This is a genomic window from Aliidiomarina celeris (assembly GCF_003316875.1).
GTDB classification, from domain to species: domain Bacteria; phylum Pseudomonadota; class Gammaproteobacteria; order Enterobacterales; family Alteromonadaceae; genus Aliidiomarina; species Aliidiomarina celeris.
Map to the genome: position 1 here is coordinate 402827 of NZ_QMIL01000001.1, position 115343 is coordinate 518169.

A 115343-nucleotide genomic window follows, 5' to 3' on the forward strand; every position below is an offset into this window, starting at 1 on the left:
GGTAATATTCACAAACTCCCCAGCCGGTAGTACTTTTACTTCGCCACTTGGTACTTTTCGTGCTTTGCACTCACGGCTTAAGGTTACAATTTTTTGCATGGTTATGAACGCCCGCTCCGTCTCCGTAGTCGTTTACGCTTAAGCCACACTGAAGCTTTCGCCACAACCACAGGCGTCAACAACATTTGGATTATTAAACTTCAAAATACCGTTAATGCCTTCTTTTACATAATCCAGCTCAGTATTTTTTAAAATAGGCAGTGCGTCTTTCGCTACTGCAACAACCACAGTATCGGAAAGCGTCACCACTTCGTCATCGGCCGCTGGCTCATTGGCATAATCCACCACATAAGCGAAGCCGGTACAGCCACTCAGTTTGGTGCTCAAACGAATAATTTTACCCGGCATTGCTTTCAGCTTCTGTTCAAAGTGTTTTACCGCGCTCGCGGTAGCCGTTACCACAGGTGTATTGGGTACCTTTTTTTCCGGTACGTAAGTTTCAACCGACATCATCACTCCTCAGCTCAGCATTTCTTTCGCTTTACGCAAGCCTATAAATAACTGCTCAACTTCGTCTATTGTATTGTATATCGAAAACGACGCGCGTGCGGTTCCGGGCACACCTAGCCGTTTCATTAATGGCTGCGCACAATGGTCGCCGGTGCGAATTGCAATGCCCTGCCGATCCAAAATAAAGCCCACATCGGCTGGGTGTATGCCGTTTAAATTAAAGCTATACACACCTATTTTTTCCGGCGCATTGCCCACTAATGTTAAGCCATCAAATTCTTCACCAAGCGCAACAGCGCGCTCGATAAGTTGCGCTTCATGTTGTTTCACTTCAACTAGAGGCAGCGCACTAAACCATTCTATAGCGGCCGCCATACCTACCGCACCAGCAATATTAGGTGTACCCGCCTCGAGCCGGTTCGGTAATGCGCCCCAGGTTGCGTCTTGATAACTTACCGACGCAATCATTTCGCCACCAGTAAGCCATACTGGCCAGTCTTCGAGTACCGAATAACGGCCCCATAAAGCACCAACACCCGTTGGGCCAAATAATTTATGGCCAGAAAAAGCATAAAAGTCACAGTCAATGCTCTGCACGTTTACATCGCCGTGTGCCACACCTTGCGCGCCGTCAACCAGTACCAGAGCGCGCGGCGACTTTTCACGCACAGTTCGAGTTAATGCCTGTACAGGGTTTACCGTGCCTAGCGCATTCGACACGTGCGGCATCGCCACAAACGCGGTTTGGCTCGACAGCAATGCGGCGAAAGCAGCTTGGTCTAACGCACCGTTATTTAAAATCGGCGCTACCTTTAGCGTTGCCCCCGCCTTTTTACACGCTTGTTGCCAAGTGACCAAATTGGCATGGTGTTCAAGCTCTGTAACTAACACTTCGTCGTTCGCCTGCAACCGCTCCGCCATGCCCTTGGCAACAATATTAATGCCTTCCGTTGTACCGCTGGTCCAAATCACTTCTTCACGGCGGTTGGCGTTCAAAAAGTTCGCCACAACGTCACGCGCATGTTCATAGCGGCGCGTTGCTTCGTCACTTAAATAATGCGCACCGCGGTGAACATTAGAATTGCACTCGCTATAAAAGCGAACAAGAGCGTCAATAACGGCCTGCGGTTTTTGCGTAGTTGCGGCATTGTCGAGGTACACTAACGGCTTTCCGTGCACTTGGCGCGACAAAATCGGAAACTGAGCGCGAATAGCGGCAATATCGAAACTCATTTTTGCTCCATGGCAGTAAAGCGCTCACGCAATTGCGGCGCAAGCCATTCAGATATGGCTTTGTTGGGCATTTGGTTTACGAGCTCTTGAATAAAGCCGAAGTTCAACATGACCAATGCTTGGCTACGCGGAATACCGCGTGTTTGCAGGTAATACAGCTCTTTTTCTGCAATTTCAGCTACTGTAGCACCGTGCGCGCACTGCACATCATCGGCATAAATTTCAAGCTCAGGTTTCGTGGCAATATGGCCACCACGCGACAACAGCAAATTGCGGTTATTCAGTTCGGCCAAGGTTTTCTGCGCGTCACGATGAATATGAATACGACCGTTAAATACCGCGCGTGCTTTATCGCCAACAATCCCGCGCGCATTTTCTTCTGTCGTGCCGTTGGGAACCATATGTTCAATGCTGGTATGCAGGTCAAAATGTTCTTTCGGGGCCAGCAAATAAACCGCATTCATTTTTGCATAGGCGTGCTCGCCCACGTGGTTTAAGTCAATGTCGAGGCGGCTAATCTGGCTACCATACCCTACCACCGTACTATTTAACCGTGCATGCTCACCCAAGTTAAAGTGGCTACCGCCAAAAAACTGCGCTTCGCCACCATGCAATGCGAACCGATAGTGCTCCAACTGGCTGTTTGCCGCTAAAGTAAATTCAGCGAATGCCGTTGACACACTGGCGCAACTGCCAAAGCCATGCTCAATCACGGTTGCTTTGGCGCCTTCACCCACCACCACTAACACACGATGATGAGACTCCACATCGGCACTTAACCGATTCACAACCCGAATGGGCTGAGCCACCGTAGCACCAGCCTTAATGTGAATAACCAATCCTTGCTGAGCCAGCACATCGTTCACCAAGCCAAACAAGTGGTGGCTTGGTTTCGCTTTATTAAACGCCGATAGTTCTGTGTTGGCACTGTCAAGCAATGCGTGCACCGACAAACCGTTCGGCAACCTTGCCTGCTCAAGCGGTTGCGGTTTATGCCCAGCCTCTGCAACACCGACAAATTGGCCGTTTTCAAAAACAAAGTCGAGACTCTGCAAACCATCAATAACTGGTATTTCGCTCGTGCTATTTTCGGCCGCTGACGCCAAAGGTAGCTGTAATTTTTCCAACGTATGCAAAGACGTATAACGCCACGCTTCAGTGCGCCGTGTTGGCCAGCGCTGTTCAAGCAAACGCTGCAGAGCTTGTTGCCGAGCGGGGCTTAACCAGTCATCTACCCGCTCAGCACGGTCGACAACAGAGGCTAACCATTCACTCATGCTGTGGCTCCTTGTGTTGCGGTGGCATCACCATTGTCGAGCCAAGCGTAGCCAGAAGCTTCTACTTCTTTTGCCAACTCTGGGCCACCACTTTTGACAATTTTGCCATCGGCTAAAATGTGTACAAAGTCGGGTTCAATAAAGTCGAGCAAGCGCTGATAATGGGTGACCACAATAAAGCTGCGCTTACCGTCGCGTTGGCTATTTACGCCGTCTGCAACTACTTTCAAAGCGTCAATATCGAGTCCAGAGTCCGACTCGTCCAAAATACAAAGCTTTGGCTCGAGCAGAATCATTTGCATAATTTCGTTGCGCTTTTTCTCACCGCCGGAAAAACCTTCATTTACGCCACGTTTTAAAAAGTCGAGCGGCAAGTTCACCTGCTGGCTTGCTGCTTTTGCAATCTTCAAGAATTCCGCGGCAGTATAAGGCTCTTCACCGCGCGCCTTACGCACTGTATTCACGCTTTCTTTCATAAATTCCATGTTGCTCACACCGGGAATTTCAACCGGATACTGGAACGCTAAGAACAAACCTGCTTGAGCGCGCTCATCTACTTCCATGTCCAATAAATCATGGCCGTCAAAGTCAACTTTACCCTGCTCTACCTCATAACCTTCGCGCCCTGAAAGCACATAGCCTAAGGTACTTTTACCCGCGCCATTGGGGCCCATAATTGCATGAACTTCACCAGCATTTACCGTTAGGTTTAACCCTTTCAGAATGGTTTTATCTTCTACGCTGGCTTGCAAATCTTTAATGGTTAACATCATTTACCCCACTGAACCTTCGAGACTAATTTCGAGTAGTTTGCCTGCTTCAACCGCAAACTCCATTGGTAACTCTTTGAATACTTCTTTACAAAAACCATTCACAATCATAGAAATGGCTTTTTCTTCGTCGAGCCCACGCTGTTGGCATAAGAACAACTGGTCGTCACTTACTTTTGACGTGGTCGCTTCGTGCTCCACAATCGCCGACGGGTTCGAACTTTCAATATACGGGAAGGTATGCGCTGCGCATTTATCGCCAATTAACAGCGAATCACATTCAGTAAAGTTACGCGCGCCGTCAGCGCCTGGCCCCATTTTCACCAACCCGCGGTAAGCATTGCTGCTGTTACCCGCGGAAATGCCTTTAGAAATAATGGTCGACTTGGTGTTTTTCCCCAAGTGGATCATTTTGGTGCCGGTATCGGCCTGTTGCCGGCCGCGAGTAAGTGCCACTGAGTAGAATTCGCCGACGCTGTTGTCGCCACGCAAAATACAGCTCGGATACTTCCAAGTAATAGCCGAGCCTGTTTCTACTTGTGTCCAAGATATTTTTGCATTTTTCTCACACACACCGCGTTTGGTGACAAAGTTATAAATACCACCTTTGCCATTTTCGTCGCCGGGGTACCAGTTTTGCACCGTACTGTATTTTATTTCCGCGTCGTCGAGCGCAACCAGTTCAACCACTGCTGCGTGCAATTGGTTCTCGTCGCGTTGCGGTGCTGTACAGCCCTCGAGGTAACTCACATAGCTGCCTTCGTCAGCGACAATTAATGTGCGTTCAAACTGCCCTGTGTTCAGCTCGTTAATACGGAAGTAGGTCGACAATTCCATCGGGCAACGAACGCCCTTCGGAATGTATACAAAAGAGCCGTCGGTAAATACCGCACAATTTAATGCTGCAAAAAAGTTGTCGGTTTTTGGCACCACTGAACCAATATACTTCTTCACTAACTCAGGGTATTTCTGGATCGCTTCTGAAATAGGGCAAAAAATCACACCGGCTTCTTCAAGCTTTTCGCGAAAGGTGGTCACCACGGACACCGAGTCGAAAACCGCGTCTACCGCAACACCCGCTAGCATTTCTTGCTCATGCAGCGGTATACCGAGTTTTTCGTAGGTGCGAAGCAATTCTGGATCAACTTCGTCGAGCGACTTCGGTTTGTCTTTCATACTCTTTGGTGCGGAGTAATAGGAAATAGACTGGTAGTCAATGGGGTCGTAGCCTAAATGTGCCCAATCAGGCTCTTTCATTTTCAACCATGAACGAAACGCTTGTAAACGCCACTCGAGCATCCACTCTGGCTCATTTTTCATCGCAGAAATACGTTCAATAACAGATTCATCTAAACCAATAGGGAATGTGTCAGACTCAATATCGGAAACGAAGCCCGCGTCGTATTTGCGCGCTATCGCTTGGTCTAATTGATCACTCATCCTATAACCTCTTGAGCAGCGGATTTAATGCGTTGATTATACATTTCCCGACTATTTCACTCAAGTATTAGCCCGCATCAATTCGTCCGTCGCTGAGCAATCCCGCGTTATATGCCCCAAAAAAGAAAACGCACAGTCCTTTTGAGGGCTATGCGTTACACATTAAGTGGTAGTGTGTTGGGTTTAGGCGTCGTTTTTTAATGGGTGAGGATGCGCGAGATAGGCATACCCCACAGAAAATGCCGTTTCTTGAAACTTCTTTAAACCCGTACTTTCAAAGTCCACAGGCAACGGATTACGCTTAATTCGCTCTTTGTACTCTGATCCTGTCATGATCAGCGTGTCGGTTTGCGCAATCAGCTGAATCGCAGCTTCCATTTTAAAACCAACAGCGCCACCGGCAAACTTGCCTTTTTGCGGGCGCTCTTTAATTACAAAAGTGTTTATACGGTAGTCTTCAGCAAGCTTTTGCAGCGTAAACTGAAATTTGCGCATATTTTCTACGTCGTGATCTTTTACCAACTGCACGCGTGTTTGCCGGCAATCGAGGATTTGAAAAAGCCCGTCTTTCTTTTCCAGCAAACAGAGCATGGCTTCATTACTTTTTATTTCTATACCGCATACGCGCATATCGTCTGTCTCTTGTTAATTTGAAGTGTCGTTTTCAATTACAATAAGTTGGCTTCGGCTGCCGAACACAAAACGTTGCTCAGGCCGTGGGTTTAATTTTACTTCTTTACCGTTCGGATTTACTCCGAGTAAAACCGCATTCTCACCCAAAACAAATTGCTGCAGTTCGCCAATCGCTAACTCTCTGTGCAATGAGCTCGGCAAGTACCTTATATTCAAGCGCGCGCCTTGGCTTGACAGCAACTCGTCATACACCACGCGTAAATAAGGGTACAACGCAACTTGCGCCAACACATGGCTCACAATCATTGAGCTTACAATAACGTCGCTCCGCGCATGGTCAATATACACTTCATTGCTAGGGTCGTTGAGCTCTACAACCACGTAAGGGCGTGCTACCGACTGCGGCAATTTATTCAGTAGGTAGTCTAACATCATTAGCCCCACTACGCTGCGGGCGTCTGCCTCTTCACCCGACCCGAGTCGATCACTACTAAAGAGCATTACCGTGTCGTATCGCTCAGGTTGCAACCGCTGCATTTGAGTTTGCTGGGTGAAGTCACCTTGCACAAACTCAAGTTGCCCCGGCCAACGGCTGTCTAAACCCGCCAACTCTGCTTGTCGCTCTGCGGCCGACAGCGAACTTACCAAGGTCACGTGGAAGCGCGCTTTCGGCTCCCGAGCCAGCTCTTCCAGTACCATGGGTACTTTACTACTCCAGCCAAGGCACAAAATACGGCGGCGCTCTACCGTTTCTGCATAGCATAGGCTGTCTCTGTTTTTCAGCATCATGCGTTTTTTGGGTTTGTCTAACACCGCAGGCGGCTCTGAACCCAAGCCCAATACCACAACGTAGTCCACATCGCCTATGATGTAGTCGGGGGCGGGTGCCAGCATAGCTTCGCGTTTACCGTTGACCTCACGAACCACTCCACACGGGGTTGCATCGGCAAAATAGCCGAACACGTCACGCCACGGTTTTCCCACCAATTGTGGGTACCGCGCAGGAATAAGTTGCGGCTGCCCTGCTTGTAACAACAACGCTTTCACCGCCGAAAGCACGCCGTTGTAAAGTACCCCTCGCGCTAGCATTCGGCCAACAATTAAGTCGCCGGGTATAATTTGCAGTGGGCCCTTGTAGGTGTGTAATGCAATTGGAATTTTTTGCGCGTCCATAAGCTCAGCCACTACCCGCGGCTTTTCCGCCATGTCTGCCGTGGCCGCGTCGAGTGACAGCAGCATTTTTATTACGTCGGCGTCGGCGCTCAACACCGATGCCGCCGACGTGTCTCGTGTGGGTAACCCACGCGACGGAATAAGAATTGAACTGGCATTGCGCACGGCCACGCGGTGCAAATGTTCCGGATTTAAATTTGAACCCGAACGCAACACAACTCTACGCCGCTGTGCCCCACTCCAGCGCTCGGCAAGCACTTCTTCTACTGGCCCTTCGGTAATGTCGTCGGCCAACACGGCAATACGGCGCTCACCGCTTACTCTACTGTTGTATTCAAGCAATTCACGAATAACCGGCAAGGTACGTGAGGTCCAACCCAGAATAACTCGATGATCTTTAAAGGTAACAGGCGTTAAACCCTGCTCTAAATTACGCATTTGGCGGAACAACCACTGGGTCATAATAGCGACAAGCGTACCCATAAAGAGTACATAACCGGCAATAGTTAATGCTGTGGAAATCACTCTCCGCGCACCACCACTGTCGTCGCCAAGGTAACCTGGATCCGTAAGGCGCAGGAATGCCCACCATATTTCATCTAATAGCGACTTTTCTGCCGGGGCGTAGAAATAAGCAGCAAGCCCGCCCGATAAGGTAACAATAAGTACAATCGCAACCACAATAAGCAGTTGCGGCAGTGCTCCACCGCCAAGCATGCGCTCGGCCAAATACTTAAGCCGATCAATAAGCCCTAAACGAAATATCATTTAACGCCCTCCGCGGCCCGCTTCTCGCATCATGTCGAGGTTGTTCAGCGCTCCCTCGTGACCTTGCGCTGCCGCTTCTGCAAACCACCTTTGCGCTTCTTGGTCGTTCACGTCCACCCCCACGCCGTTATAAAACATGAGGCCTAAATTATTCTGCGCGCCGGCATGGCCTAGCTCTGCTGCTTGTTGGTAATAGCGCAGTGCTTGTTGATAATTCACCGCAACACCACGCCCTTGTTCAAACAGCATCGCAAGGTTATTTGCTGCATTTGCATTCCCCTGCGCAGCCGCTTTTTCATACCATTGTGCTGCCATTGCTTCCGATTGGGCGACACCAAATCCGTTTTCGTACATAAAACCTAAATTGGTTTGAGCGCCAGCAAATCCCTGTTCAGCAGCAGCGCTATACCACCGCACTGCTTCTTGATCATTTTGCTGCACGCCGCGGCCAGCGCGATACATGAGCCCTAGGTTCGACTGAGCAGCGGCTAATCCAGCTTCAGCGGCTTGTTTATACCAGCGCACGGCCTCGGTAAAGTTACGCTCTACCCCTAAGCCATCTTCATATAAAATACCTAAGCTCGCTTGCGACCAAATATCACCTTGCTCGGCGGCCTTTAAATACCAAAACGCTGCCCGCTCATAATTTTTCTTTACCCCGTCGCCGTATTCATAAAGCTCCGCAAGGCTTCCCTGGGCGGTCATGTCGCCCTGCTCGGCGGCGAGCTTAAAATAGTGAACGGCGCGCTCCAAATTGCGCGGCGAACTCCCTTGGCTGGCTAAATATAATTTGGCTAAATTGACCTGAGCCGCAACATTGCCGGCGTCGGCCGGGGCTTGATAAAGTGCAACGGCAGCGTCGAAGTCTTGCGCAACACCGTCGCCACGCTGATAGAGGAATGCCAGCGCCGCCTGCGCATTGCTATGCCCTTGGTCGGCGGCAAGCTGATACCAACGAGCGGCTTCTTCATTCGACTGCTCAACGCCGTGGCCATACTGATAAAGCACACCAAGGTTATTCTGTGCACTCATATTGCCGCTACGGGCAGCGCGTAAATACCAACGAAAAGCTTGCTCATACGACTGTTCCACACCCAAACCATTTTCAAAGAGAACTCCAAGCTGGTTTTGCGCGCTCGCATTGTCTTGATCCGACGCCAAGCGCAAGTAGTGCGCCGCTTGCGCGTACGATTGCTCAACACCTATGCCGTCGAGGTACAGAGCGCCCAACTGCGCTTGTGCATTCGGCTCACCCTGCTCTGCCGCTCGCGTAAGCCAATGCACTGCATCGCTCGCCGACGCAGCAACACCGATACCCTCTAAGTATGCAATTCCCAAGTTAAACTGCCCGGCAATGTGCCCTTGTTCTGCTGCGCGGGTGTACCAATGAAAGGCTTCGGTAGCAGATGCTTCAACACCTAATCCGTTTTCGTAGAGCTCACCAAGGCTATTTTGCGCCCAAACATTACCCTGTTCCGCCGAAATTTTAAACCAGCGAAATGCCTCGTCGTAGTTTTGTTCTACGCCTTCTCCGCGTAGGTACAATGCGGCAATGTTATTCTGCGCGCCCGCATGGTTTTGCTGGGCCGCTTGCAAGTACCAGTAAGCCGCTTCGCGCATATTCCTTGAAGCTCCGCGGCCATTTTCGAGCATGAAGGCTAAATTATTTTGCGCCCATGCATACCCTTGCTCGGCAGCGGCCTGATACCATCGAACTGCCTGTTCGTCGGACTGCTCAACGCCGCGGCCGTAATCGAACATAACGCCTAAATTATGCTGAGCCCAAGCGTTACCTTGCTCCGCCGATTTTAAATACCATTGCGCAGCGAGTTCGTCAGAACGCTCGACCCCGCGACCCGCTCTGTACATAAACCCTAAACTTGCCTGCGCGTCTGCATTTCCTTGCTCTGCCGCAAGCCGTAGCCAGTGCACAGCTTGCGCGTCATTTTGTTCAACCCCTTGGCCATTTTGGTAGAAAAAACCCAGGCTTGCCTGTGCCGTTACCACGCCTTTTTCGGCTCCCATACGGTAAAACGTAGCAGCATTGGCAAAAGACTGCGGTACGCCTAAACCGTTTTCGTAGAGCACTGCTAGGTTGGTCGCAGCCAATTCGTTTCCTTGTTCAGCGGCCATAGCATAATAATTTGCCGCTTCTGCATACGACTGCGGCACCCGTTGCCCGTTCTGGTACATAATCGCCAGCTGTAACTGTGCGGCGGAATTACCTTCTTGCGCTAAGGTTTGAATTTCCTCAACACTAATGTCGTCCCATCCAAACACGGGAAAACTGAGGTTTAATAACACGGCGATGAGGAAAAGGCTTTTTTTAAACAATTGTGCTACCTGTAAATGCATAATGCTCTCTTTAATTAACGCCTGAAAACAACCCTGCTTGACAGGCTTTTGGGCATTAATTGTTAATTCTTTGTAAGGGTTCATGATACGCTTTCAAATATAAAATTTGAATCTATTCGTCAGGTAAATCGCGTTACTACCTTAAAGCTGGAGAAACCGTTGCGCATTATGCTCAGTCTTCTTGTTCTACTGCTCTTTGTCTTCACCCTCTGGTGGGTGTGGGTAAACCCCTACAACTTTCAATTTACCGAGTCGAAGGACTATAGTCAGCATGGCCCGCACCGAGTGTTCGCCTTTGGTACGCTCACAAACCCTGTTATACGCACACTAATTATGCGGGCTTACGTTCCCACCGAGCCGGCAATTTTACCCGACTTTCGCCGCCAAGGTTTAGATTTATGTGCCGATTCCAATGCAGAAACAGAGGGTTTAGTTTTTTACGCAACATCGCGCCAACTAAAGCGTTTAGACCGCTATGAGCGACTTAGCGTAAAATACCAGCGCGATCGCTACGCACTGAAAAACGGCGACATTGCATGGGTTTATCGAATTCGCCCCAACCATCGCGAGCAAGCCTGCATAACCGAGGAGTAAAACCAATGGCCGTATTACGGAATTTCCCTAGCCCAAACACCACCGGAACGCCAAGCAATGAGCCATCTCGGCTGCGCAAAGTCGGTGTAGAAATTGAATTTGGTGGACTTTCTCTACACACCGCGCAGCGCGTTCTTAAGGCATGGCTGGAGGGCATACACGCTTCGATACGGGTTAAGCAAAAAGGCCGTTACGAATATGGCTTTAGCGGTGATCCTGCCGGAGACTGGGTTATTGAACTCGACTTTGCATTACTCAAACAAATGGGCAGAACAAATAACGACAATCGCTTGCTTGAGGCGGCAGAAAAAAGTTTAGCTTGGTTGTCTGAAGGTGTGGTCCCCATAGAAGTTGTAAGTCCACCACTGCCACTCAGCGCGCTGCCACCGCTGGAAGTATTAATACAGCAATTACGCGAAGCTGGCGCTGAAGGCTCGTCGAAAAAGCTCACTTACGCGTTTGGCCTGCAACTAAACCCGGAGCTGCCCGCACTTACAGCAAGTTTTATTACGCGTTATTTAAAAAGCTTTCTGTGCTTGTACGAATGGTTATTAAGCCGAATTAATCCTGACATTTCCCGCCGTATGAGTACCTATATTGAGCCGTTCCCCGACAACTACCAAGCACTCGTGTTGAGTTCAGACTATGCACCGAACATGACTGAACTCATCGATGATTACCTCGCACACAATCCAACCCGTAATCGGCCCTTGGACTTACTGCCATTGTTTATGCATGTCGACGAAAAACGACTGAGAGCTGTGGTTTCTGACCCCCTAGTAAAACCAAGGCCCACTTTTCATTACCGCATGCCAAGCTGTGAAATTGATCAACCCGACTGGGGGTTTCATTCGGTATGGAACGACTGGGTACTGCTGGAACTCCTTGCTGAACATCCGGAGCTGCTCTCGGAAGCGTGCGCGTTGGTTACCACCAATCCTCACTCCGCTCTGGCACCTCTGGAACGCGTCATTATTGAGCCCTTAAAAACGCACCTGGCCGCGCTCGATCCGTTGTAGTAAAGACGTACTAAGGGGTTCGTAGCCGAGCGCTTTGTCGAGCAGTACAAAAACCTGCTCGCGTGCGTTCACCACCCGGTAACCTTGCTGTTTTAGCTGTGTTTTCATTACTTTAAATGTTGTGGTTACTTCATGTTCAGGGCTTAATCGGAGAAACAGTGGAATGGCATAGTCCGGTAACTTGGCCTTTAACCCCTGATAAAACTCAACAGGGTTAAACGCTTGCTCGGGCGCCACAACCAAAGACGCCATACCGGCCCGACCGTCGGCATTGGGTACTTGCACACCATACACTACAACCTCTTGAATGCCTGATATGGTTTGAATTTGTGCTTCCACTTCCGTTGTTGCCACATTTTCGGCTTTCCAACGAAAGGTGTCACCCACCCTATCCACAAACGCAATATGGCGAAAACCTTGATCGCGCACCAAGTCACCCGTATTAAACCAACAGTCGCCCGGTTTAAATACATTATGTAAAAGCTTGGCTTGGTTCGCTTCTTTGTTGGTATAGCCGTCGAACGGTGCTTTACGCGACACTTCTGTAAGCAATAGCCCAACTTCACCTTTGACCACGCGCTGACAATAGCCGTCGTTCGTTACCACAGGCTCTTCGGTGTCAACGTTGAATTGCACCACCGCAAAGGTCATCGGCGAAAATCCCACCGTTCGCTTTAAATTAAACGCATTCACAAAGCCAACGTTACCCTCGCTCGCGCCATAGAGCTCACAAATACGCGGAATATTGAAACGTTGCTGAAAATCGTCCCAAATTTCGGCGCGCAAACCATTACCAATAACAGCGCGAATACTTTTGTTTGAGTCTTGAGAAGCAGCAGGCGCCTGCAATAAATAACGACACACCTCACCAATATAAGAAAAACATGTAGCTTGGTGCTTTTCTATGTCTCGCCAAAATTGGCTTACGCTGAACTTGCGAGCCAATGCTAGGGTAGCGCTAGTGAGCACAACACAGCTCAATGAAATTGCCAGGGCAGTATTATGATAGAGCGGTAATGCACAATAGAGCGTGTCGTGCTGCTTACCTTTCGATCCTTTTAATCCCAACGCCATTTGACCAAACCCCACACCCGCTTTATACCACCGCAAATGAGTCATTGCTGCGGCTTTAGGTAGGCCTGTGGTGCCCGAGGTAAATACGTAATAACAGGTTTCACCTAAACAAATGCTTTGGCTGTAAGGCAAGTTATGCTCGTCACATTGCGCAGCAAGCGCCATCAAATCGTCGGCGTCAGTTACTGGCACCGTAACTGCATCGGCCACACGCAGCCTTGGCAAGCTTGCATATTCAGGAGTGGTGACCGAGCGCCATGTTTCGGCACATTCGTCGCCAACAATAACAAGTTTTGGCTTCACTAGATTAACGCTATGCTCGAGCACTTCGCTACGCTGTTTAAAGTTCAGCATGCCGGCAATAGCACCAAGCTTATTTACCGCAAATACACAGGCGAGCAACGCCGGTCGGTTCTCAAATAGAATCCCCACGCAGTCGCCACGCTTAATACCTTTTTGCTCCAGCACCCGCGCAATTTGATTCGCCCAACGATTAAACTGACCGTAGCTGTAGCGCTCATTCTCAAACACCAAAAAATCACGCTCAGCGTGGGCTGCCGCGGCCTTTTCTAAAAACAATGCAGTAGAGCCAATATCGCTATGTTTTGCCCGCGCCAGTTTTAAATTTGAACGAAGAAAGCGAGGCAGCCGGGGAATCATTTTCACTGCGGCTAAAGCAATAGATGGAAAAGTGTGTGCATTCATAATGTTCGTCTTATTATTTTAATGTTTTGAAAACACCTTGTAACTTAATACCCTCTTTAATATCACTTTCTTTAAAAACAAACAAACCGCCCGAAGGCGGTTTGTTTCATTCACAAAAAGCTAAACCTTAGTCGCGGTCGCCTTCTATGCGCATGGCTTTTAATCGACGGCCTGCTGCCGACTCGTTCACATTGAGAATGTGGTCACCAATGCGCTCTAAACGGTTTAGAATATCGATAAAGGTAACACCTGCTCGCGCAGCATATTCACCTGCTTCTAATCGACCGTAGTGATTATCGCGGCCTTCGTCGCGCACTTTGTCTATCACCTGCTCTAAGCGAATTGCGTCGTTGAGCACCACGTCATCCGGCTCACGCGACACGTTTGCTCGCATTGCGTAAATCGCGGCACCCACGGCTTCCATCATACGCGACATTTCTGTAAGTGCGCTTTCAGGCCAGCCGGTACTACCGTCTTCTAAACGCTCAGTGAGCTTAGAAATTTGATAGTAAATGTCTGCAATACGCTCCAAATCGTTAATCATGGTCTGCATGAACCGAATACGTTCAGTGAGTTCATGCTCCATGTTGGTGTGCTCTGTAACGCGTACCAAATAGTCGGAGATTTCAACTTCGAACTCGTCGGTAAGCTCTTCAAATTTGCGAATTTTATCGAGTAGCTTTTCCCGGTCTGCTTTCGGATCAAACAACAGCTCATTCAGCGAGTTGTGCATTTGCTCAACCACTTCCGAGAATTCTTGAATTTCCTTATGCGCTTGCTCTACCGCAATACCCGGAGAACTCATAGGACCACCGCTGATATAGCGCAAGTGGAAACTCTCTTTTTCTCCAGACTCGGGTTGAATGTACTCTACAAAGCGCACCAGTAATGGCACAAAGCCTATCAACAACAGCACGTTGAGTACGTTAAACGAGGTATGGAACAACGACAACGCTAAGGTTGAGTTTGAACGCCCTTCGTCGCTAATCGACATCACTGACACTGTAGAGTCGGTGAAATACTGGATCAAAAAGTCCATTGCATTTAAGAATGGGTAAATGATCAGCAGCATCCATATCACGCCAATGACATTAAAGAAGAAATGGAATCGTGCTGCTCGTTTGGCCTGTGTATTGCCCACTAACGCCGCAATATTAGCCGTTACTGTGGTACCGATATTTTCACCAAGAACCATAGCTGCGGCTATCGGGAAGCTTATCCAGCCTTCAAAAAGCATAACCAAGGTAATTGCGGTTGCCGCCGAAGACGACTGCGTTAACAAGGTTAAAATCGTACCGGCTAACACGAATAACAACAGAGACAAATAGCCATAGTCGGTGTAAGCGTCGAGGAAGGCGAACAACTCAGGATTGCTATTAATGTCCGGCACGCCGTCTTTAATAAAGTTTAAGCCAATAAACAAAATACCAAAACCAACCATGGTTTCAGCAATATTGCGTAAGCGGTTGTTACCCGAAAACAAAAAGGCAAAGAAAATACCAATAACAGCCAAGGCTATAGGAGTGATTTGGAACTTAAAGCCAAATAACGCCACCATCCAAGCGGTAATAGTGGTGCCAATGTTGGCTCCCATAATAACACCGGTCGACTGTACAAAGGTAAGCAAGCCCGCGTTTACGAAACTTACCGCCATGACCGTGGTGGTGGTAGACGACTGGGTGATCGCTGTTGTGGCTAATCCAGTGACCACACCGGTTGCCCGGTTCCTTGTCATGCCGCTCAAAATACCCTTGAGGCGACTTCCTGCGATTTTTTGTAAACCTTCACTGAAAATCTTCATACCAAAAATGAAGATACCCAGTGCACCGATTAATTGAAGAAAATCAAATAGTGAATAATCCATAGGTTGTTTAGACAAGACACGAGTTTACAAGGGCTCGCGGCAGTCTCCTTTGTTTGTGTTTAGCATCCAAGGTGCAGGCATTATAACGATCCCTATTCTCAGGTAAAAACATTTCTTTGGCTGCAACAAAAAAAGCGCTTCCGAGGAAGCGCTTTTTCTCATACGAACACTAATCGAACCTATTTAAGGTCGAAACGATCCGCGTTCATTACTTTTACCCAAGCGTTCACGAAGTCATTCACAAACTTCTCGCCGGCGTCGTCTTGGGCATACACTTCAGAAATAGCACGCAGCTGTGAGTTTGAACCAAACACAAGGTCAACCCGAGTTCCAGTCCACTTCACTGCGCCCGTTTTACGGTCACGCGCTTCAAACTCTTTCGCCGCGTCAGACGTTGGCTTCCACTCCACAGCCATATCCGTGAGGTTTACGAAGAAGTCGTTGGTTAATTTACCCGGTTGGTCGGTAAATACGCCATGCTTAGTGCCACCAAAGTTAGTGTCTAACACACGCATACCGCCCACTAACACCGTCATTTCTGGCGCGGTTAGCGTGAGCAGTTGCGCACGATCAAGCAACAACTCTTCAGAAGACACTGTGTAATCTTTCTTCTGATAGTTACGGAAACCGTCGGCAATGGGCTCGAGCACATCGAACGACTCTGCGTCTGTCATTTCATCAGTTGCGTCGGTACGGCCTGGCGCGAATGGCACGTCGACTGAATAGCCTGCGTCTTTTGCTGCTTTTTCAATCGCCGCGGAACCACCTAACACAATAAGGTCGGCTAGCGACACACGCTTGTTGCCCGACTGCGCGCTGTTAAAGTCGCGTTGAATACCTTCATAGGTGGCCAACACTTTCTTCAGCTGTTCGGGTTGGTTTACTTCCCAACCATTTTGCGGAGCTAGGCGAATACGTGCGCCATTAGCACCACCACGACAATCCGAACCGCGGAATGTAGCGGCCGAAGACCACGCGGTATACACCAACTCAGACACTGACAAACCAGAACCTAAAATAGTTTTTTTCAATTCAGCAATGTCGTTGGCATCCACTAAGTCGTGGTCTACTGCTGGCACTGGATCTTGCCAAATTAGATCTTCTTCTGGCACTTCTGGACCCAAATAACGCGACTTAGGCCCCATATCACGGTGAGTCAGCTTAAACCACGCACGCGCATAAGCGTCTGCGAACTCTTCTGGATTTTTATAGAAGTGCTCTGAAATTTTCCGATACTCAGGGTCTTCACGCATGGCCAAATCGGCAGTGGTCATCATAATGCCCACTTTCATATCAGCGTCTTCGGCATCTGGTGCTTTGTGCTCGTCTTTCAACGTTTTAGGTACCCACTGGTTTGCACCCGCTGGGCTCTTAGTAAGTTCCCACTCATTCTCAAATAACACTTGGAAATAAGTGTGATCCCAAGTGGTTGGCGTTGGTGTCCACGCACCTTCAATACCACTGGTAATGGTGTCACGGCCTTTACCTGATTTATAAGCACTCTTCCAGCCAAAGCCCATTTCTTCTATTGGCGCAGCTTCCGGCTCTGGCCCCACAAGGCCGGCGTCGCCCGCACCATGTGCTTTACCAAAAGTATGGCCACCCGCAGTGAGTGCTACGGTTTCGTAATCGTTCATTGCCATACGTGCAAAGGTTTCACGAATATCGCGACCTGAAGCAAGAATGTCTGGATTTCCGTCTGGCCCTTCAGGGTTTACATAAATCAAGCCCATTTGCACGGCTGCTAATGGGTTCTCTAGATCGCGATCACCAGAATAACGGCTGTTTTTCTTGTCGCTGGTGGCTAACCATTCAGTTTCAGCACCCCAGTAAATGTCTTCTTCTGGTTCCCAAATATCTTCACGACCGCCACCGAAACCAAAGGTTTTGAAACCCATGTTCTCCATCGCAACGTTGCCGGCGAGCACGAACAAATCAGCCCATGAAAGGCTGTTTCCGTATTTTTTCTTCACGGGCCACAACAAGCGGCGCGCTTTGTCGAGGTTGCCGTTATCTGGCCAGCTATTGATCGGCGCAAAGCGCTGGTTACCGGTTGCCGCGCCACCACGGCCGTCGCCTGTACGATAAGTACCGGCTGCGTGCCATGCCATACGCACCATAAATGGACCATAGTTACCGTAGTCTGCTGGCCACCAGTCTTGCGAGTCGGTCATTACGTCGGCAAGATCTTTCTTAACCGCGGCTAGATCCAACTTTTTGAAGGCTTCGCGGTAGTTAAAGTCTTCTCCCAAAGGGTTCGCTTTTTTGTCGTTCTGATGAAGAATTTTCAAGTTCAGTTGCTCAGGCCACCAGTCTTTATTCATGGTGCCGCTGCCGCCTACACGAGTGTTGCCACCGTGCATAACCGGGCACTTACCTGCATTGTCGCTTTTATTGTCCATGCTATTCTCCAGTTGTTGCAAATTTGGAATACAATTGTCGACATTGAAAACAAAAATTTTCAATACGTTATAAATTTACTCTTACACCATAGACACTAAATCAACAAAAGTGCAGTCAATTTTAGCGAATAGCTTAATCGAATTATTGAATCAAACCATCAGGCTTTAAGCAAAAATTGTTTTGTCAACCCCCTTTAGAGGCCCTCACATTACTGCTCCAAACAGGCTAATAACTAAAGTAGCTGTACCTGATGTCTACCTCTTGTGGAGAAATATAATGTTAAAAACACCCCTTACGGGGATTAAACGCACAAGTGTCGGAGCTCTCGCTTTAAGTTGTAGCTTTTTTATGATGTCTTCGAACGCCCTTGCCTTTAATAGCCCCTCAGACCTTGATCAATCTCTCGCAGGAAGCGGCTCAACCCTACTGGAATATCGTCATTCGGGGCTTGAACCCGACAGCTTTAGAAACTGGAACCATCCTACCTTTGCCGCCCATGTAAACAACGACGGCTCCTTTACTATTGTGGGCACCACCGAAATAGCGTGTGACGACTGTGGAAGCTTTAGCACCGAGCGTAAAATGGTTATTATTCGGTTTGCCGCCGACGGCAGTTATGTTGGCGAAGGTGTAACAGACAGCTCTTTTCTTTACGCCGCTACCTTTAGCCGCGACGGCAACAAAGTGTTCGGCGTCGGTGAAGCATCCTACCTTAACGGTGTGCTTCGAAAGTTTAACCTCGACGGCTCACTCGACACCAGCTTTGGCGACGGCGGCAGCTATGCTGATGTCGATAATCGGCTACCCCTTACCCCTGCACTTTTTGTCGACGACGACAACCGGTTGTTAGTGGGTTATCACCACGAAAAAGGGTTAAGCCGCTTTTTACCGGACGGAACTCTCGACACCAGCTTTGGCATTGACGGCAGTACTGGCCCGGATGTTGACAGAAACGGTGCCGACATTGTGCAAACCGAAGACGGGCACTATTACGTAATAACCAGCGGCCGGCTCGTGCTGAAGTATGACGACAGCGGGCAGCTTGTTGCTAGTTTTGGCAACGACGGCATATTGGAACTCCCGAGCGGCCAAGTTCACCGGCTTGCAGCGCTTGCCGATAATGGGTTCGCCACCATTGTCGCTAATTCCCAAGGACAATCTGCAAAGGTTCAGCGTTACGACAGCAACGGGGAGCTTGTTAACGAAAGCCCGAACATGACGCAAGCGCTTCCAGAAGCGGGTTTAACGCAACTTAGCATTGGTGAAGGCGGACAAATTTATAAGGTAAACGATGAGCACTTGCTCACCGCCGTCACTTGGGTGGGCCGCACGTCGAGCTGGAATATTGTGTACCACACCGCGTTTGGCCTGTGGAATATTGAAGACTTAACGCCAGTGCTCAGTTTCGACGAAGGAGTGGATGACAACAACAACGGCATTCGTGTGCAAGAAGTATTTGGGTTTGCCAACAATAATCCGCTCACTCGACAAAAGCTAACACAAGACCCACAAGGTCGCTTTGTGCTTGTGGGTGAAACCGGTGCCTATAACCAAGAAAATATTCAAGACGGCGTTGCTTCTTGGGCGGCAGTACGCTTACTTGGCGACAACGATGGCGAGCCTGTGGAAGACACCACACCCGATCCGTTCGAATTCGAACCTGCGCTCGATATGGCACGATCAACAGCGGTAACCTCAAATGCAGTTACCATTTACGGTATTGACGCACCTGCACCAGTTACAGTCAGTGGCGGTGAATACTCTATTGGTTGTGGCGCAAGCTTTACCAGTGCCGGCGGCAGCATTGAAAATGAGCAAACCATTTGTGTTCGCCATACCAGTGCCGACGACTGGGACACCGAAACGACCACTACACTCACCATCGGTGGCGTAAGTGGCGACTTTGTCAGCCGCACAATGTTTGATCCAGACTATGAACCGGACACCACGCCCGACCCATTCAGCTTCGAACCACAAAACGACGTGGCGATTCTTGAGCCCGTTGTTTCAAATACCGTTTCAATTACTGGTATTGAAGCGCCGGCCAGCATTTCGGTAAGCAATGGCGACTATGCCATTGGCTGTGACGGCGACTTTACCGATGTGAGTGGTGAAATTGAAAACGGCCAAACGGTTTGTGTGCGTCATATTTCCGCTTTTGGCTGCCTTGCGGAAACCACTACCGTACTTACTGTGGGCGGCGTGCAAGCGAGCTTTACCTCGACTACGCTCGACGACAGCCTCGACAGTGACGGTGACGGTATTAGTGATTGTACCGATACGTCGCCCTACGACGCGACCGAAGCCTCAGTGAGCTTAGGCGCCGGTAATCATATGGAGATGGGTACAGACACGGGTGAGTTCCGTAATATTGCGCTCATTGACCCAGACGAGGCGAGCAACCAAGACGGTCGCCCCGACAACTACGACTTCCCCTACAGCTTAGTAAGCTACGAAGTAGTCAACCTAAACCCTGGCGACAGCATTACTGTGGAATTGGTTTACCCTTCTGCTCTGCCAACCGGAAGCCGCATTTTCAAATACAGCGACAGCGCGGGCTTTGTGGAAATGGAGTCAGCGGTGATCGACGGCAACCGTGTAACACTAACCTTAACCGACGGTGGCGACGGTGACGCCGATGGTGCAGAGAACGGCACTATTGTTGACCCTGTCGGACCTGCCATTTTAGACGACGATGGCGGTGATGGTGGCGATGGTGGCGATGGTGGCGATGGTGGCGACGATGGCGACGACGGTGATGGTAACCAAGAAGAGCCGAAACCGAAAAGCAGTAGCTCTACCTCGCTTTGGATTCTACTCGGCCTCAGCCTGCTTGCTATTCGACGTAAGCTTTTCAAATAGCTGCCCTGTAGGCAAAACCAATAAGCTGCGCCCTGTGCGCAGCTTATTTTTTTGATTCCTATTTATGCCGGAAGGCTATTCAACAGTGCTTGCAAATGCCGCTGCCAAAACTCAACCGGCTTAGCCATAGCGTTGCGCCCTACAGGAACTTCGATAATTTGAATGTTGCCACCATTGACTTGCCGGCTGGCTCGAGGCGCTTGTAACACTTCAATATTGTGCTGTTGTTTATAAACGCTCATCGCTTGCTCTAAATCCGCTTTGTCCGCTTCAATATGAAGATGAAACATCGCTGCCTGCGGGGGTGACGGCAGCACGTCAACGCCAGGGAGCCGCGCTAAAGCTTGTCCAAGCTGTTTCGCATAATGCACCGCACTGGCTACACTTTCGAGGTTTTCTTGCATGCCCAATTGCGCAGCAAGCAGGTAAGGATACACCGAATAGAGGTTGCCACCCGCCCTGCGCGCCCACACACGAGCGCTCTCTATAAAATCTGCAGGGCCGAGTAGCATGGCACCTGCTATCCCACCCAAGTCTTTGTAAAAGCTTACGTAAATAGAGTCTGCCAAGCCTGCAATTTCATTAAGTGAGCGATTATACGCGGCTTCACATTGCCACAACCGTGCACCGTCGAAATGGACCCAAATTCCCTGCTGGCGCGCCCATTGAGTTTGCACTACCAAGTCATGCCAGTCTGGTAACTGCCCCCCAAGCTCCCGTGCCGGCAACTCCCAAACCACCGCAGCAAGCGGTTGCTGTGCATGCGCTCGTTGCAAATCGGTTAACGTAAATGGTTTGTCTGAAGCGCCAATGAGTACCCCATGCAAACGCCACAATTCTTGATACCCATTTTGCTCATGCAATTCTAAATGCGAACTTGGGTGAACACCTACGTTCGCATTCTGCTTTTGGTCTGCACAGATTCGCAGTGCCAAGGGCTGCGCCAAGGTTCCCGACGGAAGAAAAACTGAAACGGGCTTATTGAGCAACTTCGCAACTTCAGTTTCGAATTGTTCAATCAACGCACCCTTTCCATAGGCGTCTTTTTCGACACCCTCACCCGCCTGCCGCTCTAACAGCTCCGCCATGGCTCGTAACTGCTCGGGCATAGAGCGGTTCGGCTGGCGTAACATCGACACTACAGAAGTTGTCATCACTACCCTCGATTTGTACTCGCCGACAGCAGGCTAAAAATTTGCTCAGGAATAGCGTTCGCTTGTGACAACACTGCCAAACTGGTGTCATTTAAAATTTGGTTTTTCACCAAATTCGCCGTTTCAATTGCAAAATCGGTGTCTTGAATGCGAGACCGCGCACTAGAAGTAGACTCAACCGCCATTGTGGCAGAGCGCTGTGCCGACTGCATTTGATTCAGCTTCGCCCCATAATAGCTCTGCTTCGATGTTGCATTCGCTAAGGCCCGGTCCATTGCGCTCAATGCGGCGGCAGCAGCTTCCGGATTATCAACACTTACATCGCTTAATCCAAGCGCTTTTACCGTGGCTGGCGTATTCATAATTTCGTTATAATCGCTCTCGTTTTCTAGGCGTAAACTCGAAGTTATCCGCACACTGCCCGTATCAAGTCCACCGAGGCCTTGCGCGGTCTGCTCGCCAATAGTTGTCCAGTCACCGGTAATATTAAAAAAACCGGAACCAATCACCGAAACAATCAGCGGCTCTGTGGTACGGTCGATCGTTAACGTCTCCACTAAAGAAGTCGGGTTCGAATCGCCGCTAAAAACAAACTCCATGCCGTTGTAATTCGACGTACCCGCTTGATTAAGGTTGCTATCATCGTAAGTTGGGTTGGCTAAATAACCGTTCTCTACAAAAAAGAAATTATCTTGTAAGTCGGCCGGCACACTGATGCCATTCGCCGACCACGTTTGTGCCGAGAGTGGCGAGCCCACCAAGTGTTTACCGTCGCGCGAGAAAACCTGAATATCGTCATTCGCGCCGTTGTCGTTCAACAAAAAACTGAGCCCTTCAGAGCCAGCGGGAATATAAGCGATAGAACGAAGCCCCGACGGCAGGCCAATAGTAACCCCTTGCTGTAAGAGTTCATCGATACGTGGAACGTCGGAGGAAATATCGTCATTACCTACCAAGGGGAGCTTTTGAAAAGCCACAGTTCCGAACGCCACAGAGTCGATATGTGCTTTCAACTGCTGGAACTCTTTGTCTAAAGCAGCTCTATCTTCTGCGCTATTCACGCCATTTTGCGCTTGCACGCTGAGCTGCCGCATTCGTTGCAGCGTGTCGGTAATTTGACTCAGCCCCGCTTCTGCAATTTGTGCATAACTAACACCGTCTGCGAGGTTGCGGTTCACTTGCCGTCCGGCTGTTATAGCTTTCGACAAACGGTCAGTAATTTGTAAGCCGGCAGCATCATCTGCAGCGCTGTTAATGCGGCTTCCAGAGCTTAAACGTTTAAAACTGGTGTCGAGTTCATGTTGTGCTTGGTTTTGTGCGCGCTGCACCATTAAATGATACTTATTGGTTTGAACCGATAGCATGGCTACTCCTTAGCGTTCCCTTTGCTGATTTTGCTTCGAAATTAAGAAGCAAAAAACAAGCCAAGTTTTTCGGCTCTGCACTGGTAGAAAATATGCGCGTAAAAAAAAGAGCAACGCATAAGCGCTGCTCTTTCACTCTCGGTTTCTTTACGTTATTGAGTAACTAACATAATACCAACCGCTAAAATGAGCACTGGGGCAACTATGCCGGCCACAAAGCGAAATACCATAACGCTCCATGCTGGAACTTCTTTTTCAAGAATCGCTTTAATTTCCGGCCAAATTCTCCAACCAACAAATATTGCCGCCAACATACCGCCTATGGGCATGAGAATATTCGAGGCTAAGAAGTCCATAAAGTCGAACGGGTTCTTGCCAACCAAGGGTAAAGCCCCAGAAAATACGCCAAACGACAACGCAGCTGGCACGCCAAGAATGATGTAGTTCGTTATTGCCACCATAAGCGTCGCTTTTTTACGCGGAATATTGTACTCGTCGATGAGGAAGGCCACCGAAGGCTCAAGGATAGAAATAGACGAGGTAATAGCCGCAAAGAGCAACAGCAAGAAGAACACAATTGCGAAGAACTGACCGCCTGCCATTTGTGCGAATAAAGCAGGCATAGTAATGAAGGTTAATCCTGGACCCGCCGAAGGGTCTACACCAAACGCAAATACCGCCGGCAGAATCATAAGCCCAGCCAGCATTGCGGCTAAAATGGCGAGCGACACAATCCAAAGGCCTGAGTTTACTACCCTTGTTTCCGGGCCAAGATAAGAGCCATAAGCAATCATTAGGCCGCCACCAACCGACAGTGAAAATACGGCAAGCCCTAGCGCGTCGAGTACCATACGCACACTAAATTGCGACCAGTCAGGCGTAAGAAGATACGACAAGCCTTCCATTGCGCCCGGCAAGGTTAAACTGCGCACCACCAAGAACAGCATCATAATGAACAGTGCAGGCATTAGAATTTTACAAATGCGCTCAATCCCAGACTGAACACCGGCAATAACCACGCTTACCGTAATACCCAAGAACACCAGCGTGTACGAAAGCGATGCCACCGGATTGCCAATAAAACGGTTAAACTTCTGCTCGAGTAGCGCGCCGTCTGTTACCAAGATATCGCCGCGAATCGACTCAAAAAGGTAGGCAATAGACCAGCCTCCAACAACGGAATAAAACCCGAGAATAAGGAACACACAGAGGACTGAAATCCAACCGGCGTAATGCCATTTTCCTCCACCCAAAGCCCGATACGCTGAGGTTGCCGACTTATTCGCGCGCCGCCCGATCATCATTTCCGACACAAGCATAATAGCGCCTACAGTGAACACACAGGCAAGGTACACCAGCAGAAACACCCCGCCTCCATTCGCGCCTGCAATGTAAGGAAATTTCCAAATTGCGCCTAAGCCAACCGCTGAACCCGCAGCTGCAAAAATAAAGCCGATTTTTGAACCCCAAGAACCGCGGCTCACTGTGTTAGTCGTCATTTACTTTACCGTCCCGTCATTATTCATTTTATTATTCTGATTCAGGGTGTCTTTCATTAAGTCGCGCTGTTGAATTCACGCTCGTTCTACCCCAAAAAGGTAAGCCCACAACAATAGATACTTTTTTTGCTTTTTTATAGACCTTTTTAGTATTTCATCGCGTGTAGCTTACCCTTAGTCTCGCTTTTTAATAAAAAAGCTAAACTACACAGCGGAAATCTCTGGAAACACGCGCTTTTGCACGTCAGTACCAACCTGATGATAGTCGAGCGACACACCGTAGGGTGTGCGCACGGCGATTACTTTCACTTCTAAAGCTAAAGCAGACGCACTGGCCTGTTCTGTGAGCTGCGCGACCTGCACCCCCACCAGCTTCAGTGGCCCCCGTCGCCCTTTCGGAAAACACACATTAAAAGAGCCCGCTTGGGTTGCAGACGGATAACACCAACCATTTTGCACCGAACCCGGTACATTGAAATAATCGTTGCTTAAACACTGGCTCACACGGAATAAATGAGTTTCGTCACTACCCACAGGGCGGGTAAAGGCATGCATAACGAATTTTTCAAGGCAGTCGAGTTTCTCCGCATTTGCTGGAGTAAGATTTGCGGTATCCGCACCCGCGCCAATCATTGACACATTCACCGGCGCTAGCGCTTCATAAACCACTAATCCAAACAGCTCGCCGGACTGAATATTCAGTTCGGTAATGGCCACGAGCGGCGATTGAGGTGCGGTATAGAGCACCGATTCATGCTCCGCATTTAAGCGGTTTGGCTGCGCTATCGCTTCTGTCGGTTCCCAGCAGTCGTGAATAGTCGCTAAAGTGCGCAAAGGCGCGTCGCGGTCGTCTGCGGGTAATGTGCGCACGCGATAAAACCGCGTCCCTTTCGGATAATGAGCATAACGAGGCTGCAGCAAAGACGCCTTGCCTTCCGGCGTTTCAACAGTCACAACTTTTGCGACTTCGGCTTGAATTTGTTCGTACGACAAAGTGTTCAAGCTCAGTTGTTCGAACACGTCAATCCTTATTTTTAGTTCCGCTAAATCAATATGTTCTAATAATTCATTGAGGTTTTTCACTGCGCTCCCCTTGCACCACAACAGTTTCTTATCATTTTTAGTGCAAGGGAAGTTACTAGATAAACCCGCTTGTCGCAAGCGCTCAAGCGCTCTTGTGCTGTAGCTGTTCTCGCTTCCTTGTCGGAAAACAGAAGCGATAACACTTCTCCGCAGGCGTTCATCGGTCGCACAAAGTTGGCTCTTTATGGCGTTACATGAGTCGTAGTAATGCCAAGTTCATAATCATTTGCTACATTGCCCTACTTTCTTTCTTTGGTGCCGTTCTTATGTTGTTATCAAGTCTAAATTTTAAGCGTTGCGCGCTGGCAAGCTGTGTCACCCTGCTGGCAGGGTGCAATGGAGAGCCAACACACAGTCAAAACCAAATAGCAGAAGTAGCTCCCGAGCAACGGAGGGCGTTAATTGTCAGTATCGACTCCTTAAATGAACGCAACTTACTTAGTTCTGTGCCGCGAAATAAAATACCCAGCTTTCACCAACTTTTTGAACAAGGCGCGTGCACCGAGTTTGCCCAGCCTGCCTTTCCTTCAGTTACCGCCGCCGGTCACTCGGCAATTTGGACAGGGGCCTACGGCAACGTAAGTAATATTAGTGGCAACAGTGCTCATCGCTTACCGCGCAATGAAAACACTGTTATGTCGCTCGTTTCTGGCTACGACGCAGACAACGCGTCGGCAGAACAAATATGGATTTCCGCTGCGCTGAACGGTCGTTCAGCTGGCGGCCATCATGCTACGCAGGCACCGCGCATTCCGGGCTTCCCTTCACGCGTCGGAACACCAACAGACTCAGCGTTAGCAGACCAAGCCCGCATAGCGAACGCCTATGAACAACCGCAATTGAACGTAATGAACGGTTATAATATTCAAGTCAATTACGACGCCGTAGTAACCCAAGAAACAGTAACCTGGCTGCCTGACGGTGAATGGCAGAAGAGTGAACAGCTGAACTTTACAGATGCCGTCACGCCTCGTTATTTTCAATGGCAAACCCGCGTAGGCACCTTTTATGGCGTATTTTACGGCGAACAACACTACGATCGCATTGCTGTAAATACCGAGCCAAATGCAGAGGGCGCAATCGTTGCAGTTGCTCACCCTACAGAAACCACCGAACCGCAAGGAAGAGCCCTTGCTCGTTATTTCTCTGAACCATTGCGCGTTACCACTGAGCGTGGCGAAACCTTTTTACGCCTACGCCTGTTCGAAGCAAGCCCGAACGGCGAATCTTTCCTCTTTTACCACCCTGCCATGCATGTAATGGACGTAAACCACGCCGAACTCGCGGAAAAATACAACGCTAAAGTACAAGGTTGGTTTGGTAATTCGGCTACCCGCACCTATAGCCGTGGTGGCTTCGGGGCTCCGTTCTTTAGAGGCGGCAACGGCGAAGCTGAAGCACGCTATTTGGAAACAGCAGAGCTAGCAACCGAACTTTTTAACCGAGGCTCTACGTTTTTTTGGCAAGAGCTAGGCGTTGACTTACTCGTTGACTACTTCCCGATGGGCGACTCTATTGACCATACCATTGCAGGTTACCTTGCCACGGACTGGCCAGGTTACACACAACTCGCCGCAGAAAAAGCAGCGGATTTACGCAATCGAACTTGGCAATTAGTTGACTTACGCTTAGCCCACCTCATGCAGCTTACTCAGGCGGCCGATAGTACCTTGTTTGTTGCCGGCGACCACGGTATGCGAGCAAGCTGGAAAGAGTTTTTACCCAATGTGCTGTTGCAGCAGGCGGGGTTACAAACGCTGGACAATAACGGCATGGTCGATTTAAGCCGCAGCCAAGCGGTCTCGCCAAATGCCTATTGGATTACCGTTAATACCACCGAATGGCGGGGCGGCATTGTCGATGAAGCCGAAAAAGCCCTGGTTATTGAACGAATTGTCAGCGCGCTGAACGCGTTAACAGATAGCCAAGGTAAAAAAGTTATTGAGCGTGTGTATGTGGCCAGCGAACACCCCGAGCTCGGTATGGGTGGTGCTGCCGGCGGCGACGTGTATTGGATACCTGCAACAGGCTATCGCAGCAGTAGAAATGTAAACGGTACCGTGCTCAATGAGCAAGCAAGTATCGGTGCTGGCCACTCGTATGGATCAACTAGCCCCGACATGTATACCGTAACCTGTGCGTATGGCGAACAATTCCCAAGCCATCGTATACCCGGCTCGCGGCTGATTGACATTGCGCCAACGGTAGCCGAGTACCTTGGCATTCCAGCGCCCAAACATGCGGTTGGTAAATCGCTCTATCAACAATTACGCGCGCAGTAATTAGAGCGTTTTTAAGAACGCCAACAAGGCTTGCTCCTCTTCTGCCGTTAATGCAAAGGGCTGCAATAACGGTGAAGTGGTCGGAAAAAGCGGATCATCTATCTGCGCGGGGCGCGGCTTTGGTCGCGCGCCACCATGGCGGTACATGCGTATAATGCCGAGCAAGTCGGTGAATAGCCCATTGTGCATAAGATGCTCTCGTTCACTTACGTAGCGCAGCGTGGGTGTGCGAAATGCGCCAACATGCTGAGGATCGCCGCTCACCTGAAAGTGCCCAAGATCTTCAAACTTGCGGCCATAGTAAGCAAGACCAATATTGTGCATTTTTTGGTCAGAAAACAACGCGCCCGCGTGGCATTGTACACATCCCGCGCGGGTTCGAAACAAGTGCAAACCTTCACGTTGCTGAGCATTTAAGTGGGTTTCGGCCTCATTAAAGTCGCCTGCTGCAATGGCTTCCATAAAGTAGTCAAACTGGCGCTTCGGACTCTCGATGGAACGCATAAACTCGGCAATTGCTGAAGCCACGTGCTGCCACACTAAAGGTGAATCAAAATAGGCCTCGAGTTGCGCCTTGTATGCGGTGCTGCCGACATAACTCATAACATGCTCTATCGAACTGTCCATTTCGTTTGGGTCGGTGAGCGGCACTCCAACTAATTGCTCAAGGTTTGTCACTCGCCCGTCCCAAAACAGGCTTTGCCAATGCCCAGCGAAACGCAGAATTTGCGCTGTTCTGTGCCCTTCTCTGCCCTCGACACCGCGCGACACGCGAACCGAGTCAGCAAAATGAAGTGACGCGTTATGACAACTCGCGCAGCTCACTGAGTTGTCTATAGACAACTGCGTGTCATGGAAAAGTTGTGCACCTATTTCCGCTAACAGCGCATTATAGTCGAGCGCTTCGGGTAACGGCGCCACGTCTGCATGCGCGTTAATATGCAGTGCAGGCCACTCGCTCTGCGGCCGCAAATAATCGCTCGCATGTTCTGTTGCTCCCAGTGGAGCCAGACCTACTGTATTTGCCAGCAGGAGCAATGCAACACCAACTAAGGTTCTAAAATCTACGCTCGATAACTTCATTTTAACTACCACGATAGGTTTACACCCAGCCAAAACTCTCGCCCCACTTCAATTCCCGCCATACCTTGACCAATAAGGTAGCTCCGTTCATTGAAAAGATTGGTAACTTCCAAATTCACTGCCGCCTGCAAGCCCTTTACCAGTGGCACTTGATACTCAACACGACCATTAAAGGTAAGCCGTTCAGGCCTCTGGTATTCTCTAAAAAGCGGATAGGTAAGCGACTCAATGGTGCAGCGCTGGCAAATAGTCAAATCGGGGCGATCAACTTCAAACAACAAACCCGAGTCAGTAATGGTGTCGAATTTACTCACATAGGCCGCGCTCAGTGTTGTGCGCAATTGCTCATGCCAACGGGCATTCCACACCAAGTTTGCAGTTATCGGCCGACTGAAATCCATTTGCCTGCGTGTTAGGTCGTCGTAACTCACTAGCCGGTAAGTGTCGGCTAAACTTTGTAATACCACTAACTCGTCTTCTGGAACACCCACTACGGTATTGTCGTAAGATTCCGCAGACGTTTCGTTCTCGGTGAAATTCAAGTTGAAGGTAAGCGCATGGTTTTGCCACGCTTGGTTATACGACAACGAAATACGGTCGTGTCGGTTACTTCCCTCGTTAGTTTGATACAGATAGGTAATTCCATCGATAATTTCCTGCGCGCCCCGAGTAATCTGGTCGTAGCCACGGCGCTGCACATAAGTTAACGACAACATCGCGTTACTGCGTTGAAAAAGGTTAATCTGTTGGCGAAAACCGAGCATCGCTTCATCACTGTATGGGGTTCTTACATTGTCGAAGCGATAACGAAACCGCTGTGCCTGCGCGGAAGTCAACCAACGACCAACTTCACCATTGCTCACCGTTCTGTATTGCGTTACATAAGGGCGTTGTGCTTCGCGCAGTTGGTAGGTTAGTAAGTTCGTGGTGTAGTAACGATTAAGCCCCATCACCACAGTACTTTCTTGATCGCCCCAAAGATCAACCGATGCACGTGTTCGATAAGCAACATTGAGATTCTCCAAAAAGTCGTCGTGATCAGCACGAAACCCCAGCGATAAGTTCAATCGAGGCCAGTCGAGGTTAACCTCGCCATAAAGTCCCGTTTGCATCAGTTGTACGTGAATATTTTCTTCTAAATAAAGGCGTCGGTAGCGAAAGAACTGGCCGCGGCTGATTAAGTTCTGTTCATAGGCACGCACATGTTCAGGGTTGCCAAAGTCAATTTCGCCACCAAGCGCTTCGGCCAGTTCTGCAAGAGGAACACTAAATTGCTGCTCAATACAGTCAGTGAACTGACCATTACAGCGGATGTTTGCGTCTCGCCAAGCGGCAGAATACTGTGCTGTGGGTTGCTCACGATCACGCTGCAAATGAAGTTCTTCCACCGACACCCCCACTTCAAATGCAGAATAAGCACCCCAGTACTCGCCTAAGTGACGCTGAAAGCTGCTACTAAAACTATAGCGTTGCTGGGTCTTGTCGAGGTTGCCATAGCCACCTTCCACACTCAGCGGTGGCTGCCCCAACGCAACCCCCCACAGTTTTCCTTGCGCACGAATCCATGGCAAAAACAGGCTTGGCGCGGTGCGGCTGTTTTCACTTTCAGACCAAGATAAGGCACTTTTCCAGTCGCCTTGCCAAAGCCTATGCTGCAACTGAATACTTAAATTACGACCACCACCCCGAAGCTCAAAATCTGAGTCTTTCACATTGGTAATAATGTGCTGTCCAGTATACGGAGAGTAACCGGCGTGTACGCGTATACGGTCAACAACAAAGTCGTCAATTTGGTAAGTAAAGGCGCTACTTATCGACTCGCGTTCCGTTTGTATCGGCTCTTGCAAAGAAATATCGGTAATTATGGAGGTGGTGCGAGCCAAGGAAAAGGTTAGCGCCTGTCGGTCCCCAATCTTTGAACTGGTGGTAAAGCTTAAGGTTTCCTTGTCAAAATTCGGCGACTGAGGCCAATCAACGTTTTTCGCTTCGGCTTCTGCGTCGTCGTTATACTCGCGTTGATCAATAAAATGATAACTCCCCCAACTGCTGTTCGACCGCCGATAATTAATTGAGAACCGCGGGCTATGTGCAGGGTCGCGCAACTGCATATCTACCACCCCGCCATTAAAGCCACCAAAGCGCGCCGGAATATTACTGTCGTAAACCGTCACTCCAGCTACCAATTCTTGGTTCACAAAGGTTGCTTCAGGATGGCCTTGCACGTCGTTGACGGCAGTAGGCGAACGACCGCTGCTGCCTGGGTCGAGTAACGAGTTGTTGCTCAACCCCTCGAGCACAAATGCGGTTTGCCACGGTTGCGCACCCGATATAGACAATAATTTGCTGCGAATTTCCGCTTGTTCATTTACATTCAGGGCACTTTCAGACCCCTGTACACCCGGCAAAAACAACAGCATATCTGTAACATTTCCATTACCTTTCAATGCATTATCCAGAAACTCCCGATTCAAGGTAAATTGCCCTTCAGCACCGAGCGTTTGCGGCAACCAGCGTTGCCCAAGTACTTCTATGCGTTCTATATTGTCTTCCTCTGGCGCAAGCTCGTTCGCCTGAACAGTGGCGAGCCATAAAACCACGCCACTGAACAGCAGCCCAAGGTTAAGCGTTTGGATCGAGGGGCTGAGGGTCTTCTTCATCCGCTACTCCATCGCCGTCGGCGTCATTGTCGAGTTCAATATCAGTGTTTGCCAGTTGTTCTGCTGTCGCGGAAATGGCGTAGAAGTTTGCTTTGCCGTCTCTATCCGTATCAACCGAAGCAATCACGCTTGCTGGAAAGTCATCCTGCAGAGCTTGCAGTGCCGACACACGCGCCGAAAATTGCAGCCGCTCCGCCTCGCCTAAGCTTAATTCTTGCAGCACAGTTTCGGCCTCGCTGTAAAGGCGCGCGTATGCCAAAGCGTCAATCAGAGTTTCAGCAACATCGGTATGCTCGGCAGTGGCTAAGGCGCGGGCTTCGGCCGTAAAGGTGGTGAGCCACTGCTCAATATGCTGGTTGAGCGTACTTAACCATTCTTCGTACGCTGGGGCGTTGTAGGCACGACTGCTGAACTCCACCAATACCGACGCTGTTGGCTCATAAACCGTGCTATTCATTTCAATTGACGTTAATTTACTTAGGCTTTCAAGCGCTTGGTTCAGTTCATCGCTGTTTGCAAACGTGAGTGATGACCATTGCGCCATCGCGTTTTCTACAAAACCTAATGCGTCGTTGTAGCGTTCGGCCTGGGCGGCGTAGCGAGCAAGATCAAGCCAAGCATTGGCTCGCTCTACGCCACTTTCGAGCTCAATATCTAAGGCTAATGCGGCTTGTTCGAAGAGCGCGGCAGCCCGTGTCGGCTCTGATACGCTCAGCTGCATGTTGATAACGTTGGTCAAATTTTCGAAGTTGTTAGCATTTACTTTGGCAAGTAACGACTCACAGCCAACCGCCGCGTTTTTAGCAGCCGCTATTTCGCCATTAGTGAGCAGCCGGTGGACCAACCGGAAGCAGCCATTATTCCCCGTAAAAAACCGAGCCGTAGCCGCATTTTCCTCGGCATATGCGTCGGACAGTACCACTTCGAGCGCGCGGTTATAGGCAACACGCGCTTCTTCGAAGCGGCCAAAGCGCCAGAGTAATGCCGCAAATTGAGGAAACTGTTGCGACGACTCAATTAATGCACCAAATTGCTGACGCGCGCTGCCCGCATGAAAGGCAAGCAACTCATCGAGCACGCGCTCAACACTGTTTGCGCCAGTACCGTCGGTAAGCACCCGCAGGAAAAATGCCATTTGTGCAATATCATCTTCGGCACGCGCTACAGATGCCGCAGTACCGTGTTCGTCGAGCAATGAAAGTGGATAATTGGCTTGCTCGGGATAAAACACCGAAAACAATACAGACGCCTCACGTAATGGCGCATTGTACTGTTCTAATGTTGCTTGGGCGTAAGGCTGTGCGTTACGCACGTGCAACGGGTCGTAGTTCACATCGCCGTAGTAAGAAAGTGTATGTGCCAATTGTTGCTTGGCTTTTTCTACTTCACCGACAAAATAATATTGCTCGGCGGCCCAAACACTATAAAGCGGCGCTAAACGAAAGTGCCGTGGGCGATTGGCTAAATCTACATAGCCAGCCGCTGCCGACGCTCGTGCCATAATGTCGATATTTTCCACGGCTTCGTTATAAAGCGCGGTCTCACCCGACTGCAAAAATGCCTCGACTAAGGCAACGGCATTAGTGCGTGCAGCTTGGGCTATAAACCCAATCGCATTTTTGTATTCTCCGCCGCCGAGCGCGTCAATGAACAGATCAATTTGGTTAATAACAAGCGCAGCGGCTTCGGTGTCATTTGCCGCACGAGATTCACGTAACAGGCCGAGGTAAAAGCGGCCGTCGGCATTCACCATATTCTCAATACCGTTGTCGACCACAAATTGGGCGTGAGTATTTAACGCCATTCTGCGCATAGACGCGGCTTTTTCTGTTTCTGCACGTTGTTGGTAGAGTTCAGCAAGATCGGCAAACGCACTTGCGCGGCCTTGTTGGCTGTTCACATGCTGTTCAAGTATACGGTCAACTTCCGTGTCTAAGCTTGCAATAGCATAGCCTTTTGCTATTGCGGTATAAGCATGTTCAGTGTCGGCGTCGGAGGCAATGGTTGAGAGGCGAAGCTCACTTTGTAGCAAATGGGAAATGTTCGAAAAATAGTAGTACGCTGATTTCTCTTCATTGGTGACATAAGCAGGAACAAGCTCGACCAACTCAATCACTTCGCTGTTTACACCATCGCTTAGCGCAACGCTGAACGAGGCATTTGGCAAGGCTATGGTGCCTTGTTCAAAACGAAAAAAGCCACTTTCGTCTAGTTCAAAAATGCCGCGCTCGGGCGCTTCAACTAAACGAAACTGAATGGGGTCATTGTCTTGGTCATAAACAACGAGCTGCCCTTCAATGGCGCGATCTGCCACCACTTGAATCGCTGTGCTTTCTAATACTGGGGCTTGGTTGACCGGATTAACCGTAAAACGCAGTTGGTAAACATTATTACCGCCCTCAACCTCAGCGGAGTCAGAACCGCGAAAAGACGGTTCTGGTGTATATGTAACCGTATTGCCATTAAGCGCAATTGCGCCATTTACAGGACTTTGCGTGACCGCACCGAATGAGCCAAGCTCAAGTGAAGACTGCCATTGGCCACCTTGGTCTAACTCAGCTTCAATTTCGATTTCCGTACTTTTATTTGCGGTGGTATCCCCCCCACAAGCCACTAAAGCTAAGCAGAAAAGCGCAAGAAAGAGCGCACGAACCTTCACCATTACAACCCCTCCAAAAAATGCAAGTAAGATCAATTCTCATTAAGTTTTGTGATCTTAATGAAAACCATTCTTATTTGCAACAGGGTTCTAATAGTAAAATTAAAAACTATGAATTAGGGCCCACATACACAGTTTCTCGACTTTCGCTTCGCTTGGTAGAGCTGTTCATCCGCACGCGAAATTGCGTCGCTCTCCGCCTCACCTGCCTGAATATGCGTAACCCCTACACTAATGGTAAGTGTGCCGAGCGGCACCACTTTGTGTTTAATAGCCAGTGCTTGCACTGCGGTGCGCAGTTGCTCGGCCGCGTCATGTGCACTTTGGTGAGTTTCGAGCGGTAACAAACACGCCAATTCTTCTCCGCCAAAACGATACACGTGATTTGGGTAAAGGCGTTCGAAACATTTTGCAATTGTTTTTAACGCAGAGTCGCCCTTTACGTGGCCGTAAGTGTCGTTGTAGGGTTTGAAAAAGTCGACATCAGCCAAAAGTAGCACGTGCGTAACCGCCGCACTGGAACGAGAGTGGTCGAGGATATGTTGAAGATCTCGATCAAACGCGCAAAAATATCCTCCAGTTGAATATCATGGCTCGGTGTACCTAAATGTCTTCCCTGATAATCAACCGGAAGTTGATAGGTAACCACCCACTGCTTTGAACTTAAGTCATAATAAAGCCCACTCCAGCGCCCCTCTCGGTTCAGGTTAAAGGCTTGCAGCGTTGAACGCACCACAGAGTATTTTGTCATATCGAGTTCAGCATCCGCTTGCCGCCCCCACGGTTGATAGCGCGAATACTGAACCAACGCATTTTCCGGCATGCTGATATGGGTGTTTTCGTACAAATTTTGCCACGCGGGCGCAAAACGGTTCAGCATCTCCGTAGCAATTAAAATACGTCGCATACGTTCTTCATTGAGCGCCTGATTCGAGCGGCCAATAAACGAACTTAAAAACTCCATTTGCTGCCGTCGATAGTTGGTTCCCGTGTAAAAAGCTTCCTTGAGTCGCTACAAGCCAACGTTGAAGCCGCGGGTTATATTACGGATTTAGCAACCGCCATGGCCGCGAGCAAAAAATAGATCCTTCATTATCGATAAGTATAAATGTAACAACCCGAGATTTGGTCAACGATGATTTCTGCACATTCGTTCAACAGCAAGTTCCGCTACTCGACGCCTCTCGCTTAGTCTTTGAAGTTACCGAAACAGGCCTATTTGAAGACTCAGGGCGCGCTCAGCAAAACATTAAAGCCCTTCACGCTCTCGGTATTCAATTTGCAGTTGACGACTTTGGTACCGGCTACTCCTCGTTGTCGTATCTTAATGAACTCGCCTTTCAAGAAGTAAAAATTGACCGCAGCTTTGTGTCTAAATTACTGACCACCAACAGAGCGAAAATTATTGTACGTTCAACCGTACAGTTGGCTAAGGAACTCGGGCTTAACGTGGTTGCTGAAGGAGTGGAAGACAAAGCCACCCTCGATGCCCTCGCCAGCTTCGGTGTGGATCGCATTCAAGGCTACTACATTGCTAAACCCATGCCTGAAGAGCAGCTCTCAGCCTATATTCGTTAAACATTTCGGTAGCTGGTCAGAATTTTACTATGCAGAGTGTTTGCAGAAGGCCAGTTAAGCTTTATTGTTCAGTCGTTACTGGGCTATAACCCTTTAGAATTGGTGCGTCCGAGTAGACTCGAACTACCGACCCCCACCATGTCAAGGTGGTGCTCTAACCAACTGAGCTACGGACGCACATTTTGCAGAAACTTGCTTGCACAAGCGGGCGCTATGTTAAAGCCACTGCCGCTCCGCTGCAAGTGTTTTTCATCATACTTGGAATAACAGTGAGGTAATTGATTGCTTTTTCGACAACCCTAGTCACAACGCGTCCGGGCCGGCTAAAGCTCGATATGTTTTAATGTAAAGCCACAATATCACTCGCTAATTCTCCCAAGTGTTGCTCAAGAATTATTTCCACTTCCTGTTTGGCTCTCAATATTCCTAAGCCTTTATCTAGGGCGTCTCGAAACTCCAGTGCTTGGGGATGCGCACGACTAAATACAACGTACAGCGGTCTTAACTCTGCGGGCGGCCGTAACCATTCAATTTCATCAGACTGTTGCGGAAAATACTCTGTCAACTGGTACAAACCATTCGCCACATCAGCAGCCACAATATCGGTACGGCCAGCAATTAACATTTCATTACGGTCTTCAACATACCAAACCCCCATAACCCCCGCATAACGCCCTCGTTCAGCTTCATGCAAGGCTCTGGCAAAGGGCATGTAATCAATTTTTAAGATGTACCCTGATTCGGCCAATGCACGACGAACTATTTCTACAGCCGGCCCTTCTTGTGGAAGGTCCGGTCCATAGTGCGGCGTATAACTGGTACTCACCAAATGCACAGTGCCGGCATAAACGGCAGGATTAGATAGTAGAAGTAGTGCAAACAAGCGGCCGTTTGTTTCTTGTAACAGTTTGTGTTTTCGTTGAACATTATTTTGGTGTTGCGCCCCTACGTCGGTGCGCAACGCTTTGCTTAAAAACCAAGCGGAATGCCAAGGCTAAAGAAGCCAACAAGCAACACTGTCCACACCAACATAAAGGCAATCGAGTATGGCAGCATCATGGCGATCATTTCGCCAAAACTTAGCTGCGGATTGTACTTACGCATAAAGGCCAAAATAATGCCCGCGTAGCTCATCATGGGGGTAATAATATTGGTCGCAGAGTCGGCTACCCGAAATGCTGCAGCTACCAGATCTGGAGTCATGGCAGGGTTCACCATGTAGAGCATAGGAATAAATATGGGCCCGAGTAACATCCATTTCGAGGTTAAACCACCCACAAACAAGTTAATTAACGCGGTTACCAACACAAAACCGATGAGCAACAAAACCGGAAAACTTTGCAAGCCCAGTGCTACCAAAAGGTTCGCACCCAAATAAGTAATATAAGCGCCTAAACCACTGTAACTGAGCACACCCAAAAAGTTATAGCAAAAGAAAGTCAGTACCAGAATGTAGCCCATGGTATCCATTTGCTTCACCATGGCTTTAACCACATCGAGCATGGAGCGAAACTTGCCACTCGCCACCCCAAATGCAATACCAATGGCTGCAAACACAAAAGTAATGAGCAAAATTACATTGTTCAGGTAGGGCGTTACCTGTTGCCCTGCTTCGTTGGTAAATGTGGCTAACGGCCCTACCGCTAATGCGAATACCGCAGCCAAGCTCAGCACCAAAGCAATACCGGCGGCACGCAACCCGCGCTGTTCTTGAGGGGTGACATCGAAGTCTGTTATTTTCAATTCAGCAGGAATTTGGTAAGGTTTTTGTTCAAGCCGCGGTCCAACAAATTTAAGCGTGACCCAGGCCCCAACTGTTGCCAGCACAAAGGTCGACACCAAGATAAAATAGTAATGCATGGTGGCGGGCGTAAGCGCTTCGCCACGCGCGTTTACAAAAGGTACGCCCTGCGCTTCAGCAAAAACCTGCGCATTTACGCCAATAATAACGTCGATTGGTGTTGCGGGAATTAAGTTGGCACTAAAGCCCGCGGAAACGCCAGCAAATGCGGCAGCCATACCTATCAGCGGGTTCTTTCCTAAACCGGCATAAAGCAGACCCGCCAACGGAATTAGAATGAGATAACCCGCATCGGTTGCAATAGACGACATGATGCCAATAAAGACGAGCAGTAAGGGCAGCCACTTTTCCGGTAAACCACGACTGACCTTTTTCAGTATGGCGCCGAATAAGCCTGAGTGCTCAGCAATACCCACGCCCAACATTACAATAAGAATAACGCCAAGCACGCCACCACCAAAGCCTAGCCAATTGGCGAGTAATGCATTGTCGAACAACCAAACCACCTGCTCACGAGCGAGCATGTTGCGAATTTCGTGTACTACCGGCTGCCCGCTCGCACCGAAGGTTTCAAAGGTTAATCCACCAATGAACGCCGTAAGAACAAGCGCACCTACAAGAAAATAGATAAAAATAATAACCGGGTCTGGAATACGCTTGCCAACGCGTTCAACAAAAGCAATAAAACCCTTGGAGGAGTCGTTTGTCACGGTCTGTCCTTCTTATTTTTTATATTATGGCTGCGCGGCAGTTTGAACCGTATGCACAGCACTGCCGCGCCATACTATCTTAGCGCGCGTACGCATCGAACCTACGCAAGATATTGAGCGTGAAACCGCAGGTGATCTTCGATAAAACTGGCAATAAAATAATAGCTGTGATCATAACCCGGTTGCATACGTACCAAAGCACCGCCGTCAACAGCCTCATTCACAGCAACAAAAGCTTCGGTTTTTAGTTGCTCGGCAAGAAAATTATCCGCTTCACCTTGGTCGATCATAATGGGCAAAGGCTTAAGCCCCTGCTCCGCTTGTGCCTTTAATATGCACACAGCGTCGTAAGCTTGCCATGCTTGCGTATTGTCACCTAAATATCCAGAAAAAGCTTTGTGCCCCCAAGGGCAGTTTGTTGGATTCACAATAGGCGAAAACGCAGAAATAGACCGGTAGCGTTCAGCATTACGCAAGCCAATTACGAGCGCCCCATGTCCCCCCATCGAGTGCCCGCTAATGGCTCGTTTACCATTAAGCGGCAACTGTGTTTCGACCAACTCTGGGAGTTCTTTCACGATATAGTCGTACATTTGGTAATGATGCTGCCAAGGTTGTTGCGTGGCGTTTACATAAAAGCCTGCACCTAAACCGAAGTCGTAAGCTCCTTCAGCGTCGTCTGGCACACCCTCTCCACGCGGGCTGGTGTCGGGAATAATCAATGCAATACCTAATTCAGCCGCCACACGTTGTGCACCTGCCTTACTGGAGAAGTTTTCATCGCTACAGGTTAAACCCGACAGCCAATACAACACCGGCACCGCTTCAGTTTCCGCTTGTGGCGGTAAAAACACCGAAAAAGTCATTTCACACTGCAGCACCACGGATTGGTGCGTATACCGTTGTTGGCGACCGCCAAATACTTTCTTCTCGTCTTGTAATTGCATTACATTATTCCCTTCACCTTTATTCGCTCAACGTCGTAATGGTTAATGGTTATTGGTTGTTGGTGATTGCTAAAAGTGAATCACGCTGCGAATCGACTTTCCTTCATGCATAAGGTCAAAGGCTTCATTAATTTGCTCAAGTTTCATGGTATGGGTAATGAAAGTGTCGAGTTCAAAATCACCATTTAAATAACGTTGTACGTAATCCGGCAACTGTGAACGGCCTTTTACCCCACCAAACGCGCTGCCGCGCCATACGCGCCCCGTTACCAACTGGAATGGGCGTGTGCTAATTTCTTCGCCCGCGCCAGCAACACCAATAATAACCGACTCACCCCAACCTTTGTGGCAGCACTCGAGCGCGGAGCGCATTACTTTCACGTTGCCGATACACTCAAAGGAATAGTCGACACCACCGTCGGTCATTTCAACGATCACTTCTTGAATGGGCTTGTCGTAGTCTTTTGGATTAATGCAATCCGTGGCACCTAAACGGCGCGCAATGTCAAACTTCGAGTCGTTAATGTCGATTGCAATAATTCGCGCTGCTTTGGCCATAACCGCGCCAATAATAACCGACAGACCAATACCGCCAAGCCCAAAAACGGCTACAGTGTCGCCTTCTTGCACCTTTGCCGTATTCTTTACGGCGCCCATTCCCGTGGTAACACCACAGCCCAGTAAACACACTTTTTCCAACGGGGCGTCTTTACTTATTTTCGCCAATGCAATTTCTGGCACCACGGTGTGTTCCGCAAAGGTTGAAGTGCCCATGTAATGGAAAATAGGTTGGCCGTCTTTCGAAAACCGCGACGTGCCGTCGGGCATTAACCCTTGGCCTTGGGTTCCTCGTATAGCTTGGCACAGATTCGTTTTGCCCGATGTGCAGAACTTGCAAGTCCCACATTCAGGGGTGTACAACGGAATAACATGATCACCAACCGCAACTGAAGTTACCCCTTCACCTACAGCTTCTACCACGCCAGCACCTTCGTGGCCTAATATGGCAGGAAAAATACCTTCAGGATCAGCGCCCGAAAGCGTGTAAGCGTCGGTATGACATACGCCGGTTGCAACGATTCGAACGAGAACCTCGCCTTTTTTCGGCAATTCCAAATCTACTTCTTCAATTTTAAGCGGTTCGCCTGCGGCCCAAGCCACCGCTGCACGTGTTTTCATTGTCGCCATTTGCTGCGTTCTCCATCTATGCATTTATGGGTTAATTCTAATTGATTTGCCGAACTACTACTAACGCGACAGTCGCTGTTCTTGATCACTTTGTCTCAAACAGAAAGGTGTCTGCACAAGCGGCAGCACTAGGTCTGTTGCGGCGAGTCACTGGAAATTCTAGCCGCCACGTCTAAACCTCTAAAATACTCATGTAGTCGGGCACATCAACGTTTAGTGAAGTGTGCTCGTTTAGCCTGTCGCGCAAGGTTTCAAGTGCTTCCGGTTCGCCGTGCACAAGCTGCACGCGCGTACTCGGTGCCAGTTTACAGAGTGCAAGCCAACGCTCGAGCTCTTGGTAGTCTGCATGGCCCGACAGCCCGTCGAGCGCACGAACTTCGGCTTTCACCGGTAACCAATCTCCATGCACTTTTATTGAGGGAACTCCTTGTAACATTTTTGCACCGCGCGTTCCGCCTGCTTGATGCCCCGAGAACAATACCGTTGTACGATGGTCTCCCAACCAGTGTTTAAAATGATGAAGAATACGCCCGCCAGTGGCCATGCCACTGCCGGCAATAATAATGTGGGGCCCCGTTTGGCTGCCTATGGCCTTGGAGTCGTCGACACTATGGGTGTACTGCACTAATTGCGCTGAACGCGAACATTGCTCGGCGTTGAGTTGATGAAGTGCATGATGCTCGCGATAAATGTCCGACACATTAATGGCCATAGGGCTGTCTAAAAATACCGGCATACGCGGAATGCGTTTTTGGTCCATTAACGTTACCAAAATATGCTGCAGTACTTGGGCGCGCCCTACTGCGAAACTCGGAATCAATAACACCCCGCCGCGAGACACCGTGGTGTTGACCACCTCGGCTAGCGCTTCGAAAGGATCCGTGTCGGCATGCAGTTTGTTGCCATAGGTTGATTCCATCAGCAGCACGTCGAGATCATGAATAGGTTCAGGTGGGTACATTAGAATATCGTTAAAGCGACCAATGTCACCAGAAAAACCAACGCGTTTGCCGTCTCCTTCAACCACAATGCTGGCTGCTCCCAAAATATGCCCAACTGGGTTAAAGGTCACCTGCAAATCGCCAACCCGAATAGCTTTTCCGAAGGTAACAGGCTTCAATAGTTTGAGCGCTTGTTCAGCCGTAGCTAAGTCGTATAGAGCTTCAGGATGTTCGTGACGACTCTTTTTATGCTTGGCTAAATACTTGGCGTCTTCCTCTTGGATTTTTCCAGAGTCTGGCCACAAGATTGAACACAGATCAACAGTGGCTTGGTGCGTGAATACTGGGCCGCGATAGCCGTGTTTGTAAAGCACCGGTACAAAGCCTGAGTGGTCGAGGTGAGCATGGGTTAGCACTACTGCATCTACGTTGTCGATACCAAGCGGCAGCGGTTGCCAGTTGCGCTTTCGCAACCATTTATAGCCTTGGAACAATCCACAGTCTACTAACAAGCGAGTTGATTTTGTTTCAACAAGATACTTAGATCCCGTTACCGTTTCCGTGCCGCCAAGAAAAATAATACGCATCTGCACTCCTCGCTTTAAGCGTTAACGTTCTTTACTTACTTTTTTACTCTCTCTTGTTCTTTTGCTCTGTATATTCACGCTGGCGCACAGTTTCTGCTTTCCGAATACCGTTAATTAACCAAAACGCAAGCAGCGCTACAACGGCAACAGGTAGAGCAACAAGCAATAACAAACCGACTAAATTCACAGCAATACCCCTTGCTCAGACACCTTTTCCGTTAACCATAAACGTTCGAATTCTGCTCCCGAAACCGGCTTACCAAAATAAAAACCTTGCACAAACTGGCAGCCCAGTGTTTGCAAAATCTCTGTTTGTTCTTGGGTTTCAACACCCTCTGCAACCACTGCCATACCCATACTTTTCGCCATCGCTATAATCGCCGATACAATGGACTGATTTTGTTCATTATCAACAATATCCGTAATAAACGACCGGTCAATCTTCAGTGTTTGTAAGTCCAGCCGCTGCAAATAAGCGAAGGACGAATAGCCCGTACCGAAGTCGTCAAGTGCAATATCAAACCCTTTTTCTCTAAGTCGATCTGTTAAATAAAGCGCTTGCTCTGGATTACGCATCATCGCACTCTCAGTGAGTTCTAAGGTAAACACGGCGGGCCCAACACTTTTTGTATAACGTTCGAGTTCGGCTACTAAATCGATACCCTCAAAATGGTGCGCAGAGAGATTCACAGATATTCGGCCGGGAAATGAAAGCCCACGTTGGTGCCAATCTTCAAGCTGCTGAACAGCTTTTTGCACCACCAAAGCGTCGAGTTCGCGAATAAGGCCACGTTCTTCTGCTATGGGAATAAATTCAGCAGGGCTAACGAAACCAAGCTCTTCGTCCTGCCAGCGGCACAATGCTTCGGCCCCATGCAGCCGCCCTGTGCGGGTGTCGAATTGAGGCTGAAAGGCTAAGCTTAAAGTTCCGCCACGAATTGCTTCTATTAAACGCGCGTGAATGGCATGCGCACGATTCAGCTTCTCCGCCATCGAGGCATTATAAATGCATTCTTTCAAGCCCGAGAGCTTCGCTTCGTCGAGAGCAATACTGGCATGTTGAAACAATTCCGAGGCAGTATCGCTGTCGTGAGGAAACAAGGCTGCGCCAATGTTTACCTCGACCTGGAAACGCCGCCGACCAATGCCAAAGGGGTCGACAAAACACTCATGAATACGGTGCACGAGTTGCGCCAAACCATTGGTGTCTGTATTCGTGCTAACCACAGTAAATTCGTCACTCGACTGACGTGCCAAAAATAATTGGTCGCCTAGCAAATTGGCCATCCGTGCCGACACCGCCTTCAAGAGCAAGTCGCCTGCTTCGTGACCGTGCATGTCGTTAATTTCTTTAAACCGACGCAAGTCAATTATACAAACCCCCACACCCGTTTGCGTGCGATAACTGGCACTCACCGCCTGGTTAATGCGCTCCTGCAATGCCGTTCGGTTTGGCAGTTGAGTAAGGGGGTCTTGATAGGCGAGCTGCTCAATGCGCTTCTCGTTATTCTTGCGCTCCATTTCAGCGCCAATTTGCGACACTGCAATGCGAATAACTTCGCGCCCAAGCTCCGGCCAAGTCATTTTTGAGTCTTGCAAAATAGACAAAATACCAATCGCCGTGCCGTCGCTCGTGAGAATAGGCATGCCTAAATAACTCTCAACCTTGAGCTCTTTGAGTAAATCGTCTTTAGGGAACTGTTCAACCACTCCGCCGTTAAATAAACAAAAACCTTCGCCTACTACATTCTCACAAGGGGTTCCGTGTAGCGGATAATTAAAGTTTGAAATGGTTTTACCATGCGAAGTGACAGCTAATGTTCGTGCTTCGTAGCCACCCGGCGAAATCTCCGCCAGCACCACATGATCCACCTGTAATAACCGCTCAAGGGCTTGAATAAGCGCAAGGTAAAAGTCATTGTTGCCACTGTAAACCAGCACGTCGGCAAGCTCTCTAAAAACCTGTTCTGCACTAATATTTGCATTCATGGTTAACTTTTCACCTGATTGCGCCCAGCTTCTTTGGCCCGATAAAGCGCCGCGTCGGCTTTGGACAATAATTTTTCGAAGTGGCTCAAGCCCTGACTACTCGCAACCCCAATACTTACGGTAAGCGAGAGTCCGGCCGCAATGTCAGAGCAGTCGGTTTGCGCTATGGCTTTACGCAACCGTTCACAAACCATAAGTGCATTTTCTAGTGAGGTTTCTGGCAGTAGCAGCACAAATTCCTCTCCACCCCAACGCGCTACTGAATCAATTTCTCGACCCGCGCTTTGCAAAATTTCACCAAGTCGAATCAACACTCTATCACCGGTTTCATGCGACCAGTGATCATTTATGCGTTTAAAATGATCAACATCAAGAATGGCTAAACAAAGCCCATGGCTATAGCGTTGTGAACGCTCAAATTCCAGCCGTAAACGCGCGTCGAATGCCCTGCGATTTGGTAAGCCAGTAAGCTGATCCTCCATAGCCAAGCGTTCGAGCTCTTGAGTTTTCTCCGCAACCTGCATGCGTAGTCGAGCTTCCGAGCGCTCGAGTGTGCCTAACCGCCAACGAAAAGCAAAAACGAGAATAAGGAGCAAACAAAAAACGATTACGAGCCAAAACAGCTTGGTTTGCCAAAAAAACGATTCAATAGTAAAAGCCACATGAGTAATACTGGCACGGTCGACCGCGTTCGGATAATAAGCTTCTACAGAAAAGCGATAATCGCCCGGCGCTAAGTTTGTATATTCCGCCGAAATCTGCGTACCGCGTTCTATCCAGTCTGAGTCGAAGCCTTGCAATTTTGTGCGGTATTGAATGCGCTGTGGCATTACATAACCGAGCCCTGCAAACTGAAACTCAACCCGTTGTGTACCCGCATTAAGTTGCAAATGAGGCTGCAAACTTACCCGTTCCCCATCCACCACAACATGTTCAATAACCACAGGTGGGCGAAACACGTCGAAGCGCTCAACTTCCGCGGAATTAATGACTGCAACACCGCGCGAGGTAGCGAACAAAACGTTGTCTTCATTGCCGAGTAAAGCCGCAGGCCCAGCGCCGCCATTCGCCTGCGCACTTGCCATTCCGTCACTTTCACCAAAACGTTCAATAACCAGTTGTAGCGCTTCGCCGTCGGCAGCACGCTGAGCTTCTTGTTTAACAATACGCATCACGCCGCGATTACTACTTAACCAAAAGTAACCGTAGGAGTCTTCTACAATTTCAAAAAACTTGTCTTGGTTTAAACCATGTGTGCGCCCCACACCGCTCCATAAACTGTCAGTTTGGCGGTAGCGAATGAGCCCTCTATCTGTCGCCATCCACATGTTGCCGGACTGCGGACACTCATGAAATCCAAATACATACTGGGCACCCGAAATGTGCTCTAAATTGGTCGATTTTAATTGGTAACTTCCGTCGCTGTTTTTCACTATTTGAGTCACACCGTCGCCGGTACCGACCCATATAACGCCATCAGTAGCTTCATGAATGACCATTACAAAGTCACTCGCTAAGCCGTCTTCTTTTGTGAACGTCTGCAGCTTGTCGCCGTTATACACCGCAATACCAAGCGCAGTAGCAAACCACACGTCGCCATTTTGGGTCGGTTCAATGCTACGTACACCGTTGTCGGGTAATCCTTCGCTGCGCCCCAAGCGCTGAACAATCCCGCTTCTATACGCATAAGCGCCGTCACTTATGGTACCGAACCACAAAGTACCGTCATTCGCTTCGGCAACGCTTAAAAACGACATCGACGCTAGCTCAGTTTCCTCCAGAAAAGGCAACACTCGCTCGTTTACCAGACGGTTTAACCCGCGGCTTGTAGCCACCAATGCGCCACCTTGCGAATACCGAGCGAGCCCGCGTACAAAGTTGTCGGAAAGCCCCTCTGCTTGTGTGTAACTTTTAAAGGGTGCACTGCGCAAGCGTACCAAGCCACTGTTGGTGCCCACCCACACGCTTAACTCGCGATCTTCGAACAGCGACACCACGCGGTTATTGGGTAGACCTTGAGCAACAGAGTAGTGCTCAAGCCCATTTCGACTCACTCTCAATAATCCACGGTCTTGGCTACCGAGCCACAATGCGCCGGCATGGTCCAGTAGTATTCGAGTTAAACGCATATTGTCTGTGCCATGCAGCGGGCCGCGTAAAACCCCTTGTTGCCACACAAATAGCCCATTTACGGTGGCTAGATATAGCTCATGCTCATGCGCCCAGAGTAAATCTTGAACTTCCACTCCCGCCAATGCTTCAGTTCCCGGCAGTCGCTGCCACGCACTGTTCTCGTTGGGCTGTTCCATATCCTCTGGCGCTAATGCAAATACCCCGTTGGCCGTGCCCGCTACCAAACCATATTCACCCGCTCTACGCACCCGAAATACACTATCGGCCTGCGCCTCTGTAAAAATAGAGAAACGAACACCTTGATGTTCACCGTTCGGTTGTGAGCGAATAAAATACACGCCCGCACCTTGTGTGCTGATCCAGTATTCGTTTTCTGTACTGCTCACCACCGAAGTGACCAGTGCCGGCAAAGACTCAAGAGCATACCAATGCTCACCTTCTTGGTACGAAACGCCGCCACGCGCGCCTGCTGCAATAAGCTGACCGCTGGTGGTCATTGACAAGGAATGAATGCCCGAGTCGGCAAATTGAGTATGCGTATCGCGCTCGAAAATACGGAAGTTTCTACCGTTATACCGCGCTACCCCTTCCCACGTTGCAAACCACAAGTAACCATCGGCAGTCTGGGCAATGTCGTTTACTGTGTTGTGCGGTAAGTCGTCGCGGGTGGTCCACACTTCTTTGAAATATTCACTTAAAGGCGGTACGTCGGCTTGGTAATGGTCTGCCTGCGCGGGCGACCACAGCGCAGAAGCAAAGGTTAACATGGCGAGCACAGCGGCAATTCCGCTGCTTCTCTGCAACGTTTGATAACTGTAAAGTCGACCTAACATTAGCCTTTGCACAACCCAGCACACCCTCTCGAACGAAAACAAATCAAACGAAAACAAACTGTAATTTTTCAATACCTACAGCTCTAGGTTAGCAGTGCTTTACCAAAAAAATCACGATTTATTTGCAGCAAATCGCTGAATCAAGGCATACAAATAATTCGTTGTTTCTTCTAGCTTAATGCTTGCTTCATAAGTATTGTTGGCATTTTGTTGCGCATGGCCAGCGCCGTCGGCAATGTCGGTAATTTGCTGATTAATATGTTCCGCAACGTTGCTTTGTTCTTCCACTGCCGAGGACATTTGAATGGTCGAGTCGCTAATAGAAGACACGGCATTTCTAATTTCTTGCAACGCTTCATCGGTAGCACGCACCATTTCTACGCCACGCTGAGCGGCTGCTTCACCTTCAGACGAAACACGAACTGCATTAGCCGCACGGTCGCGAAGTTGATCAATAATGCCATGTATCCGATCAGTAGACTGTTGTGTTTTCGAGGCGAGATTGCGCACTTCATCGGCCACCACGCTAAAACCGCGGCCATGCTCGCCCGCTCGAGCTGCCTCAATCGCGGCATTGAGCGCCAGTAGATTGGTTTGATCAGCGATAGTAGCAATAATATCCGCAGCTTCACCAATAGAATTTGTAGAATCGGCAAGCTCTTTAACCGTCGTCACAATAGATTGCACCGACTCACTTAATGCATTAATGGCCACCAAAGCCTGCGCCGCAAGTTTCGAACTTTCATCAACATTCTCAGCAGCATCTTCTGCACGTCGGGCGTTTGACTCGACGCTGTCAGAAACCTCCTGAATAGAAGCCGACATCTCATTAATTGCAGACGCCGTTTGCTGGGTCGCAGCGTTTTGCTGATCAACCACACTACTGCTTGACTCAGCTTGCTGTCTCGTTAGCGCTACCACGTCGTGCAAACCACTGGCGGCGTCTTCTATGCGGGTAAAACCGGTACGCGCGCGTGCTTCTTCACTTCGTAGCACCATTTCAAGTTGCGCTCGCGCACCGCGGTGAGGGCTGTAGGTTTCCGCAATAAGTGGGTTTGCGAACGCCTGCGGGCGCAGCGATTTAATGTCGTTATAGGCTTTCGTTTGAAGCTGTCGTTGCACCACCATACCCACAACCGCTGAGGCCATCACCAATGCACCCCATAACGGCTGTTGCAGTAACAGCATTAAAACCGCCACCAGCAAAGTCGTGCCCCACACTGGCAACAAATTCACCAACCAACGGCCAACCGATTCTAATTTCGATTGTGCGGATTTACCCTCGTTAATACGCGTGTACAAGTTCATTGCGCGCTCTTTTTGGTCAGCCTCTGGAGCAACCCGAACCGACTCGTAGCCACTGAGTTCGCCATTTTCATAAATAGGGGTTACATAAGCACTCACCCAATAATGGTCGCCATTTTTCCGCCGGTTTTTAACCAATCCCATCCACGGTTGACCGCTGCGTAAGGTGTCCCACATATCTTTAAACGCAGCGGCTGGCATATCTGGGTGTCGAATTAAGTTGTGCGGAGCACCCTGTAATTCTTCCGGTTCATACCCGCTGACTTCGCGAAAACGCTCATTAAAATAGGTAATCACACCACGTTTGTCGGTGGCGGAAATCAATCGATCTTGCGGTGAAAGCACATATTCTTTTTGAGTTACGGGCAAATTACGGCGCATAGCAAACACAATTCCTTAACAAAAATCAGTTCTAACGCGACTATAACACACGGCATACCCCTCTCTGTACTCCTTTTGGGTAGGCCTTGATCCATATCAATGGAGCGCACTAAATTTGATTCTTTGTATTCCTTTATAGGGTAAATTCATGCCCCACGAAGGAGACACCTGTGAACTTACATCGGCACTACGCTCAGTTTCTGAATACCATTCCCGATGGCGCAATGGTGGTCAGCGAAAAAGGCATTATTGAGTTGGCGAATAACTCGGCCACGCGCATGTTTGGTTATGCTGCTGATGGCCTCAACGGGCAGTCTCTTGATGTCATTATTCCCGAGTCGATGCGCATGAGCCATGTCCATCATGTCCGTCGTTTTTTCACCAACCCGTCTCCGCGCCCTATGGGGCAAGGGCTACGCTTTCTTGGTTTAAGAAAAGACCAAACGCACTTTCCGGTCGACATTACCATTAGCCCACTCGAACTCGACAACGAATGCCTTGCCGTTGCCATTGTTCGCGATAACAGTGAGCGCACTAAAACCGAGCAAAAAATTCGCATGCAACTTGAGCATGAACGCAGCCGTGCATTAACCGACGATTTAACCGGGCTTGCTAATCGGCGTGCGTTTATGAAAGCCGTAGAAGAAACGGTGGAAAAAATAGCGTATCGCGGTAAGCGCCGAAACAAGCCGTTTGCCCTTGCCTATATTGATCTCGACAATTTTAAACACGTCAATGACAGTGAAGGCCACGCGGCGGGCGACGCTCTCCTGCAACATATCGCGCAAGCCTTGCAGAGCGCCAGCCGTTCTTGCGATTTACTCGCTCGCATTGGTGGCGACGAGTTTGCACTTGTTCTTTATGACGTTGAAGAGGCAATGGCTTTATCCATTATTGACCGACTGTACCGCACGGTAAATAAGACCCTCGCTGCGCAGAAAGTGAATGTGTCGCTGTCGATCGGTTGGGCGCATTCACACCAATTTGAGCAACTTACCTACCGCGACATTATTCATGCCGCCGATGAAGCCATGTACCGGGCCAAACAAAGTGGCAAAAATGGCGTGGTTAAGTTTGAGAAATAGAGTGAAATGGTGGTAACGTTTCGCTTTCCTCTTGGTAACGAGTGCAGCGTTTATGTCGATTAATGTTGGTTCCTTTGGTTTTTCCATTACTCATATCATCTTTTTTGCCGCCTGTGCCGTTGCCCTACTCCTTGCTAGCCTATTGGGCAGAAAGCGTAAGTTACCCATTGCCGACGCTGTTTTTCGCGTACTCGCGGTAACGCTCATCGTCGCCCGCTTTAGTTTTGTTATTCGCTATTACGACCTCTACTTAGCTTCACCTTGGCAAATACTCAACGTGCGCGACGGCGGCTTTGATTTATGGGTCGGTATTGCCGCCGGTACGTTCATGCTCATTTGGGAAGTTTTGCGTCGGCGACCGCTGTTTATCCCTTTGGCAATCGCCAGCTTCGCGGGGCTCTTTGTTTATGTGGGGCTAGACTACTACCAGCAACAGCGCGGCACTGAACCCCGCTTACCTATGGTGCAAGTACAAGCGTTAACGGGTGAAACCATGCAACTGGCCGAGGCCTTTCAGGGCCAAGGCCTGATCGTCAATATGTGGGCGACTTGGTGCCCTCCTTGTGTGCGGGAAATGCCTTTACTACAGGAGGCTGAGGCGCGTTGGCAAGACATAACGGTAGTCACTGTAAACCAAGGCGAAAACGCGGCTGCGGTGACCCAATTTTTTGCCGAACAGAACATACAGCTTACGCATGTCTTGCTAGACCCAAGCAGCGCTCTGTCAACAGCAGTGGAAAGTTATGTGCTCCCCACTACTTTGTTCTTTGACCACCAAGGGCGGTTAGTCGACAGCCATGTGGGTGAATTTAGTTCCGCAAGACTTTACCAAGGTGTGGAACGTATTAGAGCAGCGCGCGAATAGCCTGCTGTATACCATTTAACGTGAGAGGAAACATACGTTGGTCAACCAACTCTGCCATTAACTGAATGGATGGATAGTAACGCCAACGTTCTTGCGGTTGCGGATTGAGCCATACATGCTGGGGAAAGTGGCCGGTTAAACGCTGCATCCACACCGCTCCGGCTTCCTCATTCCAATGCTCTACGCTACCACCTGGATAGGCAATTTCGTATGGGCCCATGGTGGCGTCGCCAACAAAAATAAGTTTATAGTTTTCGCCAAACCGTTGTATCAGTTCTTGGGTTGGAATGGTTTCTTGAAAGCGTCGCTTGTTATTCTTCCATACCCCTTCGTACACACAGTTGTGAAAATAATAGAACTCTAAGTGTTTGAACTCCGCCCGTGCCGCATTAAATAAGGCTTCACACTCGGCAATATAATCGTCCATGGAGCCCCCCACGTCGAACAATATCAGCACGTTCACCGCATTGTGTCGCTCCGCTTGCCACTTTAAGTCTAACAGCCCAGCCTTTTTAGAAGTGGCTTCAATTGTTGAGGCTAAGTCCAGTTCATTAAGCGCGCCGGTGCGGGCAAATTTTCTGAGCGCACGCAGCGCCAACTTAATGCTGCGATTATTTAAGTTTTCGTCGCCGTCGAGGTCGCGAAATTCGCGCTTGTCCCAAACTTTTACTGCTCGCCGTGCATTTGAGCCGTCTTGGCCAATACGAATACCCTCGGGGTGGTAACCGTAGGCTCCAAACGGAGAGCTACCGCCAGTACCAATCCATTTGCTGCCGCCCGCGTGACGTTCTTGCTGCTCCTTTAAACGCTCTTTGAACTTATCTATTAAAGCCTGTAAATCGCCTTCCCCTTGCAACCGGGCCTTGTCTTCGTCACTCAATTCCCGCTGTAACGATCGGCGCAGCCACTCGTCTGGAATAGCATTGGCTAAATCAATTTCAGCTACGCCCTCAAAATACGCGGCAAAAGCGCGATCAAAGCGGTCATAGTCACGCTCATCTTTCACCAAGGTCGTGCGTGCCAGTAAATAAAATGCATCCGTGTCGGCAAACACAACATGTTGCTCCAGCGCTGCAATTAAGTCGAAAAGTTCGGTTAAAGAAGCGTTCACACCGAACTTACGCAGCGTAAAAAAGAATTGAATAAACATTAGCGCCCCTGACGACGCGCCATAAAGGCAAGCTTTTCCACTAGTTCTACGTCTTGCTCATTCTTAAGTAGCGCTCCGAACATCGGCATTAACCCGCTTTTACTGCTCTGCATCGATTCCACTGACACCTCTTCCGCCAGCAGTAGCCTTAACCAATCTAACAACTCAGAGGTGGAGGGCTTTTTCTTTAAGCCCGGCAACTCTCGGGTTGCGAAAAATACCTCCAGTGCCTCAGCTAACAACCGTTGTTGAATGTCGGGAAAATAAACCTGCACAATAGCCCGCAACGTTTCTTCATTTGGAAAGCGAATGTAATGAAAAAAACAGCGCCGTAAAAATGCATCAGGTAAGGCCTTTTCATTATTAGAGGTAATCAACACAATGGGCCGTTGTTTAGCTTTTATATGTTCGCCAGTTTCGTAAACATGAAACTCCATTTGATCGAGTTCATGCAATAAATCGTTGGGAAACTCAATGTCGGCTTTGTCAATTTCATCAATTAACAAAATGGGCCGCTTTTCGGCATGAAATGCTTGCCACAACTTACCCGGCCGAATGTAATTGGCAATGTCGTGTACTTTGTTACTGCCAAGTTGGCTGTCGCGTAGTCGAGACACCGCGTCATATTCATAGAGGCCTTGCTGTGCTTTTGTGGTGGACTTAATATGCCAGCGTATAAGGTCTGTATCGAGGGCCTCGGCAAGTGCTTCTGCTAACCTCGTTTTACCGGTACCGGGCTCACCTTTGAGCAATAAGGGCTTTTCCAAGGTAATTGCAGCATTTACTGCCAATTCAAGCTCACTTGAAACAATGTAGTCGGCGGTACCGTTGAAGCGTTCTGTAGTTGAAGAGGAGAGAGTCATGGCGTTTCCTACTGCAAAAAAGAAAACACCATGATAACTGAATTAAGGTTTTACTTTCTACCAGCGAAGAACAATCCTCCCGCACCGATAATAACCGCCACAACGCCCGCAATAATAAACCAAATAGCGTTGTCCGTTGGTTGATTAGTAATCGCTTCGCTTACTTGCGAACCAACCGATTGTTTCTCTTGATACCCAAAATAAAGCAGAATTACACCTGCGGCGAGTAGCGCTAACGATATAATTTTATTCATAGTAAGTCCTTCTTATGGGGTTAAACTACCCTTTCAGTGTAGTTTCGCTTTCAGTAATATCAAGTCAGCCAGTTTAAATTCTGCGATTAATTAGGGAGGTAAACTCGACTTCGTGAGCGTCATAAAGCAAGAGAGTTTCGGTGCATGGGTCTGAAAGACAGCGATGACTAACCCAAGTGCTCAGTAATCACGTCGCGAATATCTGAAAATAAAAAAGGCTTGCTTAAACAGCGTGTCATACCTGCCTGCTGAGCCTGCTCTTCAATTTCAGCTACCGCTTGCGCAGTTAAACCGATTATTACGGGGGGGGGATCAAGCGCAGCATGGATAGCCTCGGTTGTTTCAAAACCCGACAAACCGCTCATTCGAAGGTCCATAAAGACAATATCGGCATGGTGTTTAGACAAAAAGCTTAAAGCCTCTTCACCGCTCGAAACACTGACAAAATTGAGCCCCAGCCGCTCTAGCATTTGGCCGAGCACCAACTGATTCACATCACTGTCGTCCACTACAAGCGCAATACGGTTCCTCATAAAATCGATCTTGTCGTTGTTGTCCGTCTGTGTCGAAATTTTGTGCGTAGGCATGGCCGCTACCGACGGCAAGAACACAGTAAAGACACTCCCTTGTGCCACCCCAGACTCCACCTCAATGCGCCCCTGCATTGCTTCAATCAGGCTCTTCACAATACTCAGCCCAACCCCACTTCCAGTTTGCCGGCTTGCGCTCTCGTCCGGTTCTTGGACAAACATTTCCCACACTCGCTCAATATCACGAATGCCTCGCCCGGAATCTTCAACCCGAATCACAAGTTCGGAGTCGACTGAGGGGGCGCTCCATCCTAGATAAACTCTCACATAGCCCTGTTCAGTATATTTTATGGCGTTATCCACCAAGTTAATTAATACCTGCAGCACGCGCGCTCGATCAAACATTGCTCTTTCGGGCGTACCAGGCAGAATGTCGCAAACGAAAAGCAGTGCTTTCTGGTTCGCCCGCTCGGTAAATAGGTCGCGAACATGCTGCGCAATGCCAGCGATTTCATACACGTTAAGGTTGATCGGAGCCTGTTCATGTTCGTTACGCGTCATATCTAACACATCGCTCATGGCACGAATTAAATCGTCGCCACTTTGTAAGATTGTTTGGAGCATGCGTTGATGTTCTGGATTTTTGACTTCCCGCGCCAAAACAGAGGCTAATCCGATAATACCGTGTAACGGAGTTCTCACCTCGTGCGACACGCTGGCTAAAATTCGATTGCGCACTTCCGCATTACGCTGTGCCGCAAGTTCAGCTTCCTTATGCAGAGTAATGTCGGTGAGAATACCGCTCAGCCGGGTCACTTCCCCTTTTTCATTGCAACTTACCGCTTGCCCGCGATCGAGCACATACAATGAGCGATTGTTTGCATCTTGTATACGGTAAACCGCTTCATAAAACTCGGTTTTCTGCTCAATATGATGAACAAGTGCGCGCATGCGAATGGCGCGATCATTTGGGTGTACCCACCTGTCCCACTGCGCTTCACTAATGAGCTCTTGCGCTTCAGAGTCGCCAACCAGTGCTAGCCAATGTTCATTCACTCGTACCTGTTTGTGCTCTCGATCCCAACTCCAGCTTGCTAATCGCGCGCCATCGATAACCTGATTTAAATAGCGGCGTTCCGACTGTAAGCGCAGCTCGAGCCGCTTGCGCGAGCTAATGTCCAGTACATAGCCCAGTAGGTATAAAACCTGATCATTATGATCGCGAATTACCACTGTAGTGTCACTCACCCAAACAATGTCGCCGTCTGCGCGGACCATTCGATAATCTTGGTGGGTGAAGCTTTTTACCTTGGGATCGGCCAGTGCTGCGTTAATTTCTTCGCTTACCCGATTACGATCCGCTTCATACACTTTGTCGAGAAAGCAAATTCGGCGCTCGCTAAAGTCGCTTTCGCTGTAGCCGAGCATGGTTTGTGCGTTAGCAGTTGAGTAAACAATTGGCCAACCCGTGGTATTTTCCCAAGCAAACAGACTAATTTGATCGCTCGCCGCAAACAGCGTTTCAAACTCGCGCTCTATTAAGGAATGATTCATGGTGCCCCTCACGGCTTTTTCACTGGGTGGTGCCTTCTATCTCACCATACTATAGAGTATCCTTAGTCAGTTCAGTACCTTATTGTAGCAATGTTGTGTGTATCTCAAGCATCACGAATAGGACATGACTGTGAAATCATGGAGTACCGCTCAGCGTGAGCGGCTTGCTAATGCCCATTTTGTGCAGGCAAGTCGCGACGCAAAAGCCGCAAACCTTTTGAGTGCTGCGCGTCATTTCCGGCGCGCAGCATTACTTGGGCATGCCCGCTCCATGTACTACCTTGGCGTTCAGTTTCTGCAAGGAAAAGGGGTGCCGAAAAGTGCGTATCATGCGTTTTGCTGGCTAACACTCGCGCAAATATTTGGCGACCAACAAGCGGCTACAGCATTGCAACGCGCAAGCCAAGCGCTAACCAGCCGCGAGGAACTTTTAGCCTCGCGGCTGGCAGCAGACCGCTTCGAGCAAATTTGCGATCTTGAGCTTGGCGACGCCTTTCAAGACCAAAGTTTTACCCGCTGAGCAATCGCTCCTGTTTTGACCCAATCGGCAAGCTGCTCTGCCATTTCGTAACCCGCGTCAACAGCAGTTTGCCAATAGGCTTGGCGAGTTTGTACGTCGAGATTGGCAAAATCGGTGCGGTCCGGAATTTTAGCAAAGGGTAAACGGTCGATAAACGCTTGGCTGGGCACAATATTCACTACATTAGGCCAGTTTAACCCCGTAGTTCTCCGTTTTAATTTTTTATCAAACCAACCCGGTATAACCTCACGCTGAAAGTGCGGGTATAACACCAAACCTTGTTGCTCAGAAAGGTCGAGGTCAAAATGATAGTCGGTTACACCACCGTCACGATAAATACCCTGCGGGGCGCCGACAATGTTGCGCACACCGCGCAACACCATAGGAATAGAACCGGTAGCTAACAGCGCCTGGCGGAAGTTTTGCTGGGTCAGCTCCACATGCCGAGTGGGTAGATCGTTCCATGCTTTACCCACTGGAGGCTGGCTTGCAGGATGATAAAACACCACCCGCTCAAAATGCCGCCCCAACCATTTGCGCTTGAGCGTATTTGCTGAGGCTGCTGCGAGTAGCCCAGCGCCTTGCACGAAGGGCTTCTCGGAAGCTGAAAGCCCTTTGCTACGCACGACAATCATATGGTGACGAAACACCTGTTGCGACAAAATTTGCTCGACCGCTTGATCAGGCACATATTCCGTTAGCAAGGCTTCTGCTTTGTCCGAAATTTCATTCACGTCTGGCTTGTCGCTATACACAGTAGCACGATAAAGCTCACAAAAAAGGCGACTCGCCGCCTCGGCGTCGGGTCGACCAAAACTAGCGAAACGCCAACCTCCGGCGGAGGTACCGAGTAAATTGAGCGGCGCTTGACGGTTGTGGAAAAAATCTTTGAGTAAGTAGTTATCGATGCCCTGCAAAACAAACCATTTTGGCCCGCCCGAAGCGCCCATAAGCATAGACACCTGGTCGGCCTGCAAACCATGCTTTTGAATGTGTGCAAATGCCTTTGCTCCGGCTCGAACTTCTATCCAATCAGTCATTTAACTACCCTTTTCACAGTGTTCTTATATAACGCGCCGGCGCTCTGCCAATAGGCCTAAGCCAATAACGATAGCAATCACTACTATACCACTATAGGCACTGGGAATACGCCGCAGTAAGTCGGCAAGTAGTGGCGTAACAAAGCTAATTAAAATGCCATAGCCAAATGTACACACCACAATAAAAATCAGTGTTCGAACGGCAAAGTTAAAATGGGCAATATTTCGTTTCACCAAGCGATTAAATTCATTTCCGTAGAGCACCAACAAAGTCGCAACAACCATCATAGCTACCTGAGCTAAATAGGGTCTTACGTAAGTGCTCAATTGCACACTGAGCTTAAGAAAAATATCTTCGAGTATCATGGCTATAGCAGCTTCTTGCGAGAGAAGAAATTTCACCCGCTGACGTTAGAAAGCGGCCAGTATACGCAAATTTAGACACTTTTCCAGCCGCGCATTTTTACTTTGAGGGTGATACTATAACCCTACCTTTTCACAGCATACGTTCACAGTAGGCGTTCAAAGTAGACGAAAACACCATGAAATTCATTAGCTTTAATATTAACGGCATTCGTGCGCGGTTAGCGCAACTTGAAGCGGTGATTCAATCGCACCAACCCGACGTTATTGGTTTACAAGAAACAAAAGTTCATAACGAACAATTTCCCGTGGCAGACGTTGAAGCCATGGGCTATCACGTTTATTTTCATGGCCAAAAGGGTCACTACGGTGTGGCTTTACTTACCAAGAAGCCTGCAGAGAACGTAACTTATGGTTTTCCAAGCGACGAACCCGAAGCACAACGCCGCATGATCATGGCCACGGTAACCAGCGACAGCGGCGAACAGATTCGTGTTTTAAATGGCTATTTTCCACAAGGCGAAAGTCGCGACCATCCATTAAAATTCCCGGCAAAAGAGAAGTTCTATAGCGACTTAATGGACTACTTACAAACCCATGAAGACAAAAATAAACCGGTCATTGTAATGGGCGACATTAACATTTCCACCACCGACGCCGACATTGGTATTGGCGAAGTTAACCGTAAGCGTTGGTTAAAAACGGGTAAGTGCAGCTTCCTACCTGAGGAACGGGAATGGATTCAAACACTGCACGCATGGGGCTTAGAAGACACTTGGCGTAATTTAAACCCTGAAACCAATGACCAATTTAGCTGGTTTGACTATCGTTCCCGTGGTTTTGACGACAACCGTGGCCTGCGAATCGACGTGATACTGGCAACGCCAATGTTGGCAGCGCGCTGTATTGACGCTGGTATTGATTATGACGCTCGCGGACTCGAAAAACCCTCAGACCATGCGCCTATTTGGAGTACCTTCGAGTTATAACGTACGTTGAGCAGCGGTACTTTTCGTTGCAATGCGAAGCAAGGCATTGCAACACCGCTGCGCCATCAATAGTCGTGAGGTGGTAACACCGCCAAGGCTTTATTCAACACCCGCGCTAAATCAACATAACAAGGCCCAGGCCGATGGCCCGGCAACCGTATGTCTTCACCACTCTGGTTTAACTTTGTTTTCAGCTCATTGAACCACGACGCCAAAGGCGGCGGTAACACCGTGTAGGCGCGTTTCCCTAGCCAATAATAACCTTGCAGCGGAAGCACCAGAATGAACAAAGACGTAGCAAGAATTTGTGGGAGAAATTCAACACCGAGGTACTGCCACTGCACCCCGGCATTCGCTAGCGCCGCTACGGGCAACCAACGTATGCCAAGCTTAACCATAGGGATAACCCGCGACTCAGGTAAATTACCCACCACGGCGTGTTTCGGCCATAGCCTGAGATAAGACCTACCCCGCGCTAAAATTTTCCACATTCCTCGCACCACCCTTTTCTATTGCATTTTTGCTCGCGAAGTGAAGCGAGCAGTATAGCTTATTGTTCGTTAATTCACCGAGAAAAGATCATTTAAGCAGCAGCCGTTCAATTACCGAACAGAATAACTAATTCTTTATAAAACATGATTTTATGGCGTTTGGACCAGTTAATGCACAAAGTTATCCACAGAATTTGGGAATAAAAACACAAACACTTTGAAATAATAAGACATTCACCAGTACGCATGGCAAAATGGCGGTGTTTATTTGATTGCAAAGCAATGGGTTGTCTTTATGGAGCAACGAACTACAACACCTGAACGATGGTTTAAACGATTCCAAATTCCCTCGCCCGTTACCGGTAAATGCCTGCCTTTAAGTGAGGTCGACAACGCTGCCTTGCAACTTGGCGCTTGGGGGGAAGGCGTTGTACTTGCGCCCGGTAATCAAAAAATAATGGCCTTGCCCGGGTGGGACGTGAGCCACGTAAGTGAAGACCGCCGCGACTGGTCCTTAGTTGGTCATGTTCAAGGATTGGTGTTACAGCTTCACTTACGGATATGGCCGAACTCCCCTACACTTCCCATCGCCTACAGTAACGCGCAACCTGAACAACTATTTACACTTTCTCCCAACGTATTTCAGGGTGCCGGCTCGTGCTTAATTAGCATGACATTTCCACGTTATCCGAAACTGAGTTGGCAACCTTATTATGGTAAAGTGTCTGCATTAAATCATTTTCCTATTACCCTTTATGCGGGTGCCGAATAATTCTACGAGGACAATTCAATGACCACGCTTTTTGGTATAAAAAATTGCGACACCGTGAAAAAAGCACGGAAATGGCTAACCGAACACAAAATAGAACATGAGTTTGTCGACTTACGCGAAAGCCCCATAGCAGCCGTTACCCTTGAACACTGGCTGTCTGAGGTTGGCAAAGATAAACTATTGAACACGCGCAGCACCACGTGGCGCAACCTGCCAGAAGACGACAAAGGCGATTTAACCCTTCCCCGCACCGTGCATTTGTTACAGGCGCATCCAACCTTGATCAAACGCCCCGTTTTAGTGCACAACAACAGTATTCACGTGGGTTTTAAAGACGCCGAGTATCAGGAAATTTTTTAATGCATAACCACCCTACTGTAGCTCTTGCTCGTCAACTTATTGCGCGCCCTTCGGTCACGCCAAGCGACGCGGGTTGTCAAACCTTAATGGCTGAACGGCTCGAGGCACTCGGTTTTACCCTCGAAACCATGGTATTTGAAGATACGACAAACTTGTGGGCGCGGCGAGGAAGCGAAGGGCCGGTATTTTGTTTCGCCGGGCACACCGACGTAGTACCTGCCGGACCTGCAGAGCGTTGGCACACACCGCCTTTCGAACCCACCGACATTGACGGCGTGCTTTATGGGCGCGGCGCCGCGGACATGAAAGGTAGCCTTGCTGCTATGGTGGTGGCTATTGAACGCTTCGTCGCCGAACATCCGAACCACCAAGGCAGTATAGCGCTGCTGATCACCAGCGACGAAGAAGGCCCGTTCATTAACGGTACAACCCGCGTTATCGACACCCTCGAGGCGCGCAATGAAAAAATAACATGGTGTATTGTCGGCGAGCCCTCGAGTACCGAATACTGCGGTGATGTGATCAAGTACGGTCGCCGTGGAAGCCTCAGTGGAGCCCTCACAGTGCACGGTATTCAAGGTCATGTTGCCTATCCGCACTTAGCAAAGAATCCAGTGCATGCGGTGGCGCCTGCTTTATCTGCATTAGCCAATGAAATTTGGGACCAAGGTAACCACGCTTTTCCACCTACTACCTTTCAAATTTCTGATATTCATGCCGGTACGGGTGCGGGCAACGTTATTCCGGGCGAAGCCTATGTGAATTTCAATTTACGCTTTAGCACGGAAACAACAGCTGAGCAGCTCATGGAGCGTATTACCGGCTTATTAAATAGCCATGGTCTCGACTACGACTTAACATGGAAAATCAACGGCCAGCCCTTCTTAACCGACCAAGGCACATTATTAAATGCAGCTGTCGTAGCCGTTGAAAGTGTAACGGGGAAAACACCTACGCTCTCCACTGCCGGCGGCACCTCAGACGGGCGCTTTATCGCTCCAACAGGCGCACAAGTTATTGAATTAGGTCCCGTAAATGCAACCATCCATAAAGTGAACGAATGCGTGAGGCATCGCGATCTTGTCGATCTTACGGACATGTACGAAAAGGTGCTTGAGCAACTGTTATGTCAACCTTAAGCCCTCGTAATGTGCAAATCTACGGCGTGAACGTGAACACCGAGCACGCCGATTGGACACGCGTTAATGACCTGCACTATTTACGCAGCGACTGTGCGAAAGCCTACCTGCGTATGCAGGAAGCAGCCGCGGTTGAGGGCGTCCACATGGACTGTGCCAGCGGCTTTCGTGATTTTGCCAAACAACACGCTATTTGGGAGCGAAAGTTTCATCAGGATCCACGTTACATGGCACTTCCTGAAGCGCAGCGCGTGCACGCTATTTTGCAGTGGTCGGCATTACCCGGCACCAGCCGCCACCATTGGGGGTCAGACTTAGATATCTATGATCATCATGCTGTAGAGCGACATGCCTTAAAACTTGAGCCATGGGAATACGAGCAGCAGGGTCCGTGTAATGTTCTGTATTGTTGGCTCAAAGCGAATGCGCACAACTTTGGTTTTTTTCAACCCTATGACCGCGACCGAGGTGGCGTAGCACCCGAACCTTGGCACTGGAGCTATGCGCCGCTTGCTAACGCTTACCTTGCTCAATTTAATAGCAGTGAACTTGCGCTTGTTTTAGCTCAAGCCAATATTTCGGGGCAGGCGGTGCTGCTTGCGCAACTCGACCAGTACGTGAATCAGTACGTTTACAATGTAAACCAATACAACCCTTTATTAACTCAATCAAAAGGATAAGTACATGCCAACATGGGGTGTGGTGATAATTATAACCTTAGTGCTCGGTATTATTTGGTCCAATATTATATTGGTGAAAAAAACTGCCAATATGAAAATGCCTGATCTGCTGAAAAAACAAGAGGCCTTAACAAAGGCCTCTGAAGAACAAAACAAGAACAAGGAACAAAACTAACGCGGCGGTAACTCGAGCCCCAGCCGCTGCGCCACTTCTTCGTAGGCTTCAACAACGCCACCTAAACCTTGACGAAACCGATCTTTATCGAGTTTTGTTAGGGTTTCTTTGTCCCACAAACGGCAGCCGTCAGGGCTAAATTCGTCGCCCAGTACCACTTGGCCTTTGAAAACGCCAAACTCGAGCTTGTAATCCACCAAGATCATCCCAGCATCGTCAAACATTGCTTTCAAAACGTCATTTACCGCGAACGTCAGTCGTTTCATTTCTGCTAATTGTTCGGCGTTCGCCCAACCAAAAGCAATGGCATGGCTTTCATTCACCATAGGGTCATGCAGCGCGTCATTTTTTAAAAACAACTCAAAGGTGGGCGGAGTAAGTTCTGCACCCTCTGCTACCCCTAAACGACGCACAAGAGAGCCCGCTGCACGATTACGAACAACACACTCAACAGGAATCATATCGAGCTTTTTCACCAAGCATTCAGTGTCAGACAGCAGTTTTTCCATTTGCGTGGGAATTCCTGCCTCAGCTAACCGCTCCATAATGAAATGGTTAAATCGGTTGTTCACCATACCCTTGCGCGCAAGTTGCTCAATCCGCTCACCATCAAAGGCTGAAGTGTCGTCGCGAAACTCCAAAATAAGATAGTCTGGATTTTCTGTGGTGTGGACAGTCTTTGCTTTGCCGCGATAAAGTTCAGTCTGCTTTTCCATAATACTCTCTATTAACGATCTTGCTGAACGCTAAATGCGTCAGACACTAAAGGGAACCACGCTGCAAGCGTTTCAGCACTCACCGCTTCACCGTCGATTTGTGGCACGATATACACAACACCATCAATTTCGTCGACGCTGAACGTCATTTCTGTTCCGTCTTGCACACCCAGCGGTGTACTTTCTCGACTTCTCCAGAACGCTAAACGGCGCAACCAACCACGGTCACCAAAGGGCTCGTAGCTTACATAATACATACCTTCAGACTGATTTAAGTCGTCGACACGAAAGTTAAGCTCGGAAAATACACCCGGCATCAACACCCAAGCCGTCGCAAAATCAGTGCTTAGTGTATAAGCCGCTTGCCCAGCGCGCGTGGTTCCGAGTTCAACGTCCATGGTGGCACGCGCAAATACGGCGCGATCGCTACGGTACGCGCGCGCAATTGCAGAGCTTACATCGTTTAACAGGCGCGCTTCATAGCTGCGCGCAAAATTCATTGGCAGCGGCTGCAATTCGCCGTCTAAATAAAACTGCGGCTCAATAACCCGCGCCTCTAGCACACCGCTTCGACCGTGCCGCGCTAAGGTAAACTCAAGCTCAACCTGTAATTCGGCTTCGGCAATGATGTCCTCGCCCGTTAGACGGTTACGCCAACCTGGCCGGCTCGTACGGTACAGCTCAGTGCGAAAACGTTCGGAGCTCAATAAACCGCGCTCTTCGTTACGGGTGTAATCCATCTCAAAAGCGTCAAAAACACTAATCATTTGCCGCCACACGCCCGCTTTTAAGTCTTCCATGCCTTCCACAATATCAAAGTAAACGCGCGATTCACGCAAGCCTTCTTCAATACGGCTACCTGGAGCCGCGGCAATCACTTGCTGTGGAGGACGAATCGACACTTGTGCGCCAAGAGCTACTTCTGGTTGTGCAGGAATTTCAGGAACCGCAAAGCGATTGTTCGCATCTTCAACTTGCAGTGAACCACTGCGCGCTACCGGCGTGGCAACCTGCGCGTTAACATAATCGAATTCGCCTTCAGCAACGTCTCGAGTGTTCGAACATGCGCTTGCCATTAACGCTGCCGTCAGCACCGTAAAAACTACCTTAAATTTCATTACTACTCCGTTTAATCCGCTTCTGCCTGAAGTAGGCCAGTTGCCTGTAATGCCTGTTCGATAACTTTCTGGCTCTCAAGTTCCGGAGACGTTAACGGTAAACGGAAAACTTCACCGAGCCACCCTAACCTCGCCATCGCCCATTTTACTGGGATCGGATTCGCTTCAATAAAAAGTACGTCGTGTAGCACGCGCATCGGCGCATCGGCAGCTTCAGCTCCTGCGCGATCGCCACGAGTGGCAGCGTCTACCAGTTGCTTCATTTGTTTTGGAACCAAATTTGCAGTCACACTGATAACTCCGTGGCCGCCAGCAAGCAAAAACTCGCATGCGGTCGGGTCGTCACCACTTAATTGAATAAAGTCGCGGCCACAAAGTTCTTGAATACGCTGAACGCGGCTAATGTCACCCGTTGCTTCCTTAATACCAACAATACGCGGCAATTCCGCAAGCTTGGCCACCAATTCAGGTTGCAAGTCACAACAAGTGCGGCCCGGTACGTTATAGAGAAGCTGAGGGAGGTCAGACGCTTCGGTAACCGCGCGGTAGTGCGCAAGTAGCCCTGCAGCACTGGGTTTATTATAATACGGCGTAACGTTTAAAAATCCGTCAATACCCAGCCCACTCATGCGCTCTGTGAGCTGCACGGCTTCCGCCGTTGCATTCGAGCCATTGCCGGCAACCACCTTAATTCGACCCGCAGCAATTTCAACCGTAGCGCGAACCACATCAACATGTTCGTCGTGGCTGAGGGTGGTTGATTCGCCCGTTGTTCCCACGGAAACAATCGCATCGGTGCCTTGTTGAATATGAAACTCAACCAAATCGGCAAGAATTGCGTAATCCACATTGCCCTGTGGCGTAAACGGCGTAACTAAGGCCACCATACTGCCAGTTAACATAAATTCTCCCTCCCAAAATGAGCGCCCAATATTACGTTGCTATGCTAGTAATGACAAGGTGCCAAGGCTGGTGAATCGGTACTGCTTATGTTAATAATTTGCACCGTTCGCTTTTATTCATTCTAAAAAGGTAAGCTTATGAACACTCTGAAGGTAGGCGACAAAGCCCCCGCATTTACACTTCCCGATCAAAACGGTAATCCCGTAGCCCTCAATACGCTACTCGAAAAACACCGCGTGTTGGTGTACTTCTACCCAAAAGCCATGACACCAGGCTGTACTGTTCAGGCGCAGAACCTGCGCGATCAGAAAGAAGCATTAGCCGAGAAGAATACGATTGCGGTAGGGATTAGCCCCGACGCACCCAAGCGGCTCGCAAAATTCACTGAGCGCGACGCGCTAAATTTCATTTTGTTGGGCGACGAAGATCACGCCGTCGCTGAAGCATTTGGCGTTTGGGGACTGAAAAAATTTATGGGTAAGGAATACGACGGCATTCACCGTATTAGCTTCTTAGTGGAACAAGACGGCACCATTAGCCAAGTTTTCGATAAATTCAAAACCAAAGAGCATCACCAAGTGGTGCTCGACGCGTTGTAAGCTAGGAAGTATCAGCGAAACAGTGCACCAAGTGGCCTGCTAGGCGCTTGGTGCACACTTGCTTCTTATGAGCAAACCACTCTACTAAGTTTGCTGTTGTTCTTCGGTGTGCTCATGTTGGTGCGATGAGAACGCTGTGAGTACAGCTTTTACTAAACTTGCTAACGGAATGGCAAAGAATACTCCCCAGAAGCCCCATATAGCACCAAAAATAAGTACCGAGGCAATAATATAAACTGGGTGTAAGCTTACGGCTTCGGAGAATAAGAGCGGTACCAGCACGTTACCGTCCAGCGCTTGAATAATTAAATAGGCAACAATTAACCACGCCAAGGTAGGCGAAATACCGAATTGAAACAACCCCACCAACGCGACCGGAATGGTTACTACCGCAGCTCCTATATAAGGCACCAACACCGAAAACCCGACCAAAGTAGCTAAGAGAGCAGCGTACTGCAACTCAAAGAAACTAAACACGACGAAAGTTACAACGCCTACAATAATAATCTCCAATGATTTACCACGAATGTAGTTCATTATCTGAAAATTCATTTCGTGGCCCACTTGCGTAATCAGGCGGCGTTGCTCTGGCAGCACACGCGAGAAATGGCTCAGTAAGGTGTCTTTGTCTTTCAGCATAAAAAACACCAGTAGCGGCACAATAATAAGGTAAATAAGCAATGCGGCTACAATAAAAATGGTATTCAGTGAGCGATCCAGTAATCCCTGACCGATGCCCAGTAAACGGTCGTTAATTTGCTGGGTAAATTGCTCTATTTGGTAGTCTTCAATAAACGAAGGTGCATATTCTTGCGCACTTTCCATCAGGTCTTGCCACCCTTCCGCGATCAGCGGAAGTTCTTGCAACAGCGTTTGGCTTTGCTGCCACACCACAGGCACTAAAAACACCACCAGCAGCACGCCAACTGTCATAAACAAACTAAACACAATTAAGGTAGCGGCCAAACGGTTTAACCCTACAACCATAAGCTTACTCACCGGCCATTCCAATAAATAGGCTAAGGCAATCGCCACTAACACAGGGGCCAATATTTCACCAAAAAAGGCAATAACACTGAACCCAATCACTAACAACAGCGTTAACGTAACTGTATTAGGATCGGCAAAGCGTTTTTGAAACCAACTCTTTAAGTAGTCCAACATGAATCGAACACTCCTGTTTACTCAGAAAGCCTGAGTAAGGCTGTGACAAACTTTGGCCGAATGATACCATCAAATAACTTTCACTATGGAACCTCAATGCTACAACTATGGTCTGACAAGTTGTTAATAAACGAATAAGGAAAGGAAATTGCGTTTATTTAGTCGTTCATTTGGTAAAAGAGCGCGAGGCAACACGTTGCGGCAGCGTGTCACTGCGCTCTCAGCGGCTTGTGCGTTTGCCTGCGCAAGCTCCTCCGCGCTAGCAGTCCAGCATAGCCACGACATTCCTGCTATTGGGGTAGCGGGAGGTGCGACCATGTCGATTGATCGAGAAAAAATTCTTGGCGACTTTTACATGCGCGAAATTCGCAATTTTGCGCCCCTTGCCGACGATCCTGTACTGCGTGAATATTTAAACGACCTCGGCAACAAGTTAGTCATGCACACCGACAACGTTCGCTACCCATTTACCTTTTTTTGGGTGTATGACGACTCTCTCAATGCTTTTGCTTTTCTTGGTGGATATATTGGCGTGCACACCGGCTTAGTTTTAGAGGCGCAAGACGAGTCTGAACTTGCTGCGGTTTTAAGCCACGAAATCGCACATGTTACACAACGCCATACCGCTCGTAATATGGAACGACTTGAGCAAGCGTCAACGCTCACCTTAGCGCAAATGATTGGTAGTATTGCTTTAACCATGGTCAATCCGGCAGCGGGTTTTGCGTCTCTTAACGCCACTGTGGCCGGCTTGTACCAGCGGCAAATTAACTACACTCGCCAGTTCGAACTCGAAGCCGACCGTATTGGCATGACGTCACTTTACCGCGCTGGTTTTGACCCTGAAGGAGCACCCCGCTTTTTCGGTCGTTTAGCCAGTCGTTACCGTTACAGCTCGACACCACCGCAAATGTTACTCACTCACCCGTTACCTGAAAGTAGAATTGCCGACACGCAAAACCGAGCGCGACAACTCGGCGCGGTGCAACTCGCGCCCAGCCTTGATTTTGAACTGGCCAAAATGAGAATTCGAGTGCGCTTTTCTCGCCGCGGCGCGCAAGATTTACTACAAGATTTACAGTCGGAACGCCGAAGTTTGCGCCATCCGCATCAAATTGCGGCCAACAACTATGGCATGGCATTGGCTCATTTTCGGCTTGAGAACTACGAACAAGCCGCAGACTACATTCAGCCTTTGCGCGACAGTGACCGGCTTAACTTATTTTATTTAGACACACTTACCGACACGTGGCTGCAATTAGGGCGAAACCAAGAAATCGTCGATATTCTCACGCGTGAATTTATTCGTCGCCCCAACAATCAGGTGGTCACCTTAAACCTCGCTTATGCAGCCAATGCAGCGAGTCAATATGACCTCAGCCGGCGCGTGCTGAACAACTACCTTATCTATAATAAAACCGATTTAGTAGCATGGCAGCTGCTGTACGAAGCGCACCAAGGTGCTGGCAAAACCACTGAGCTACACGAAGCACTGGCAGAAATGCATACCTTACGCGGTCGTTTCCAAAGCGCTGTGGAGGAGTTGCATACAGCAATTAGCAAAACCACAGAAGAACAAGAATCGACACGACAACGCCTCACAGCTCGAATAGAGCAAGTACGTACACTTGAGGCTGAGCGCAATCGTGTGTCGACTAGGAACTAGAAAGGGTAATTCCTTTACACCGGAGTGAATTTCATTAACATACGCGGCTAAATGAGCGCCCTTACAACGCGAGACTATGCCATGACTGAAGTAACCATTTATCACAACCCACGCTGTTCAAAAAGCCGAGAAACCCTCGCCCTGATTGAAGCGAAAGGACTTAAGCCAAGGGTTGTCGAGTACTTGAAAACGCCACCAAGCGCCGATACGTTAAGCACTATTCTGACCTATTTAAACAAGCCTGCTACGGAATTGTTGAGAAGCAAAGAGCAAGAATTCAAAGAATTAAACTTAAAGAATTTTAGCGGTTCTGAGCGCGAGCTCATTGAGCTTATGGTTACGCACCCTAAATTAATAGAGCGACCCATTGTAGTGGTGGGTAATCAAGCCCGCATTGGTCGGCCACCTGAAGCTGTTTTGGAAATTATTTAAATGAAATCATTGTTTAAGGCACTCCCCACTGATTCTCAGTTTTATCGGCGCTTAACCTTGGTTTGTTATCCTGCTCTACTGCTCTACGTGATTGTATTAAAAACCCTATTATCACCCAGTGAGTTTTTACCTGTCGGTATGGCATTGGTCATGTTCGTTACCCCATTACTTTTTCCGCTTAAAGGTATTTTACAGGGCAACCCATACACCCACGCGTGGGCGAATTTTATTCTTATGATTTACTTCCTGCACGGGTTTACCACGCTCTACACGCATTGGCACCAATGGTACTTTGCCGCCATTGAAATAGTACTAACCACTGGCGCGTTTATTGGTGCAACCTACTATGCTCGCTATCGCGGTCGCGAGCTCGGTTTAAGTTTGAAAAAACAAATGGGAAATGCTGGAGGCCGCTGAAAGCCGGGATTATAGCCCGAGAATCTGCTTCACGAAGGGTACAGTTAGGCGTCTTTGCTCACGCATGGACGCCGCGTCGAGCTGTTCAAGTGTACCCATTAAACTTGGCATGGTACGTGGTAAACGACTTAACATGTAATCAGCAACTTCGCCACTGAGTACCAGCCCACGCGACTGTGCGTGCTGGCGTAACGCAAGCTGCTTGTCATTGTCTTGCAACGGATGAATCACGAACGCAGTGGCGGCTTGTAATCGAGAGCGCAAATCCGCGAGCTGCATTGGCAATTGATGCGCACTTTCGCTTGCACTCCACACTAAATGGCCACTGCGCTTGTCGATAAAGCGATTAATCAGTGCAAAAAGTGCCAAATTCCATTCTTTTGAGTGCGCTGCCTCATGAATGTCGTCGAGCGCAAGTACATGACAATTCTCGAGCCCCTCAAGCAACTGGGGGTGGCCTTGCAACACGGCGTCTCGCATGGGCACATACATAGACACCAAGCCTTCGGTATTCGCTTGCTCGGTAACCGCACACAGTAAGTGGGTTTTACCGACACCTTTGCCACCATAGACGGCCGTATGTGCGAAACCGGCTTCACCTCTTGGCGTGGCTAAATACTCAACTGCCGCGGCGTTGCTGCCCGCAACAAAGTAAGAAAACTGTGCAGAACTCGGAAGTTGAACCGGTAAGGTGAGTTGCTTGGTTTGTTTCAGCGCAACCATCGATACTCCAGAATGTCTGTTTCACGCATACTCCAAGGGTCTTGAATACGCTGTAGCCTACGCTCTAATTCAAGTGCTTGCGCAACACGTTCGGCACCTCCGGCAACATAAAGCGAAAACTCAGAAGTTCCCTGATGATAACGCACCATGGTTACTTTCAATACCGGGCCAAGATCTTGCAGCAGTTGTTCAACCGCTACAACCTTTTGCAAGCTGTCGACATTGAGAATCCGAATGTCGACGTATTGATTAGCGCTCTGCGCAAAACTAACCGCATACTCGCGCGCCACCTGCTCAGTTATTTGGTTAGCTAGCGCCACTGCAAGCTCACTCTCTGTGGGTGCACTCACCTCACCCGAGCTTCGAAACTCGCCAATCACCACGGTCCACTCTGCACGGCTTGGCATTGGGCTTGCTTCAACGGCCATGCTTTCGGTTTGCAGCATACCCTCTTCAACTAATGGAGTAGCTGTTACGCTTGGTATTAACCGCACCATTACCGCACCATTTGCAGGGTAGCGACGATTAGCTTCAAGCACAGGCGCCTCGAATCGCCCCCATACGTCATTCGCACTTAATACCATACGGTCTGTTAAGTCGAGCAATGGCGTGTTGAGCACTAAACCACGCTTCGTACCCTGCTCACTCAATGCGGCAACAAACTCTGGATCGGTATCTTGCCCTACAAATTCCAAGCCGGAATTTGTGGCCTGAGCAATCCACACCATAAGTTCTGGCCGGCGCGCACTCCAAATCGATGCCTGCGCTTGTTGCAATAACCCTAAGGTGCGCTCTTCATTAAAGCTCACTTGCAAGTAACGCTGCCCCTGCTCGCTGCGATAAGAAAATTGAATGACATAGTCATTAGCGTTTCGTAAGGCGCCAGCTACACCTTCACGTTCTAGCGTTTCAGTATGGCCAGAAAGGCGAACGAGAACTTCCGCAAAACCCGCTCGTGTTGCCCTGTCTCGTTCACTGCGTGCTTGTGACTCTACTGGCACGTTAGCCTGCAGTAAACGCGCCATTGCGCTCTCGCGCTCTGAGTTTTCTTGCGCCAAACTTGGCAGCGATGCAAGGCAAAAAGCAAGCGCAAAAAAACATGCGTGCAACCATACACGCAACGGGTTATTTATCATTTAAAGTCTCAAATTAACCGACATGCATTGATGATAACCACCGCCCCCCGCTTGAGCAAGTTATAACCTGTGGAAATCTCGTGCATATCCTCGAATTCCCAGAGATTCTGGCTGAATAAGCGTTCACCTGTTAAAGTACGGATTATTCTTTTTTGCGTTTTTAGGTACGCCATGCTTCGACAACAAATTCGCTCGGTCAGCTCGTTACTCTCCACTATGACACTCATTGGCCTGTGCGTGGGCATGACCAGTACCCTGCTGAGTTTGCGTGCCACTATTGAGGGTTTCTCAACCCTTACCACCGGTATTATTATGTCGGCCTATTTTCTTGGCTTCTTGTTTGGCACTACCCGTGCGCCGAAAGATATTCGCCGCGTGGGCTATATTCGTGCGTTCGGTGGTTTGGCCGCTCTGGCAACTATTGCCGTGCTTATGCAGTCCATTTGGATTAACCCTGTGGTTTGGTTTTTAATGCGTTTCCTCAGTGGTTTTGCCCTGTCGGCCATGTTCGTTATCGCCGAAGGTTGGCTCAACACTATGGCCGACAATAAAAACCGCGGCGCAATGTTGTCGGTTTACATGGTACTTATTTATGGCGGGCTTATTACCGGGCAGTTGGTGCTGAGTGTTGCCGATCCGGGCACTTTTGTGCCTTTTGCTATTATTGCCCTGCTTATCAACCTGTCTTTGGTACCTATTTTAGCCAGCGTTACGGTTGAGCCCACAACCCACGAGCCGAAAAAAGTATCATTGAAGTTTTTAATTGAACAGGCACCACTGGGTATAGCCACGGCATTTATTATTCAAGCCTGCTACGCCATGTTCTATGGTGTTGGCCCTGTGTACGCCATTCATCTTGGCTTAACCGTATCGCAAGTTACCTTTTTTATGGCGTCGTTTATTCTTGGCGGCTTACTCGCACAAACGCCCATTGGTCTGCTCTCCGACCGTTTCGACAGGCGTGCAGTGCTCGCCGGCTGCGCCGCCAGTGGTGCTATTATTGCTTTAATACTCGCCAATTTGTCAGGCGCGTATCCGTGGCTGGTGTTTGTCGCCATGGGCGGATTAGGCGCAAGCCTTTTGCCGCTTTATTCGCTGTCCATGGCACACACCAACGACTTTTTAGAACACGACCAAATGATCGCGGCTACGGGCGCCATCATAAAAGTTGGGGGCGTTGGCGCCGTTATTGGCGCACCGTCTGTGGCCGCCATGATGCAATTCGGCGCTATTAACTATTTCTTTCTGTTGATGTCGGCATTGTCGGCCATTGTTGCCTGTTATGCGCTGTACCGTATGACACAACGCAAACGACCAGACGCACAAGGGCATTCACCTTTTGCCGCATTGGCGCCCGCGCAAACGTCTGAGGAGATTCTTTATTCGATGGTGGACGAGGCACAAGAGGAAGAGAACGAAGAGAAGGCAACCGTGGTTACCGGCCCTCCGTTAGAGAAAGAGCCTTAGCCATTTAGCCAGCTCACAATAAGCGCTTGGGCTTGCGTTTGAATTGCGCTGAGGTGTTCAGCGCTTTTTAAGCTTTCTGCGTAAATTTTGTAGACCGGCTCGGTACCCGATGGCCGTGCCGCAAACCATCCATTTTCGGTCACCACTTTCACACCGCCAAAAGCGGCATTATTACCAGGCGCCGTTGTTAAGCGCGCTAGCACCTTTTCACCGGCCAACTCTTCCAGTTCAGGCACAGCTGTAGTGAGTGCAGCAAAGGCTTCCATTTCTTCGCGGCTTGCCGCACAGTCAAGCCGCGCATAAAACGATTTGCCGTATTGGTTTTCCAGTTCAGCATAATAAGCACTGGGGCTTTTACCTGTTTTGGCCTGAATTTCAGCAGCTAATAAGGTCAGCAAAAAGCCGTCTTTATCAGTACTAAAGGGCTGCCCCTGCATATCAAGGAAGCTCGCACCGGCGCTTTCTTCGCCAGCAAACGCAACCGTTGCGTCGTGTAAGCCTTGCGCAAACCATTTAAAGCCAACCGGCACTTCCATCAGTTCGCGCCCAACGCCTGCTACCACCCGGTCAATAATGGCACTCGATACTAAGGTTTTGCCAATTCGTGCCTGTTCAGGCCAGTTGCGGTGTTTTGCGGTGTAATCAATTGCTACCGCTAAATAGTGATTCGGGTTCATTAAGCCGTCGCGGGTAACAATACCGTGGCGATCATAATCGGGGTCATTGCCGACCGCGAGGTCAAACTGGTCTTTCATATTCAGCATCGACGCCATCGCGTCGGCAGACGAGCAGTCCATACGAATAGCGCCGTCTTTGTCTAACGTCATAAAGCTGAACAGCGGGTCAACCTGATCATTCACAATAGTGAGGTTCAAGCCATAGGTTTGTTTTATCGCATGCCAGTAAGCAATACCGGCGCCGCCCATAGCATTAACGCCTATATGCAAATTCGAGCCACGAATAGCTTCCATATCAATAGCTTGGGCTAAATCGTTAACGTAGTTCTGCACCCAAGGCTGGCGCTTTAACCGTTTCGACTTGAGCGCTTCTTTATAGCCAACAACTTCTACGCCCATCAGCTCGCTGCTTAAAATTGCATTTGCATATTTCTCAATCACCGAGGTTACGTCTGAGTCGGCAGGACCTCCGTGCGGTGGGTTATATTTAAAACCCCCGTCTTGCGGCGGGTTGTGCGACGGCGTAATGACCACGCCATCGGCAAATCCTGAATTGCGGCCGCGGTTGTAGCGCAAAATTTCGTGGCTTATCACTGGGGTTGGCGTATAGCCTAAGTCGTCTTGCACATGTACTTCAACGCCGTTCGCAATGAAAACTTCTAACGCCGTAATAAATGCAGCTTCCGACAATGCATGGGTGTCTTTACCCAGCATTAACGGACCGGTAATGCCCTGCTCTGCGCGGTAGCCACAAATCGCTTGGCTCATGGCCAGCACATGCGCTTCGTTAAACGACGCATTCGTCGCAGTACCACGGTGTCCTGAGGTACCAAATTTCACCATTTGCGGGGCGCGCCGAGTATTCGGCTCAATAACATAGTAAGCCGACATTAAGCTTGGCAAATGAATCAAGTCTTCATGGGTTGCGGGCTGGCCCGCACGCGGATGTTTGCTCATTATAAATAATCCCTAATTTTTTCAGCTTCGGCAGCGCTATAACCTAGCGTTTCAGCAACCCGCGTTAACATCGATTTTTTCTTTGTGGTATTCGAGTTGGTGATAACCCAGAAACCCGACCCCGGTATTTCTTTTGGATTGGTACTCTTGCCACTCTGCAGCAATGCTTGTTCGCTCGTCGCAAAATAAAGGCGATCCCGACCACGAATATTGAGCACCTGATGAAATGATTTTGTATGACAACGATACAGTACCGATAAAATATAAAGAAAACGCCCCACTTTGCCTTTCTGCGCAGCCAAATCTTCATCTGTAATATTGTCTAGAACTTTACCGGCTACGTCGGCTTCAACCGCAGATTCTGGCGTATTGCTTGTTCTCGTTTCCTCACCTGCTGAACGAGCGGGCTCTGTAACCACGCCTTTTTCGCTGTTTTCCGGACATGTAACAGCAACGGCTGTGGTAGGCTCGGGCTCTGACACCGCGCTTTCAGCAATAGCCGTTGGGCTCAAATCCAGTAAGCGCCGCAGTATGTCGGAAGCACTTTCACCAATAAATTGAGTGTGTGAGGCAATATAGCGATAAAGCTCGTCGTCTATGTCTATCCGTTTCATAATGTGTCTTCTTATTTTTATGGTGTGGGCTTTAAACACCGCACACAACCTCAAACCGATGCCACGCATTATAACCAAGCCGAGAAAGGTTTGCACCGCAGCATGCACTTACGCAACAATTAAGCGACTATTAAGGAGCAAACATGAATTTAAATTATGAAGTTTCTGGTCTAGACACAGCCCCAGTGGTGGTGCTGATCCACGGCTTGTTTGGCGATCTCGACAATTTGAAGAGTATAAGCCGCGCACTCAACGAGCACTACCGCGTAATTAACCTCGATGTGCGAAATCACGGCCAATCACCTTGGGCTGACACCATGTCCTTCCAAGACATGGCAAACGATGTGTTAGCGGTTCTCGACAAAGAGCAAATTGACTCCGCCCACTTTCTTGGTCATTCCATGGGTGGCAAAATTGCCATGGAAATAGCGCTTCGTCATAGCGGCCGAGTGAGCAGCCTTATTGTTGCTGACATTGCTCCGGTAGCCTACGACGCCCGCCACAGCACTATTATTGAAGCCCTTTGCGGTGTTGATTTAACAGCCGTGAAGAGCCGTAAAGACGCAGACCAACAGTTAGCCAAGTCAATCTCGGAAGCAGGTGTGCGGCAGTTTTTACTGAAAAATCTTCGCAAGCAAGACAGCAATGATTGGTGCTGGCGGATGAATTTAACCGCGCTCGAGCGTTGTTATCCCGACTTAATTGGCTCGCCTACCGAGGAAGGCGAATACAATGGGCCGGTACTCTTTATCCGTGGCGGTAACTCAGACTATATCCAAAGTAGCCACCGTAAGGCGATTCTGCAGCGCTTTCCCAAGGCCGAAGCCAAAACCATGGAAGGTGTCGGGCATTGGTTACACGCTGAAAAACCGAACGTTTTTAACGGTTTAGTTTCTCGTTTTCTAGATGAGAATAATTCAGCCTTGTGCTAATATAGCGCCACTAATTTTCTGGCTTTGTGCATAGGAGCAGAAGCATGTTCGGCGACAATCTCGAACAAATCGAATCCCTAATGACTAATTTTGCGATTGCGGTACTTTTTCTACTCATCGGATTAGCCATTCAAGACGTACTAAAAAAAGGGGATGTGCCTCCCTTTGGTCGGTTTTTCGTCTGGTTGGTCTTGTTTCTTGGCATGGCCGGGTTTATCGCAAAAGGTATTATTCAATTCGTGGTGGAAGCGAACATACACTAATCGCAAGCACCGTAGTACGCAGGAAAGGTGGAAACACAATGGCTACAGTTGGACTCTTTTTTGGTAGCGACACAGGCAATACCGAAGCCGTCGCGCAGATGATTCAAAAAGAACTTGGGAAACACTTAATCGATGTAAAAGACATCGCGAAATCAAGCAAAGAAGACATTGCTGAGTATGATCTTTTATTGTTTGGTATTCCCACATGGTACTACGGAGAAGCCCAATGTGACTGGGACGACTTCTTTCCTGAGTTTGAGCAAATTGATTTTACCGACAAACTCGTGGCTATTTTTGGCTGTGGTGACCAAGAAGACTATGCAGAATACTTCCTCGATGCCATGGGCATGGTGCGCGACATCGTTGAAGCCCGTGGCGGAATCATTATTGGCCATTGGCCAACAGAAAGTTATCATTTTGAAGCGTCGAAAGGCCTTGCCGACAGCAGCCACTTTGTGGGATTAGGAATTGACGAAGACCGCCAACCCGAGCTAACAAAAGAACGCGTTACCGCTTGGTGTGCACAACTTCGCGAAGAAATGATGCTCGACGAGTTAGCGTGAAGCACTGCTGAATAAGCATGCTTTTCTTTTAGGCTTGTGCCTATAATTCAATATCATTAAAGAGAAGAAGAGAAGGCTCATGGCAACCAATGATGATCAGTTAAAAAAAGCTGGGTTGAAGGTTACGTCGCCCCGTTTACGTGTTCTTGAGGTACTCAAAAACCCAGACCATCAGCACATTAGCGCCGAAGACGTGTTTAAAATCCTCCTCGACAAAGGTGAAGAGGTAGGCTTAGCCACCGTTTACCGCGTGCTGAACCAATTCGACGACGCTGGCATTGTGACTCGCCATCATTTCGAGGGCGGCCGTTCGGTTTTTGAACTGAGCAAGAAAAATCATCATGACCACTTAGTTTGCCTTACTTGCGGACGCGTTATTGAATTTGAAGACGATGTAATTGAACAACGCCAACTCAGTGTTGCCGCCGAGCATAATATTGAACTTACCAACCACAGCCTGTATCTATATGGTGAGTGCAAGAACGCAGAAACCTGTGAATACAACACAGAAGATGCAGAACACCATAGAGTAGGAATTTAATCATGAAATGGATGATCTACGGCGCTTACGGTTACACCGGCGAACTCATCACTCACTATGCAAAGCGTATGGGATACACGCCTATTCTTGCCGGTCGCGATGCACAGAAAACGCGCGAATTGGCTGAGCGCGTAAGCCTAGAAGCCCGTGTTTTTGCGCTAAACCCAGACGAAATTGAAAAGCATTTGGTCGATATTGATCTTGTTGTACATTGTGCGGGGCCCTTTGAAATCACGGCTGAACCGATGATCAAAGGCTGTATTGCCACCGGCACGCATTACCTCGACATTACCGGTGAACTCTCGGTTTTTGAACTCGCCCACTCGCTCCGCAAAGAAGCCGAGCAGGCCGGCATTGTAGTATGCCCAGGTGTGGGCTTTGACGTGATTCCCACCGACTGCATTGCGGCGCGTTTGAAGTCGCAAATGCCGAACGCAACCCACCTTCGTCTCGGTTTCGACTCGCGCTCTCGAATGAGCCGAGGCACCAGCAAAACCAGTGTGCGCCGTTTAGCAGAGGGTGGAGCCGTGCGCAAAGACGGCAAGATTGTGAATGTGCCACTCGCCTATAAAACCGACACCATTAACTTTGGCGACGGTTCGAAACTTGCCATGACAATTCCGTGGGGCGACGTGTCCACAGCCTACTACACTACGGGTGTTCCCAATATTGAGGTGTACATTCCGGCCAGCCCTAAGCTGGTAAAAAGTCTGAAACGTTTGAACTGGTTCCGTTGGGCGCTCGGTTTTGGTTTCGTACAAAACTTTATGAGCAAGAAAATTGACAAGCAACCAGCGGGGCCCGAACAAAAAGAGCGCGACAAAAACGCAACGTGGGTGTGGGGTGAAATTAGCAACGCCCAAGGCGAAACCATTGTATTACGGGAAAAAGTGCTGAACGGCTATACGCTTACGGCCCGTGGCGCAGTAGAGCTTGCAATCTACGTGTTGCGTAACCAACTCAAGCCCGGTTTTTACACCCCGTCTCGCCTTTACGGTGCAAAATTAATCGACCGCTTTCTCGCAGAGAAATAAATCCTGTATGCGCGGCAATGCCGCGCGGCGGTGCTGACGCCTACGAGGTTGCTTGGAGCGTTCATATCTGAACCTGTCGAAGCACTGAATTCGAGTTCAAAGGTCGCCTGTGGGCGTTGGGCATTTCGGGGGCAGGCCCTGTGGAGGCATGGATGCCGGAAGAGGAGCGCCCATGGATGGCTCGAGCGTGCCTGCACACGAAATCCCAATGACCGCAGAATAGCGACCGCCCGACTCCTTATCGAAGCAGATGTTGCAAAGGCTCCCCGGGGCACGCCAACAACTTTCGAGGTCAGCGCTGCCTTTTCGTACGCGTAACCCGTACCGGCAGCGCCAACAGGAATCTGTCGAAGCGATTGAGTCCGAATTCAGAGGTCGCCTGTGGGCGTTGGGCATTTCGGGGGCAGGCCCTGTGGAGGCATGGATGCCGGAAGAGGAGCGCCCATGGATGGCTCGAGCGTGCCTGCACACGAAATCCCAATGACCGCAGAATAGCGACCGCCCCACTCCTTATCGAAGCAGATCGGCGAAACGCTATTAAGCGTCTTGCGCTTCCATCTTGGCCCAACTGTCGCGTAACCCCACAGTACGGTTGAACACCAAGGTGTTCTCCGTACCGTCTTTGGAATCGCGGCAGAAGTAGCCTACCCGCTCAAACTGAATGCCCTTGCCCGGCTCGGCGTCTGCAAGCGAAGGCTCAACATAGCCTTCTACCACCACCAGAGACTCCGGATTGAGGCTTTCCGCCAAGGTTTCTGCTGCGCCGGGATTAGGAACTTGGAACAAACGATCATACAAACGAATCTCTGCCGGCAACGCATGCGGTACTGATACCCAGTGAATCACGCCCTTTACCTTGCGACCGTCTGCTGGATCTTGCCCTAAAGTGTCGGCGTCGTAACTGCAGTAAATGGTTTGAATTTCACCCGCTTCGTCTTTTTCCACACGCTCAGCTTTAATCACATAGGCGTTACGCAAGCGAACTTCTTTACCCAAAACCAAGCGCTTAAATTTCTTATTCGCTTCTTCGCGGAAGTCTTCCCGCTCAATATAGAGCACACCACTAAAGGGCACCTGCCGGCTGCCTAGCGACTCGTCATTGGGATGATTTGGCGCAACCAGCATTTCATGCTGGTTTTCTGGGTAATTTTCAATGACCACGCGCACCGGCTCTAAAACCGCCATGGCGCGGGGCGCGTTGGTGTTCAAATCGTCTCGAATACAAGACTCAAGCACACCCATTTCCACCATGTTGTCCATTTTAGTCACACCAATGCGGTGCGCGAATTCACGAATGGCTGCAGGTGTGTAACCGCGCCGACGTAATCCTGCAATTGTAGGCATGCGAGGGTCGTCCCAGCCCGCTACGTGCTGCTCTGTTACCAGCTCGTTGAGCTTGCGCTTACTCATTACCGTGTATTCGAGGTTCAACCGAGAAAACTCGATCTGCTGTGGATGACAGTCGATAGAAATATTATCTAACACCCAGTCGTACAAGCGGCGGTTGTCTTGAAACTCTAAGGTACAGAGTGAATGGGTGATCCCTTCAAGTGCATCAGAAATACAGTGCGTGAAATCATACATGGGGTACACACACCATTTGTCACCGGTTTGGTGATGATGTACGTGACGAATGCGATAAATCACAGGATCGCGCATACACATAAAGGGCGACGCCATGTCAATTTTCGCCCGCAATGAACACTCGCCTTCTTTGTATTCGCCGGCGGTCATACGAGCAAAGGCGTCGAGGTTGTCTTGTACTGGCGTGTCGCGATAAGGGCTATTCTGACCAGGCGCTGTTAATGTGCCACGCATGGCACGAATGTCGTCCTGCGACGAGAAATCAACGTATGCCAAACCCTTTTCAATAAGCTCAATGGCAAAACCATGCAATGCGTCGAAGTAGCTCGAGGAATACCGGGGCTCGCCACTCCATTCATAACCGAGCCAGCGTACGTCGTCTTTAATGGCACTCACATACTCTAAGCTTTCTTTGAGCGGGTTAGTGTCGTCGAAACGCAGGTTACAAGTGCCTTGGTAGTCTTCTGCAATACCAAAGTTCAAAACAATAGATTTTGCATGGCCAATGTGCAAATAACCATTGGGCTCGGGTGGAAAACGCGTGTGAACTTCTGAGTGTTTTCCAGACGCTAAATCTGCGTCAATAATTTTCCGGATAAAATTGCTCGGGCGCGCACCGCTCTCGGTCATTTCCTGTTTTCTCCATTCGCTACTACAACCACGGCGGGTCGAATTGTGGCGGCTATGATCGCAATAAACGCCAACGCTTACAAGCCGAAAAAGCGCAAATAACGGCGCATTTGTTGCTGCGCATTGGTGATATTGATAGGTTGGAAGCGTACTTTTGTACCCGGCGCTCGTTGCGCCAGCTCATAACCCGATAACGGTAAAATAGCACCGAGTTTCGGATAGCCGCCCAATGTTTGTCGTTGTTGTAATAACACAATAGGTTGGCCATTACCCGGCACTTGCACAGCGCCGTAACAAACCCCTTCAGACAACAAGTTTCCCTCAGGAATACTCAACGCAGGGCCCGACAAACGCGCCCCCATGCTGTCGCTTTCTGGTAGTAGTTCGTACTCGTTGTCCCATAGCGTTTGCCAACTTGCCTTACTGAACTGATGTTGCTGATAGCCAGGAATCAATTGCAAACTGAGTGGTGCATTGTAGTCTGGTAAATAAAGCTCGGGTATTTGCCGCGCTATGCCCTCTTCGGTTAAATGTGCACAAGGTAAAAAGTCGTGTTTTCTCAAACGCTCGCCGTCGCCGTGCAACCCACCTAACCCGTCTCTTAATACCGTTGCGCAACTTCCTAGCGTTTGCGGCAACTGAAAGCCACCTTGCACACTCACATAAGCGCGGAATCCATGGCGAGGATAACCAAACTTCAAGCGATCGCCTTGGCGCACCCAAAAGCTGCGCCATGGAATTTGTGGTTTGCCATTCAGTGTTAAATTCAAGTCGCCGCCGGTTATCGAGATCATGCTCTGCGTTTGGCATTCAAACTCGGTTCCGCCCGCTGTTATTTCAATAAGCGCAGTGCCCGGAGCGTTGCCCAGCAAACGATTAGCCCAGTTTGCGGCCATGGCGTCGGCAGGGCCACCCGGGGTAACACCAAGGTGTTGATAACCATTTCGCCCTTGATCTTGAACAACAGCATGAATACCCGGCTTGATCACTAATAATCCAGTTTTCATGCTTAATTCTCCTCACTACAGCGCAATAAGGCGTTCAACGTTTCTGCCGACACCGGTTTAAAGCGCACACGATCGCCTACTTCTACGGGGGTCATGGCATCGCTCGCAAGTTCTGGGCGCGGGTTAAACCAGCGCATGGCAGCGCGGCCAATAAGGTTCCAGCCACCCGGCCCCGCAAATGGGTAAACTGCTGTTTGTGCACCCGCGATACCTAAACTACCGGCGGGTACCTTCTTGCGCGGCGTTTCCAAGCGCGGCGTAATCAACTTCTCATGCAAGCCACTTAAATAGGCAAAACCGGGCGCAAAACCTAGTGCAGCTACTTGATACTCAACCTCACTATGAAGTTCGATCACTTGTGCTTCAGAAAGCTTCGCCTGCGCTGCAACACGGGTTAGCTCAGGTCCAAAGTCGCCGCCATAACACACTGGAACTTCCACTAATTTGCCGGCGTTGCTCATGGATATCGGCCACGCCACTTCTGCCGCGGCTTGCTCTACGCACTGCTCAAGATCATACAGACGAATGGCGCGTGGCTCGTAATACACAAGAAGCGTGGTATAGGCGGGCACCACTTCACGAATAATGCCTTTGTATTTATCGAGCAGCCGCTCACGAACCTTGGCCAAATAAAACGGCAGTTGTTCATCCATGCGGTCGCCAAACTGCGCAAGAATGGCGTCGACACCGGCGATGGAGAATTCAGGAAGCGGCTTTTTCATGCGGCGGATATCCTTTTTAAAAGTTGTCGAATATCGGCAACGGTGGCCACAGACTCAGGATTATCGCCGTGCACACAGAGCGTTTCTACCTCAAGTGCAATCGACCTACCTGAAACGGTGCGCACACGCCCTTCTTCCGCCAGTTGGCGTGCTTGCTCGAGAATACGTGCGCGTTCGTGATACACACTACCCGCTTGGGTTCGCGGCATTAAACGCCCTTCATCGGTGTAAGCTCGATCCGCGAAAGCTTCGCCCCACAAGGTCAAACCAAACTCGGCGGCTCTGCTACGCAGCTGTTCGAGCTCGGGAGTGGCCAACACCATACAGGGCAGGCTTGGATCAAAATCAGTAATGCCCTGCAACACGGCAGCAAATACCGTGGCGTTATTCATCATGTCGTTATAAAGCGCGCCGTGCGGCTTTACGTATGAAAGCACAGAGCCGTGCGCTCGACACATACCGGCGATCGCACCAATTTGGTAGCACACCATGGCGGTAATTTCTTCGGCGCTACAAGCCATGGAGCGACGGCCAAAGCCCTCTTTATCAGGATAAGCAGGGTGAGCACCAATCTGCACGCGATGTTGCGCGGCAAGAGCCACAGTGCGGCTCATAGTGAGGGGATCAGACGCATGAAAGCCAGTGGCAATATTGGCGCAGTCAATGAGCGGCATAAGCGCTTCGTCGTTACCCATGCGCCAGGCACCAAAGCTTTCACCTAAATCGGCATTGAGTAACAGTTGCCGGCTCATTTACTCTTCCCGTATTTTTCCGCAAAACGCGCTTGCAATAAAAAGAAGCAATAAACGCCAAGCCCGAAGCTAAACAACCACAAGGTTGGTAAACTAAGGCTCCACGCACGGTGCTCAAAGTAAATAGCGATGGTGCCTACCCCACCGAAGGTCATGAGTGCGGTGCTTAACCAGGTTGCAGGTAAAACGAATTTTTGCACTTTGTGCAAGCCCACAATACCGGCCAGCGCCCCCAGCATAATGCCCCATGCAATAGGCATAAAAGCACGATGCCAATTCAGCCCAGTGGCCACAATTAAGTTCCACAAGTCGTTGGCCTCAGAGAGCAAGAAAATGAGGCCTAAAGGCGCGGTAACGAGTGCGATAGCGCGTTGAATTTGATTCATAAATTATCCATGTCAGAAGCTTCTGTGGTGAATCATGCCAAAGCATAGCATGAAAGCAAACACGACTATGGTCTGATGACGTGTATCACATGAATAGGAAGAAGGGATTTGTACGCGCAGCTTGTGCGAGGTTTGCGCGGCATTTTCTCAAAGAAGAATGCCGCGCATGCCGATTATGCTTGTGGACGCATGTGTGGGAACAAGAGTACGTCGCGAATTGACGGAGAGTCGGTCAACAGCATCACCAAACGGTCGATACCGATCCCCTCCCCCGCTGTAGGTGGTAAACCGTGCTCTAGCGCCGTTACGTAGTCCGCGTCGTAGAACATAGCTTCCGCGTCACCTGCTTCTTTTTGTTCAACTTGCTCTTTAAAACGCGCAGCTTGGTCCTCTGCGTCGTTCAGCTCCGAGAAGCCGTTGGCAATTTCGCGCCCACCCACAAAAAACTCAAACCGATCCGTTACAAAGGGGTCTTCGTCGTTGCGGCGCGCTAATGGCGACACTTCTGCAGGATAAGCAGTAATAAAAGTCGGCTCCATCAACTGATGCTCTGCCGTAGCTTCAAAAATTTCGATTTGAATTTTGCCAAGGCCCCAGCTCTTTTGTACTTTAATGCCGAGTTGCTCAGCAATCGCGGTCGCCTGCGCCAAATCATTCAACTGCTCGCGGGTAATCTCAGGGTTGTACTTCATAATGGCGTCGAGCACGGTTAAACGCGCAAACGGTTGACCAAAATGGAAGGTTTGCCCCTGATAGTTCACATCAGTGGTACCCAGCAGTTCCTGCGCTAAGCCACGAATCATTTCTTCTGTTAGGTCCATCAGGTCTTGATAATCTGCGTAACCCCAGTAGAACTCGAGCATAGTGAATTCTGGATTATGGCGGGTCGATAGCCCTTCATTACGGAAGTTACGATTGATCTCAAACACTTTCTCAAAACCACCCACAACCAAACGCTTCAAATAAAGCTCAGGTGCGATACGCAGATACAACTCCATGTCTAACGCATTGTGATGGGTTACAAACGGGCGTGCAGAAGCACCGCCAGGAATGGTTTGCATCATCGGGGTTTCTACTTCAAGGAATGCGCGGTCGTTCAAGAAGCGGCGAATGTAATCCACCGCTTTACTGCGCATGACAAAGGTTTCACGCGACTTTTGGTTCACGATCAAATCGAGGTAGCGTTGACGATAACGGGTCTCTTGATCCGCCAAACCGTGGAATTTATCCGGCAGCGGACGTAATGCCTTAGTCAGTAGGCGAATCTCATCCACTTGCACACTCAGTTCACCTGTGTTGGTTTTAAATAAAACCCCAGATGCACCCACAATATCGCCCAAGTCCCATTTCTTGAAACCGTCGTTATAAACGCCCTCAGGCAAGTTGTCGCGGGCAACGTATAACTGAATCTGACCACTCATGTCTTGAATGGTGGCGAAACTTGCTTTCCCCATAATACGACGCAGCATCATACGCCCAGCTACGTTTACGCGAATGCCTTCGGCAACCAGCGCGTCACGCTCTTTGTCGTCGTGGGCTGCATGCAAATCGGCGGCCAGGCTGTCGCGACGAAAATCATTTGGAAAAGCCACGCCCTTCTCACGCAATCCCTTCAGCTTCTCTTTGCGCTCACGCAGTTGCTGATTCAGATCCACAGTCGGTTGTTGCGTGTTGTCGGTCATGGTATTTCCTCTTTTCATAAGTTTGCCAGTTTACTGACACTAAAGTTACTAATAATAAATTCGATTTTTTGTTTGCGGCAAATGGTCCACAGGCGACAGCTCAATCTTACAGCCCCGATTTCAAGCTCGCTTCGATAAAGCGGTCCAGATCACCGTCTAGCACCGCTTGTGTATTACGGGTTTCTACGCCGGTACGTAAATCTTTAATGCGCGAGTCGTCCAACACGTAAGAACGAATTTGGCTACCCCAGCCAATGTCCGACTTGCTGTCTTCCAACGCTTGGCGCTCTTCATTTTGCTTTTGCAATTCCATTTCATACAGCTTCGCTTTGAGCTGCTTCATGGCTTGGTCTTTGTTCTTGTGTTGCGAGCGATCGTTCTGGCACTGCACCACAATGCCCGACGGCTCGTGGGTAATCCGTACCGCAGAGTCAGTTCGGTTAACGTGCTGGCCACCTGCGCCTGAAGCACGATAGGTATCAATACGCAGGTCAGCCGGATTGATTTCAATCTCAATATCATCATCAATCTCTGGGTAAACGAATGCGGAGGCAAAGGATGTATGGCGCCGATTCCCAGAGTCGAAGGGTGATTTACGCACCAACCGATGCACGCCGGTTTCGGTACGCAACCAACCAAAGGCGTAATCGCCTTCAATCCGCAAGGTAGCAGATTTCAAGCCCGCAACTTCACCTTCGGAGAGTTCAATAATTTCCGTTTTCATGCCATGCGCTTCTGCCCAGCGCAAGTACATGCGTAGCAAAATGTTGCACCAGTCTTGCGCTTCGGTTCCGCCAGAGCCTGACTGCAAGTCAATGTAGCAGTCATTGGCGTCGTTAGGGCCAGAAAACATACGGCGGAATTCAAACTTTTCCAACACCTCGCGCCAGCGCGCTAATTCGGTTTCAGCGTCAGCGAGGGTGTCTTCGTCATCGGCTTCTGTCGCCATTTCCACAAAGGCTTCGGCGTCGTCTAGCCCTTGCTCTAATTCAGTAAAACCAGTGACTAACTCAGCGAGTTGCGCGCGCTCTTTGCCAAGCGCCTGTGCTTTAGGGGGATCGTTCCAAACGGCAGCGTCTTCCAGCTCGCGCTCAACTTCCTCTAAACGCTCTTGTTTGACCGTTAAGTCAAAGATACCCCCGAAGCTGCGCCGCGCGCTGCCGAAGGTCATTAATCTCGTTCAGTACTGCATTCACTTCTAACATTTTGATTCCCTAAAGCTTGGCAAAAAACGGGGGCGCAATTTTAGCGGATTTTGCGAGAAAACAACAGTGCTCAAAGTGGCCAAAGATGTTGAATCATCAGCTGCAGTGAGCGGCGATCATTAAATACGTTTTCCTGCAACTGGTACGCCAGCCGCACACGGTTGCTCTCCTGCCAGTCCCACGCTTGGTTTGGCACATTAAAAGCCACTGCGTCTATAAGGTTCTGACTGCCTGGCACTGCTAGCGTAAGCTTCAAATGCACCTCTTTCATCCAGCGTACTTTCACCACTGTAAATTCATTATCGAAAATAGGCGCTTCAAATTTCTGCCCCCAAGGGCCAATCGCTTTGAGTTGTTCAACAAACGCTAATTCAAAATCACTGGTGTCGAGCTCGCCGTCGGACCAAATCACCCGTTCCAGCATACGAGGTTCAACCCATTGTTCAGCAACCTGCTGGAGTATCTGACAAAAGTCGTTATAGGCCGCTTTCGGAATGGTTAAACCCGCCGCCATTGCGTGTCCGCCAAAGCGTTCTATGCAATGCGGGGCAAGGCTGTGCACACGCTCGAGCAAATCGCGCATATGCAAGCCGGGAACGGAGCGGGCCGACCCTTTCAGTAATCCATCTTCGGCATCAGCAAAGGCGATCACCGGGCGATGAAACCGCTCTTTTAACCGCCCAGCAACAATACCCACCACGCCCTGATGCCAGCCCTCCTCATGCAAGGCTAAAATAGGCGGAAGTACCTGCCCTTGTACGTCAAATCGCGCCAGAATAGCGTCGGCGTCTTTTTGCATGTTTTGTTCAATCGTTCGGCGTGAACGATTCAACTCGTCTAGCCGCAATGCGGCGGCGTGGCTTTCATGCTCGGCTTCTGCCAATAAGCAATCAATACCCAGTTGCATATCGTCGAGTCGCCCCGCTGCATTTATCCGCGGGCCCACGGTAAAGCCCAAATCACGCGCTTCGAGTTCAGCAAGATTACGTTTTGCCACATTAAGCAACGCTCGAATACCGGGCCGACACACACCTTGGCGAATACGCGCCACACCCTGCTGAACGAGAATTCGATTGTTATAGTCGAGCGGCACCACGTCGGCAACAGTGCCAACCGCAACGAGGTCTAACCATTGCGCAAGGTTAATTGCAGCATTCGGGTGGTTCGCGTCGAGTGCTCGAAAGTGTGAGCGCAGCGCCATCAGCACATAAAAAGTAACGCCCACACCGGCTAAAGCCTTGCTCGGAAAGGTACAGTCACCACGATTTGGGTTTACAATGGCATAGGCATTCGGCAGGCTGCTGCTCGGCAAATGGTGGTCCGTAATAATTACGTCGATACCCAGCGCGTTTGCTCGCTCCACCCCGTCATGGCTGCTCATGCCGTTGTCGACCGTGATAATTAACTTGGCACCCTGCTGCTGGGCTACGTTAACCAGGCTCGATGACAAGCCATAGCCGTCTGCAAACCGGTTCGGAATTAAGAACTGAAGATTGTGCGCGCCCATGGCCTGCAACGCCAACATAAACAGACTCACGCTCGTGGCGCCGTCCGCGTCGAAGTCGCCAACAATACAAATAGATTGCTGTTGCTGAAGTGCTACAGCAATTCGCGCTGCCGCGCGCTCACAATCGGAAAGCGCACTAAAATGCGCCAAGCCTTTTAAACTTAAATCGAGTTGTTGGGCGTGTTTTACCCCTCGTCGTGCCAAAACTTGGCGCAAACGTGGTGAGAGCGAATCAGGAAGATCAACGCTATCCACGTTCGGATAGCGCTTTAGTTGCACATCAGTCATGGGCAATTCTATCGTGAACGACTTTGCAGCTCGTTAAGCAACTGTTCGGGAGGAAGAAAACCACCGATCAGCCCACCCGCAGGCGTGATTATAGCAGGCGTTCCAGTTACTCCCATTTGCCGAGACAACGCAACATGTTCCGCTAAATTAACATTGCACATGCCACTCGAAGCCGGCGGGCTGCCCGCCATTGCGTTATCCAGTTCACGATTCGCATGAGCAGAGCACCACACATTGGTTAATTCACGAGCCGACTTGGTGCCCATACCGGAGCGAGGAAAGGCAAGATAGTCCACGCTAATACCACGCGCGTTGTACTGCTCCATTTGTTCGTGAAGTTGCCGACAGTAAGGGCAGGTGTGATCGGTAAAAACCGTCACCCGATAGCGTTCATTTTCTGCTGGGTAGCTAATCACCAAGCCTTGGCTCTCTGCAACCAGCTCTTGGCGCACTTGCATCATGCCCTGCTCGGTTAAATCGGTGGGCTCGGCGCCAACACTAAATACCTTACCAGCGACTAAGCGTGTGGCATCACTAGAGATATAAAACACACCTTGCTGAGTAAAGACTTGGTAATATCCTTCGAGTTCTGCTGCCGGGCGCACACGCTCAACGGCAAGCCCCATACTCGCCAGCGCCGAACGAATACGTTCTTCATGCTCATTCGCTTGTGCAGCTGTGCTCAATAACACGCCCAATGTAAGGGCGGAAATTAGGTACTTCAGACGGTTCACGTCGCCTTCCTTTTTTTACTTCATTAAGAGCCAAGAACACTACCCGTTCAGGCTCTAAAATACAAGATTAACCGCGCGGATGATGGGTTTCGTGGAGTTGCTTCAAACGCTCTTTTGCAACTTGTGTGTAAATTTGCGTCGTACTAATGTCGGCGTGGCCCAACAATAACTGCAGCGCCCGCAAATCGGCCCCGTGGTTGAGCAAATGCGTTGCAAAGGCATGCCTTAATTTATGTGGTGAAAGCGGTTTGCGAATACCGGCCACTATGGCGTAATGCTTCATGCGGTGCCAGAAGGTTTGCCGGGTCATTTGTTGCCCCCGTGTCGACAAAAATACCACATCATTTGCCGTTTTCACGAAGTCAGCTCGAGCATACTTTAAGTACTTTTCAAGCCATTCCAGTGCGTCTTCACCTAAGGGTACCAGCCGCTCTTTGTTGCCTTTACCCACAACACGAACCACGCCTTGGCGTAGGCCCAGATCGCTCATGCGTAGGCTCACCAGTTCGCTCACCCGCAGCCCAGAAGCATAAAGCACTTCCAGCATGGCTTTGTCGCGCAAGCCCACAGCTTCCTCTGTTAGCGGCGCGTTAAGGAGTTCCGCAACGTCATGCTCGCTTAAGGTTTGCGGCAAGGCTTTCACTTGTTTTGGTGTAAGCATTTGCGCGGTCGGATTGTCGCTACGTAAACCTCGCCGTGCTACCCATTTAAAGTATTTGCGTAAGGCGCTGAGCATGCGCGCTTGGGAACGTGCGCTGCGGCCTGCTTTTGAAAGCTCAGCAAAAAACTGCTCAAGCTGATCCCGATCGGCGTCCACCAAAGGCTGCTGATGGTAACGCAGAAGCCAACGCGCCACTTGTTCGAGATCACTTTTGTAAGCAGCAAGTGTATGGCTGCTTAAGCCTTCGGCAAGCCAAAGCTGATCGACAAAGTCGTCTACATGCATAACATTTCTAAGGTGGGGAAACTCCGGGCTACTATACCGCCTTTTGGTGGAGCTGATCCAACATATCCACTAAATCCGCTTCGTGTAGCTCGGGTTGCGGCCGTTCGCTATTGCGTGCACTCACCCAATGCGGAACGTTGGTTTGTACGTAACCGGGAATACGTTTGCTATCATTTGCCACGGCTAAGGGCTCTGGTGCAAGGCAGTCTTGTAAGAACCAAAGTGCGCGAGACTGGTGAAACCACTCACTAGGCTGTGCACGGAAGTCTTCACTTTGCGCAGCTACTGGGCGTTTCACACCGACAGCAAATGGAGGCTGCCAGTCAACTTGCGATTCGCTTTCTCGCGCGGGTACGGTGGCGTCGTAAACATAAGGACTTAAACTTGCCAATAGGAACTTGAATCGCGACGGCTCTTGGGTGTGCAGCGCACTGTTAAGTTCGACGCCAAGGTCGCGTTCATTTTGTATCCAGTTCGTAGCAATTGACATAGTCGTTTACTCAAGCTTGTGGCACACTACAATGAATGCCGCTAGGTTCTAAATTCTTATCGGCGGCAAAGATAAAACCTTAAACATGGTTGCCACCGCACTGCTCTCCTTGAGGTTAAGAATGGGGCTACCAATAATGCGAATCGTTAAACGTAACTGAAGAAGGCAAACAACTGAATGAGTGGCGAGTTGGACCTGTCCAGAAAGAAAGTTTTGATTATTGATGATCAAAAAACCTTTCAAGTTATGCTTAAAAGCATGCTGCTCAATCTTGGTGCGTTACAGGTTGCTACGGTGAGCTCAGGCGAGGCCGGCTTAGCCGCGCATCGGCAACACCGATTCGATATCTTATTGGTCGACTACAACCTAGGCCGCGGTAAGAATGGCCGCCAAGTGCTCGAAGAACTACGGGTAAAAGACATGTTGCGCCCAGACGGTATTTTTATGCTGGTTTCCGGTGACAACACCAAGCCGATGGTACTCAGTGCCATTGAATTGCAACCCGACGACTATTTAATGAAGCCCTTCTCTAATAACGTGCTTAAGTCGCGCTTGAACAGAGCATTTCGCAAGCGGGTTACCTTGCGAAAAGTTTATCAAAACCTTTACCGACAGAACTATCAAGACTGCATTGCCGCCTGCAAAGAGCATATTGAAAACGACGGCCGTTATAAAAATTATTGCCGCCAACTCAAAAGTGAACTCTACTTGCGGCTTGGCAAAGTAGACGAGGCGGAGCGTTCCATTTCCTTACTCTTACAAGAACAACGGTTTGCTTGGGGCCTGTTGGCATTAGCCCGTATTAAGTATGCCAAGCGTGAGTTCGAGGAAGCGCTCAGCCTCCTCGAAGAAGTAATTAAGAGCAACGCCAATGCAACGGAAGCGCATGACCTAAAGGCGCGCATTCTAGACGCTCAGGAAAAGCCGCGCGAGGCGCTTGAAGTTGCAAGGCGTGCGGTGAGCCTGGCGCCATTCTCCATGAGCCGCCAACAATATTTAGCCGACCTCGGGCGCCGCAATGGCGAGTATGAACTGGCTAAACAAGCCATGTACCATGTGCTCGAAATTTCGCGGAAATCGGTACATCGCGATCCGAAGTATTTATGTACTTATATTCGTAGTATTTTAGACGCCGCCGAAAATGGCGAAGACCAACGCGAAATTAGCCGTTATCAGCAAGAGGCCTCGCTTGCCTTACATCGCGCAAAAACTGACGAAGTTGTGGTGTACTCAAAGTTTGACTATAAAACGCTCGAAAGTGCGGTAATGGCGCGCATTAATGCCTTTAATGGCCAGCTGCGCGAAGCACAAGCGAATATCAAACCTATTGTGGCTGGATTTTTAGAGCAAGGAAATGAAATTCCGCCTGAAGTTGCTCCCGATATTATTATTGCGTTGCTCGACATTGGTGAATTTGAACGCGCAGAGCTACTTGTTGACGGCTTAACCACTGAAGCTGTATTTGATCCCTACAATAAGAAGCTGTTAGAGAGTAGAATCGAACGCTGCAAAGACCAACGAAAAGCGTTTGTGGCGGCCAATAAAGACGGAATTAAGGCCTATACGGAAGGCGATTATAAAACCGCTTTACATGAATTCGAAACCGCATTAAAGATCGCGCCCATGAACAGCGGCGCTGCATTGAATTATATTCAAGCTGCATTGAAAGTAATTGACAAAAAAGACTTAAAATCTCGGTATCTTATTGACTCATGTAAACGTTGTTTTCGAATTATTGAAGGGTTGTCGTTACCCGCAGCCCATCAAACCCGCTTTGATCAGCTAAAGAACGAGTTCAACGCAATTTAAACCGGCAAAGAATAATAACTAGGTGACCATGAACCTCCTTATTTGTGACGATTCAAAAGTTGCGCAAAAAAATATTGCTCGCTCATTACCGCAAAACTGGAATGTAACTATCGAGTTTGCCGACAATGGCCAGCAAGCACTTGACCGTATACAACACGGCCAGGTGGACTTATTGTTCCTCGACCTGACCATGCCCGTCATGGACGGTTTTGAGGTTTTGACGCAAATTCGTGCGCAGCAACTCGACGTATTGGTTGTGGTTGTTTCCGGCGATATTCAAGCAGAGTCTAAAAATCGCGTAAAACAACTTGGAGCGCTTGGGTTCGTGCACAAGCCCATTCAAGGCAACGAGCTGAATGAACTGTTAAGCCAATACGGTCTTATTCAAGAACTGGTGAGTAATGCGCCTGTTCGTCAATTGGTCAATCATCAAGCCCTACAAGCTTCCGACGTACTCAAAGAAGTGTGTAATATTGCCCTTGGCGATGCCGCTAAGTCGCTCGGAGCTATGCTCGACACCTTTATTCAACTCCCTATACCCATTGTACGCAGCATGTCGTACGCCGATGTACCCAATAGCTTCCGCTTTCCGGCGCGAACTCATGTGAATGCGGTATCGGAAGGCTTTGTGGGGCACCAAATCGCAGGTGAAGCCTTACTGTTACTCGACAACCGCACGCTCAACGACTTACCGAGTAAGCTCGCACATTATTTAGAGCACGACTTTAATAACATGCGCGAAAGTGTTTTCTTAGACATTGCCTCTTTGCTGATTGCGAGCTTTTTAAAGCGTTTCGCTAGCCAACTCGACTTAGATTTTAATATTAGCCAACCCTCAATCGTAGCCCTCGACAAACCGATCGAAAGCTTATTAAATACCCACTCGCATCACGAAACGGTATTGGTTGTGGACATTGACTACAGCATTCCCGACTACGACCTAGACTGCGACTTAATCGTTATTTTTAGTCAAAACTCTATCCCTATTCTTACAGAGCGCGCGGAGTACCTGCTCGATGCATAAAACGGAACTGAACATAGACAACTTGCATTGGATTTTGCAAATCCTGCAAAACATAGAAGTGGGGCTCATTGTGTTCGACGAGCACTATTCGGTGAATGTTTGGAACGGGTTTATGGAAAATCATAGCGGCATTAGCAGTGCCAAAGCACGCAACAAAAACCTTTTCGATTTATTGCCCAGTTTGCCGCGCAGTTGGTTTGAACAAAAAGCAGCGGCGGTCAAAGCGCTTGGCATTCAAGCCCATTGTAACTGGCGGCAAGAGCCCCATAGCCTTTTATTCCCGCACATTCGCCCTTATACGGCTCCCTCGGAGTTGATGTTCCAGAACATTACGCTATTTCCACTTTATGGCGCCACTAAAGAGATTGAACAAGTATGCGCGCTTATCTACGACGTGAGCGAAGAAGCAAATAGCTTACTCAAATTGCAGTCTTTAAGCCGAACCGATACCCTCAGCCAGCTTTTTAACCGCGGCCACTGGCAAGAACTGTTTGAACAAGAGTTTGCTCGCTGCCAGCGCTATAACGAAGACTGCGCAGTTATTCTGCTCGACATCGACCACTTTAAACGTGTGAACGACACCTACGGGCACCAAGTGGGAGATCAGGCCATTAAAGCCATTGCGCAGGTAATTCGTGACAGCCAACGTGAAACCGACCTCTGCGGGCGCTATGGCGGTGAAGAATTTGTGGTCACCATGCCCCATACCACGTTAGAGAGTGCTATGGCAGTAGCGGAACGGCTGCGTGCAAAAGTTGAAGCGCACCAACTAGCCATTAAGCACGAGGGCAAACCCACTACGCTTAAATTGACCATTAGTTTGGGTGTTGCGGCGTTTTCTCACCACTATAAAAACGCCGCAGAATGGTTGAACAGCGCCGACATGGCGCTGTATCAAGCAAAACAGAACGGTCGGAACCAAGCTGTTCAAGCAGAACAGCCTCGTTAGTCACCGTTTTTTACTGCCTATTAAGCCAAGGTGCCGTTTTGGTAGTCTGCAAAGGCTTGGCGCAATTCAGCTTCAGTATTCATTACAAAGGGCCCGTATTGCGCGATCGGCTCGCCGATGGGGTCGGCGGCCAGTACCAAGAACCCACTTGGCTCATGCGCTTTTAGCACAACTTCCGCTGCGGAATTCAAATCGACCAACTCGCCTGCGTTCACCGTCACACCGTCGATTAACACAGAGCCCTTGTACACATAAACCAAACGCGTGTCTTGTTGTTGATTCGGCAGCGTAACTTCGCCTTTGTCGACACGGTAATCGAGATACAAAAAGTTGCGCCCCTCTGCCTTTACAGGCCCCGTTTCGCTGCCAAACTCGCCCGCTAATACGCGAACCACACCCTGCGCTATTGCCACTTCAGGAACTTCACTGCCTGGAATATCGGCATAATCCGGTTCCGACATTTTCTGTTCAGCAGGCAAATTAATCCACAGCTGGAAGCCCCACATCAAGCCGTCTTTTTGCTTCGGCATTTCCGAGTGAATCATCCCCCGCGCCGCTTTCATCCATTGCAAACCGCCGGTACTAATTTCACCTGAATTGCCGCGCGAATCTTGGTGCGCCATATTACCCGCTAACATATAGGTGAGCGTGCAAAAGCCACGGTGCGGGTGTGGCGGAAAACCGGCAATATAGTCATTTGGGTTGTCCGACTTAAACTCGTCGAGCATTAAAAATGGGTCACGATGTTTATAGGCCGGTTGATTTATGATCCGACTTAACTTTACGCCAGCACCGTCTTGTGCAGGCATGCCGCGTACACGGCGTTGAATTATTTTGGCTTGGCTCATGCGAATTTCCTCCGATCATGCGAAGCATTAAAATCTATTTCTGGCCCTTCAGGTACAACACCGGTTGGGTTAATCATGGTGTGGCTTACATAATAGTGGGTCTTGATATGGTCCATCCGTACGGTCTGTGCAACACCGGGAACTTGGTATAGCTCAAGTACGTAGTTCCAAATATTGGGGTAGTCGACAATACGTTTTTTGTTGGTTTTAAAGTGCCCCACATAAACCGAGTCGAATCGCACCAAGGTAGTGAACAACCGCCAGTCAGCTTCGGTAATAGTGTCACCACATAAATAACGGCTCTTCGCTAAACGCTCTTCAAGCGCGTCGAGCGCATTAAAGAGTTCTTCAAAAGCCTCCACATAGGCCTTTTGCTTGGTCGCAAATCCACATTTATAAACGCCATTATTTACGTTGTCGTAAACAAAATCATTAATCGCATCAATGTCGTTATGGAGCGCTTCTGGGTAATAATCGTCATGATTACCGGTAATGCCATTAAAGGCAGAGTTGAGCATACGAATAATATCGGCCGACTCATTACTTACAATTGTATTGCGCTTTTTGTCCCACAAAATGGGCACGGTTACTCGCCCTGAATAGCTTTCGTTGGCGCGAGTATAGAGCTGGTGCGCAAAATCGTAGTCAAAAAGCGGATCGGCAAGCTCATCAGCACCAAACTCCCAGCCGTTTTCTAACATTTCGGGAGTCACCGCGCTATAGCTAATATGCGACGTTAAGTCTTTCAATACTCTGAAAATAAGCGTTCGGTGTGCCCATGGGCAGGCATACGAAACATAAAGATGATAGCGACCCGATTCTGCTTCAAAACCACCTTCACCGGTAGGTCCCGGCGCGCCGTCTGGGGTAATCCAATTTCTAAACTGAGATTCGGAACGAACAAAGCGACCGTCTGTTTTGTCGGTGTCGTACCACTTATCGTGCCATTTTCCGTCAACTAATAAACCCATCATTCACTCCTACTTCAGTATGTAACTACAGAGTAGCCGAAAGCAGGAATGAAATACATTGGATTAAATCGATGTTTGAGTTCTAAAATTTCGAATGGAACAACTATCTAGGCTTGCTCGGCGAGCGCGAGCACGCGAGCGGCAGCTTGCGCGCCGGCATTACAGCGTATTTGCTCATGGAGCGCCTGAAACTGCTGTAAGAGCTCAGTATTATCGCTTTGCAGCAACCGCTCAATTTCTCCCGCTATTGCTTGAGGTGTCACTTGGTCCTGCAAAAGTTCTTTAACTAATGGACTGTTCGCCAATAAATTCGGCAACGAGAAATAAGCCACTCGAATAAAGCGTTTCAAAATGCGGTAGTTCAATGCACCAAAACGATAACACACCACCATTGGCCGCTTGAGTAGCATCGCTTCTAACGACACTGTACCCGACGCTAATACGCAACTTTCCGCGGCCAACATCACCGTGCGGCTCATCCCGTCGAACGTGTGCAACACTAACTCGCGGTCGCGCTCGGTAAGCAAGGCTTCAATTTGCTTTTTCCGCGCGTCATTGGCGTAAGCTAAAAGGAACTCGAGTTCCGGCCGTTTTGCTTTGAGCAAATGAGCCGCCTCCAAAAAGTCGCGAGTTAACATACCTGCTTCACTGCCGCGGCTACCCGGCAGTAATGCAATATAAGTTTTTTCAGAATGCAAACCTAACGCTGCACAGGCACTGTCCCGGTTCGATTGCATTGGAATTTCATCGGCGAGCGGGTGGCCAACGAAGGTGCACGGAACCTGATACTGAGCGTAAAATTCCGCTTCAAAGGGCAAAATGCTAAACACATCGTGGGTTGCCTTTTGAATATTAAAAATACGTTTCGGTCGCCATGCCCATACTGAAGGGCTGACATAATGGGCAGTCTTAATCCCTTTCGCTTTTAATTTTTTTTCAATTGGTAAATTGAAATCTGGGGCGTCTACACCGATAAAAACGGCAGGTTGCACACGCAGCATGGTTTGCACCACTTGCCGGCGGGCCCTAAGTAAAGCAGGAAGATTTTTCAGCACGTCCACTATTCCCATAACCGATAAGGTTTCCATGGGTAAAATGCTTTGCAACCCCTCAGCTTCCATTAAAGGGCCACCAATACCAACAAAGCGGAGATTACTGTGCTGTTGTTTTAACGACTTAATGAGATTCGCACCGAGAATGTCGCCGGAGCTTTCACCGGCAACAATACCAATACATAACGAGGCTTGATCAGGCATGGCCTTTACACTCAACGTATAATACCGCGGGTCGACTCACCAATAAAATCAACCATAAGCTGAACATGTTCTGAGCCTAGGGCAGACATGGCTTGTACCGCTTCATTCAATGTGTAACCACTACGGTAGAGCAACTTAAACGCGCGCTTCACTTGCGTAATCTCGTCAGCGCTAAAGCCTCTGCGCTTTAACCCTTCGCTATTAATGGTGCGTGGCACCGCATTGTGGCCCTGTGCCATTATGAACGGAGGAATGTCTTGCACCACCACGGAACTTACGGCGGTAAAGGCATGCGAACCAATTTTGCAGAACTGATGCACCCCGGTAAAGCCACCTAAAATAACGTGGTCGCCAACGTGAACGTGACCCGCTAAGGTTGTGCCATTCGCAAAAATATTATGGCTGCCAATCATGCAATCGTGCGCCACATGTACATACCCCATAAACAGGTTGTCGCTACCAATTTGTGTGAGGCCTTGGTCTTGCACGGTGCCACGATGAATGGTGGTACATTCACGAAAAACGTTATTGTCACCAATCACTAGCCGCGTAGGTTCACCTGCGTATTTTTTGTCTTGGCAGTCTTCACCAATAGAGGAAAACTGAAAAATACGATTCTCTTTGCCGATAACCGTTGGCCCACGTACCACTACGTGTGACGAAATAACACAGTCGTCACCAATTTCAACGTCGGGACCAATCCAAGTCCATGGGCCTACGCTAACATTGCGGCCCAGTTTCGCCTTCGGATCAATGATTGCAGTTTCGTGGATCAAGCTACACGTTCCTTCTTGCACACATTAAATCAGCAGTCGCAGCCAACTGGCCATCTACTTCTGCGCGACCTTTGAATTTCCAAATACCACGCTTCTCTTTTTCAAAATCTACGTAAAAATCAACGCGGTCACCCGGAATTACTTGCCGCTTAAAACGCGCGTTATCAATGCCAGCGAATAAATAAATTTCATTCGCTCCAACATTTTCAGTCATTTTAAAGCCCAACATTCCCGTTGCTTGCGCCATCGCTTCTAAGAGGAGTACGCCAGGGAAAATAGGATTACCTGGGAAATGCCCCATAAAAACGGGTTCATTAATGGTAATATTTTTAATTGCATGAAGCGTTTTGTGCGTTAAGTCGTAACTTATAACACGGTCGATTAACGCAAAGGGATACCGATGCGGAAGAATTTGTGCAATTTCATCAATATTAAAACCGGCCTGTGTTGTATCAGTCACGGCAACTTCCCCCAAACTAAGATTCTGATTTCTTTTCTAGCGCGCGTACACGGTTGAATAAGTCTGGCAGTTGCTTGTAGCGCACTCCGGCTTTTGCCCAAGCGCCCTGCTCCATTGCTGGTATACCCGACGCATAAACACCCGCCTCGGTAATACTGCGCGTAACCATACTCATACCATGCAACTGCACATTGTCGGCTATTTCAATATGGCCGTTAATGGCGGTAGCCCCACCAAACATACAGTTACGGCCAATTTTGGCGCTCCCAGCGATACCGGTTTTACCCGCAATAGCAGAGCCCGAACCAATGGTTACGTTATGCGCAATTAAGCACAAATTGTCCAAAATAACATTCGACTCGATAATGGTGTCGTCAAGCGCGCCACGGTCAACTGTTGAGTTGGCGCCAATCTCTACATCGTCGCCAATAATCACGCTACCCAATTGCGGTATTTTGACCCATTTGCCAGCGTCATTCGCCCAACCAAAACCATCGCTACCCAGCACAACGCCGCTATGGAACAAACATCGGTCGCCAATCACAACTTCGTAGTAAACCGTTACATTCGCCCACAGCCGACAATACTCACCAATGCGTGCATTCTCACCTACGAAGCACTGAGCGCCAATAATGGAGCCTTTACCGATGACCGCACCGGCACTGACCACCGCTTGCGGCCCAATGCTTACGCCCTCAGCTACTTCCGCTGAAGGATCGACAACCGCGGAGGGATGAACCCCAACGGGCGCTTGTGGTGCCTTATCAAACACCTGTGCAGCCTTCGCATAGCTCAAATACGGATTCGCACTGATTAAAGCATGCCCCTTCACCAAGTCGGCTTGCTTTGGATGCACAATCACGGCACCGGCCGCTGTGGTTTCAAGCTGCGACTGATATTTAGGGTTTGCGAGAAACGCAACTTGCGTGGCCGTTGCCTTCGCAAGTGTCGCCAAGCCTTCAACCTCGAACGTGTCGTCGCCCCTTACCGAGGCGCCGATACGTTCAGCCAGCGCTTTCAGCGAAATCGCTGTTGAAGTTGACGTGCTCATATTAGTCGCGCGTCATACGTTGAACAACGCGGTTGGTAATGCTTAAGCTTTCTTTTGAGAAGGCTAAGTTACCTGCTTCGAGTACTAAATCAAAACCTTCAGCTTCGGCGATGTCGTTTACCACTTGCTGAATTTGACCTAACACACGGTTGCGCTCTTCAGTACGGCGACGATTCAACTGCTCTGATAAGGCGTCACGACGCTGCTGGTACTCTTGATACTTTTCTTGAAGTGCCATCGCGCCTTGTTGTAATTCTTCTTCGCTCATAATCGCTTCGTCACGTTGCAAGCGCTCTTGCATTTGCGTCATTTCTTCTTCCATTGCACGCAAGCTCTCAACACGATCTTGAAATTCCATTTCAATAGTTTGACCAATTTCACGCGCTTGTGGTAACTGTTCGAACACTGCACGCACATCAACAACAGCAACTTTCATTTCTGCTGCTTGAGCCGGCATAGCCACTACAGACACGAATAAGGCAAAAGCCAGAGATAACATTGCAGATTTCAAAACATCTTCCTCTTTTCAGTTTGATTAAAAATTTTAGAACGTGGTTCCAATATTAAAGGTAAAGCTGTCTTCCAATTCCGAGTCTAACGACTTTAACGGGAAGCCAAAACTAAAGGTTAGCGCTCCCATCGGCGACAACCATTGTACACTAAGACCATACGACGCTTGGTAGTTCTTTGGTGAACTATAATCCCAAAACGGCACATCGCCCAACACGTTTAAGTCACGGTACTGACTGTAATCGAATTCCGTATCCCACACGCTACTCACGTCGATAAACGCACTCGTACGTACAGTATTTCGTGTTTCGTCACCCGCAAATGGGGTTGGGAAAATCAACTCAATACTTGCATTCACTTGAGCGTTACCGCCCAACGCACTGCGTTGCCCCACTTCTAGTGAGTCAAATTCAGGCCCCAAAGCAACCTGAGTAGGGTTACCATTCGCGTCCGGTGGACCTTGAATGGTATTCGGCCGCCGCAATAAGCCACGAGGGCCCGTTCGGTTCGGCTCGAAACCACGTAACGATGACGAGCCACCGCCGTAAAAGTTTTCCCAGAACGGCAAGGTGTATTCAAAGTTACCATCGCTACCGTAGCCGTTACCATAGCCCAGGTGTAACCGCGTTAAACCCACAAAGCGGTGTTCACGGTCAAACGGCAAGTAGTAACGGAAACGATACTCTGCTTTAAAGTATTGTAAATCACTATTCGGCGCAGTGATTTTCGTTGACAAAATATTCTCTGAACCACTGGTTGGGTAAACACCGCGGTTTAAGGTTACCCGGCTCCAACTCGCGGTTGCATAGAAGGTATCGAATGCCAATTCGTCGCCACCACTGCCTTGGCTAGCATAGCGTTCGTAGAAGTTCTGAATTTGGTCAAATGGGTTTACTTGCGTAATCCCTGTGCTGGCAAAACCAATACCAAAGTTCAAGCGGTTGTATTCGTTCACTGGGAAGCCAAAATCTAGCGCTGTACCCCAAGACTTCTGGTTAAACTGCTGCAAGTTCGCGCGGCCGCCGTCGAATTCATTGTAAAAAACACTACCACCAAGGCTAACGCCGTCGTCGGTAAAATAGTTGTCGCGGTAATTTACCTGCAAGCTGCGTGAGAAGGTATTCGTGTCGACACTAAAGCCAACCGAGTTACCCGAGCCTAAGAAGTTTTCTTGCGTTACCGCCGCGTTCAAACTCAAACCGGCAAAGTCACCATAACCAATACCTGCGGTAATGGTCCCCGACGGCTGCTCTTTTACGTCGTAGACCACATCCACCTTATCGGGCTCGCCCGGAACCGGAATAACTTCTGATTCTACAGTTTCAAAATAACCTAACCGCTCTAACCGTACTTTGCCCGTTTCTACCAGTTGATCCGACAACCAAGCGCCTTCAATTTGGCGCATTTCACGGCGTAAAACCTCGTCGCGCGTAGCGTCGTTACCGCGGAAAGTGATGTTGCGCACATAAACTCTGCGACCTGGGGCGATCATCATCGACAACTCTACGGTTTGATCATCGTCGTTGATGTCAGGTTGAGTACGTACTTCAGTGCGGGCATAGCCCATACGCCCAAAATATCGCTTATATGCTTCTTCAAGTGCCGTCACGTCGGCTTGATTATAACGAGAGCCTTCCAGCATGCCGGCAAACGACTCAAGCCATTCACGGTGGTCTTCAATATCGCCAATCAACCGAATACTGGTAATGTCGTATTGATCGCCTTCCGTTACGTTCAACGTTACGTAAATATTCTCGAGTTCGGGGGTAATCGACACCTGTACGCTGTCCATGGAGTAGCGCAAGTAACCTTGGTTACGATAGAAAGACTCAATATTTTCGAGATCACCCACCAGCTGCTGTTGTTGATATTGGCGTTTGGCAAAGAACCGCCAAAATGGCAATTCGTCTTTAAGCTCCATTTGATCAAGAATGTCTGAGCGGCTAAACACACTATTGCCAACCACGTTAATTTGCGCAATTTCAGCGGCGTTGCCTTCTTCAAAATCAAAACGTAAAGCCACTCGGTTACGCGGAAGTTCAATTACCCGAACTTCTACACTCGCGTTGTATTTACCCACGCTGTGATAAAACTCTTCAATGCCCTTAGCTAGGCCGCGCGTTACCCGCCGGTCAAGCGACTCACCTTCAAAAATGCCACTGTTACGCAGGCTGTCGATCAGTTGCTCGTCTTTTAAATCACTATTGCCTTCAAACTCTAGCGAGCTAATAATTGGCCGCTCACGCACCGATATAATCAACGTTGTACCGTCACGCTCTACTTGAATGTCGTCAAAATGCGTTGAAGAGTAAAGTTCTTTAATCACATCGCGAATTCGCGCGGCATCAACTTGATCACCCTCACGAATCGGCAAGTAGGTAAGTGCTGCACCCAGTGCAACACGCTGTAACCCACGTATTTGAATGTCATTAATTACGAATGAATCTGCTAACGCTAGCGAGCTTCCAGCTGCAAAAACTGCGGCGCTCAATACCAACTTTCTCAAGGTCATGAAAATACATCTTATTGTCAGAAAATTTTAAGGTAATAGCCTGTTTATATCGTTAAAAACAGCAACCATCATAAGCATAACTAAGAGCATGAGCCCTATTCTAAAACCAAGCTCCTGAACCCGCTCTGGCACTGGCCGACCACGAACCCACTCAATAAAGTAAAAAAGCAAGTGTCCGCCGTCTAACATTGGAATGGGCAGTAAGTTCAAAATCCCAAGACTAACGCTAATTAAAGCGAGAAAGCTCAGAAAGTATACAAGCCCATAACTGGCGTGAGTTCCCGCACCTTGTGCAATCCCAATGGGTCCGCTCAGGTTATTCACGCCCATGTCGCCCACAATGAGCTTTTTAATCATGGACACACTTAGGCCCATTAACTGCCAGGTTCGTTCTACCCCACCCACGAATGCTCCTATTGGACCATATTGAAGACTAAAACGATAGGCTTCTGGGTATTGTTCGAAAGCCGGCGCCACACCAAGTAAACCTCGGCCGTTCTCTGCGCCTAAGCGCACCGCCACATCCATTTCTCGGCCTTCGCGCTCTAAAGTGAGCGTTATTTGTTCGTTGGGGCGCTCAGCAATGAAGGCTCTTATTTGTTCCCAATTCGTTACAGGAGTTCCATTAAACTTGGTGATTTTATCACGCTGGCGTAAACCAGCAACGGCTGCTGGGGACCCTTCCGCAATCCAAGCAAGCTCTGTAAGCGCTTCAGGTTGGAAAACTTGAATACCTAAACTACCAATTGTGCTCTGCGTTTCTGGGTCAAACTGCCATTCTGTTAAGTCGAGTACATATTCGTTTCTACTCCCGGCACTGTCGGCAGCTTCAACCCGTGTTTGTGCGTCGCCCATACGCGCTACTAAGCGCAAATTAATATCTTGCCAGTCGTAAACACGGTGGCCGTCAACGCTCAGTATTTCACTGCCTACCGGTAACCCAGCGCGCTGCGCCACACTATTTTCTTCTACGGCGCCCACAATAGGCTTTACCGACGGAACGCCGATCATCAACATCAGCCACAATGCTGCAATTGCAAAAATAAAGTTCGCTACTGGCCCTGCCACAACCACAGCAGCACGTTGCCCTAGCGATTTAGAGCGAAAACTTTGCTGAACTTCGGCGTCTTTGGTCGGGTCGATTTCATGATCAAGCATGCGTACATAGCCGCCCAACGGAACCGCTGCAATTTGATACTGAGTGCCGTCTTTACCCAACCATTTAAATAAGGGTTTACCAAAACCGATGGAAAAGGTTAAAACCTTTACACCACAGCGGCGAGCCACCCAAAAGTGGCCAAATTCATGGAAGGTTACCACCAAGCCTAAGGCAACGATAAACGCCCCTATCGACCACAACACCTGTTCCAATTACCACCTCTTCTCTATCAGTTCTTGCGCCACGCGCCGAGCGTTTGCGTCGCACGCTAATATCGCGTCCATATCATCGACCATAGCATTGGCAGTGAGTTCAACTACACCCGCACAAATTTCGGCAATGGCCGTAAATGGAATTTTTTCATGCAAAAAATGAGCAACTGCAATTTCATTGGCGGCGTTCAGTGCTGTGGTTGCACTCTGCCCAGCCCAACAGGCATCAATGGCCAATTTTAAACAGGGATAGCGCTGTAAATCAGGCGCCATAAAGGTAAGCGCTCCAAGGGTGCTAAAGTTAAGGGGTGCGACCCCACTGGCAATGCGTTGTGGGTATGCCATAGTATGCGCAATCGGCGTTCGCATGTCGGGCTGCCCGAGCTGCGCCAGCACCGAGCCGTCGGTGTATTGCACCATAGAGTGAATAACGCTTTGTGGATGCACCACAATTTCCAATTGCTCTTGGCTACAATTAAACAGCCAGCGCGCTTCAATATACTCTAAGCCTTTGTTTAGCATTGTGGCCGAGTCGACCGATATTTTCTGCCCCATTGACCAATTCGGGTGTGCACAAGCCGCAGCGGGCGTTTGCTTTTTTAGGTCGGCAATTGGGAGATCTCGAAAAGGGCCGCCCGACCCGGTCAATATGATTTTTTGCACGCCATAATTTGCTAAGTCTGCATTACCATTGGCCTGCTGAACAGCTTCGGGGAGCGCCTGAAAAATCGCATTGTGCTCGCTATCTACCGGCAAAACTTGAGCGCCCGACTGCTGCGCCGCGCGCATAAAAAACTCGCCGCTCATCACTAAAGCTTCTTTATTCGCTAGCAAAACGCGTTTGCCCGCTTTTACCGCTGCATAGGTCGGTGCTAACCCCGCAGCGCCAACAATGGCCGCCATTACCGTGTCCACTTCAGTGGCAGTAACAACAGCACACAAGTCGTCGACTTGGTCCAGTACGGGGATATTCCGCAATAACGGGCTGCTGGCCAGTTCCGCGCGTAAACTTTGCGCGGCTTGAGCGTCGGTCATCACCACCACGTCTGGCACAAAACGGCGGCACAGAACCACCATGGCTTGCCAGTTTTTATGTGCAGTTAATGCGAATACCTTAAAGTGCTCAGGATGGCGCGCAACAACGTCGAGGGTGCTTTCCCCAATTGAACCTGTTGCGCCGAGTACAGAAATACGTTGCATACTACCCATTCATACTTAATGGCGAGTGAATAAGCCACAAGTAACCCACTAAAAATATAGGTAATGCCGAGGTTAAACTGTCGATTCGGTCAAGAATACCGCCGTGCCCTGGCAGCAAAGAGCCGCTGTCTTTAACGCCAGCACAACGTTTGAACATGCTTTCGTTTAGGTCACCAAACACCGACACCACCGCGGTTGCAATGCTCATTAAAAAGAACGACAACAGCAGTGAACGCGGCACGTCAATAAGAAAGGCAACGAATGCCATTACGCAAATAGACAACACCAAGCCACCCACAAAGCCTTCTTTGGTTTTGCCGGGGCTAACTTCGGGCATGAGTTTGTGTTTGCCAAACTTTTTGCCCGCAAAATAAGCACCTACATCTGCCGCCCAAACGAGCGCAAATACGTAAAGCACGGTAAAAGAGCCAAAATACATGGACTGTTCATAATTCAGTGCTCGCAGCGCCATGAGCGCAGCCCATGCCGGAACTAGAATCAGCACTCCAAATACGCCTACAAAAATGCGACTGCGCGCCCATACACAGCGGCTTTTCGGGAAGTTGAAAATCATAAAAATGGCCAGTAACCACCACAGGCTACCAATAATCACGGGATAAAGTACGCTTGGCTGAATGCCTGTTTCAGTCCAAATGGAGTGAATGGGAGTAAACCACCCTAGAATCCCAATTAAACTACCCGTAAATAAACAATAAAGAATGCGGCCGGGTGCATGTTTGACACCCATCAGTGGCGACCATTCCCATGCAGCGAGCACAAGCACTACCCCAATTACCCATGCAAACCAGTCTAACGGCAGCCAAAATATAGCGACAAGTGCAATTGGAATGAGCACTAAAGCCGTAGTTAATCTTTGTTTTAGCAAAAAAGATTCCTCATTTTAAATTCCCGCCAGCAGTTGTTGTCGTTGTTCGCTGGTCAGGCCGAATCGCCGTTCTCGACGCATAAAACAGTCGATTGCTTCCATAAAGGTGTGGTCGTTAAAGTCAGGCCACAATATATCGGCGAAATACAATTCTGCATAGGCTAATTGCCACAGCAAGAAGTTGCTTATTCTGATATCTCCGCCCGTTCGAATCAAGAGATCTGGAGGAGGTAGATCAGCCAAGCTCAGCGCTCCGGCAACAGCCGACTCATCAATATCGCTCGGATCTAGCGTGCCAGCCTGTACCTGCCGGGCAAGGCTTTGGCAAGCATTCGCGATGTCCCATCGGCCGCCATAATTGGCTGCGACATTCAACACCAAATCTGTACCTTCGGCAGTCGCCGCTTGGGCAGCCTGAATACGCTCTTGCAGGCGCTGGCTAAAACGTGAAATGTCGCCAATAACATTCAAACGAACGCCATTTTTCTTGAGCTGCGGCACCTCTCTTTTTAACACGGCAATGAACAGCTCCATGAGCAAATTCACTTCCTTTTCCGGGCGCCCCCAGTTCTCACTACTAAACGCAAATAAGGTGAGCGCGTCGATATTATTCCGCCGCGCAAAGGCCACAGCCTTACGCACCGCGCTTGCTCCCGCACGATGACCATGTGTTCTGCTTTTGCCACGCTGTGCAGCCCAACGACCGTTGCCATCCATAATAATGGCCACATGCCTTGGCATACCCTCAACAAGCGCAGTAGTGTCTGTCCCTGTCATACTGTGTATTTCACAAAAATAAACGCCGTGCGAGTATACCCTACACGGCGTGAGTCTCCAATCTGCTCGCTAACGAGCGCTTAAACTTCCATCAATTCGGCTTCTTTCGCCGCCAACAAAGCGTCGATAGCCTTTACCGACTCGTCGGTCAGTTTTTGAATGTCATCTTGTGCACGACGTTCTTCGTCTTCCGTAATTTCCTTTTCTTTCAGCAGTTCTTTCAGGTCGTTGTTCGCGTCGCGGCGAATATTGCGTACCGCTACCCGGCCCCCTTCGGCTTCATTGCGCACCACTTTCACTAAATCTTTACGGCGCTCTTCTGTTAACGGCGGCAATGGTACGCGAATAACTGTACCTGCTGCTGCAGGATTCAAACCTAAATCGGAGGTTAAAATCGCTTTTTCTACCGCACCCGATGAACTCTTATCGAACACAGTAATCGTTAGTGTGCGCGAGTCTTCCACCGTAATATTAGCAAGCTGCTTGAGCGGTGTGTCGGTTCCGTAATAAGGCACCATAACTCCATCGAGAATACTCGGGTGCGCGCGGCCAGTGCGAACTTTCGACATTTGGCTTTGCAGTGCGTCCACACTCTTCTTCATTCTATCTTTGGCGTCTGCCAGAATTTCTTTAATCACGTTCATACCCCTTAGGCGTCATTCGTAGTGTTCTGCAACCGTGTAATCAGTGTACCTTCATCTTCGCCCATAATCACGGACTTCAATGCACCAGGTTTGTTCATATTAAAAATACGAATGGGTAAGTTATGGTCGCGCGCCAAAGTAAAGGCCGCAAGATCCATAACCTTGAGCTCTTTACTTAATACTTCGCTGTAATCCAATTCGTCGTAACGCGTTGCGTCAGGATCTTTCATTGGATCGGCACTGTAAACACCATCAACTTTAGTGGCTTTTAGCACCACGTCGGCTTCAATCTCGATACCGCGTAAGCACGCAGCAGAATCGGTAGTAAAGAATGGGTTACCGGTTCCCGCGGAGAAAATAACAACACGGCCAGACTTCAACAAGCTAATGGCTTCTGCCCAACTGTAACTGTCGCAAACGCCACGTAATTCAATGGCCGACATTAGCCGAGCGTTCACATACGCGCGGTGTAATGCGTCGCGCATTGCCAAACCATTCATTACCGTTGCCAACATACCCATATGGTCGCCAACTACGCGGTTCATGCCGGCCTTCGCTAGCCCTTCACCGCGAAATAAATTGCCACCACCAATTACAACCCCCACTTGCACACCCAATTCTAAAACTTCTTTTATTTCTTGGGCCATGCGGTCGAGCACGCGGGCATCAATACCAAAGGGCTCTTCACCCATTAATGCTTCACCGCTTAACTTAAGCAAAATGCGACGATAACTCGGTTTTGGATTTGTGCTCATGTGGAGGCTTTCCTTCTTCAGTAAAATTGCTCAAAAAAAACCGCGCCGACTGTCGTCAGGCGCGGTGGATTATTTTACGGGTTCGGCATAAAGGCCATCAATTAACCCTTCGCTGCAGCTACCTGAGCTTGTACTTCAGCGGCAAAGTCTTCCGACTTGCGCTCAATACCTTCGCCAACTTCGAAACGTACGAAGCTAACAACATCAGCACCGGCTTCTTTCAGTAATTCACCCACAGACTTGCTTGGGTCTTTAACGAAAGGCTGGCCAGTAAGGCTGATTTCACCGGTGAATTTCTTCATGCGGCCTTCAACCATTTTCTCAGCGATTTCTTTTGGCTTGCCAGACTGCATAGCGATATCAATTTGAATTTCACGCTCTTTTGCAATCACGTCTGCAGCTACGTCTTCTGGCTTCACGAACTGCGGGTTGCTTGCCGCAACATGCATTGCCACGTCTTTTGCAAGCTCTGCGTTACCGCCAGTAATAGCAACAGCCACACCAATACGGCCGCCATGAACATAAGTACCCACCAAGTCACCGCCTTCAAGCGTAGCAACACGGCGAACATTCATGTTCTCACCAATTTTAGCAACCAAAGTTTCGCGCGTTTCTTCAACAGTGGCGTCGCCAAGTGAAGTAGTACGAAGCGCTTCAACGTCAGTAAAGCGGCCTGCGAACGCAGCGTCGATCAGTTTTTCGCCGAAAGCTAAGAAGCTTGCGTCGCGAGCAACGAAGTCAGTTTCACAGTTCAGCTCAACCAAAGTACCTACGTTGCCTTCAGCTTTGGTTAAAATAACACCTTCAGCAGCAATACGGCCGGCTTTCTTCGCCGCTTTTGCTTGACCGCTCTTACGCATATTCTCAATCGCAAGCTCGATATCACCGTTCGCTTCTTCAAGGGCTTTCTTACAATCCATCATGCCGGCGCCAGTGCGCTCGCGCAATTCTTTTACCATTGCAGCGGTAATTGCCATGATTCAGTCCTCAATACGTCAGAATTCTTAAAATAAGCCCGGCCGAAGCCGGGCCTCGATTTCGCTATTACTCAGCGCTTGCTTCCGCGTCTTCTTCCGACGCTTCTACAAAGTCGTCAGCTGGAGAAACTTCTGCGCCGCCTTTTTGGCGACCTTCAGTAATTGCAGCTGCCGCAGCATTCAAATAAAGCTGAATCGCGCGAATGGCGTCGTCGTTCCCCGGAATAACGTAATCTACGCCGTCAGGGTTAGAGTTGGTATCAACCACAGAAATAACTGGAATACCTAGGTTGTTTGCTTCTTTAATTGCAATGTGCTCGTGATCAGCGTCGATAACGAACAATGCGTCAGGCAAACCGCCCATGTTTTTGATACCACCAAGGCTCTTTTCGAGTTTTTCCATTTCACGCGTTAATGTTAACGCTTCTTTCTTGGTAATTTTCTCGAAGGTACCGTCTTGGCTTTGCGTTTCAAGATCTTTCAAACGTTTGATCGACTGACGCACGGTTTTCCAGTTGGTCAGCATACCGCCCAACCAACGGTGGTTCACGTAGAACTGGTTACAGCTTTTTGCTGCAGTTGCGATTTGCTCAGAAGCAGCACGCTTAGTTCCTACGAATAAAACTTTACCGTTGTTCGCGCCAACTTGAGTTAACACGTCTAATGCTTTGTTAAACATTGGTACGGTAGACTCGAGGTTGATGATATGAATCTTGTTGCGAGCACCAAAGATGAAAGGTTTCATCTTAGGGTTCCAGAAACGAGTTTGGTGACCGAAGTGAACACCAGCTTTAAGCATGTCGCGCATGGACACATTTGCCATAATCTATTTTCCTTTTAAGGGGTTAGGCCTCCATATACCCCATTCTGCGACCCGTTAAGGGCACCCCGCATAATGTGTCGGTATATGTGTGTTAATTTAAGGTTCGCTCTGCAGGAATTGAATTTCCTATTCAGGCGGCGCGTTTTATACCACAGGCGCTCTATAAATACAAGCCAGATGCGGATTGAAGCGAATTCTGGTACACTCGCTTTTTTATAAATTTCCGCCTCTATGAAGTGAAGGGTTGTCATGGCTGCAAAGATTAAAACCGCCGATGAAATAGAAAAAATGCGCGTAGCCGGCCGCTTGGCCGCGAGTGTGCTAGAAATGATTGGTCCGCATGTAAAAGCGGGCGTTACCACCGACGAGCTCAACACCATTTGTCACGACTATATTGTGGCACACGACGCCTACCCTGCCCCACTTAATTACCATGGTTTCCCCAAGTCCATTTGTACCTCAGTGAACCATTGCGTTTGCCACGGCATTCCCAACGACAAGCCGCTTAAAAACGGTGACATTATCAATATAGACGTGACGGTTCGAAAAGACGGCTATCACGGCGACACCAGTAAAATGTTTGTAGTCGGCGAAGGGTCTATTTTGGCAAATCGGCTGATCAAAGTTACCCAAGAGTCGCTTTATAAAGCCATTAAAATGGTCAAGCCGGGTGTTCAGCTAGGCGATATTGGCGCAGCCATTCAACAATACGGAGAAAGTTTTGGCTATTCGATCGTACGCGAATACTGCGGCCATGGCATTGGTAACGAATTCCATGAAGACCCACAAGTGCTTCATTATGGCCGAGCGGGCACTGGCGACACGCTGCAAGCGGGTATGTGCTTAACCATAGAGCCGATGATCAATGCAGGAAAACGCCACACCAAGGTGCTGCGCGACAATTGGACGGTACTTACTAAAGATCGTAGCTTGAGTGCGCAATGGGAACACACCTTGTTGGTCACAGAAACGGGTGTAGAAGTGTTAACCTTGCGCGAAGACGAAGATTTACCGCGCGTTATTGAGGTTGCGTAGAATCCAATGGAGGCGTCGGCACCGGCTTTATTTGAAGTAGAATGGCCGCAAGACTTGTCGTCTATTGCGCAGTGGAAAACTCTGCTGCAACACTATAACGACTGGGCCGAAGAACAGTTCTATATTGCCGACATAGAAACCTTGGTACACGACCGAGCGGCTTTTTTTGACCAGTTACTGAGTGCTGCCTGGTCTGCACTCGAACTAACAAATGAGCCACTCAGTTTACTCGCTGTGGGTGGTTATGGACGCGGCACGCTTCACCCCGGCTCCGATATTGATCTTTTAATCCTCCACGACGGTCCACTCAACGACTCCTGCACCCAACGCGTTAGTCAGCTTATTACGCTATTGTGGGATATTCGTGTCGACTTAGGCCATTCAGTTCGCTCGGTTACCGAATGCATGGTGCAAGCCGCTGCCGACATTACCATTGCAACCAGCCTCATTGAAAGCCGACTCATTTGTGGCAACGGTACTTTAAGCGAGCATTTACATCACCAAATCATGACAGCATTCCCGTGGACGAGTCGGGCATTTTACCAAGCCAAACGTGCAGAGCAGGAAGCTCGCCACAAACAGTTTCATGGCACTTCGTACAACCTCGAGCCGAATATAAAAAGCTCTCCAGGTGGCTTGCGCGATATTCAAACGGTGCACTGGATTGCAAAGCTGCACTTTAAAACACGCCGCGACGAAAGCCTCGTTGAATACAACTACATGACTGCCGAGGAATTTATTGAATTACGTTCGTGCCAAGCATTTTTGTGGCGCATTCGCTATGCCTTGCACTTAGTGGCGGGCAAATGCGAAGACCGGTTGCTCTTCGACTATCAAACCGACGTTGCACAGCGGCTTGGCTATTACCATCGAGTGCCTGAAGATGAACAAACTCGGGTAGGAAAACGCGCTGTTGAGCTGATGATGAAGGACTATTTTCAGGTTGTACTCAAGGTCAATGAACTTAACCGGATGTTACTGCAGTTCTACGAACAAGCCATTTTAGGCCCGGTAGATCTGCTGGAACCTGAACCATTAAATGATAACTTCGCGCTGTCGGGCGCGTTGATTCTCGCTCGCCACGATCAGGTATTTGCAAACCCGCAGGAAATTCTCGGATTTTTCCTTACTATTGCCGACGAGCCGCGCATTAAAGGTATTCACTCGCACACCATCCGGCTCTTACGCAACGCTCGTGCTCAGCTTACCGCGCCCCTGTCGGAAAATGCCGCCTGTCGCGATATTTTTCGGCGTTTAGTAGCACACCCAAAAGGATTTGGTCGCGCTTTCGGTCTTATGCATCGACACGGCATTATGGCGGTATACCTGCCAGCTTGGGCGAATATTGTTGGGCAAATGCAGTTCGACCTTTTTCATGCCTACACAGTCGACGAACATACCTTTCGCCTTGTTCGCAATTTGTATCGCTTTACGCTCAAGTCTCGCGCCCACGAGTTTCCCTTATGCAGTGAATTAGTGCAGCGCATGAAGTCGCGTGAATTACTATTTTTAGCCGGCATTTTCCATGATATTGCTAAAGGGCGTGGCGGTGATCATTCCGAATTAGGTGCTATCGACGCGCGTGAATTCTGTAACGCACACGGCTACAGTAAAAGCGACGGTGAACTTGTTGCATGGTTGGTCGAACAACATTTGTTAATGTCGATTACCGCGCAGAAACGGGACATTTACGATCCTGAAGTGATTCGCGAGTTTGCCAACAAAGTAGAGAGCAAAAAACGCCTCCAGTTTCTTTATTGTTTAACCGTTGCCGATATTCGGGCCACCAATGCCAGCTTGTGGAATAACTGGAAAGCAACTTTGCTGGAAGAGCTCTATAAAGCTACCGTGGCTACCCTTGAACATCATGGCGAGAGTAGCCATACACTGCGCGAACGTATTCATGAAAACAAACAGCACGCACTTGCGCTACTGCTCAGTGCTGGCCACGAAGTGAACGCTATTCAGCAGCTGTGGGGTCGCTTTACCGCCGACTACTTCTTTCGCCACACGCCAGAGCAAATTGCCTGGCATAGCCAACATCTTGTGCACATTAAAAACGTACAGTTACCGCTTATTCTGATTGGCGATGAAAACAACCAAGGCACCACAGAAATTTTCATTTACCACTTGGAAGAAAATCATCTTTTTGCCAATGTTGCCGCTGTACTGGACGCCGAAGGCTTAAGCATTCACGACGCACAGATTCTCAATACCCGTGACGGCTTTGTTATGGACACCTTTATTGTGCTCGATCAAAACGGCACCGCACTTGCCGAGCCGCAACGCATAGAGGCGGTGCACCAACATTTGCACGACGTACTGCGCAAACGCCGTACAGCCCCGCGAGGACACCGAGCCTTGTCGCGGCGTATGAAGAACTTTAGTGTAAAAACGCGCCTACATTTCTTACCCCAAAAGGGCTCAAAAAAAACCACTTTTGAACTCATTACACTTGATCGCCCCGGCCTCATTGCTCGCCTTGCTCGCGTATTCCAAGCGCAAGGCGTGATTCTTATGGCGGCAAAAATTACCACCGTAGGCGAACAGGCTGAAGATTTATTTATTGTCACGAACGCTCAGCAAATGGCGCTTACCGCGGCCCAACGGGAAACTTTGCAAAGCGCCATTATTCAAGAGCTAGATCACTAAGAGGAAGTTGTTTTTATGAACAGTTTACAAACCCAAATTGAAACTGCGTTTGAAAGGCGCGCCGATTTCTCTCCACAGACGGCGCCGGCCGACGTAAGAGAAGCCGTTAACCAAGTGCTGAGCCAGCTCGACAACGGTAGTTTGCGTGTTGCGGAAAAAATTGACGGCAGTTGGGTTGTCCACGAATGGGTGAAAAAAGCCGTGTTGCTGTCGTTTCGGCTCAACGACAATGAACTGATGGACGGCGCCGAAACACGCTTTTTCGACAAAGTACCGAGCAAATATGCCAACTACAGCGCTGCGGATTTCCAACGCGACGGCGTGCGTATTGTGCCGCCCGCCATGGTTCGTCGCGGTAGCTTTGTGGGTAAAAACGTGGTGGTAATGCCGAGCTACGTAAATTTAGGCGCTTATGTCGACGAAGGCAGTATGGTCGACACTTGGGCTACCGTGGGTAGCTGCGCGCAAATAGGCAAAAACGTTCATTTGTCGGGCGGCGTTGGTATTGGCGGTGTACTCGAACCGCTACAAGCAAATCCAACCATTATTGAAGACAACTGTTTTATCGGGGCGCGCTCAGAAATTGTTGAAGGCGTAATTGTAGAAGAAGGCGCTGTAATTTCTATGGGTGTATATATTGGCCAAAGCACCCGAATTTTTGACCGTGAAACCGGCGAAGTACACTACGGCCGCGTGCCTGCTGGTGCGGTAGTGGTGCCTGGCTCACTGCCAGCGAAAGACGGCAGTCATTCGCTTTATGCGGCCATTATTGTTAAAAAAGTAGACGCTAAAACACGCGCAAAAGTCGGCATTAACGCCCTATTGCGCGGCGTAGAATAACACCCCAAAATGCGCAAAAGTCGATAAAAAGCGGCGAACGTTCACGAACGCGCCGCTTTTCTGAATGGCTCAAGGAAATCACTTGGTAAATCGATACGTAACGCTATCGGTTCACCGCTCACTGGGTGGCTAAATTGCAACGCGGTAGCGGCTAATAGCAATCGGTTACAGTTAAAATGTTCACGGAAAAACCGGTTATGCCGCCCGTCGCCATGGTTAGTATCGCCAATAATCGGGTGCCTTAAATGCGCCATATGGCGGCGTAATTGATGCTTTCTACCCGTGAGCGGCGACAGTTCAACCAAAGAATAGCGCGTACTTGCGTGTTTTTTGCTGACCGCAAAAGGCAGCTCTACCTGTTCTAGGGTTCTAAAGTCGGTCACTGCTTCTTGCGCATCTTTGTTTTGCTGTGCCAATTTATCGGCCACAGCGTCGAGCTCCTCTTTCAACGGGTAGTCTATTCGGCCTTCTTCGGGCAAATAGCCACGCACCACCGCATGATAGGTTTTCTTCACTTGCCGCGCAGCCATTTGCTCGCCCATCAAGCGCGCAACATCGGCATTCAGCGCGAACACTAATAAACCTGAAGTAGGTCGGTCGAGCCGATGAATTGGAAACACGTGTTGGCCAATTTGATCTCGCAGCAACTGCATGGCGAACCAACGCTCTCCACGCGCTAACGCGGTGCGATGTACAAGCAGACCGGCCGGCTTGTCAATCACTACCAAATGATCGTCTTGATAAACAATAGGGAGCGTGATCATCAGTGTGCAAACAGTGCGTCGAATTCACGCAGTAAGAGAATTAACTCGCGTCGTTCCGCCCATTTGCCGCGCCAAGCTTCTTCCGCCATCGGGCTTATAGAAAAGCCATGAGGTAGCGGCATTTGCTGGGCAATACGGTGCTCAAACTCAGGGATCATGATAAACTGCAACCACTGATGAAAATCGAGGGTATCAACCGCAAAAGGTTGTTTGCTTTGCAGTGCTTCCGCGCTCGGTGGTGTTTCGTCCCAGAGCCCTTGAGCCTGCATTTGCTCACGAATTTGCTGTAATAATTGTGCTATTTTCTCTACGCTCACTGTTACTCCCAAGTGACTTTTCACAAGTGACTTTTCACAAGTGACTTTTCACAAGTGACTTTGTGTGTGTAAATTTGTGCGTGTATAAATTTGTACAGGCGCAAATTAGCGGCATAGTATAGCGAATTTCAGCGCTGCTGAGCACCCAAAACCCAACGCTATAAAAAGAAAGGCGATAAACAACAGTATGACCATTTCCACCCTGTCTGAGTTTATGCAAGCGAGCGGCGTAGAATGGCACGTTTATGACGTGTCTCGGCGTGTCTGCGCCCTGCCCTTGGAAACTTTAAAAGCCATAGAACAAGGAAGCCAACCTTTCCCCTATCCACGCCAACAAAAAGCTTGGCTAGGTATTACGTTTTGGCAACCTACACAGGCCGATAATCCGTTTATTTGGTTTGTCTCCTTGCCCCTCGACGAACGCGGCGCATTTCAACACGCGGCTATGCAGCATTTTCTCAGCATTATTGTGGACGCACTGGGGGCAACACCTACGGCTGAACCCGATCAACAGCAGGCAGAGCGTTTACAGCAAAACCCCTACATTTTTCAACCCGACGAACCGAGGCGTGCCATGTTTCATGCATTGGTGTCGCA

Annotated in this window: 105 protein-coding genes and 1 tRNA gene (2 of these 106 running past the window's edge); 31 read left to right on the forward strand and 75 right to left on the reverse strand. The window is 49.3% G+C overall.

All coding sequences use genetic code 11. The features are described from left to right. From sufT to DQW12_RS01940, 9 genes are all read right to left on the reverse strand, one after another. A protein-coding gene (gene sufT, locus DQW12_RS01900) for a putative Fe-S cluster assembly protein SufT (RefSeq protein ID WP_113906024.1) crosses the window boundary here: on the reverse strand, window positions 1-99 show its 5' end (the start). Its footprint begins 432 nt before the window's first position; only the first 99 of its 531 coding nucleotides appear in the window; the start codon lies at window positions 97-99; the stop codon falls past the left edge of the window. 39 nt (window positions 100-138) lie between these two features. Then, window positions 139-510 (reverse strand): HesB/IscA family protein, encoded by a 372-nt coding sequence (locus DQW12_RS01905; RefSeq protein ID WP_113906026.1) that lies wholly within the window; start codon window positions 508-510, stop codon window positions 139-141. 9 nt (window positions 511-519) lie between these two features. Continuing rightward, the gene (locus tag DQW12_RS01910) at window positions 520-1743 is read right to left on the reverse strand and encodes an aminotransferase class V-fold PLP-dependent enzyme (RefSeq protein WP_113906028.1); all 1224 of its coding nucleotides are present in this window, start codon (window positions 1741-1743) and stop codon (window positions 520-522) included. Next, on the reverse strand, window positions 1740-3020 hold the full coding sequence (gene sufD, locus DQW12_RS01915) for a Fe-S cluster assembly protein SufD (RefSeq protein WP_113906030.1): 1281 nt from the start codon (window positions 3018-3020) through the stop codon (window positions 1740-1742). The genes DQW12_RS01910 and sufD overlap by 4 nt, the downstream gene beginning before the upstream one ends. Continuing rightward, window positions 3017-3790, reverse strand: a complete 774-nt coding sequence (gene sufC, locus DQW12_RS01920) for a Fe-S cluster assembly ATPase SufC (protein WP_113906594.1) — start codon at window positions 3788-3790, stop codon at window positions 3017-3019. Before sufC ends, sufD begins: the two co-directional genes overlap by 4 nt. Window positions 3791-3793: 3 nt before the next feature. Next, window positions 3794-5230, reverse strand: a complete 1437-nt coding sequence (gene sufB, locus DQW12_RS01925; RefSeq protein ID WP_113906032.1) for a Fe-S cluster assembly protein SufB — start codon at window positions 5228-5230, stop codon at window positions 3794-3796. A gap of 183 nt (window positions 5231-5413) precedes the next feature. Continuing rightward, window positions 5414-5860 (reverse strand): DUF3010 family protein, encoded by a 447-nt coding sequence (locus DQW12_RS01930; protein ID WP_113906034.1) that lies wholly within the window; start codon window positions 5858-5860, stop codon window positions 5414-5416. 15 nt (window positions 5861-5875) lie between these two features. Then, complete coding sequence (locus DQW12_RS01935; RefSeq protein ID WP_113906036.1) at window positions 5876-7804, reverse strand: hypothetical protein; 1929 nt, start codon at window positions 7802-7804, stop codon at window positions 5876-5878. Next, complete coding sequence (locus DQW12_RS01940; RefSeq protein ID WP_198683878.1) at window positions 7805-10159, reverse strand: SEL1-like repeat protein; 2355 nt, start codon at window positions 10157-10159, stop codon at window positions 7805-7807. Window positions 10160-10327: 168 nt separating this feature from the next. On the opposite strand from DQW12_RS01940, the gene DQW12_RS01945 reads away from it, so the two are divergent. After that, window positions 10328-10753, forward strand: a complete 426-nt coding sequence (locus DQW12_RS01945; protein ID WP_157957821.1) for a gamma-glutamylcyclotransferase family protein — start codon at window positions 10328-10330, stop codon at window positions 10751-10753. 5 nt (window positions 10754-10758) lie between these two features. Further along, entirely contained in the window at window positions 10759-11772 is a 1014-nt protein-coding gene (locus tag DQW12_RS01950) for an amidoligase family protein (RefSeq protein WP_157957822.1), read from the forward strand. Here DQW12_RS01950 and DQW12_RS01955 read toward each other — a convergent pair. The 3 genes from DQW12_RS01955 to katG form a co-directional block, all read right to left on the reverse strand. Next, window positions 11737-13551, reverse strand: a complete 1815-nt coding sequence (locus DQW12_RS01955; protein WP_113906043.1) for a long-chain-acyl-CoA synthetase — start codon at window positions 13549-13551, stop codon at window positions 11737-11739. The genes DQW12_RS01950 and DQW12_RS01955 overlap by 36 nt on opposite strands. A gap of 127 nt (window positions 13552-13678) precedes the next feature. After that, window positions 13679-15415, reverse strand: coding sequence for a Na/Pi cotransporter family protein (locus tag DQW12_RS01960; RefSeq protein ID WP_113906595.1), 1737 nt, complete (start codon window positions 15413-15415; stop codon window positions 13679-13681). A 179-nt stretch (window positions 15416-15594) separates the two neighbouring features. Further along, window positions 15595-17817 carry a catalase/peroxidase HPI gene (gene katG, locus DQW12_RS01965; RefSeq protein ID WP_113906045.1) on the reverse strand — a complete coding sequence of 741 codons (2223 nt, stop codon included), beginning with the start codon at window positions 17815-17817 and terminating at the stop codon, window positions 15595-15597. Between the two features lie 349 nt (window positions 17818-18166). Between katG and DQW12_RS01970 the strand changes: the two genes are divergently transcribed. After that, entirely contained in the window at window positions 18167-20680 is a 2514-nt protein-coding gene (locus DQW12_RS01970) for a choice-of-anchor U domain-containing protein (protein WP_157957823.1), read from the forward strand. A gap of 62 nt (window positions 20681-20742) precedes the next feature. Here the strand turns inward: DQW12_RS01970 and DQW12_RS01975 are convergent, their stop codons facing one another. From DQW12_RS01975 to DQW12_RS01990, 4 genes are all read right to left on the reverse strand, one after another. After that, a complete protein-coding gene (locus DQW12_RS01975; RefSeq protein WP_113906048.1) occupies window positions 20743-21834 on the reverse strand; it encodes a threonine aldolase family protein in 1092 nt (363 codons plus the stop codon). Window positions 21835-21836: 2 nt separating this feature from the next. Further along, window positions 21837-23198: a flagellin N-terminal helical domain-containing protein gene (locus tag DQW12_RS01980; protein ID WP_113906050.1), complete on the reverse strand. Its 1362-nt coding sequence runs from the start codon at window positions 23196-23198 to the stop codon at window positions 21837-21839. A 152-nt stretch (window positions 23199-23350) separates the two neighbouring features. Beyond that, window positions 23351-24697 carry a sodium-dependent transporter gene (locus DQW12_RS01985; protein ID WP_113906052.1) on the reverse strand — a complete coding sequence of 449 codons (1347 nt, stop codon included), beginning with the start codon at window positions 24695-24697 and terminating at the stop codon, window positions 23351-23353. Between the two features lie 204 nt (window positions 24698-24901). Further along, entirely contained in the window at window positions 24902-25780 is an 879-nt protein-coding gene (locus DQW12_RS01990; protein ID WP_113906053.1) for a hypothetical protein, read from the reverse strand. Between the two features lie 266 nt (window positions 25781-26046). On the opposite strand from DQW12_RS01990, the gene DQW12_RS01995 reads away from it, so the two are divergent. Further along, window positions 26047-28062: an alkaline phosphatase family protein gene (locus tag DQW12_RS01995; RefSeq protein WP_198683879.1), complete on the forward strand. Its 2016-nt coding sequence runs from the start codon at window positions 26047-26049 to the stop codon at window positions 28060-28062. Here the strand turns inward: DQW12_RS01995 and DQW12_RS02000 are convergent, their stop codons facing one another. The 5 genes from DQW12_RS02000 to DQW12_RS02020 all read right to left on the reverse strand — a co-directional run bounded on the left by DQW12_RS02000 (window position 28063) and on the right by DQW12_RS02020 (window position 35425). Next, on the reverse strand, window positions 28063-29145 hold the full coding sequence (locus tag DQW12_RS02000; RefSeq protein WP_113906056.1) for a cytochrome-c peroxidase: 1083 nt from the start codon (window positions 29143-29145) through the stop codon (window positions 28063-28065). Window positions 29146-29150: 5 nt separating this feature from the next. Continuing rightward, window positions 29151-31802, reverse strand: coding sequence for a TonB-dependent receptor (locus DQW12_RS02005; protein ID WP_113906057.1), 2652 nt, complete (start codon window positions 31800-31802; stop codon window positions 29151-29153). Continuing rightward, window positions 31765-34464, reverse strand: a complete 2700-nt coding sequence (locus DQW12_RS02010) for an Ig-like domain-containing protein (protein WP_113906059.1) — start codon at window positions 34462-34464, stop codon at window positions 31765-31767. The genes DQW12_RS02005 and DQW12_RS02010 overlap by 38 nt, the downstream gene beginning before the upstream one ends. Window positions 34465-34577: 113 nt before the next feature. Then, window positions 34578-34961: a GGDEF domain-containing protein gene (locus DQW12_RS02015; RefSeq protein ID WP_232819860.1), complete on the reverse strand. Its 384-nt coding sequence runs from the start codon at window positions 34959-34961 to the stop codon at window positions 34578-34580. Continuing rightward, a complete protein-coding gene (locus DQW12_RS02020; RefSeq protein WP_113906063.1) occupies window positions 34901-35425 on the reverse strand; it encodes a hypothetical protein in 525 nt (174 codons plus the stop codon). Before DQW12_RS02020 ends, DQW12_RS02015 begins: the two co-directional genes overlap by 61 nt. A gap of 116 nt (window positions 35426-35541) precedes the next feature. Here DQW12_RS02020 and DQW12_RS02025 point away from each other — a divergent pair, with 116 nt between their 5' ends. Beyond that, window positions 35542-36039: an EAL domain-containing protein gene (locus tag DQW12_RS02025; RefSeq protein ID WP_113906065.1), complete on the forward strand. Its 498-nt coding sequence runs from the start codon at window positions 35542-35544 to the stop codon at window positions 36037-36039. A gap of 100 nt (window positions 36040-36139) precedes the next feature. Here the strand turns inward: DQW12_RS02025 and DQW12_RS02030 are convergent. The 10 genes from DQW12_RS02030 to DQW12_RS02070 form a co-directional block, all read right to left on the reverse strand. Further along, window positions 36140-36216 (reverse strand) — tRNA-Val (locus DQW12_RS02030). 163 nt (window positions 36217-36379) lie between these two features. Continuing rightward, window positions 36380-36922: a transporter substrate-binding domain-containing protein gene (locus DQW12_RS02035; RefSeq protein WP_198683880.1), complete on the reverse strand. Its 543-nt coding sequence runs from the start codon at window positions 36920-36922 to the stop codon at window positions 36380-36382. An 86-nt stretch (window positions 36923-37008) separates the two neighbouring features. Next, a complete protein-coding gene (locus tag DQW12_RS02040; protein WP_113906068.1) occupies window positions 37009-38550 on the reverse strand; it encodes an AbgT family transporter in 1542 nt (513 codons plus the stop codon). A 101-nt stretch (window positions 38551-38651) separates the two neighbouring features. Beyond that, window positions 38652-39497, reverse strand: a complete 846-nt coding sequence (gene fghA / locus DQW12_RS02045; protein ID WP_113906070.1) for an S-formylglutathione hydrolase — start codon at window positions 39495-39497, stop codon at window positions 38652-38654. 69 nt (window positions 39498-39566) lie between these two features. Next, window positions 39567-40685, reverse strand: coding sequence for an S-(hydroxymethyl)glutathione dehydrogenase/class III alcohol dehydrogenase (locus DQW12_RS02050; RefSeq protein WP_113906072.1), 1119 nt, complete (start codon window positions 40683-40685; stop codon window positions 39567-39569). 172 nt (window positions 40686-40857) lie between these two features. Further along, entirely contained in the window at window positions 40858-42213 is a 1356-nt protein-coding gene (locus DQW12_RS02055; RefSeq protein ID WP_113906074.1) for an MBL fold metallo-hydrolase RNA specificity domain-containing protein, read from the reverse strand. Window positions 42214-42256: 43 nt separating this feature from the next. Continuing rightward, on the reverse strand, window positions 42257-42400 hold the full coding sequence (locus tag DQW12_RS13435; protein WP_157957824.1) for a hypothetical protein: 144 nt from the start codon (window positions 42398-42400) through the stop codon (window positions 42257-42259). Beyond that, on the reverse strand, window positions 42397-44202 hold the full coding sequence (locus DQW12_RS02060; RefSeq protein WP_113906076.1) for a sensor domain-containing phosphodiesterase: 1806 nt from the start codon (window positions 44200-44202) through the stop codon (window positions 42397-42399). Before DQW12_RS02060 ends, DQW12_RS13435 begins: the two co-directional genes overlap by 4 nt. 2 nt (window positions 44203-44204) lie before the next feature. Next, a complete protein-coding gene (locus DQW12_RS02065) occupies window positions 44205-47168 on the reverse strand; it encodes a ligand-binding sensor domain-containing diguanylate cyclase (RefSeq protein ID WP_113906078.1) in 2964 nt (987 codons plus the stop codon). A gap of 111 nt (window positions 47169-47279) precedes the next feature. Beyond that, a complete protein-coding gene (locus DQW12_RS02070) occupies window positions 47280-48854 on the reverse strand; it encodes a methyl-accepting chemotaxis protein (protein ID WP_113906080.1) in 1575 nt (524 codons plus the stop codon). A gap of 170 nt (window positions 48855-49024) precedes the next feature. Between DQW12_RS02070 and DQW12_RS02075 the strand changes: the two genes are divergently transcribed. Further along, on the forward strand, window positions 49025-49939 hold the full coding sequence (locus DQW12_RS02075) for a sensor domain-containing diguanylate cyclase (protein WP_113906082.1): 915 nt from the start codon (window positions 49025-49027) through the stop codon (window positions 49937-49939). Between the two features lie 52 nt (window positions 49940-49991). Beyond that, entirely contained in the window at window positions 49992-50804 is an 813-nt protein-coding gene (locus tag DQW12_RS02080) for a TlpA disulfide reductase family protein (protein WP_113906083.1), read from the forward strand. On the opposite strand, the gene DQW12_RS02085 is transcribed toward DQW12_RS02080, so the two are convergent. The 4 genes from DQW12_RS02085 to DQW12_RS02100 form a co-directional block, all read right to left on the reverse strand. Then, entirely contained in the window at window positions 50785-51954 is a 1170-nt protein-coding gene (locus DQW12_RS02085; RefSeq protein WP_113906085.1) for a vWA domain-containing protein, read from the reverse strand. The two genes, DQW12_RS02080 and DQW12_RS02085, sit on opposite strands and share 20 nt — an antisense overlap. Continuing rightward, window positions 51954-52817 carry an AAA family ATPase gene (locus DQW12_RS02090; RefSeq protein WP_113906087.1) on the reverse strand — a complete coding sequence of 288 codons (864 nt, stop codon included), beginning with the start codon at window positions 52815-52817 and terminating at the stop codon, window positions 51954-51956. Before DQW12_RS02090 ends, DQW12_RS02085 begins: the two co-directional genes overlap by 1 nt. A 50-nt stretch (window positions 52818-52867) precedes the next feature. Continuing rightward, entirely contained in the window at window positions 52868-53071 is a 204-nt protein-coding gene (locus tag DQW12_RS02095; protein WP_113906089.1) for a DUF3185 family protein, read from the reverse strand. Window positions 53072-53238: 167 nt separating this feature from the next. Then, window positions 53239-55155 carry a PAS domain-containing protein gene (locus tag DQW12_RS02100; RefSeq protein ID WP_113906091.1) on the reverse strand — a complete coding sequence of 639 codons (1917 nt, stop codon included), beginning with the start codon at window positions 55153-55155 and terminating at the stop codon, window positions 53239-53241. A gap of 124 nt (window positions 55156-55279) precedes the next feature. Here DQW12_RS02100 and DQW12_RS02105 point away from each other — a divergent pair, with 124 nt between their 5' ends. After that, entirely contained in the window at window positions 55280-55675 is a 396-nt protein-coding gene (locus tag DQW12_RS02105) for an SEL1-like repeat protein (protein ID WP_113906092.1), read from the forward strand. On the opposite strand, the gene DQW12_RS02110 is transcribed toward DQW12_RS02105, so the two are convergent. Both DQW12_RS02110 and DQW12_RS02115 read right to left on the reverse strand, forming a co-directional pair. Next, on the reverse strand, window positions 55651-56715 hold the full coding sequence (locus DQW12_RS02110; protein WP_113906094.1) for an alpha/beta hydrolase: 1065 nt from the start codon (window positions 56713-56715) through the stop codon (window positions 55651-55653). The two genes, DQW12_RS02105 and DQW12_RS02110, sit on opposite strands and share 25 nt — an antisense overlap. A 24-nt stretch (window positions 56716-56739) precedes the next feature. Beyond that, a complete protein-coding gene (locus DQW12_RS02115; protein ID WP_113906096.1) occupies window positions 56740-57081 on the reverse strand; it encodes a DUF3392 family protein in 342 nt (113 codons plus the stop codon). A 176-nt stretch (window positions 57082-57257) separates the two neighbouring features. On the opposite strand from DQW12_RS02115, the gene xthA reads away from it, so the two are divergent. Next, window positions 57258-58067, forward strand: a complete 810-nt coding sequence (gene xthA, locus DQW12_RS02120) for an exodeoxyribonuclease III (protein ID WP_113906098.1) — start codon at window positions 57258-57260, stop codon at window positions 58065-58067. A gap of 65 nt (window positions 58068-58132) precedes the next feature. Here xthA and yfbV read toward each other — a convergent pair whose 3' ends face one another. Then, window positions 58133-58558, reverse strand: coding sequence for a terminus macrodomain insulation protein YfbV (yfbV, locus tag DQW12_RS02125; protein ID WP_113906099.1), 426 nt, complete (start codon window positions 58556-58558; stop codon window positions 58133-58135). A 295-nt stretch (window positions 58559-58853) separates the two neighbouring features. On the opposite strand from yfbV, the gene DQW12_RS02130 reads away from it, so the two are divergent. Genes DQW12_RS02130 through DQW12_RS02150 form a run of 5 tightly spaced genes read left to right on the forward strand, consistent with a single transcriptional unit; the run spans window position 58854 to window position 61684 of the window. Next, complete coding sequence (locus DQW12_RS02130; RefSeq protein ID WP_113906101.1) at window positions 58854-59330, forward strand: hypothetical protein; 477 nt, start codon at window positions 58854-58856, stop codon at window positions 59328-59330. Window positions 59331-59348: 18 nt separating this feature from the next. Continuing rightward, window positions 59349-59690 carry an arsenate reductase gene (locus DQW12_RS02135; protein ID WP_113906103.1) on the forward strand — a complete coding sequence of 114 codons (342 nt, stop codon included), beginning with the start codon at window positions 59349-59351 and terminating at the stop codon, window positions 59688-59690. Beyond that, window positions 59690-60829, forward strand: a complete 1140-nt coding sequence (gene dapE, locus DQW12_RS02140) for a succinyl-diaminopimelate desuccinylase (protein WP_113906105.1) — start codon at window positions 59690-59692, stop codon at window positions 60827-60829. Before DQW12_RS02135 ends, dapE begins: the two co-directional genes overlap by 1 nt. Continuing rightward, window positions 60817-61509 carry a M15 family metallopeptidase gene (locus tag DQW12_RS02145; protein ID WP_113906106.1) on the forward strand — a complete coding sequence of 231 codons (693 nt, stop codon included), beginning with the start codon at window positions 60817-60819 and terminating at the stop codon, window positions 61507-61509. Before dapE ends, DQW12_RS02145 begins: the two co-directional genes overlap by 13 nt. A 4-nt stretch (window positions 61510-61513) precedes the next feature. Further along, a complete protein-coding gene (locus DQW12_RS02150; RefSeq protein WP_113906108.1) occupies window positions 61514-61684 on the forward strand; it encodes a DUF2897 family protein in 171 nt (56 codons plus the stop codon). Here DQW12_RS02150 and purC read toward each other — a convergent pair. From purC to dapA, 3 genes are read right to left on the reverse strand one after another with little or no spacing between them, the layout of a single operon-like run. Continuing rightward, window positions 61681-62400 (reverse strand): phosphoribosylaminoimidazolesuccinocarboxamide synthase, encoded by a 720-nt coding sequence (gene purC, locus DQW12_RS02155; protein ID WP_113906109.1) that lies wholly within the window; start codon window positions 62398-62400, stop codon window positions 61681-61683. The genes DQW12_RS02150 and purC overlap by 4 nt on opposite strands. Before the next feature lie 11 nt (window positions 62401-62411). Beyond that, window positions 62412-63518, reverse strand: a complete 1107-nt coding sequence (gene bamC, locus DQW12_RS02160; protein WP_113906111.1) for an NlpB/DapX family lipoprotein — start codon at window positions 63516-63518, stop codon at window positions 62412-62414. Window positions 63519-63529: 11 nt separating this feature from the next. Continuing rightward, window positions 63530-64420, reverse strand: a complete 891-nt coding sequence (gene dapA / locus DQW12_RS02165; protein ID WP_113906113.1) for a 4-hydroxy-tetrahydrodipicolinate synthase — start codon at window positions 64418-64420, stop codon at window positions 63530-63532. A gap of 138 nt (window positions 64421-64558) precedes the next feature. Here dapA and bcp point away from each other — a divergent pair, with 138 nt between their 5' ends. Next, window positions 64559-65020, forward strand: a complete 462-nt coding sequence (bcp, locus tag DQW12_RS02170; RefSeq protein ID WP_113906115.1) for a thioredoxin-dependent thiol peroxidase — start codon at window positions 64559-64561, stop codon at window positions 65018-65020. 84 nt (window positions 65021-65104) lie between these two features. Here the strand turns inward: bcp and DQW12_RS02175 are convergent, their stop codons facing one another. Further along, on the reverse strand, window positions 65105-66184 hold the full coding sequence (locus tag DQW12_RS02175; RefSeq protein WP_113906117.1) for an AI-2E family transporter: 1080 nt from the start codon (window positions 66182-66184) through the stop codon (window positions 65105-65107). Between the two features lie 196 nt (window positions 66185-66380). On the opposite strand from DQW12_RS02175, the gene bepA reads away from it, so the two are divergent. The 3 genes from bepA (at window position 66381) to DQW12_RS02190 (ending at window position 68699) form a co-directional block, all read left to right on the forward strand. Beyond that, entirely contained in the window at window positions 66381-67850 is a 1470-nt protein-coding gene (bepA, locus tag DQW12_RS02180) for a beta-barrel assembly-enhancing protease (RefSeq protein WP_502243684.1), read from the forward strand. A gap of 81 nt (window positions 67851-67931) precedes the next feature. Further along, entirely contained in the window at window positions 67932-68282 is a 351-nt protein-coding gene (gene arsC / locus DQW12_RS02185; RefSeq protein ID WP_113906121.1) for an arsenate reductase (glutaredoxin), read from the forward strand. Next, the gene (locus tag DQW12_RS02190) at window positions 68283-68699 is read left to right on the forward strand and encodes a DUF2069 domain-containing protein (protein ID WP_113906123.1); all 417 of its coding nucleotides are present in this window, start codon (window positions 68283-68285) and stop codon (window positions 68697-68699) included. A gap of 9 nt (window positions 68700-68708) precedes the next feature. On the opposite strand, the gene hda is transcribed toward DQW12_RS02190, so the two are convergent. Both hda and DQW12_RS02200 read right to left on the reverse strand, forming a co-directional pair. Next, window positions 68709-69422, reverse strand: a complete 714-nt coding sequence (gene hda, locus DQW12_RS02195; RefSeq protein WP_113906125.1) for a DnaA regulatory inactivator Hda — start codon at window positions 69420-69422, stop codon at window positions 68709-68711. Beyond that, complete coding sequence (locus tag DQW12_RS02200; RefSeq protein WP_198683881.1) at window positions 69410-70480, reverse strand: DUF2066 domain-containing protein; 1071 nt, start codon at window positions 70478-70480, stop codon at window positions 69410-69412. The genes hda and DQW12_RS02200 overlap by 13 nt, the downstream gene beginning before the upstream one ends. 249 nt (window positions 70481-70729) lie before the next feature. Here DQW12_RS02200 and DQW12_RS02205 point away from each other — a divergent pair, with 249 nt between their 5' ends. Further along, window positions 70730-72025 (forward strand): MFS transporter, encoded by a 1296-nt coding sequence (locus tag DQW12_RS02205; RefSeq protein ID WP_113906129.1) that lies wholly within the window; start codon window positions 70730-70732, stop codon window positions 72023-72025. Here DQW12_RS02205 and pgm read toward each other — a convergent pair. Together pgm and seqA are read right to left on the reverse strand one after the other, a co-directional pair. Then, window positions 72022-73659 (reverse strand): phosphoglucomutase (alpha-D-glucose-1,6-bisphosphate-dependent), encoded by a 1638-nt coding sequence (pgm, locus tag DQW12_RS02210; RefSeq protein ID WP_113906131.1) that lies wholly within the window; start codon window positions 73657-73659, stop codon window positions 72022-72024. The genes DQW12_RS02205 and pgm overlap by 4 nt on opposite strands. Continuing rightward, window positions 73659-74273, reverse strand: a complete 615-nt coding sequence (gene seqA / locus DQW12_RS02215) for a replication initiation negative regulator SeqA (RefSeq protein WP_113906133.1) — start codon at window positions 74271-74273, stop codon at window positions 73659-73661. The genes pgm and seqA overlap by 1 nt, the downstream gene beginning before the upstream one ends. A gap of 143 nt (window positions 74274-74416) precedes the next feature. Here seqA and DQW12_RS02220 point away from each other — a divergent pair, with 143 nt between their 5' ends. The 5 genes from DQW12_RS02220 to DQW12_RS02240 all read left to right on the forward strand — a co-directional run bounded on the left by DQW12_RS02220 (window position 74417) and on the right by DQW12_RS02240 (window position 77606). After that, a complete protein-coding gene (locus DQW12_RS02220; RefSeq protein WP_113906135.1) occupies window positions 74417-75205 on the forward strand; it encodes an alpha/beta fold hydrolase in 789 nt (262 codons plus the stop codon). A gap of 44 nt (window positions 75206-75249) precedes the next feature. Continuing rightward, the gene (locus DQW12_RS02225; protein WP_113906137.1) at window positions 75250-75468 is read left to right on the forward strand and encodes a DUF2788 domain-containing protein; all 219 of its coding nucleotides are present in this window, start codon (window positions 75250-75252) and stop codon (window positions 75466-75468) included. A 38-nt stretch (window positions 75469-75506) separates the two neighbouring features. Next, window positions 75507-76031 (forward strand): flavodoxin FldA, encoded by a 525-nt coding sequence (gene fldA, locus DQW12_RS02230; RefSeq protein ID WP_113906139.1) that lies wholly within the window; start codon window positions 75507-75509, stop codon window positions 76029-76031. A gap of 79 nt (window positions 76032-76110) precedes the next feature. Beyond that, window positions 76111-76572, forward strand: coding sequence for a ferric iron uptake transcriptional regulator (fur, locus tag DQW12_RS02235; protein WP_113906141.1), 462 nt, complete (start codon window positions 76111-76113; stop codon window positions 76570-76572). Window positions 76573-76574: 2 nt separating this feature from the next. Continuing rightward, on the forward strand, window positions 76575-77606 hold the full coding sequence (locus tag DQW12_RS02240) for a saccharopine dehydrogenase family protein (protein WP_113906143.1): 1032 nt from the start codon (window positions 76575-76577) through the stop codon (window positions 77604-77606). A 537-nt stretch (window positions 77607-78143) separates the two neighbouring features. Here DQW12_RS02240 and glnS read toward each other — a convergent pair. The 11 genes from glnS to DQW12_RS02295 form a co-directional block, all read right to left on the reverse strand. Next, on the reverse strand, window positions 78144-79820 hold the full coding sequence (gene glnS / locus DQW12_RS02245; RefSeq protein ID WP_113906145.1) for a glutamine--tRNA ligase: 1677 nt from the start codon (window positions 79818-79820) through the stop codon (window positions 78144-78146). A 77-nt stretch (window positions 79821-79897) separates the two neighbouring features. After that, window positions 79898-80827, reverse strand: coding sequence for a 5-oxoprolinase subunit C family protein (locus DQW12_RS02250; RefSeq protein WP_113906147.1), 930 nt, complete (start codon window positions 80825-80827; stop codon window positions 79898-79900). 2 nt (window positions 80828-80829) lie between these two features. Next, window positions 80830-81549 carry a 5-oxoprolinase subunit PxpB gene (gene pxpB / locus DQW12_RS02255; protein WP_113906149.1) on the reverse strand — a complete coding sequence of 240 codons (720 nt, stop codon included), beginning with the start codon at window positions 81547-81549 and terminating at the stop codon, window positions 80830-80832. After that, on the reverse strand, window positions 81546-82301 hold the full coding sequence (locus DQW12_RS02260) for a 5-oxoprolinase subunit PxpA (RefSeq protein ID WP_113906151.1): 756 nt from the start codon (window positions 82299-82301) through the stop codon (window positions 81546-81548). Before DQW12_RS02260 ends, pxpB begins: the two co-directional genes overlap by 4 nt. Next, window positions 82298-82687 (reverse strand): hypothetical protein, encoded by a 390-nt coding sequence (locus tag DQW12_RS02265; protein WP_113906153.1) that lies wholly within the window; start codon window positions 82685-82687, stop codon window positions 82298-82300. Before DQW12_RS02265 ends, DQW12_RS02260 begins: the two co-directional genes overlap by 4 nt. Before the next feature lie 173 nt (window positions 82688-82860). Continuing rightward, the gene (gene lysS / locus DQW12_RS02270) at window positions 82861-84369 is read right to left on the reverse strand and encodes a lysine--tRNA ligase (RefSeq protein WP_113906155.1); all 1509 of its coding nucleotides are present in this window, start codon (window positions 84367-84369) and stop codon (window positions 82861-82863) included. 106 nt (window positions 84370-84475) lie between these two features. Further along, window positions 84476-85574, reverse strand: a protein-coding gene (prfB, locus tag DQW12_RS02275) for a peptide chain release factor 2 (RefSeq protein WP_113906156.1) whose coding sequence is annotated in 2 segments (ribosomal slippage) — window positions 84476-85498 and window positions 85500-85574 — 1098 coding nt in all. Because the reading frame shifts where the segments join, the coding sequence is not laid out codon by codon here. Between the two features lie 70 nt (window positions 85575-85644). Further along, a complete protein-coding gene (recJ, locus tag DQW12_RS02280) occupies window positions 85645-87369 on the reverse strand; it encodes a single-stranded-DNA-specific exonuclease RecJ (RefSeq protein ID WP_113906158.1) in 1725 nt (574 codons plus the stop codon). Window positions 87370-87377: 8 nt separating this feature from the next. After that, window positions 87378-88103, reverse strand: coding sequence for a thioredoxin fold domain-containing protein (locus DQW12_RS02285; RefSeq protein WP_113906160.1), 726 nt, complete (start codon window positions 88101-88103; stop codon window positions 87378-87380). Window positions 88104-88170: 67 nt separating this feature from the next. Next, window positions 88171-89049, reverse strand: a complete 879-nt coding sequence (gene xerD / locus DQW12_RS02290; RefSeq protein WP_113906162.1) for a site-specific tyrosine recombinase XerD — start codon at window positions 89047-89049, stop codon at window positions 88171-88173. Between the two features lie 31 nt (window positions 89050-89080). Continuing rightward, on the reverse strand, window positions 89081-89539 hold the full coding sequence (locus DQW12_RS02295; protein WP_113906164.1) for a VC2046/SO_2500 family protein: 459 nt from the start codon (window positions 89537-89539) through the stop codon (window positions 89081-89083). Between the two features lie 177 nt (window positions 89540-89716). On the opposite strand from DQW12_RS02295, the gene DQW12_RS02300 reads away from it, so the two are divergent. Genes DQW12_RS02300 through DQW12_RS02310 form a run of 3 tightly spaced genes read left to right on the forward strand, consistent with a single transcriptional unit; the run spans window position 89717 to window position 93321 of the window. After that, window positions 89717-91348: a response regulator gene (locus DQW12_RS02300; protein WP_113906166.1), complete on the forward strand. Its 1632-nt coding sequence runs from the start codon at window positions 89717-89719 to the stop codon at window positions 91346-91348. 28 nt (window positions 91349-91376) lie between these two features. Continuing rightward, complete coding sequence (locus DQW12_RS02305) at window positions 91377-92372, forward strand: response regulator (protein WP_113906168.1); 996 nt, start codon at window positions 91377-91379, stop codon at window positions 92370-92372. Then, a complete protein-coding gene (locus tag DQW12_RS02310; protein ID WP_113906170.1) occupies window positions 92365-93321 on the forward strand; it encodes a GGDEF domain-containing protein in 957 nt (318 codons plus the stop codon). Before DQW12_RS02305 ends, DQW12_RS02310 begins: the two co-directional genes overlap by 8 nt. Before the next feature lie 20 nt (window positions 93322-93341). Here DQW12_RS02310 and DQW12_RS02315 read toward each other — a convergent pair whose 3' ends face one another. From DQW12_RS02315 to rpsB, 16 genes are all read right to left on the reverse strand, one after another. After that, entirely contained in the window at window positions 93342-94169 is an 828-nt protein-coding gene (locus tag DQW12_RS02315; RefSeq protein WP_113906172.1) for a pirin family protein, read from the reverse strand. After that, a complete protein-coding gene (locus tag DQW12_RS02320) occupies window positions 94166-95140 on the reverse strand; it encodes a glutathione S-transferase family protein (RefSeq protein WP_113906174.1) in 975 nt (324 codons plus the stop codon). Before DQW12_RS02320 ends, DQW12_RS02315 begins: the two co-directional genes overlap by 4 nt. Before the next feature lie 107 nt (window positions 95141-95247). Further along, complete coding sequence (lpxB, locus tag DQW12_RS02325; protein ID WP_113906176.1) at window positions 95248-96396, reverse strand: lipid-A-disaccharide synthase; 1149 nt, start codon at window positions 96394-96396, stop codon at window positions 95248-95250. An 11-nt stretch (window positions 96397-96407) separates the two neighbouring features. After that, the gene (lpxA, locus tag DQW12_RS02330) at window positions 96408-97172 is read right to left on the reverse strand and encodes an acyl-ACP--UDP-N-acetylglucosamine O-acyltransferase (protein ID WP_113906178.1); all 765 of its coding nucleotides are present in this window, start codon (window positions 97170-97172) and stop codon (window positions 96408-96410) included. Between the two features lies 1 nt (window position 97173). Then, window positions 97174-97632 carry a 3-hydroxyacyl-ACP dehydratase FabZ gene (fabZ, locus tag DQW12_RS02335; RefSeq protein ID WP_113906596.1) on the reverse strand — a complete coding sequence of 153 codons (459 nt, stop codon included), beginning with the start codon at window positions 97630-97632 and terminating at the stop codon, window positions 97174-97176. A gap of 16 nt (window positions 97633-97648) precedes the next feature. Beyond that, complete coding sequence (lpxD, locus tag DQW12_RS02340; RefSeq protein ID WP_113906180.1) at window positions 97649-98683, reverse strand: UDP-3-O-(3-hydroxymyristoyl)glucosamine N-acyltransferase; 1035 nt, start codon at window positions 98681-98683, stop codon at window positions 97649-97651. A 1-nt stretch (window position 98684) separates the two neighbouring features. After that, window positions 98685-99194: an OmpH/Skp family outer membrane protein gene (locus DQW12_RS02345; RefSeq protein ID WP_157957826.1), complete on the reverse strand. Its 510-nt coding sequence runs from the start codon at window positions 99192-99194 to the stop codon at window positions 98685-98687. 33 nt (window positions 99195-99227) lie between these two features. Beyond that, window positions 99228-101705 (reverse strand): outer membrane protein assembly factor BamA, encoded by a 2478-nt coding sequence (gene bamA / locus DQW12_RS02350; protein WP_113906184.1) that lies wholly within the window; start codon window positions 101703-101705, stop codon window positions 99228-99230. 27 nt (window positions 101706-101732) lie between these two features. Then, the gene (gene rseP, locus DQW12_RS02355) at window positions 101733-103067 is read right to left on the reverse strand and encodes a sigma E protease regulator RseP (RefSeq protein WP_440582356.1); all 1335 of its coding nucleotides are present in this window, start codon (window positions 103065-103067) and stop codon (window positions 101733-101735) included. 9 nt (window positions 103068-103076) lie between these two features. Continuing rightward, complete coding sequence (gene ispC / locus DQW12_RS02360) at window positions 103077-104276, reverse strand: 1-deoxy-D-xylulose-5-phosphate reductoisomerase (protein WP_113906188.1); 1200 nt, start codon at window positions 104274-104276, stop codon at window positions 103077-103079. Between the two features lies 1 nt (window position 104277). Beyond that, on the reverse strand, window positions 104278-105162 hold the full coding sequence (locus DQW12_RS02365; RefSeq protein ID WP_113906189.1) for a phosphatidate cytidylyltransferase: 885 nt from the start codon (window positions 105160-105162) through the stop codon (window positions 104278-104280). Window positions 105163-105177: 15 nt separating this feature from the next. Continuing rightward, window positions 105178-105939 (reverse strand): polyprenyl diphosphate synthase, encoded by a 762-nt coding sequence (gene uppS, locus DQW12_RS02370; protein WP_113906191.1) that lies wholly within the window; start codon window positions 105937-105939, stop codon window positions 105178-105180. An 80-nt stretch (window positions 105940-106019) separates the two neighbouring features. Beyond that, window positions 106020-106577, reverse strand: coding sequence for a ribosome recycling factor (gene frr, locus DQW12_RS02375; RefSeq protein ID WP_113906597.1), 558 nt, complete (start codon window positions 106575-106577; stop codon window positions 106020-106022). 11 nt (window positions 106578-106588) lie between these two features. Next, window positions 106589-107338 carry a UMP kinase gene (gene pyrH / locus DQW12_RS02380; RefSeq protein WP_113906193.1) on the reverse strand — a complete coding sequence of 250 codons (750 nt, stop codon included), beginning with the start codon at window positions 107336-107338 and terminating at the stop codon, window positions 106589-106591. Between the two features lie 101 nt (window positions 107339-107439). Beyond that, on the reverse strand, window positions 107440-108315 hold the full coding sequence (gene tsf, locus DQW12_RS02385) for a translation elongation factor Ts (RefSeq protein ID WP_113906195.1): 876 nt from the start codon (window positions 108313-108315) through the stop codon (window positions 107440-107442). Between the two features lie 67 nt (window positions 108316-108382). After that, complete coding sequence (gene rpsB / locus DQW12_RS02390) at window positions 108383-109138, reverse strand: 30S ribosomal protein S2 (protein WP_113906197.1); 756 nt, start codon at window positions 109136-109138, stop codon at window positions 108383-108385. 249 nt (window positions 109139-109387) lie between these two features. On the opposite strand from rpsB, the gene map reads away from it, so the two are divergent. From map to dapD, 3 genes are read left to right on the forward strand one after another with little or no spacing between them, the layout of a single operon-like run. Continuing rightward, on the forward strand, window positions 109388-110173 hold the full coding sequence (gene map, locus DQW12_RS02395) for a type I methionyl aminopeptidase (RefSeq protein WP_113906199.1): 786 nt from the start codon (window positions 109388-109390) through the stop codon (window positions 110171-110173). Window positions 110174-110179: 6 nt separating this feature from the next. After that, complete coding sequence (gene glnD, locus DQW12_RS02400) at window positions 110180-112825, forward strand: [protein-PII] uridylyltransferase (protein WP_113906201.1); 2646 nt, start codon at window positions 110180-110182, stop codon at window positions 112823-112825. Between the two features lie 15 nt (window positions 112826-112840). Next, a complete protein-coding gene (gene dapD / locus DQW12_RS02405; protein ID WP_113906203.1) occupies window positions 112841-113665 on the forward strand; it encodes a 2,3,4,5-tetrahydropyridine-2,6-dicarboxylate N-succinyltransferase in 825 nt (274 codons plus the stop codon). A gap of 41 nt (window positions 113666-113706) precedes the next feature. Here the strand turns inward: dapD and truC are convergent, their stop codons facing one another. Beyond that, the gene (gene truC, locus DQW12_RS02410; protein ID WP_113906205.1) at window positions 113707-114429 is read right to left on the reverse strand and encodes a tRNA pseudouridine(65) synthase TruC; all 723 of its coding nucleotides are present in this window, start codon (window positions 114427-114429) and stop codon (window positions 113707-113709) included. Next, window positions 114429-114746, reverse strand: a complete 318-nt coding sequence (locus tag DQW12_RS02415; RefSeq protein ID WP_198683882.1) for a YqcC family protein — start codon at window positions 114744-114746, stop codon at window positions 114429-114431. Before DQW12_RS02415 ends, truC begins: the two co-directional genes overlap by 1 nt. Window positions 114747-114933: 187 nt before the next feature. Between DQW12_RS02415 and DQW12_RS02420 the strand changes: the two genes are divergently transcribed. Next, a protein-coding gene (locus DQW12_RS02420; RefSeq protein WP_113906207.1) for a DUF3549 family protein crosses the window boundary here: on the forward strand, window positions 114934-115343 show its 5' end (the start). The gene runs 634 nt beyond the window's last position; only the first 410 of its 1044 coding nucleotides appear in the window; the start codon lies at window positions 114934-114936; its stop codon lies off the right edge, out of view.

Bases quoted from the DNA above. Each gene is read 5' to 3' on its own strand.
- DQW12_RS01905 (WP_113906026.1), bottom strand. From the start codon at position 510: ATGTCGGTTGAAACTTACGTACCGGAAAAAAAGGTACCCAATACACCT.
- DQW12_RS01910 (WP_113906028.1), bottom strand. From the start codon at position 1,743: ATGAGTTTCGATATTGCCGCTATTCGCGCTCAGTTTCCGATTTTGTCG.
- sufD (WP_113906030.1), bottom strand. From the start codon at position 3,020: ATGAGTGAATGGTTAGCCTCTGTTGTCGACCGTGCTGAGCGGGTAGAT.
- sufC (WP_113906594.1), bottom strand. From the start codon at position 3,790: ATGTTAACCATTAAAGATTTGCAAGCCAGCGTAGAAGATAAAACCATT.
- sufB (WP_113906032.1), bottom strand. From the start codon at position 5,230: ATGAGTGATCAATTAGACCAAGCGATAGCGCGCAAATACGACGCGGGC.
- DQW12_RS01930 (WP_113906034.1), bottom strand. From the start codon at position 5,860: ATGCGCGTATGCGGTATAGAAATAAAAAGTAATGAAGCCATGCTCTGT.
- DQW12_RS01935 (WP_113906036.1), bottom strand. From the start codon at position 7,804: ATGATATTTCGTTTAGGGCTTATTGATCGGCTTAAGTATTTGGCCGAG.
- DQW12_RS01940 (WP_198683878.1), bottom strand. From the start codon at position 10,159: ATGCATTTACAGGTAGCACAATTGTTTAAAAAAAGCCTTTTCCTCATC.
- DQW12_RS01945 (WP_157957821.1), top strand. From the start codon at position 10,328: ATGCTCAGTCTTCTTGTTCTACTGCTCTTTGTCTTCACCCTCTGGTGG.
- DQW12_RS01950 (WP_157957822.1), top strand. From the start codon at position 10,759: ATGGCCGTATTACGGAATTTCCCTAGCCCAAACACCACCGGAACGCCA.
- DQW12_RS01955 (WP_113906043.1), bottom strand. From the start codon at position 13,551: ATGAATGCACACACTTTTCCATCTATTGCTTTAGCCGCAGTGAAAATG.
- DQW12_RS01960 (WP_113906595.1), bottom strand. From the start codon at position 15,415: ATGGATTATTCACTATTTGATTTTCTTCAATTAATCGGTGCACTGGGT.
- katG (WP_113906045.1), bottom strand. From the start codon at position 17,817: ATGGACAATAAAAGCGACAATGCAGGTAAGTGCCCGGTTATGCACGGT.
- DQW12_RS01970 (WP_157957823.1), top strand. From the start codon at position 18,167: ATGATGTCTTCGAACGCCCTTGCCTTTAATAGCCCCTCAGACCTTGAT.
- DQW12_RS01975 (WP_113906048.1), bottom strand. From the start codon at position 21,834: ATGACAACTTCTGTAGTGTCGATGTTACGCCAGCCGAACCGCTCTATG.
- DQW12_RS01980 (WP_113906050.1), bottom strand. From the start codon at position 23,198: ATGCTATCGGTTCAAACCAATAAGTATCATTTAATGGTGCAGCGCGCA.
- DQW12_RS01985 (WP_113906052.1), bottom strand. From the start codon at position 24,697: ATGACGACTAACACAGTGAGCCGCGGTTCTTGGGGTTCAAAAATCGGC.
- DQW12_RS01995 (WP_198683879.1), top strand. From the start codon at position 26,047: ATGTTGTTATCAAGTCTAAATTTTAAGCGTTGCGCGCTGGCAAGCTGT.
- DQW12_RS02000 (WP_113906056.1), bottom strand. From the start codon at position 29,145: ATGAAGTTATCGAGCGTAGATTTTAGAACCTTAGTTGGTGTTGCATTG.
- DQW12_RS02005 (WP_113906057.1), bottom strand. From the start codon at position 31,802: ATGAAGAAGACCCTCAGCCCCTCGATCCAAACGCTTAACCTTGGGCTG.
- DQW12_RS02010 (WP_113906059.1), bottom strand. From the start codon at position 34,464: ATGGTGAAGGTTCGTGCGCTCTTTCTTGCGCTTTTCTGCTTAGCTTTA.
- DQW12_RS02020 (WP_113906063.1), bottom strand. From the start codon at position 35,425: ATGGAGTTTTTAAGTTCGTTTATTGGCCGCTCGAATCAGGCGCTCAAT.
- fghA (WP_113906070.1), bottom strand. From the start codon at position 39,497: ATGCAATTACAAGACGAGAAGAAAGTATTTGGCGGTCGCCAACAACGG.
- DQW12_RS02050 (WP_113906072.1), bottom strand. From the start codon at position 40,685: ATGGCGACAATGAAAACACGTGCAGCGGTGGCTTGGGCCGCAGGCGAA.
- DQW12_RS02055 (WP_113906074.1), bottom strand. From the start codon at position 42,213: ATGCGTATTATTTTTCTTGGCGGCACGGAAACGGTAACGGGATCTAAG.
- DQW12_RS02060 (WP_113906076.1), bottom strand. From the start codon at position 44,202: ATGAATGCAAATATTAGTGCAGAACAGGTTTTTAGAGAGCTTGCCGAC.
- DQW12_RS02065 (WP_113906078.1), bottom strand. From the start codon at position 47,168: ATGTTAGGTCGACTTTACAGTTATCAAACGTTGCAGAGAAGCAGCGGA.
- DQW12_RS02070 (WP_113906080.1), bottom strand. From the start codon at position 48,854: ATGCGCCGTAATTTGCCCGTAACTCAAAAAGAATATGTGCTTTCACCG.
- DQW12_RS02080 (WP_113906083.1), top strand. From the start codon at position 49,992: ATGTCGATTAATGTTGGTTCCTTTGGTTTTTCCATTACTCATATCATC.
- DQW12_RS02085 (WP_113906085.1), bottom strand. From the start codon at position 51,954: ATGTTTATTCAATTCTTTTTTACGCTGCGTAAGTTCGGTGTGAACGCT.
- DQW12_RS02090 (WP_113906087.1), bottom strand. From the start codon at position 52,817: ATGACTCTCTCCTCTTCAACTACAGAACGCTTCAACGGTACCGCCGAC.
- DQW12_RS02095 (WP_113906089.1), bottom strand. From the start codon at position 53,071: ATGAATAAAATTATATCGTTAGCGCTACTCGCCGCAGGTGTAATTCTG.
- DQW12_RS02100 (WP_113906091.1), bottom strand. From the start codon at position 55,155: ATGAATCATTCCTTAATAGAGCGCGAGTTTGAAACGCTGTTTGCGGCG.
- DQW12_RS02105 (WP_113906092.1), top strand. From the start codon at position 55,280: ATGACTGTGAAATCATGGAGTACCGCTCAGCGTGAGCGGCTTGCTAAT.
- DQW12_RS02110 (WP_113906094.1), bottom strand. From the start codon at position 56,715: ATGACTGATTGGATAGAAGTTCGAGCCGGAGCAAAGGCATTTGCACAC.
- DQW12_RS02115 (WP_113906096.1), bottom strand. From the start codon at position 57,081: ATGATACTCGAAGATATTTTTCTTAAGCTCAGTGTGCAATTGAGCACT.
- xthA (WP_113906098.1), top strand. From the start codon at position 57,258: ATGAAATTCATTAGCTTTAATATTAACGGCATTCGTGCGCGGTTAGCG.
- yfbV (WP_113906099.1), bottom strand. From the start codon at position 58,558: ATGTGGAAAATTTTAGCGCGGGGTAGGTCTTATCTCAGGCTATGGCCG.
- DQW12_RS02130 (WP_113906101.1), top strand. From the start codon at position 58,854: ATGGAGCAACGAACTACAACACCTGAACGATGGTTTAAACGATTCCAA.
- DQW12_RS02135 (WP_113906103.1), top strand. From the start codon at position 59,349: ATGACCACGCTTTTTGGTATAAAAAATTGCGACACCGTGAAAAAAGCA.
- dapE (WP_113906105.1), top strand. From the start codon at position 59,690: ATGCATAACCACCCTACTGTAGCTCTTGCTCGTCAACTTATTGCGCGC.
- DQW12_RS02145 (WP_113906106.1), top strand. From the start codon at position 60,817: ATGTCAACCTTAAGCCCTCGTAATGTGCAAATCTACGGCGTGAACGTG.
- DQW12_RS02150 (WP_113906108.1), top strand. From the start codon at position 61,514: ATGCCAACATGGGGTGTGGTGATAATTATAACCTTAGTGCTCGGTATT.
- purC (WP_113906109.1), bottom strand. From the start codon at position 62,400: ATGGAAAAGCAGACTGAACTTTATCGCGGCAAAGCAAAGACTGTCCAC.
- bamC (WP_113906111.1), bottom strand. From the start codon at position 63,518: ATGAAATTTAAGGTAGTTTTTACGGTGCTGACGGCAGCGTTAATGGCA.
- dapA (WP_113906113.1), bottom strand. From the start codon at position 64,420: ATGTTAACTGGCAGTATGGTGGCCTTAGTTACGCCGTTTACGCCACAG.
- bcp (WP_113906115.1), top strand. From the start codon at position 64,559: ATGAACACTCTGAAGGTAGGCGACAAAGCCCCCGCATTTACACTTCCC.
- DQW12_RS02175 (WP_113906117.1), bottom strand. From the start codon at position 66,184: ATGTTGGACTACTTAAAGAGTTGGTTTCAAAAACGCTTTGCCGATCCT.
- arsC (WP_113906121.1), top strand. From the start codon at position 67,932: ATGACTGAAGTAACCATTTATCACAACCCACGCTGTTCAAAAAGCCGA.
- DQW12_RS02190 (WP_113906123.1), top strand. From the start codon at position 68,283: ATGAAATCATTGTTTAAGGCACTCCCCACTGATTCTCAGTTTTATCGG.
- hda (WP_113906125.1), bottom strand. From the start codon at position 69,422: ATGGTTGCGCTGAAACAAACCAAGCAACTCACCTTACCGGTTCAACTT.
- DQW12_RS02205 (WP_113906129.1), top strand. From the start codon at position 70,730: ATGCTTCGACAACAAATTCGCTCGGTCAGCTCGTTACTCTCCACTATG.
- pgm (WP_113906131.1), bottom strand. From the start codon at position 73,659: ATGAGCAAACATCCGCGTGCGGGCCAGCCCGCAACCCATGAAGACTTG.
- seqA (WP_113906133.1), bottom strand. From the start codon at position 74,273: ATGAAACGGATAGACATAGACGACGAGCTTTATCGCTATATTGCCTCA.
- DQW12_RS02220 (WP_113906135.1), top strand. From the start codon at position 74,417: ATGAATTTAAATTATGAAGTTTCTGGTCTAGACACAGCCCCAGTGGTG.
- DQW12_RS02225 (WP_113906137.1), top strand. From the start codon at position 75,250: ATGTTCGGCGACAATCTCGAACAAATCGAATCCCTAATGACTAATTTT.
- fldA (WP_113906139.1), top strand. From the start codon at position 75,507: ATGGCTACAGTTGGACTCTTTTTTGGTAGCGACACAGGCAATACCGAA.
- fur (WP_113906141.1), top strand. From the start codon at position 76,111: ATGGCAACCAATGATGATCAGTTAAAAAAAGCTGGGTTGAAGGTTACG.
- DQW12_RS02240 (WP_113906143.1), top strand. From the start codon at position 76,575: ATGAAATGGATGATCTACGGCGCTTACGGTTACACCGGCGAACTCATC.
- glnS (WP_113906145.1), bottom strand. From the start codon at position 79,820: ATGACCGAGAGCGGTGCGCGCCCGAGCAATTTTATCCGGAAAATTATT.
- DQW12_RS02250 (WP_113906147.1), bottom strand. From the start codon at position 80,827: ATGAAAACTGGATTATTAGTGATCAAGCCGGGTATTCATGCTGTTGTT.
- pxpB (WP_113906149.1), bottom strand. From the start codon at position 81,549: ATGAAAAAGCCGCTTCCTGAATTCTCCATCGCCGGTGTCGACGCCATT.
- DQW12_RS02260 (WP_113906151.1), bottom strand. From the start codon at position 82,301: ATGAGCCGGCAACTGTTACTCAATGCCGATTTAGGTGAAAGCTTTGGT.
- DQW12_RS02265 (WP_113906153.1), bottom strand. From the start codon at position 82,687: ATGAATCAAATTCAACGCGCTATCGCACTCGTTACCGCGCCTTTAGGC.
- lysS (WP_113906155.1), bottom strand. From the start codon at position 84,369: ATGACCGACAACACGCAACAACCGACTGTGGATCTGAATCAGCAACTG.
- recJ (WP_113906158.1), bottom strand. From the start codon at position 87,369: ATGACTGATGTGCAACTAAAGCGCTATCCGAACGTGGATAGCGTTGAT.
- xerD (WP_113906162.1), bottom strand. From the start codon at position 89,049: ATGCATGTAGACGACTTTGTCGATCAGCTTTGGCTTGCCGAAGGCTTA.
- DQW12_RS02295 (WP_113906164.1), bottom strand. From the start codon at position 89,539: ATGTCAATTGCTACGAACTGGATACAAAATGAACGCGACCTTGGCGTC.
- DQW12_RS02300 (WP_113906166.1), top strand. From the start codon at position 89,717: ATGAGTGGCGAGTTGGACCTGTCCAGAAAGAAAGTTTTGATTATTGAT.
- DQW12_RS02305 (WP_113906168.1), top strand. From the start codon at position 91,377: ATGAACCTCCTTATTTGTGACGATTCAAAAGTTGCGCAAAAAAATATT.
- DQW12_RS02310 (WP_113906170.1), top strand. From the start codon at position 92,365: ATGCATAAAACGGAACTGAACATAGACAACTTGCATTGGATTTTGCAA.
- DQW12_RS02315 (WP_113906172.1), bottom strand. From the start codon at position 94,169: ATGAGCCAAGCCAAAATAATTCAACGCCGTGTACGCGGCATGCCTGCA.
- DQW12_RS02320 (WP_113906174.1), bottom strand. From the start codon at position 95,140: ATGGGTTTATTAGTTGACGGAAAATGGCACGATAAGTGGTACGACACC.
- lpxB (WP_113906176.1), bottom strand. From the start codon at position 96,396: ATGCCTGATCAAGCCTCGTTATGTATTGGTATTGTTGCCGGTGAAAGC.
- lpxD (WP_113906180.1), bottom strand. From the start codon at position 98,683: ATGAGCACGTCAACTTCAACAGCGATTTCGCTGAAAGCGCTGGCTGAA.
- bamA (WP_113906184.1), bottom strand. From the start codon at position 101,705: ATGACCTTGAGAAAGTTGGTATTGAGCGCCGCAGTTTTTGCAGCTGGA.
- ispC (WP_113906188.1), bottom strand. From the start codon at position 104,276: ATGCAACGTATTTCTGTACTCGGCGCAACAGGTTCAATTGGGGAAAGC.
- uppS (WP_113906191.1), bottom strand. From the start codon at position 105,939: ATGACAGGGACAGACACTACTGCGCTTGTTGAGGGTATGCCAAGGCAT.
- pyrH (WP_113906193.1), bottom strand. From the start codon at position 107,338: ATGAGCACAAATCCAAAACCGAGTTATCGTCGCATTTTGCTTAAGTTA.
- tsf (WP_113906195.1), bottom strand. From the start codon at position 108,315: ATGGCAATTACCGCTGCAATGGTAAAAGAATTGCGCGAGCGCACTGGC.
- rpsB (WP_113906197.1), bottom strand. From the start codon at position 109,138: ATGGCAAATGTGTCCATGCGCGACATGCTTAAAGCTGGTGTTCACTTC.
- map (WP_113906199.1), top strand. From the start codon at position 109,388: ATGGCTGCAAAGATTAAAACCGCCGATGAAATAGAAAAAATGCGCGTA.
- glnD (WP_113906201.1), top strand. From the start codon at position 110,180: ATGGAGGCGTCGGCACCGGCTTTATTTGAAGTAGAATGGCCGCAAGAC.
- dapD (WP_113906203.1), top strand. From the start codon at position 112,841: ATGAACAGTTTACAAACCCAAATTGAAACTGCGTTTGAAAGGCGCGCC.
- truC (WP_113906205.1), bottom strand. From the start codon at position 114,429: ATGATCACGCTCCCTATTGTTTATCAAGACGATCATTTGGTAGTGATT.